At 62.4% G+C, this 115,343-nt stretch carries 96 protein-coding genes and 7 tRNA genes (2 of these 103 cut by a window edge); 33 read left to right on the forward strand and 70 right to left on the reverse strand.

The window, feature by feature from the left end; all coding sequences use genetic code 11:
• Positions 1-294, forward strand: the 3' end of a protein-coding gene (mfd, locus tag R6258_RS08390; RefSeq protein ID WP_318449225.1) for a transcription-repair coupling factor. 3,156 nt of this gene lie to the left of the window's left edge; only the last 294 of its 3,450 coding nucleotides appear in the window; its start codon lies beyond the left edge, outside the window; the stop codon is at positions 292-294.
• A 119-nt stretch (positions 295-413) separates the two neighbouring features.
• On the forward strand, positions 414-1,508 hold the full coding sequence (locus tag R6258_RS08395; protein ID WP_318449226.1) for a L,D-transpeptidase family protein: 1,095 nt from the start codon (positions 414-416) through the stop codon (positions 1,506-1,508).
• A 46-nt stretch (positions 1,509-1,554) separates the two neighbouring features.
• Here the strand turns inward: R6258_RS08395 and R6258_RS08400 are convergent, their stop codons facing one another.
• The 14 genes from R6258_RS08400 to R6258_RS08465 all read right to left on the reverse strand — a co-directional run bounded on the left by R6258_RS08400 (position 1,555) and on the right by R6258_RS08465 (position 7,699).
• Entirely contained in the window at positions 1,555-1,818 is a 264-nt protein-coding gene (locus R6258_RS08400) for an Lpp/OprI family alanine-zipper lipoprotein (protein WP_318449227.1), read from the reverse strand.
• Between the two features lie 127 nt (positions 1,819-1,945).
• Entirely contained in the window at positions 1,946-2,512 is a 567-nt protein-coding gene (locus tag R6258_RS08405; protein ID WP_318449228.1) for a L,D-transpeptidase, read from the reverse strand.
• A 322-nt stretch (positions 2,513-2,834) separates the two neighbouring features.
• A tRNA-Ser gene (locus tag R6258_RS08410) sits at positions 2,835-2,922 on the reverse strand.
• Positions 2,923-3,016: 94 nt separating this feature from the next.
• The gene (locus R6258_RS08415) at positions 3,017-3,535 is read right to left on the reverse strand and encodes a YiiD C-terminal domain-containing protein (RefSeq protein ID WP_318449229.1); all 519 of its coding nucleotides are present in this window, start codon (positions 3,533-3,535) and stop codon (positions 3,017-3,019) included.
• The gene (locus R6258_RS08420) at positions 3,535-4,095 is read right to left on the reverse strand and encodes a nitroreductase family protein (RefSeq protein ID WP_318449230.1); all 561 of its coding nucleotides are present in this window, start codon (positions 4,093-4,095) and stop codon (positions 3,535-3,537) included. Before R6258_RS08420 ends, R6258_RS08415 begins: the two co-directional genes overlap by 1 nt.
• 56 nt (positions 4,096-4,151) lie before the next feature.
• Positions 4,152-4,982 carry an NADPH-dependent 7-cyano-7-deazaguanine reductase QueF gene (gene queF, locus R6258_RS08425; RefSeq protein WP_318449231.1) on the reverse strand — a complete coding sequence of 277 codons (831 nt, stop codon included), beginning with the start codon at positions 4,980-4,982 and terminating at the stop codon, positions 4,152-4,154.
• A 7-nt stretch (positions 4,983-4,989) separates the two neighbouring features.
• A complete protein-coding gene (locus R6258_RS08430; protein WP_318449232.1) occupies positions 4,990-5,763 on the reverse strand; it encodes an ABC transporter permease in 774 nt (257 codons plus the stop codon).
• Positions 5,760-6,728, reverse strand: coding sequence for an ABC transporter ATP-binding protein (locus R6258_RS08435; protein ID WP_318449233.1), 969 nt, complete (start codon positions 6,726-6,728; stop codon positions 5,760-5,762). The genes R6258_RS08430 and R6258_RS08435 overlap by 4 nt, the downstream gene beginning before the upstream one ends.
• Before the next feature lie 235 nt (positions 6,729-6,963).
• Positions 6,964-7,038 (reverse strand) — tRNA-Gly (locus R6258_RS08440).
• Positions 7,039-7,064: 26 nt separating this feature from the next.
• Positions 7,065-7,140: transfer RNA gene (locus R6258_RS08445), tRNA-Glu, on the reverse strand.
• Between the two features lie 79 nt (positions 7,141-7,219).
• A tRNA-Gly gene (locus tag R6258_RS08450) sits at positions 7,220-7,294 on the reverse strand.
• 47 nt (positions 7,295-7,341) lie between these two features.
• Positions 7,342-7,417 (reverse strand) — tRNA-Glu (locus tag R6258_RS08455).
• A gap of 94 nt (positions 7,418-7,511) precedes the next feature.
• A tRNA-Gly gene (locus R6258_RS08460) sits at positions 7,512-7,586 on the reverse strand.
• Between the two features lie 37 nt (positions 7,587-7,623).
• A tRNA-Glu gene (locus tag R6258_RS08465) sits at positions 7,624-7,699 on the reverse strand.
• A 182-nt stretch (positions 7,700-7,881) separates the two neighbouring features.
• On the opposite strand from R6258_RS08465, the gene msrB reads away from it, so the two are divergent.
• The 4 genes from msrB to htpX all read left to right on the forward strand — a co-directional run bounded on the left by msrB (position 7,882) and on the right by htpX (position 11,833).
• A complete protein-coding gene (gene msrB, locus R6258_RS08470) occupies positions 7,882-8,283 on the forward strand; it encodes a peptide-methionine (R)-S-oxide reductase MsrB (protein ID WP_318449234.1) in 402 nt (133 codons plus the stop codon).
• Positions 8,284-8,453: 170 nt separating this feature from the next.
• Positions 8,454-9,401 (forward strand): ribosome biogenesis GTPase YlqF, encoded by a 948-nt coding sequence (gene ylqF / locus R6258_RS08475; RefSeq protein ID WP_318449235.1) that lies wholly within the window; start codon positions 8,454-8,456, stop codon positions 9,399-9,401.
• A gap of 170 nt (positions 9,402-9,571) precedes the next feature.
• Entirely contained in the window at positions 9,572-10,807 is a 1,236-nt protein-coding gene (locus R6258_RS08480; RefSeq protein ID WP_318449236.1) for a pyridoxal phosphate-dependent aminotransferase, read from the forward strand.
• Positions 10,808-10,933: 126 nt separating this feature from the next.
• Positions 10,934-11,833 carry a protease HtpX gene (gene htpX / locus R6258_RS08485; protein WP_318449237.1) on the forward strand — a complete coding sequence of 300 codons (900 nt, stop codon included), beginning with the start codon at positions 10,934-10,936 and terminating at the stop codon, positions 11,831-11,833.
• 93 nt (positions 11,834-11,926) lie between these two features.
• Here the strand turns inward: htpX and pdxB are convergent, their stop codons facing one another.
• On the reverse strand, positions 11,927-13,081 hold the full coding sequence (pdxB, locus tag R6258_RS08490; protein ID WP_318449238.1) for a 4-phosphoerythronate dehydrogenase PdxB: 1,155 nt from the start codon (positions 13,079-13,081) through the stop codon (positions 11,927-11,929).
• 129 nt (positions 13,082-13,210) lie between these two features.
• Between pdxB and R6258_RS08495 the strand changes: the two genes are divergently transcribed.
• Positions 13,211-13,486, forward strand: a complete 276-nt coding sequence (locus R6258_RS08495) for a hypothetical protein (protein ID WP_318449239.1) — start codon at positions 13,211-13,213, stop codon at positions 13,484-13,486.
• 15 nt (positions 13,487-13,501) lie between these two features.
• Here the strand turns inward: R6258_RS08495 and rlmKL are convergent, their stop codons facing one another.
• On the reverse strand, positions 13,502-15,679 hold the full coding sequence (rlmKL, locus tag R6258_RS08500) for a bifunctional 23S rRNA (guanine(2069)-N(7))-methyltransferase RlmK/23S rRNA (guanine(2445)-N(2))-methyltransferase RlmL (protein WP_318449240.1): 2,178 nt from the start codon (positions 15,677-15,679) through the stop codon (positions 13,502-13,504).
• 233 nt (positions 15,680-15,912) lie between these two features.
• Here rlmKL and rmf point away from each other — a divergent pair, with 233 nt between their 5' ends.
• Positions 15,913-16,119: a ribosome modulation factor gene (rmf, locus tag R6258_RS08505; protein ID WP_231664376.1), complete on the forward strand. Its 207-nt coding sequence runs from the start codon at positions 15,913-15,915 to the stop codon at positions 16,117-16,119.
• 97 nt (positions 16,120-16,216) lie between these two features.
• Here rmf and R6258_RS08510 read toward each other — a convergent pair whose 3' ends face one another.
• The 6 genes from R6258_RS08510 to R6258_RS08535 form a co-directional block, all read right to left on the reverse strand.
• On the reverse strand, positions 16,217-17,236 hold the full coding sequence (locus R6258_RS08510; protein WP_318449241.1) for a quinone-dependent dihydroorotate dehydrogenase: 1,020 nt from the start codon (positions 17,234-17,236) through the stop codon (positions 16,217-16,219).
• A 114-nt stretch (positions 17,237-17,350) separates the two neighbouring features.
• Positions 17,351-22,189, reverse strand: a complete 4,839-nt coding sequence (locus R6258_RS08515; protein ID WP_318449242.1) for an NAD-glutamate dehydrogenase — start codon at positions 22,187-22,189, stop codon at positions 17,351-17,353.
• Positions 22,190-22,397: 208 nt separating this feature from the next.
• Complete coding sequence (gene trmA, locus R6258_RS08520; protein WP_318449243.1) at positions 22,398-23,501, reverse strand: tRNA (uridine(54)-C5)-methyltransferase TrmA; 1,104 nt, start codon at positions 23,499-23,501, stop codon at positions 22,398-22,400.
• 59 nt (positions 23,502-23,560) lie between these two features.
• Positions 23,561-24,364 (reverse strand): glutamate racemase, encoded by an 804-nt coding sequence (murI, locus tag R6258_RS08525; protein ID WP_318449244.1) that lies wholly within the window; start codon positions 24,362-24,364, stop codon positions 23,561-23,563.
• A complete protein-coding gene (locus R6258_RS08530; RefSeq protein WP_318449245.1) occupies positions 24,346-25,254 on the reverse strand; it encodes a LysR family transcriptional regulator in 909 nt (302 codons plus the stop codon). The genes murI and R6258_RS08530 overlap by 19 nt, the downstream gene beginning before the upstream one ends.
• 102 nt (positions 25,255-25,356) lie before the next feature.
• On the reverse strand, positions 25,357-25,911 hold the full coding sequence (locus tag R6258_RS08535; RefSeq protein WP_318449460.1) for a hemerythrin domain-containing protein: 555 nt from the start codon (positions 25,909-25,911) through the stop codon (positions 25,357-25,359).
• 251 nt (positions 25,912-26,162) lie between these two features.
• Here R6258_RS08535 and R6258_RS08540 point away from each other — a divergent pair, with 251 nt between their 5' ends.
• Positions 26,163-27,506: a replication-associated recombination protein A gene (locus R6258_RS08540; RefSeq protein ID WP_318449246.1), complete on the forward strand. Its 1,344-nt coding sequence runs from the start codon at positions 26,163-26,165 to the stop codon at positions 27,504-27,506.
• 99 nt (positions 27,507-27,605) lie between these two features.
• On the opposite strand, the gene lolA is transcribed toward R6258_RS08540, so the two are convergent.
• Together lolA and R6258_RS08550 are read right to left on the reverse strand one after the other, a co-directional pair.
• On the reverse strand, positions 27,606-28,238 hold the full coding sequence (gene lolA / locus R6258_RS08545; protein ID WP_318449247.1) for an outer membrane lipoprotein chaperone LolA: 633 nt from the start codon (positions 28,236-28,238) through the stop codon (positions 27,606-27,608).
• Positions 28,239-28,365: 127 nt separating this feature from the next.
• Positions 28,366-31,626, reverse strand: a complete 3,261-nt coding sequence (locus R6258_RS08550; RefSeq protein WP_318449248.1) for a DNA translocase FtsK — start codon at positions 31,624-31,626, stop codon at positions 28,366-28,368.
• 245 nt (positions 31,627-31,871) lie between these two features.
• On the opposite strand from R6258_RS08550, the gene aat reads away from it, so the two are divergent.
• The 3 genes from aat to infA all read left to right on the forward strand — a co-directional run bounded on the left by aat (position 31,872) and on the right by infA (position 33,670).
• Positions 31,872-32,567: a leucyl/phenylalanyl-tRNA--protein transferase gene (aat, locus tag R6258_RS08555; protein WP_318449249.1), complete on the forward strand. Its 696-nt coding sequence runs from the start codon at positions 31,872-31,874 to the stop codon at positions 32,565-32,567.
• A gap of 13 nt (positions 32,568-32,580) precedes the next feature.
• Positions 32,581-33,318 (forward strand): arginyltransferase, encoded by a 738-nt coding sequence (locus R6258_RS08560; RefSeq protein WP_318449250.1) that lies wholly within the window; start codon positions 32,581-32,583, stop codon positions 33,316-33,318.
• Between the two features lie 133 nt (positions 33,319-33,451).
• Complete coding sequence (gene infA / locus R6258_RS08565; RefSeq protein ID WP_013332816.1) at positions 33,452-33,670, forward strand: translation initiation factor IF-1; 219 nt, start codon at positions 33,452-33,454, stop codon at positions 33,668-33,670.
• A gap of 228 nt (positions 33,671-33,898) precedes the next feature.
• Here infA and clpA read toward each other — a convergent pair whose 3' ends face one another.
• Together clpA and clpS are read right to left on the reverse strand one after the other, a co-directional pair.
• On the reverse strand, positions 33,899-36,163 hold the full coding sequence (gene clpA / locus R6258_RS08570) for an ATP-dependent Clp protease ATP-binding subunit ClpA (RefSeq protein ID WP_318449251.1): 2,265 nt from the start codon (positions 36,161-36,163) through the stop codon (positions 33,899-33,901).
• 96 nt (positions 36,164-36,259) lie between these two features.
• On the reverse strand, positions 36,260-36,652 hold the full coding sequence (clpS, locus tag R6258_RS08575; RefSeq protein ID WP_318449461.1) for an ATP-dependent Clp protease adapter ClpS: 393 nt from the start codon (positions 36,650-36,652) through the stop codon (positions 36,260-36,262).
• Positions 36,653-36,953: 301 nt separating this feature from the next.
• On the opposite strand from clpS, the gene R6258_RS08580 reads away from it, so the two are divergent.
• The 9 genes from R6258_RS08580 (at position 36,954) to R6258_RS08620 (ending at position 45,609) form a co-directional block, all read left to right on the forward strand.
• Positions 36,954-37,550: a pseudouridine synthase gene (locus R6258_RS08580; RefSeq protein WP_318449252.1), complete on the forward strand. Its 597-nt coding sequence runs from the start codon at positions 36,954-36,956 to the stop codon at positions 37,548-37,550.
• Positions 37,547-37,996: an NUDIX hydrolase gene (locus tag R6258_RS08585; protein ID WP_318449253.1), complete on the forward strand. Its 450-nt coding sequence runs from the start codon at positions 37,547-37,549 to the stop codon at positions 37,994-37,996. Before R6258_RS08580 ends, R6258_RS08585 begins: the two co-directional genes overlap by 4 nt.
• Before the next feature lie 83 nt (positions 37,997-38,079).
• Positions 38,080-39,228: a tRNA 2-thiouridine(34) synthase MnmA gene (gene mnmA / locus R6258_RS08590; protein WP_318449254.1), complete on the forward strand. Its 1,149-nt coding sequence runs from the start codon at positions 38,080-38,082 to the stop codon at positions 39,226-39,228.
• Positions 39,225-39,860 (forward strand): high frequency lysogenization protein HflD, encoded by a 636-nt coding sequence (hflD, locus tag R6258_RS08595; protein WP_318449255.1) that lies wholly within the window; start codon positions 39,225-39,227, stop codon positions 39,858-39,860. Before mnmA ends, hflD begins: the two co-directional genes overlap by 4 nt.
• Positions 39,861-39,955: 95 nt before the next feature.
• Positions 39,956-41,320, forward strand: coding sequence for an adenylosuccinate lyase (purB, locus tag R6258_RS08600; protein WP_318449256.1), 1,365 nt, complete (start codon positions 39,956-39,958; stop codon positions 41,318-41,320).
• Positions 41,321-41,357: 37 nt separating this feature from the next.
• Entirely contained in the window at positions 41,358-42,560 is a 1,203-nt protein-coding gene (locus tag R6258_RS08605; protein ID WP_318449257.1) for a cupin domain-containing protein, read from the forward strand.
• A complete protein-coding gene (locus R6258_RS08610) occupies positions 42,557-42,991 on the forward strand; it encodes a GNAT family N-acetyltransferase (RefSeq protein WP_318449258.1) in 435 nt (144 codons plus the stop codon). The genes R6258_RS08605 and R6258_RS08610 overlap by 4 nt, the downstream gene beginning before the upstream one ends.
• A gap of 377 nt (positions 42,992-43,368) precedes the next feature.
• Positions 43,369-44,967: an isocitrate lyase gene (locus tag R6258_RS08615; RefSeq protein WP_318449259.1), complete on the forward strand. Its 1,599-nt coding sequence runs from the start codon at positions 43,369-43,371 to the stop codon at positions 44,965-44,967.
• A gap of 168 nt (positions 44,968-45,135) precedes the next feature.
• Positions 45,136-45,609: a glycine zipper 2TM domain-containing protein gene (locus tag R6258_RS08620; protein WP_318449260.1), complete on the forward strand. Its 474-nt coding sequence runs from the start codon at positions 45,136-45,138 to the stop codon at positions 45,607-45,609.
• 160 nt (positions 45,610-45,769) lie between these two features.
• Here the strand turns inward: R6258_RS08620 and R6258_RS08625 are convergent, their stop codons facing one another.
• Positions 45,770-46,054, reverse strand: coding sequence for a hypothetical protein (locus R6258_RS08625; RefSeq protein WP_318449261.1), 285 nt, complete (start codon positions 46,052-46,054; stop codon positions 45,770-45,772).
• A gap of 382 nt (positions 46,055-46,436) precedes the next feature.
• Between R6258_RS08625 and slyD the strand changes: the two genes are divergently transcribed.
• A complete protein-coding gene (gene slyD, locus R6258_RS08630) occupies positions 46,437-46,925 on the forward strand; it encodes a peptidylprolyl isomerase (protein WP_318449262.1) in 489 nt (162 codons plus the stop codon).
• 105 nt (positions 46,926-47,030) lie between these two features.
• On the opposite strand, the gene R6258_RS08635 is transcribed toward slyD, so the two are convergent.
• Together R6258_RS08635 and R6258_RS08640 are read right to left on the reverse strand one after the other, a co-directional pair.
• Positions 47,031-47,711 (reverse strand): CDP-alcohol phosphatidyltransferase family protein, encoded by a 681-nt coding sequence (locus tag R6258_RS08635; protein WP_318449263.1) that lies wholly within the window; start codon positions 47,709-47,711, stop codon positions 47,031-47,033.
• Between the two features lie 48 nt (positions 47,712-47,759).
• Positions 47,760-49,898, reverse strand: coding sequence for an FAD-dependent oxidoreductase (locus tag R6258_RS08640; RefSeq protein WP_318449264.1), 2,139 nt, complete (start codon positions 49,896-49,898; stop codon positions 47,760-47,762).
• Positions 49,899-50,055: 157 nt separating this feature from the next.
• Here R6258_RS08640 and msrA point away from each other — a divergent pair, with 157 nt between their 5' ends.
• Positions 50,056-50,661, forward strand: a complete 606-nt coding sequence (gene msrA / locus R6258_RS08645; protein WP_318449265.1) for a peptide-methionine (S)-S-oxide reductase MsrA — start codon at positions 50,056-50,058, stop codon at positions 50,659-50,661.
• Between the two features lie 20 nt (positions 50,662-50,681).
• Here the strand turns inward: msrA and R6258_RS08650 are convergent, their stop codons facing one another.
• Positions 50,682-51,875 carry an MFS transporter gene (locus R6258_RS08650; RefSeq protein WP_318449266.1) on the reverse strand — a complete coding sequence of 398 codons (1,194 nt, stop codon included), beginning with the start codon at positions 51,873-51,875 and terminating at the stop codon, positions 50,682-50,684.
• An 86-nt stretch (positions 51,876-51,961) separates the two neighbouring features.
• Here R6258_RS08650 and R6258_RS08655 point away from each other — a divergent pair, with 86 nt between their 5' ends.
• Positions 51,962-52,849 (forward strand): LysR family transcriptional regulator, encoded by an 888-nt coding sequence (locus tag R6258_RS08655; protein ID WP_318449267.1) that lies wholly within the window; start codon positions 51,962-51,964, stop codon positions 52,847-52,849.
• Positions 52,850-52,869: 20 nt separating this feature from the next.
• On the opposite strand, the gene R6258_RS08660 is transcribed toward R6258_RS08655, so the two are convergent.
• Entirely contained in the window at positions 52,870-53,370 is a 501-nt protein-coding gene (locus R6258_RS08660; protein ID WP_318449268.1) for a C40 family peptidase, read from the reverse strand.
• 517 nt (positions 53,371-53,887) lie between these two features.
• Positions 53,888-56,344, reverse strand: coding sequence for a YbeU/YbeR family protein (locus R6258_RS08665; RefSeq protein WP_318449269.1), 2,457 nt, complete (start codon positions 56,342-56,344; stop codon positions 53,888-53,890).
• Positions 56,345-56,530: 186 nt separating this feature from the next.
• Between R6258_RS08665 and R6258_RS08670 the strand changes: the two genes are divergently transcribed.
• Both R6258_RS08670 and gabT read left to right on the forward strand, forming a co-directional pair.
• Positions 56,531-57,979, forward strand: coding sequence for an NAD-dependent succinate-semialdehyde dehydrogenase (locus R6258_RS08670; protein ID WP_318449270.1), 1,449 nt, complete (start codon positions 56,531-56,533; stop codon positions 57,977-57,979).
• Positions 57,980-58,011: 32 nt separating this feature from the next.
• Positions 58,012-59,310 (forward strand): 4-aminobutyrate--2-oxoglutarate transaminase, encoded by a 1,299-nt coding sequence (gabT, locus tag R6258_RS08675; RefSeq protein ID WP_318449271.1) that lies wholly within the window; start codon positions 58,012-58,014, stop codon positions 59,308-59,310.
• A gap of 134 nt (positions 59,311-59,444) precedes the next feature.
• On the opposite strand, the gene katE is transcribed toward gabT, so the two are convergent.
• The 3 genes from katE to R6258_RS08690 all read right to left on the reverse strand — a co-directional run bounded on the left by katE (position 59,445) and on the right by R6258_RS08690 (position 62,683).
• Positions 59,445-61,595 carry a catalase HPII gene (katE, locus tag R6258_RS08680; protein ID WP_318449272.1) on the reverse strand — a complete coding sequence of 717 codons (2,151 nt, stop codon included), beginning with the start codon at positions 61,593-61,595 and terminating at the stop codon, positions 59,445-59,447.
• A gap of 235 nt (positions 61,596-61,830) precedes the next feature.
• Positions 61,831-62,073 carry a GlsB/YeaQ/YmgE family stress response membrane protein gene (locus R6258_RS08685; RefSeq protein ID WP_318449273.1) on the reverse strand — a complete coding sequence of 81 codons (243 nt, stop codon included), beginning with the start codon at positions 62,071-62,073 and terminating at the stop codon, positions 61,831-61,833.
• 61 nt (positions 62,074-62,134) lie between these two features.
• The gene (locus R6258_RS08690; RefSeq protein WP_318449274.1) at positions 62,135-62,683 is read right to left on the reverse strand and encodes a DUF924 family protein; all 549 of its coding nucleotides are present in this window, start codon (positions 62,681-62,683) and stop codon (positions 62,135-62,137) included.
• A gap of 318 nt (positions 62,684-63,001) precedes the next feature.
• Between R6258_RS08690 and R6258_RS08695 the strand changes: the two genes are divergently transcribed.
• The 5 genes from R6258_RS08695 (at position 63,002) to R6258_RS08715 (ending at position 69,018) form a co-directional block, all read left to right on the forward strand.
• The gene (locus R6258_RS08695) at positions 63,002-64,603 is read left to right on the forward strand and encodes a solute:sodium symporter family transporter (RefSeq protein ID WP_318449275.1); all 1,602 of its coding nucleotides are present in this window, start codon (positions 63,002-63,004) and stop codon (positions 64,601-64,603) included.
• Between the two features lie 214 nt (positions 64,604-64,817).
• Entirely contained in the window at positions 64,818-65,996 is a 1,179-nt protein-coding gene (locus R6258_RS08700; RefSeq protein WP_318449276.1) for an MFS transporter, read from the forward strand.
• Between the two features lie 23 nt (positions 65,997-66,019).
• The gene (locus tag R6258_RS08705; RefSeq protein WP_318449277.1) at positions 66,020-67,426 is read left to right on the forward strand and encodes a YcjX family protein; all 1,407 of its coding nucleotides are present in this window, start codon (positions 66,020-66,022) and stop codon (positions 67,424-67,426) included.
• Complete coding sequence (locus tag R6258_RS08710) at positions 67,423-68,487, forward strand: TIGR01620 family protein (RefSeq protein WP_318449278.1); 1,065 nt, start codon at positions 67,423-67,425, stop codon at positions 68,485-68,487. Before R6258_RS08705 ends, R6258_RS08710 begins: the two co-directional genes overlap by 4 nt.
• Before the next feature lie 90 nt (positions 68,488-68,577).
• Positions 68,578-69,018, forward strand: a complete 441-nt coding sequence (locus R6258_RS08715) for a universal stress protein (protein WP_318449279.1) — start codon at positions 68,578-68,580, stop codon at positions 69,016-69,018.
• A 30-nt stretch (positions 69,019-69,048) separates the two neighbouring features.
• On the opposite strand, the gene R6258_RS08720 is transcribed toward R6258_RS08715, so the two are convergent.
• The 6 genes from R6258_RS08720 to R6258_RS08745 all read right to left on the reverse strand — a co-directional run bounded on the left by R6258_RS08720 (position 69,049) and on the right by R6258_RS08745 (position 76,554).
• Positions 69,049-70,134, reverse strand: a complete 1,086-nt coding sequence (locus R6258_RS08720) for an AI-2E family transporter (protein ID WP_318449280.1) — start codon at positions 70,132-70,134, stop codon at positions 69,049-69,051.
• Positions 70,135-70,168: 34 nt separating this feature from the next.
• Entirely contained in the window at positions 70,169-70,981 is an 813-nt protein-coding gene (locus tag R6258_RS08725; RefSeq protein ID WP_318449281.1) for a Cof-type HAD-IIB family hydrolase, read from the reverse strand.
• Positions 70,982-71,354: 373 nt separating this feature from the next.
• A complete protein-coding gene (locus tag R6258_RS08730; protein ID WP_318449282.1) occupies positions 71,355-71,585 on the reverse strand; it encodes a formate dehydrogenase subunit delta in 231 nt (76 codons plus the stop codon).
• 30 nt (positions 71,586-71,615) lie between these two features.
• Positions 71,616-74,498, reverse strand: coding sequence for a formate dehydrogenase subunit alpha (gene fdhF / locus R6258_RS08735; RefSeq protein ID WP_318449283.1), 2,883 nt, complete (start codon positions 74,496-74,498; stop codon positions 71,616-71,618).
• Complete coding sequence (locus R6258_RS08740; RefSeq protein ID WP_318449284.1) at positions 74,492-76,048, reverse strand: formate dehydrogenase beta subunit; 1,557 nt, start codon at positions 76,046-76,048, stop codon at positions 74,492-74,494. The genes fdhF and R6258_RS08740 overlap by 7 nt, the downstream gene beginning before the upstream one ends.
• Positions 76,048-76,554 carry a formate dehydrogenase subunit gamma gene (locus R6258_RS08745; RefSeq protein WP_318449285.1) on the reverse strand — a complete coding sequence of 169 codons (507 nt, stop codon included), beginning with the start codon at positions 76,552-76,554 and terminating at the stop codon, positions 76,048-76,050. Before R6258_RS08745 ends, R6258_RS08740 begins: the two co-directional genes overlap by 1 nt.
• A gap of 205 nt (positions 76,555-76,759) precedes the next feature.
• Here R6258_RS08745 and R6258_RS08750 point away from each other — a divergent pair, with 205 nt between their 5' ends.
• Positions 76,760-77,839 (forward strand): substrate-binding domain-containing protein, encoded by a 1,080-nt coding sequence (locus R6258_RS08750; RefSeq protein ID WP_318449286.1) that lies wholly within the window; start codon positions 76,760-76,762, stop codon positions 77,837-77,839.
• A gap of 51 nt (positions 77,840-77,890) precedes the next feature.
• On the opposite strand, the gene R6258_RS08755 is transcribed toward R6258_RS08750, so the two are convergent.
• The 7 genes from R6258_RS08755 to R6258_RS08785 form a co-directional block, all read right to left on the reverse strand.
• The gene (locus R6258_RS08755; RefSeq protein ID WP_318449287.1) at positions 77,891-79,552 is read right to left on the reverse strand and encodes an OFA family MFS transporter; all 1,662 of its coding nucleotides are present in this window, start codon (positions 79,550-79,552) and stop codon (positions 77,891-77,893) included.
• Between the two features lie 124 nt (positions 79,553-79,676).
• Complete coding sequence (locus R6258_RS08760; RefSeq protein ID WP_318449288.1) at positions 79,677-79,799, reverse strand: hypothetical protein; 123 nt, start codon at positions 79,797-79,799, stop codon at positions 79,677-79,679.
• 296 nt (positions 79,800-80,095) lie between these two features.
• Positions 80,096-81,769: an N-acetylglucosamine-specific PTS transporter subunit IIBC gene (nagE, locus tag R6258_RS08765; protein WP_318449289.1), complete on the reverse strand. Its 1,674-nt coding sequence runs from the start codon at positions 81,767-81,769 to the stop codon at positions 80,096-80,098.
• 51 nt (positions 81,770-81,820) lie between these two features.
• The gene (gene ptsP, locus R6258_RS08770) at positions 81,821-84,340 is read right to left on the reverse strand and encodes a phosphoenolpyruvate--protein phosphotransferase (RefSeq protein WP_318449290.1); all 2,520 of its coding nucleotides are present in this window, start codon (positions 84,338-84,340) and stop codon (positions 81,821-81,823) included.
• A 69-nt stretch (positions 84,341-84,409) separates the two neighbouring features.
• On the reverse strand, positions 84,410-85,432 hold the full coding sequence (locus R6258_RS08775; protein WP_318449291.1) for an SIS domain-containing protein: 1,023 nt from the start codon (positions 85,430-85,432) through the stop codon (positions 84,410-84,412).
• Positions 85,429-86,589, reverse strand: a complete 1,161-nt coding sequence (gene nagA / locus R6258_RS08780; RefSeq protein ID WP_318449292.1) for an N-acetylglucosamine-6-phosphate deacetylase — start codon at positions 86,587-86,589, stop codon at positions 85,429-85,431. The genes R6258_RS08775 and nagA overlap by 4 nt, the downstream gene beginning before the upstream one ends.
• A 131-nt stretch (positions 86,590-86,720) precedes the next feature.
• On the reverse strand, positions 86,721-87,461 hold the full coding sequence (locus R6258_RS08785) for a GntR family transcriptional regulator (RefSeq protein ID WP_318449293.1): 741 nt from the start codon (positions 87,459-87,461) through the stop codon (positions 86,721-86,723).
• Between the two features lie 248 nt (positions 87,462-87,709).
• On the opposite strand from R6258_RS08785, the gene R6258_RS08790 reads away from it, so the two are divergent.
• Positions 87,710-89,650 (forward strand): exoribonuclease II, encoded by a 1,941-nt coding sequence (locus tag R6258_RS08790; protein WP_318449294.1) that lies wholly within the window; start codon positions 87,710-87,712, stop codon positions 89,648-89,650.
• Positions 89,651-89,975: 325 nt separating this feature from the next.
• Here the strand turns inward: R6258_RS08790 and R6258_RS08795 are convergent, their stop codons facing one another.
• From R6258_RS08795 to R6258_RS08900, 22 genes are all read right to left on the reverse strand, one after another.
• Positions 89,976-91,592, reverse strand: coding sequence for a hypothetical protein (locus R6258_RS08795; RefSeq protein WP_318449295.1), 1,617 nt, complete (start codon positions 91,590-91,592; stop codon positions 89,976-89,978).
• Between the two features lie 77 nt (positions 91,593-91,669).
• Positions 91,670-93,049, reverse strand: a complete 1,380-nt coding sequence (locus R6258_RS08800; RefSeq protein ID WP_318449296.1) for an O-antigen ligase family protein — start codon at positions 93,047-93,049, stop codon at positions 91,670-91,672.
• 60 nt (positions 93,050-93,109) lie between these two features.
• Positions 93,110-94,912, reverse strand: a complete 1,803-nt coding sequence (locus R6258_RS08805; RefSeq protein WP_318449297.1) for an ABC transporter ATP-binding protein — start codon at positions 94,910-94,912, stop codon at positions 93,110-93,112.
• Between the two features lie 99 nt (positions 94,913-95,011).
• Positions 95,012-96,310, reverse strand: a complete 1,299-nt coding sequence (locus tag R6258_RS08810) for an exopolysaccharide biosynthesis polyprenyl glycosylphosphotransferase (protein ID WP_318449298.1) — start codon at positions 96,308-96,310, stop codon at positions 95,012-95,014.
• A gap of 267 nt (positions 96,311-96,577) precedes the next feature.
• The gene (locus R6258_RS08815) at positions 96,578-97,870 is read right to left on the reverse strand and encodes a DUF4910 domain-containing protein (protein WP_318449299.1); all 1,293 of its coding nucleotides are present in this window, start codon (positions 97,868-97,870) and stop codon (positions 96,578-96,580) included.
• A complete protein-coding gene (locus R6258_RS08820; protein ID WP_318449300.1) occupies positions 97,871-98,881 on the reverse strand; it encodes a polysaccharide deacetylase family protein in 1,011 nt (336 codons plus the stop codon).
• Between the two features lie 25 nt (positions 98,882-98,906).
• A complete protein-coding gene (locus tag R6258_RS08825; RefSeq protein WP_318449301.1) occupies positions 98,907-99,731 on the reverse strand; it encodes an SDR family oxidoreductase in 825 nt (274 codons plus the stop codon).
• Positions 99,703-100,638 carry a Gfo/Idh/MocA family oxidoreductase gene (locus tag R6258_RS08830; protein WP_318449302.1) on the reverse strand — a complete coding sequence of 312 codons (936 nt, stop codon included), beginning with the start codon at positions 100,636-100,638 and terminating at the stop codon, positions 99,703-99,705. The genes R6258_RS08825 and R6258_RS08830 overlap by 29 nt, the downstream gene beginning before the upstream one ends.
• 45 nt (positions 100,639-100,683) lie before the next feature.
• Positions 100,684-101,481 (reverse strand): SDR family NAD(P)-dependent oxidoreductase, encoded by a 798-nt coding sequence (locus R6258_RS08835; protein ID WP_318449303.1) that lies wholly within the window; start codon positions 101,479-101,481, stop codon positions 100,684-100,686.
• Positions 101,462-102,175 carry an acylneuraminate cytidylyltransferase family protein gene (locus tag R6258_RS08840; protein WP_318449304.1) on the reverse strand — a complete coding sequence of 238 codons (714 nt, stop codon included), beginning with the start codon at positions 102,173-102,175 and terminating at the stop codon, positions 101,462-101,464. The genes R6258_RS08835 and R6258_RS08840 overlap by 20 nt, the downstream gene beginning before the upstream one ends.
• Before the next feature lie 69 nt (positions 102,176-102,244).
• Positions 102,245-103,306 (reverse strand): nucleotidyltransferase family protein, encoded by a 1,062-nt coding sequence (locus R6258_RS08845; RefSeq protein ID WP_318449305.1) that lies wholly within the window; start codon positions 103,304-103,306, stop codon positions 102,245-102,247.
• The gene (gene neuC, locus R6258_RS08850) at positions 103,288-104,487 is read right to left on the reverse strand and encodes a UDP-N-acetylglucosamine 2-epimerase (protein WP_318449306.1); all 1,200 of its coding nucleotides are present in this window, start codon (positions 104,485-104,487) and stop codon (positions 103,288-103,290) included. The genes R6258_RS08845 and neuC overlap by 19 nt, the downstream gene beginning before the upstream one ends.
• A 17-nt stretch (positions 104,488-104,504) precedes the next feature.
• Entirely contained in the window at positions 104,505-105,524 is a 1,020-nt protein-coding gene (neuB, locus tag R6258_RS08855) for an N-acetylneuraminate synthase (RefSeq protein ID WP_318449307.1), read from the reverse strand.
• Positions 105,521-106,147, reverse strand: a complete 627-nt coding sequence (locus tag R6258_RS08860; RefSeq protein WP_318449308.1) for a NeuD/PglB/VioB family sugar acetyltransferase — start codon at positions 106,145-106,147, stop codon at positions 105,521-105,523. The genes neuB and R6258_RS08860 overlap by 4 nt, the downstream gene beginning before the upstream one ends.
• Positions 106,148-106,164: 17 nt before the next feature.
• Positions 106,165-107,175: an NAD-dependent 4,6-dehydratase LegB gene (locus tag R6258_RS08865; RefSeq protein ID WP_318449309.1), complete on the reverse strand. Its 1,011-nt coding sequence runs from the start codon at positions 107,173-107,175 to the stop codon at positions 106,165-106,167.
• A gap of 486 nt (positions 107,176-107,661) precedes the next feature.
• Positions 107,662-108,873, reverse strand: coding sequence for a DegT/DnrJ/EryC1/StrS aminotransferase family protein (locus tag R6258_RS08870; RefSeq protein WP_318449310.1), 1,212 nt, complete (start codon positions 108,871-108,873; stop codon positions 107,662-107,664).
• 146 nt (positions 108,874-109,019) lie between these two features.
• Complete coding sequence (locus tag R6258_RS08875; protein WP_318449311.1) at positions 109,020-109,769, reverse strand: glycosyltransferase family 2 protein; 750 nt, start codon at positions 109,767-109,769, stop codon at positions 109,020-109,022.
• A complete protein-coding gene (locus R6258_RS08880; protein ID WP_318449312.1) occupies positions 109,766-111,175 on the reverse strand; it encodes a mannose-1-phosphate guanylyltransferase/mannose-6-phosphate isomerase in 1,410 nt (469 codons plus the stop codon). Before R6258_RS08880 ends, R6258_RS08875 begins: the two co-directional genes overlap by 4 nt.
• A gap of 59 nt (positions 111,176-111,234) precedes the next feature.
• Positions 111,235-112,200: a GDP-L-fucose synthase gene (fcl, locus tag R6258_RS08885; protein WP_318449313.1), complete on the reverse strand. Its 966-nt coding sequence runs from the start codon at positions 112,198-112,200 to the stop codon at positions 111,235-111,237.
• A 3-nt stretch (positions 112,201-112,203) separates the two neighbouring features.
• Positions 112,204-113,328 (reverse strand): GDP-mannose 4,6-dehydratase, encoded by a 1,125-nt coding sequence (gene gmd, locus R6258_RS08890; RefSeq protein ID WP_318449314.1) that lies wholly within the window; start codon positions 113,326-113,328, stop codon positions 112,204-112,206.
• Between the two features lie 19 nt (positions 113,329-113,347).
• The gene (locus tag R6258_RS08895; RefSeq protein WP_318449315.1) at positions 113,348-114,373 is read right to left on the reverse strand and encodes a glycosyltransferase family 1 protein; all 1,026 of its coding nucleotides are present in this window, start codon (positions 114,371-114,373) and stop codon (positions 113,348-113,350) included.
• A protein-coding gene (locus R6258_RS08900) for a hypothetical protein (RefSeq protein WP_318449316.1) crosses the window boundary here: on the reverse strand, positions 114,360-115,343 show its 3' portion. 210 nt of this gene lie beyond the right edge of the window; only the last 984 of its 1,194 coding nucleotides appear in the window; its start codon lies off the right edge, out of view — the gene reads right to left on this strand; its stop codon occupies positions 114,360-114,362. The genes R6258_RS08895 and R6258_RS08900 overlap by 14 nt, the downstream gene beginning before the upstream one ends.

The following is a 115,343-nucleotide window of genomic DNA, read 5'->3' on the forward strand; positions in this document are numbered from 1 at the left end:
CTGCCAGGCCCGGTCAAGACGCTGTTCCGTCAGACGCGGCTGCGTCAGCGCGCGCAGCGCCTGGGTATCGTGCGTCTCGAGGCCGGCGACGAGCGCGGCCGCGTCATCTTCGGCGCCAGCCCGGCGATCGATCCCATGACGCTGGTTCAGTTGATTCAACAGGACCCGCAACACTACCGGCTCGACGGCGCCGACACCCTGCGCTTCAACGCCGAGATGGCCGATGCCGGACAACGCTTTGCCACTCTCGAGACCTTGCTGGAGACCCTCAATCGCAAGGCCGAGGCCGCCTGATCCGGCTTGGGAAATTATTGCGTCCCCGCTTAGCCGGGACGCTTGCCTTGGTCAGGAATTTCGCCAGAATGCCAGAAAAGCTATCCGTGCCCCCGGCACCTCGAACAGGCTCATTATCCATGCCGATTGCGAATCGAACCAGGCGCCTGCTGCGTCTGACCACCCTGCTCTGCATGGGGCTTGCCCCCGTCCTGCAGGCCGCGGAACCCATAACCACCAGCGACGGTCTGCCGATCGGTCATTATCGCTTGCCCGCAGACGGCGATGTCATCGGCAAGGTGCAGACCACCACCTCCGAGCACGAGGAAACGTTGATCCAGATCGGCCACCGCTATGGCGTGGGCTTCGAGGAGATGCGTCGCGCCAACCCCAAGCTCAATATGTGGCTGCCCGGCGATGGAACCGAGGTGACCGTGCCGACCCGCTTCATCCTGCCGCCGGGGCCACGTGAAGGGGTCGTGGTCAACGTCGGCGAGATGCGCCTTTATTATTATCCCCCCGCCAATGAGGGGGAGCCACGCCAGGTCGAGACTTACCCGATCAGCGTCGGCCGCATGGATTGGAAAACACCGTTGGGCACCACGCGCATCATCGACAAGATCGAGAACCCGCTTTGGTATCCGCCCGAGTCGATCATCAAGGAACACGCCGAGCGCGGCGACAACCTGCCGAGCGTCGTCCCGGCCGGACCCGACAATCCCCTCGGCAAGTACAAGATGCGCCTGGGCATTCCGGGTTATTTGATCCACGGCACCAACAAGCCCCAGGGGGTAGGCATGCGTGTCACGCATGGTTGCATTCGCATGCTGCCCGAGGACATCGAACAGCTCTTCCCGCGGCTGCCGGTCGGCACCAACGTGCGCCTGATCAATGATACCTTCAAGCTGGGATGGTCGAACGACATCCTGTATGTCCAGGCCTATCCCGGACTCGAAGAGCAGGCCAATACGCCGATCAGCCGTGTCACCGATGCGCTGAGCGCCGTTGCCTCGGCTGTCGAAGGTCGTGAGTATCCGGTCGACTATGGGCAACTGCGCGAAGAGGTGGAATCGCCGAGCGGCGTCCCGGTGGCCCTGCAGCTTCTCGACATGCAGCCCAGGTACGATCGCTTCGCCGATGACCCTTCGCTGTATGGAGAATTCTATCTGGTCGCCGACCCGTACTGGTGGGAAGAAACGCAAAAGGCCCCGTCGCAATCGACAGGGCCTTCCTGAACACCAACCAATCGTGCCGCCTCGGCGGCACGATTGAATCAGTATCTTACTTCTGCATGGACTTTTCGAACATGCGATCCATGGCCTGACGGTTCTCACGGGCCATCTGCAGCGCAGCCTGGGCATCACGCTGAGCTGAGTTCGCGGTGCTCAGAGCTTCGTTAGCCATGCTGCGCGCTTCTGCAACGTCAGAATCCGTCTTATCCATCCATGATTGCTGCTCGCCACCCTGAGCGGCACAGCCTGCCATCACCAGCATGGACAGACCGATCGCGGAGAGCTTGAGAGCGCTGCTGAAACTGTTAGCCATAATGTTCTCCATCATTCCTTGGTTCTTGGTTAATTCCTGCTTGGCAGGCTTTCATGATCGGCCGTGGCCGTCGATGAATCTCGTTTTCCATGATGCCGCCTACTATGCATCACTTCCACCCTAGAAACTAGCGGATGATAACCCTCGTGCCAAGTTGTACCAAATCCGCCAGGCGTTCGATCTGGCGATTGGTCACCGCGACACAACCCTGGGTCCAGTTGAATTGCTCATGGACCGAGGGATCGGACTCGCCCAACCCGTGAATCCCGATATTGCCACCCAACACGGTATCCTGTGGCGGCGCACCGTGACGGCGATAAAAATCGAGATAGCGATTGAATTCGGCGTCGCTAAATAGGCCGCTTCGCTTCGCCTCACGCGCGTTATCCAGGTTAGGGTAATCAAGCCCGAGAAAGATATTGAAGTGGCTGTCGCGATTGATCCAGTTGATGCGGAACTCTCCCGCCGGCGTCTTCATATCGCCGCGCAAACGCGTCTGGGAAACACCGCGCCGGCCGACCGATATGGGGTGAAAGCGCTCGATTTCACGCTTGCCACGATAGACATGCAGCGTCGATGTGGTCTCATCGATCAGCAGCCAGATCTCACCCTGCTGGGGCGTCAGCGCCTGGCCTGTCGACGGCAGGATCAATAGCAGACTCAAGATCAAACCGGCTACGATTCGTCCTGTCATATATCCTCTCTCGGGAAATCCCTAGCCGGCCATAGCCGTTACCATCAACTTCTGCTGGGGACCTGTACGTACCATTTTTCACGCCTGCAACCGTCTAATCGCGCTACGGACGTGACATAAAAACTCTCAGAAAGTGCTCTCGTTTCAGGGCAGCCGTGCCCAGATCAGCGCGTTCTTCTGCAATTCGGGCAGTTCAGAACGCCCGACGAGTACGTCGCGCATCGCCCGCTGGGATTCAACGACTGTCACCGCCATTGGCGTTGAGCATAACCCTGCAAACGACAAAGGGGCCAGATCGTAGACCTGGCCCCTTTTCTATTCGTGGCGGAGGGGGAGGGATTCGAACCCTCGAAGCCTTTCGACTTACACACTTTCCAGGCGTGCTCCTTCGACCACTCGGACACCCCTCCGCAAATTGTCTTGCCGAACCGCAGCCGCAGCTTGTCCGTCAGAACGGCGCACATAGTAACGAGCTAACCCCACGATTGCAAGCGGGTTTCCGGCTCAAGACCGCTTGCCGACGGGGAGTACCGCATAGTCTCCGACGGCCTCGAAGCATAGCCTATCGCCGACATGAATGTGCTGGACAAGCTTGATACGTCCCTTGCCGCGCTCATCCAGACACGCCGCGAATCGTACAGGCTCTTCAGCCCCTGCGGCACGGCATGCAAGCCGGTAGTCCGCCGTGACCGGGGCCAGAAACCGCTGCGTCGCCTCGGCAACGACGACGTCACGACGCCAGCCTCGCGCGCGTAGCCAGAGCGTCGCCCAGCACCATCCCAGCAGCGTCGATTGTGCCACCAGCGAACCGCCGAAGCCGGTCCCCTTGTCATTGAGGTTGGGTTCGAGGCGCACATCGCAAAGCAGCTCGGCGTTCTGCCAGTAGAGACGCTGCATGCCGAAACGACCCGCCATCGGTATTGCCGCCTCGAGCCACTGCTGAAAACGCAGCAGATCGTCCTGATGCCCCGGTTCCGGCAATGCCAATGGCGGATGGGCCACGCCGGGTTCACGCCCCGTCATCAGGCCCAGCGCTCGACGAAGTCGGCCGGATCACGTACCGCCGATTTCCTGAAACGTCCGCCGGGCTGGCCCAGGTAGATGAAACCGACGATCGCGTCGTGCTCGGCCAGGCCCAGCCCTTCGCGCACCACGGGGTCGAAGGCGAAACTGCCGGTACGCCACATCGCCCCGAGCCCCTGTGCCTGGGCGGCCAGCACGATAGCGTGGGCGGCACACCCCGCCGACAATACCTGCTCGATGGGCGGGACCTTGGCCAGGTCCGGTGTCACTCGGGCGATCACGGCGATGATCAGCGGCGCCCGCTTGGGCTTCTTGCGGATGGATTCCAGCTGTTTTTGATCGGCCTGCGGATTGCTGCGCGCTTCGCTCTCGGCAAACAGCTCGCCCAGCCGGTCGATACCGGCGCCACTGAACTCGATGAACCGCCACGGCATCAACTCCTTGTGGTCCGGCGCGCGCAGCGCCGCGCGATAGAGCGCATCGAGCTGGTCGCGATCCGGCGCCGGGCCGGCCAGCTTGCCCATCGAGCTGCGCTCATGGAGTAGCGTCATCGCTTCCATGTCAGACTCCTCGAACGAGAATATGTCTCAGTGACTGAGCACCTTACTCCAACCGCTCACTGCCGCGCCAGCCGCAACGGCTCGGGGGGCCGCTCGCCCGGCGTACCCCGCCAGGGACTGATGTCGAGCCCGCCGCGGCGCACGTAACGCGCCAGCACCAGCAACTTTTCGGGACGGATGCGCGCCATGAGATCGGTGAATATGTGCTCGACGCAATGTTCATGGAAATCCTGATGCTGGCGATAGGCCACCAGATACTTGAGCAGTCCCTCACGGTCGATTTTCGGACCGCGGTAACGAATCAGCACGCTGCCCCAGTCGGGCTGCCCGGTCACCGGACAGTTGGACTTGAGCAGGTGCGAATGGAGGCTCTCTTCGACAACGCCCTGCCCCGCGCTCAACAGTTGGGGGCGTGGCGAATAGTCGCTGATCGCGATATCGAGATCGTCGAGACACTCTCCGGGCAGCCGGCGCGGCATCAGCAGCGGGTCATCGACCGCGAGCAGCTCGACCGACACCGCACCGCCGGCGGCCACGGAAAGATCGGTCGCCAGCGTATCGCGCACCGTGTCCCGATCCGCGAAACGGCTCTGATTGAAGCTGTTGAGATAGAGCTTCCACGACTTGGATTCGATCAACCGGGGCGTATCCGCCGGCAGGCGGAAGCGCGCCACGGCCACCAGCGGTTTGCCGCGCGCATTGAGCCAGGAAAGCTCGTAGGCATGCCACTCGTCCTCGCCGACGAAGGGCAGCCGGTCGCCGATGATTCCCAGCGGCTCCCGATTGGCGGCCCGCGCGATAGGATACAAAAGCGCGGGATCGTAGTGCTCGGGGTAGCTGGACTCACGCCCCAACGGGGCGTCTGCGAGGGTCTCGGGCCGATTCATGTCCACCTCAGCTGCGTATGCCTTTGCCGCGTTCCAGCATCCACAATGCCAACGTGAAGAACGCCACGATGAAGACCGCGATGGCGACCAGCGCCCCGGCCACCGGAATATCGGACACGCCGAGGATCCCGTAGCGGAAGGCGTTGACCATGTACAGGATGGGATTGACCATCGATACGCCCTGCCAGAAGTCCGGCAGCATGTCGATCGAGTAGAACACGCCTCCCAGGTAGGTCAGCGGCGTCAGCACGAAGATCGGCACGATCGAGATGTCGTCGAACTTGTGTGCCAGCAACGCGTTGACGAAGCCGCCGATGGAAAACAGCGCGGCGGTCATGATCACCACGCCGAGCGTCACCAGCGGATGATGGATCGTCAGATCCGTGAAGAAGAACGAGACAGCGGTAACGATCACCCCTACGCCCAGCCCGCGCGCCATACCGCCAAGCACGAAGCCGGCGAGGATCACCCAGTTGGGCATCGGCGAGACCATCATCTCCTCGATCGAGCGCTGAAACTTATTGGAGAAGAACGAGGACGCGACGTTGGAATAGCTGTTGGTGATCACCGACATCATGATCAGCCCCGGGACGATGTACGCCATGTAGCTGAAACCGTCCATCTCGCCGATGCGCGAGCCGATCAGGTTGCCGAAGATAATGAAATACATGGTCATGGTGATCGACGGCGGCAGCAGCGTCTGCGGCCAGATGCGCGTGAAACGGCGCACCTCCTTGACCACCAGCGTCCACAGCGAGACCAAAATCTGACGGGGGTTCATTTAGCGACCTCCTCGCTGGCGGCCTTGGCCGGACGCGGCGTGGCGTTGTCATGTTCGACCATCGACACGAACAGCTCCTCGAGCCGGTTGGCCCGGTTGCGCATCGAGACGACCTCGATGCCCTGAGCCGTGAGCTGCGTGAAGGCGTCATTGAGGCGCTGCCCCTTGTACAGACCGAGCGACAGCTGCGAGGCCTCGACCCGTTCGATCTCGAAGCCCTCGAGGGTCGGTGCGGCGTCGATCGGCCGCGCCAGATCAAGCAGGAAGGTTTCGGTATCGAGTTCGGTCAATAGGTCGCGTACCGAGGTGTTCTTGACGATCTCGCCATTGTTGATGATGGCGATGTTGCGGCACAGGCTTTCGGCCTCTTCGAGGTAATGCGTGGTGAGAATGATGGTGGTGCCCTCCTCGCGGTTGATCCGCCGCATGTATTCCCACATGCTGCGCCGCAACTCGATATCCACGCCGGCCGTGGGCTCGTCGAGGATCAACAGGCGCGGACGGTGGATCAGTGCGCGGGCGATCATCAGGCGGCGCTTCATGCCTCCGGAGAGCATGCGCGCCGGGCCATTGCGCTTGTCCCACAGTCCCAGATCCTTGAGCAGCTGATCGCAACGCGGCTTGGCCTCGCGTAGCGGCATCCCGTAATAGCCGGCCTGGGCGAGGATGATGTCCTCGACCTTCTCGAACTGTGAGAAATTGAACTCTTGCGGCACCACCCCCAGGTGATACTTGGCCTTGGCGAAGTCGCGATCGATATCGATCCCGTAGATCGAGACCTTGCCGGCCGTCTTCTGCACCAACGAGCAGACGATTCCCAGGGTGGTGGACTTGCCCGCCCCGTTAGGCCCGAGCAATGCGAAGAAGTCGCCCTCGGGAACGTCCAGATCGATTCCCTTCAGGGCATGAAAACCATTGCCGTAGACTTTCGTGAGTCCACGGATGGAAAGTGCAGGTTCCACCATCGAACGCCCCTGTCGTCAGTCAATCGTCGAGCACGCCTAACCATTAGCGTGACAAAGAAGTACTACATGAGGTCGCCGCAGCGAAAATCAACAGCGCGCATGCCGCAACCGGGTTAGGCAAGCGCCGATACCACTGCAGCCATGAAAAACAGGAAGGATTGGAGCAAGAACGAGGTCGACTGGGCTGGCATTCCAGCTCGCGACCCTGGCCGCTGCAATCTATAAAACGAAAAACTGGAGCGGGAAAGGAGATTCGAACTCCCGACCCTCGCCTTGGCAAGGCGATGCTCTACCACTGAGCTATTCCCGCTTGAAGAGGACTGCTTGGCAAGTAAGTGGCGTCCCATAGGGGGTTCGAACCCCTGTTACCGCCGTGAAAGGGCGGTGTCCTGGACCACTAGACGAATGGGACGCATGGAGCGGGAAAGGAGATTCGATCGGACCGGCGCACCGGCTCGCGACCCTCGTCGCCTACCCACTAAATCAATGCTTGGAGCGGGAAAGGAGATTCGAACTCCCGACCCTCGCCTTGGCAAGGCGATGCTCTACCACTGAGCTATTCCCGCAAAGCAACTTGCTTGCAGCAGTATATGATATGCCGCTTGACCGGAGATGGCGTCCCGTAGGGGGTTCGAACCCCTGTTACTGCCGTGAAAGGGCAGTGTCCTAGGCCACTAGACGAACGGGACACATTAGCGAACGCTGGAGCGGGAAACGAGATCGACTGGGCTGGCACACCAGCTCGCGACCCTGTCGCCTTGGCTCCTTAGTCGCAGCAAAAACTGGAGCGGGAAACGAGATTCGAACTCGCGACCCTCGCCTTGGCAAGGCGATGCTCTACCACTGAGCTATTCCCGCACTGTTTTTTCACCGACTCCGAACACCTGCGAGGAAGTGGCGTCCCATAGGGGGTTCGAACCCCTGTTACCGCCGTGAAAGGGCGGTGTCCTGGACCACTAGACGAATGGGACGCATGCCTGCCTCGTCGAGGTGGCGCGTATATTAATTAGCCCGCCCGGGGGTGTCAAGCCGCCGTCGCGCAATGGGGCGACTATGCTGTAATTCGACGAAACCGGTCGCGAGGCTGGCATATCTAGCCCCGTCTGTTGTCTCATGATGATCGGAACATCGGATACCGCGCTAGGAGGAAGGCATGCGCAACAAACTGCAGAAAAGCGACGCCGAATGGCGCCAGCAACTGACCCAGGAACAATACCGGGTGATGCGCGAAAAAGGCACCGAGCCGCCGTTCAGTGGCGATCATGAGGTCAGCGACCAACAGGGCATCTACCACTGTGTCTGCTGTGGCGCGGCACTGTTCGAGAACGAACACAAGTTCGATTCCGGTTGCGGCTGGCCGAGCTTCGACCGCCCGCTCGGCAAGGGCTCGGTCGAGGAGCATTTCGACGAGTCCCACGGCATGCGCCGCACCGAAGTCGTCTGCTCGCATTGCGACGCTCACCTGGGTCACGTCTTTCCCGATGGCCCGCCGCAGACCACCGGGCAGCGCTATTGCATCAATTCGGTGGCGTTGGACTTCCACCCTGACGAGTGATCCCCCGTAAGGCGCCCTCCCCGGGCGCCCGCTTATCGTTCTCTGCCTGCGGCGCCTTGGCGACTCGCCCGTTTCGGCGAGCCCCTTTCTAGATCCGGCCGACAAGCCAGGTCTGGTAAGATAGGCGCCGATTTAATTTCATCGCATAGAACACTGCATAGGGGACGACAATGCTCGGCTGGTATCCGGGACACATGAACAAGGCGCGCCGCCAGATCAAGGAGGCGCTGCCCGAGATCGACGTGGTGCTCGAGGTGCTCGACGCCCGCCTGCCCTACTCCAGCGCCAATCCCATGCTCGCCGAACTCACCGAGCACAAACCGGTACTCAAGATTCTCTCGCGGGCCGACCTGGCCGACCCGACACGCACCGCCGAGTGGGTCGAATACTTCGACGCCCTGCCGGACACGCGCGCCTTGGCGGTCACCACGACCCAGGCCCGCGAACTCAAGCGCATCCCCTCGCTATGTCATGAACTGGCCGGCCAGGTGCGCGCCGACCGCGACGTGCGCGTGATGGTCATGGGCATTCCCAACGTCGGCAAGTCGACCCTGATCAACGGGCTTGCCGGTCGCAAGATCGCCAAGACCGGCAACGAGCCGGCGGTTACCAAGCGCCAGCAGCGCATCCGCATCGAGGGACGCATCGCCCTGATCGATACCCCCGGGGTGCTGTGGCCGAAGATCGAGAACCAAGCCAGTGCCTATCGCCTGGCCGCCAGCGGCGCGATACGCGACACCGCGATCGACTACCTGGAGGTCGCGGTGATCACCGCCGCCGAGCTGGCCAAACGTTACCCCGACGCCCTGAGCGCTCGCTTCAAGCTCAAGGCACTGCCGAGCTACGCGCCCGATCCCCAGGCGGCCACCGTCGAGGTCGATGGCGGGCCGGCACTCGACCTTATGGCGCTGGCCGGGTACGACGGCCAGGCCATCGTCAAGGCAATTGCCGGCAAGCGTGGCGGTCTACGAGCCGGCGGCGAAGTCGACATGCATCGCGGCGCCGAGGTGTTGCTGCACGAGTTGCGTGACGGCAAGCTCGGCCGGGTGACGCTGGAAACTCCCGCCGATATCGTCGCAGCGGGCGCCGAAACGCCCGTCGAAGACACCCCTTCCTGACCCGGCCCAGGCGCGGCTCGAGAGCTAGGTTCGCAGGCGCTTTTGCCGATCAGCGCGGCGGGTTATGCTGGGCTGCGCCCGGTGCCGACAGGCCCACCGGACGATGCCCGAGAATCCGACATTCGCCCCGCAACTGGTCACCCCGCGCTCCAGTCGCCAACGGACACTCCATGGACACGACCCTCAAACCGATCCGCAAATCGCACAAGCTCGACAACGTCTGTTACGACATCCGCGGCCCGGTCCTCGATCATGCCAAGCGGCTCGAGGACGAAGGCCAGCGCATCCTCAAGCTCAACATCGGCAACCCCGCGCCGTTTGGCTTCGAGGCCCCCGAGGAGATCCTCCAGGACGTGATGCGCAACCTGCCCACCGCTCAGGGCTACTGCGATTCCAAGGGGCTGTACTCGGCGCGCAAGGCGATCATGCAGGAGTGTCAGCGCAAGGCCATACCCGGCGTCGGCATCGAGGACATCTTCGTCGGCAACGGCGTCTCCGAATTGATCGTGATGGCCATGCAGGCGCTGCTCAACGATGGCGACGAGGTGCTGATACCGGCCCCCGACTATCCGCTCTGGACCGCCGCCGCCAACCTGTCCGGCGGCCGCCCGGTCCACTACCTGTGCGACGAGCAGGCCGACTGGGCGCCGGACCTGGCCGATCTGCGCGACAAGATCACCAGCCATACCCGCGCCTTGGTACTGATCAACCCCAACAACCCCACCGGTGCGGTCTACCCGCCCGAGGTGGTCAAGGAGCTATTGGCCATCGCCCGCCAGCACGACCTGGTGGTGTTCTCCGACGAGATCTACGACAAGATCCTCTACGACGACGCGGAACACGTCTCGACCGGCGCGCTGGCCAGCGACGAGCAACTGGTGGTGACTATGAACGGCCTGTCCAAGAGCTATCGCTGCGCCGGCTTCCGTTCGGGCTGGATGATCCTTTCCGGGGGGCTGGGCAAGCAGCGCGCCGCGGACTTCATCCAGGGTCTCAACATGCTCGCCTCGATGCGCCTGTGCGCCAACGTGCCGGCCCAGCACGCCATCCAGACCGCACTCGGCGGCTACCAGTCGATCAACGACCTGGTGTTGCCCGGCGGACGGCTGCGCGCGCAGCGCGACATCACCTACGAGAAGCTCAACGCCATTCCCGGGGTTTCCTGCACCAAGCCCAAGGGCGCGCTGTATGCCTTCCCGCGGCTCGACCCGAAGGTGTTCAACATCCAGGACGACGAGAAACTGGTCCTCGACCTGCTGCTGCAGGAAAAGATCCTGCTCGTGCAGGGCACGGCTTTCAACTGGCCCGACCCGGACCATGTGCGCATCGTCACCCTGCCCTGGGCGGAACAGCTGGACGACGCCCTGGAGCGGTTCGCGCGCTTTCTGAGCCGCTATCGGCAGTAAGCGTCTTGGACACGACGACCGTGCAATAACATTCGTCGGGCGCTTGAAACCCGGGCGCCCGCGACCAATCTAACCAGTCAATAACATCCCGAAACACCCGATCCCCGACTGCTGAGGATTCGCCCCATGATGCGTATCATCCTGTTCCTGGCCACCAACCTGGCGGTGGTGCTGGTGGCCAGCATTACCCTGCGCCTGCTCGGCGTCGAGCCCTACCTCAACGCCAACGGGCTGAACATGAACAGCCTGCTGGTCTTCTGCTTCGTGTTCGGCATGGCCGGCTCGCTGATCTCGCTACTGCTGTCGAAGAAGATGGCCAAGATGAGCACCCGCGCCCACGTCATCGGCCAGCCGCGCAATGCCGACGAGCGCTGGCTGCTCGACACCGTCGCCGAGCTGGCCCGTGACGCCGGTATCAAGATGCCCGAGGTGGCGATATTCCCGGCCCAGCAGTCCAACGCCTTCGCCACCGGCTGGAAGAGGGACGATGCGCTGGTTGCGGTGTCCGAAGGGCTGCTCGCGCGGATGCGTCCGGAAGAGATCCGCGCCGTGCTCGCGCACGAGATCGGCCACGTGGCCAATGGCGACATGGTCACCCTGGCGCTGATCCAGGGCGTGCTCAACACCTTCGTGATGTTCTTCGCGCGGGTCGTCGCCCAACTGGTCGATAGCTTCCTGCGCCGCGACGACAACGGCGGGCTGGGATTCATGGGCTATTTCGTGGTGGTCATCGTCGCCGAGATCGTCTTCGGCCTGGCCGCCTCGATCATCGTCGCCTGGTTCTCGCGCTTCCGCGAATACCGTGCCGACGCCGCCGGCGCCAAGCTGGCCGGCAGCGGCGCGATGATCAATGCCCTGGCCCGGCTCAAGGCGGAAACCCAGTTGCCCGACCAGATGCCCGAAACGCTGACCGCCTTCGCCATCACCACCGGACAGACCCGCAAGCTCATGGAACGCCTGTTCGCCAGTCACCCGCCGCTCGACGACCGTATCCGGGCACTCAAGGAATCGGCCTACCGCCAGTGACAACGAGGCCGCGCTGCCTATAGCGGCCGCCCTGTATGACGAAAGCCCCGGCAATGCCGGGGCTTTCTCATGGACGCTCAAAATCGCCTTCGTTCACTGCTTGTTGGCCAACCTGACCTTGAAGCCGAAGCGCTCGAGCGCCTCACGCAGGTCGTTGTTGTTCTTCTTGAGGTCGACACGCAGCGTGGAGAACTCGCGCCGCACCGGGTATTCGGCACGGTAGCGATCGAACGCCTGCGCCATGCCCAGGCGCCGCCGGTAGCGTTCGAAGCCGACCATGTCACGACGTACGTCGTAGCAGGCTCGAACGCACAGCGACAGCGCCTCTTCGGGCGGCGCCCAACCGGTAAGCACCAGCTTGCGCAGCCATGGCTCGGGCTTGATCTGACCGAGCTTGCGCCGCACCGGCAGCCCGTAGTGACGCATGATCGCCTGGTAGACCAGCTCGGTGCCACGCATCTTGCCGTCGAGGCTATAGCCGGCAATGTGCGGCGTGGCGATGTCGACCAGCGAGTAAAGCGCCTCGTCGATGGCCGGCTCGTTTTCCCAGACATCGAGGACCGTATTCAGGTCGCCGTGTTCGGCCAGCCGCTCATACAGCGCGCGGCCATCGAGACAGTCGCCACGACCGGCATTGAGCAGCACCGTCCCCGGGCGCAGCGCGGCGATACGCCGCGCATCGAGCAGGTGACGCGTCGGATGATCGCCCGTCGTCACCAAGGGCGTGTGCAGGCAGACGATATCGGCCTCGTCGAGCAAGGTATCGAGATCGACGAAATCATCGCGGCCTTCGGCGAGCGCGCGCGGCGGATCGCAGACCAGGCAACGAGCGCCCAGCTCGGCCAGACGCCGCCACAGCCGTCCACCGACGTTCCCCGCGCCGACGATGCCGATGGTGCAACGGTCGAGCCGGTAGTCCCGCTCCTCGGCCAGCATCGACAGGCTGGACAGCACGTAATCGACCACCGAGTCGGCGTTGCAGCCCGGTGCACTGGCGAAACCGATACGCCGTTCGTGCAGATAATCCAGATCGATGTGGTCGGTGCCGATCGTGCAGGTACCCACGAAGCGAACCGGCGAACCGGCCAGCAGCGCGGCGTCGACCCGGGTAATCGAACGCACCAGCAGGATGTCGCAACCGGCCACCGCCTGGGCGTCGATTTCGCGGCCGGGCAGCCGGCGAATCTCGCCCAGCTCGCCGAAGAACTCATCGACCAGCGGAATGTTCTGGTCGGCTAGAATGCGCATGCTGCTCGCTCCTTGTTCCCGGCTAGCGGGCCGCTACAATGATGGCGCCTCGATCGCCAGCCATCTTAGGCCGGGCGACCGGGCGCGACAAGCCGCCATCGACTCTCTGCCATCGACTCTGGAGCCGCCGTGATCGTCCGCTGGGAAAGCCCTCATGACTATGTGCTGGTGCACATCCATCAGGACATGTTCGGCGACTGGATATTCAGTCGCGCCTGGGGCCAGATCGGCACCCAGTTCGGCGGCCTCAAGCACCAGCTGGCCGAGAGCCACGAGCAGGCCCAGATGTGGCTCGACGACGTCGACCATATCCAACGCTCGCGGGGCTTTCGCAAGGTGCTCGAGACCCAGGACGACAGTCCCGAGGGCCGCGACGCCGTTCGCCAGCTCTCGCTGCTCGAGTAGTCCTTCGAATGGCCCTCACTCGCCGCCTTCACGATGGCGAATCAGGAAACAATGGTGTAGATCGGGGCGCCGCTGGAAATCGGGATCGTAGGTACGTGTGGTGATGTCCTGCACGACGAAGCGTTCGGCGAGTCGCTCATCGAGCCGAAAGCGGCGCTGATTGTTGGAGAAGATCAGCGTACCACCCGCTGCCAGCCGTGCCATGGCCAGTTCGACCAGCCGCGGGTGATCGCGCTGAATATCCAGCGTCGCCTCCATGCGCTTGGAATTCGAGAAGGTCGGCGGGTCGAGAAAGATCAGATCGAACCGGCTCTCGGCGGTTTCCAGCCAGTGCAGGCAATCGTCACGAACGACCCGATGACGCGACGGATCGAGCCGGTTGAGCGCCAGGTTGTCGCGCGCCCAATCGAGGTAGGTGTTGGACAGGTCGACGCTGACGCTGTCCGTGGCGCCGCCCAACGCGGCATGGACGGTCGCCGCTCCGGTATAGCAGAACAGGTTGAGAAAGCGCTTGCCGCCCGCCATCTCGGCGATCATCCGGCGCACCGGCCGGTGATCGAGGAACAGCCCGGTATCCAGGTAATCGCGCAGATTGACCCATAACCGGGCGCTACCCTCGCCGACCTCAAAGCGCTCGCCGCTGGAATCGCGTTTCTGGTATTGAGCCTTGCCGGCCTGGCGTTCGCGCTGTTTGAGGTGAATGCGTTCGGCGCGCACCTCGAGCACTTCGGGCAGTACGCTCAGCGCCTCCATCAGCCGCCGCTGGGCCTGGGCCGGCTCGACCGATTTCGGCGGCGCGTACTCCTGCACATGCACGCGTTCGGCGTAGACATCGATGGCCATCGCGTATTCGGGCATATCGGCGTCATAGAGCCGGTAGCATTGCTCGCCGCTTCGCTTGAGCCACTTGGCCAGCCGCTTGCGATTCTTGACCAACCGATTGGCGAACATCTGCGCGCCCTGCGAGCGCCGATCCGCCGCCGGTGACGATTCGTTTTCATCCGCCCCCGCCTCGGCGATGGCCATCAACAACAGCTTGCAATCCAGGGCGCCGTTCTTGAAGGCATACTGCTTGTCGGCGCGCAGCCCGGTGCGGTGGCCGAGATCGGGATTGCCGGTAAACAGCGCCAGGGTCCAGCCGGGAAATTCACGTTGCGCCCGTTCGCCGAGCGTCGCGTACAGCGGCACCAGCTCGGGCAGCTCGCCGATGCGTTCGCCGTAGGGCGGGTTGGTGATGATCAATCCCGGACCCGCAGCCTCCGTCGGGCGGCGCAGTTGCCGAACCTCGCCCCCCTCGAAAGTGACCAGCGCGGGAATGCCGGCGCGCATGGCGTTGCCCTTGGCTGCGGAGAGCGCCTGCGGGCTTTGATCGACCCCATACAGGCGCGACTTGATGCGCCGGCGGCCGAGACTGGCACGCGCCTCGGCCTCGCGCTTTAGGGTCTGCCATAGCGCTTCGTCATGGCCTGCCCAGCCATGCAGGCCGAAGCGTTGCCGGTTGAGGTTGGGAGCGACGTCGGCGGCCATCATCGCCGCCTCGATCACCAGCGTACCCGAGCCGCACAGCGGATCGACCAGCGGCTCGCCGCGCTTGGCGCGGGCCGGCCAGTCGGCACGCACCAACAGCGCCGCCGCCAGATTCTCCTTGAGCGGGGCATGCCCCGGCTCGCGGCGATAACCGCGTTGATGCAGGCTGGTGCCGGCCAGGTCGATGCCTAGCGTCAGGCGTCCGCGATGCAGGTGCGCGTAGAGTCGCAGGTCGGGATCGCGCAGTTCGACCCGCGGTCGCTCACGGCCGGCATCGCGCAGGGCGTCGACGACGCCGTCCTTGACCGTCTGGGCACCGAAACGGGTATGCCGGATCGCCGCCGACTGGCCATGGAAATCCACCGCAAGGGTCGCCTCGGCGGGCAATTGGCTCGCCCAGTCGAGCCGTTCGACACAGGCCTTGAGCGCCTCGGGTGTCTCGATATCGGCCTGTCGGGCCAGACACAGGATGACCCGGTTGGCCAGTCGCGACCATAGGCAGGCGCGATAGGCCACTTCCAGCCCGGCACTGAAGTGCACGCCGGCGACGGTCTGCTTGGTGACCACGGCGCCCCACTGGGCCAGCTCATCGGCCAGCAATGCTTCGATACCCTTGGGGCAGGTCGCAAAAAAATGCCTTAGCGTATCGTTCGACGTTTCTGGCACTGACGACTCAGTCGGCATGTGAATGAATATTCCTTTTAATTTCACTTGCGTAACGTTTGTGTAACAAAATCGACTCGACACAACTGACGTTTTTGGACTAGTAATTACCTTAGTAGCTACTGATGACGCATGCGTTCTGCCGCGGGCTCTAGAGCAGCGACAAGCAGGTCGGTTAGGCCGTTGTCGTTTGATGACTCGCAATAAAAATCCGGTTCTTCATAAGAGGCCACCCGATGAAACGACAGAAACGTGATCGCTTCCAGCGTGCCTATATTCATGGCTACAAGGCAGGTATGACAGGTCGCTCTAGAGACGACTGTCCCAGCCAGGATATCAACCTACGCGAATACTGGATGAGCGGTTGGCGTGAAGGTCGCGGGGATCAGTGGGCCGGCATGATAGGGGTAGCCGGCATCCATAAGAACCCCATGGTGATGTAACCCAAATGAAGGAAGAATACCCTCCAAGGCCCGTCTCGGTGACGGGCCTTCTTGTTTGTTCCCGGCAGAACCCAAGTATCCGACGCGATCGCCCTCGCTATGCGAGTCGCCTTAGCGCACGCCGACACTCTACAACCAGCGCCGGCCCTCGGTAGACGAAACCCGAGTAGAGCTGAACGAGATCCGCGCCCGCCTCACGCTTGGCCAGCGCCTCTTCGCCGTTAGTAATGCCTCCCACCCCGATGATCGGCATGTCGGGCAGGTAGCGACGCAACGCCGCGACGACACGATTCGATGCGGCGAATACCGGGCGCCCGGAAAGCCCGCCCTGCTCATCGGCGTGCGGCAAGCCCGTCACCGCGTCGCGGGCGATCGTGGTGTTGGTCGCGATCACTGCATCGATGGCATTGCGCGCGAGCGCTTCAGCCACCAGGCCGATGGCCGCGTCCTCCATGTCTGGAGCAATCTTGACCGCCAGCGGCACGCGACGCCCCGCCTGTTCATCGAGTTGGTTGCAGCGTTTGCGCAACGGAGCGAGCAAGCCATCGAGGTGCTCGCCGAGCTGCAGGTCGCGAAGTCCCGGCGTATTGGGCGAAGAAATGTTGACGGTAATGTAGTCCGCGCACGCGTGCACACGCTCCAGGCACACGAGATAGTCGTCGACCGCCCGCTCGACCGGAGTCGTCAGATTCTTGCCGATATTGATGCCGATCACGCCCGCGTAACGACTCTTGCGCACATTGGCGACGAGCCGGTCGACCCCGGCATTGTTGAATCCCATGCGATTGATGATTGCCTGCTGTTCGGGCAATCGGAAGAGCCGTGGCCGCGGATTGCCGGGCTGAGGCCGGGGCGTGACGGTTCCGACCTCGACGAAACCGAAACCCAGTGCGCCCAATGCGTCGAGATGATCGGCATTCTTGTCGAGCCCTGCTGCCAAACCGACCCGATTGGCGAAGCGCAACCCCATCAGTTCGCAGGGGTCGTCGAGCGACTCTCCGGCGCCGAGCAGTCCTTGCAGGTGCAGTCGATGGATCAGCTCCAGGGCGCGTAACGAGACGCCATGGGCGGTTTCAGGGTCCAGTCGGAACAACAGGGAACGGGCGAGCGCGTACATCGGGCTCCTCGGCAGCGGCGGGGCGAAAGGCGCCGGGAGTATACCTCACAAGCAAGGCGGCGACGACGCACACTGCGCGCCGCCGCCGCGATCCAGCCTAGGGATATTACGCGATTAGCTCTCTCCGTTGCTCTCGGCAAGGTCGACCAGCTCACGTATCGCCACGGCAAACAGCGGATAGCCGCCCTGGGTGCCGCCGCGCACTTCGTTGACCAGCCCGCACCAGCGCTCGTGGAGATCGGCATGCCGCGCCAGCCACTGGTCGACACGCGGCTCCACATCGCGCGGCCCCTCGGCCATTCTGACTACGCTGACGGTCAGCGCCAGCTGTTGGCGATCGAGGTCGTCGCGGAAGGCCTCGCGGGCCTGGGCCTGCCAGCTGTCGCGCACCTTGAGGGCATCGACCTGCTCGGTCATCCATGGCAACTCGAGGCGGTGGCCGATCTCGTAGTAGAGTTCGGCGACTCGCTGGATCTTCTCGTCGGTCTGCTTGGCCGCTTCGATGATGCCCAACCCGGCGAACAGGTTACCGGTGGCGGCGACGATATTGGCCAACGACTTGGGTACGCCGGCCGAGGTGAGTTCGTCGCGGCGCTCCTGCCAGATATCGAGTTCCTGGCCGCGCAGACGCTTGCCGATGCTCTCCTGAAGCTGCGAAAGGCGCGGCGCGAAGTGTTCGATACTCTCATTGACCGAGAGGCTGCTGCGCTGACGCAGGAACCAGCGTGTCGCACGCCGAATCAGGCGCATCAGGTCGAGCATCATCTGATACTGGATGCCGCTGTCGACGCGATTGTCCAGCGCTTCGATCTGCTGCCACAGCCCCTCGAGGTTGAAGCTGTCGCGGGCGATCACGTAGGCCCGTGCGATATCCGCCCGGCTGGCCCCGGTGGTATCGATCAGCCGCCGGGAGAAGACGATGCCCATGTGATCGACCAGGTCGTTGGCGATCTGCGTGGCAACGATCTCACGCTTGAGACGATGACCGTACATGTCGTCGTGGAAACGCTCGACCAAGGTCTTGGGGAAAGCGCGCTCGAGGTGGCACTGGATGTACGGATCGTCGGGCACCTCGGAGGCGATCAGGTCGTCCTTGAGGGTACTCTTGGCATAGGAGATCAGCACCGAGAGCTCGGGCAGCGTCAGCCCTTCCTCGTTGTTGGAGCGTTCGAGCAGCGCTTCGTCGCTGGGCAGGGATTCGAGCTCGCGATCGAGATGCCCGCTGGCCTCGAGTTCATTGATGAAGCGCCGATAGGGCCCCATTCCCTCTTTCGACAGCCGTTCGGACAGCGACAGCGCCTGGGTCTGGCGGTAATTGTCGCGAATCACCAGCTCGGCGACCTCCTCGGTCATTTCGGCCAACAGCGCGTTGCGCTGCTTGTCGGTCATGTCGCCGCGCTTGACGATGTCGTCGAGCAGGATCTTGATGTTGACCTCATGGTCCGAGCAGTTGACCCCACCGGCGTTATCGATGAAGTCGGTGTTGACGCGCACGCCGCGCAGCGCGGCTTGCATGCGGCCACGCTGGGTCAGGCCGAGGTTGCCCCCCTCACCGACCACCCGGCAGTTGAGTTCGTCACCGTTGACGCGCAGGCCGTCGTTGGCCTTGTCGCCGACGTCGGCGTGGCTTTCCTGGCTGGATTTGACGTAGGTGCCGATGCCGCCGTTCCAGATCAGGTCGACCTGGGCCTTGAGCATGGCATTGATCAGATCGTTGGGCGAAAGCTTGTCGGCCTGAATGCCGAAGGCCTTCTTCATCGGCTCGCTGATGGCGATCGACTTGGCGCTGCGCTTGAAGATGCCGCCCCCCTCCGAGATCAGCGAGGCATCGTAATCCTCCCAACTGGAGCGCGCCTGATTGAACAGCCGCTTACGCTCCTCGAAGGACTTACCCGGGTCGGGATCGGGGTCGACGAAGATATGCAGGTGGTTGAAGGCGCCGACCAACCGGATGCGGTCGGACAGCAGCATGCCGTTGCCGAATACGTCGCCGGCCATGTCACCGATCCCCAGCACGCTGAAGGGGTCCTGCTGGGTATCCAGCCCCAGCTCGCGGAAGTGGCGCTTGACCGATTCCCAGGCGCCGCGGGCGGTGATCGCCATCTTCTTGTGGTCGTAGCCATTGGCGCCGCCCGAGGCGAAGGCGTCGCCCAGCCAATGACCATAATCCAGCGATATTTCGTTGGCGATATCCGAGAAGGTCGCCGTGCCCTTGTCGGCGGCGACGACCAGATAGGGATCGTCGTCGTCGTGCCTTACCACGTCGCGCGGCACGACGACCTCGCCACCATCGAGGTTGTCGGTGATGTCGAGCAGCGCGCGGATGAATATCTGGTAGCAGGCAATGCCTTCTTTCTGGATCGCGTCGCGGTCGGCGGTGTCGGGCATCCGCTTGCAGACGAAGCCGCCCTTGGCGCCCACCGGGACGATGACGGCGTTCTTGACCTGCTGGGCCTTGACCAGACCGAGGATCTCGGTACGGAAATCCTCATGCCGGTCCGACCAGCGCAGCCCGCCACGGGCGACCTTGCCGCCACGCAGGTGGACGCCTTCGACACGCGGTGAATAGACGAAGATCTCGAAGCGCGGACGCGGCTTGGGCATGTTCGGTACGCGCGTCGGATCGAGCTTGAAAGAGATGTAGTCCTTGACCTCGCCATTGACATCGCGCTGGTAGTAATTGGTACGCAAGGTGGCCTGGATCAGGTCGATGTAGCGACGCAGCAGCAGGTCGTCGTTGAGGCTCGCGACGCTGTCGAGCATCTGTGTCAATCGCTCGACGCTGGCATCGATCTGCTCGGCCTGCTGCTCGCCCTGCGGGTCGAAGCGCAACTCGAACAGGTGAATCAGTTCGCGCGTGATCTCAGGATGGCTAGTCAGCGTATTGGCGATATACAGCTGCGACAGGCCGAAGCGGATCTGCTTGAGGTAGCGGGCATAGGCACGCAGTATCGCGACCTCGCGCCAGTCGAGATTGGCGGCGATGATCAAGCGGTTGAACGGGTCGTTCTCGGCCTCGCCGGTCCAGATGCGCTTGAAGGCATCGATGAAGATGTCGCGCATGTCCTGCAGGTTGACGACTTCGCGACCGTGATGCTCGAGCGTGAAGTCATGGATCCAGAATGCCTTGTCCGCACGGTGAATACCGTAAGGGCGCTCGCCCAGGACCCGCAGTCCCAGGTTTTCCATCATCGGCAAGACGTCGGAAAGCGGAATCGGCGAATCGCCGTGGAACAGCTTGAGATTGACCCCGTCGGCGTCCTTCTCGACCAGCCGGTAGAGGCTCAGCGCGACCGGCGCGCCCTCGTCGATCTCGCCAATGTGCTGCAGGTCATAGACGGCGGTGCGCGCCGTGAAGTCCTCGCGATAACTGCTCGGGAAAGCGTCGCGGTAGCGATCCATCAGCCAGTTGGCCTGCTCTTCGCCGACCCCCTCGACCAGGGCGTTATGCAGATCGTCGCGCCAACTGCGGGCCAGCCCGGCGATCTTGTTCTCGAGCTTGCGCAGGTCGTAATCGGTCGGGCTGTCGCCATTGAAGCGCAGGATGAACTGGATGCGTGCCAGCACCGATTCCGACAGATAGGTATTGAAGTCGCCGAAGGTGGCGTCGAGTTCCTCGCAGAGCAGGTTCTGGATACGTATCCGCAGGTCGGTGGAGAATACGTCGCGCGGCACGAAGACCAGGCAGGAATAGAAGTGACCGAAGCGATCCTCGCGCACGAACAAGCGCACCCGGCGGCGCTCGCGAATGTTGAGGATACCCAGTGCCGTCTTGGTCAGTTCGTCGGCGCTGATCTGGAACAGGTCGTCGCGCGGGTAGACCTCGAGGATCTGCAGCAGGTGCTTGCCGTTGTGGCCCTTAGGGTTGACGCCGGAGGCATCCAGCACCGCCTGAATCTTTCTGCGCAGCACCGGAATGTGGCGCGGTGAATCGTTGTAAATCACCGCGGCATAGAGTCCGATGAAGCGCCGCTCGCCGATTACGTTGCCGTTCTCGTCGTAGCGCTCGATGGCAATGTAGTCCGGGTAGGCGGGACGATGGATACGCGCATGGTAGGCACTCTTGGCGAAGGTCAGAAGCTGGGGAATCAATACGTAGTGATCGTCCTCGATGCCTTGATCGCTACGGATGCGCTCCTGGTAACGTGGCTGGTCGAGCTTGAACACCCCCAGTTCGCTGCCTTTGACGCGCTGCAATTCCTGCCGGCCCTGCTTGTCGATAACCTCGTACTCGTCGTAGCCGAGGAAGGTGAAGTTGTCCTTCTGCAGCCACTCGAGGAAAGCGATGGCTTCGCTGTGATCCTCCTTGCTGACCTGACTGGGGCGCGTCGCCCTGATCTCGTCCAGGGCTTCCCCGACCCGCGCCTGCATGGGATCGAAGTCCTCGATCGCGGTTCTCACGTCGATCAGCACGTCGCGCAGGCTCGCCTCGATATCCTCGAGTACCGAGGCCTCCGAATGGCGATCGATCTCGATGACCATGATCGATTCACGCCCCTGCGGCGCATCCTTGTCGCGCGGCGAGGCGGTCCGCTTGAGGCGATGCTGGCGATCGCGCTCGACGGCGAGCACCGCGTTATGGATGGCGTGTACGGTGATGCCGCGACGATTGAGCTCGATACGCACCGAGTCGACCAGAAACGGCATGTCCTCGTGCAGCACCTCGATCAGCGTATGCGAGGACTGCCAGCCATGCTCTTCGAAATCGGGATTGTAGACATGCACCTTGGGTGAGCGCGGGTCGTGATGCTGGATGAAGTGCCAGGTCATCAACGTCGCCCCGTAGGTGTCGTCGAGATGACGCTCGAGCAGATCCTCGAGCGGCGCACTCGCATAGAAAGCCTCGGCGAAGGTCGCCACGGCTTCCACCTTTTCCTGCGGCAGGCGCTTGGCGAGCTGTTCGCGAAGTTGAGCTAGGAATTCCTGTTTGCCATCGATTGCGACGTGTTGCATCAATCACCTCGGCTGCATCCGGCCGCTGCCTGCGGCCGGGAGATATTCATTGGCGCGGTCGATTACACGCTGCCCGTGAGCTTACTCTAGCTCAACCTCTCTTCCCCATCGTCATGCCGGCTTCTTCATGGTGCATGACAGTTGTGCATCGGCGCTTGACTTTACAAGCGCTCGCAGAAGGCACTTTTAAACCGCCAGCATGCCGGGCTCAACGCCGCTCGAGCAAGACCCCGCATTCGCAGTGGTCGGTCCAGGGAAACTGATCGAACAGCGCGAAACGCGCGATACGGTGAGTGTCGTTAAGCTGAAGGAGATTGTCGAACAGGGTCTCGGGATTACACGAGATGTAGACGATGCGCGGATACTCGCGCAACCGTTCGCAACTCGCCGCGTCGAGCCCCGCCCGCGGCGGATCGACCAGTACGGTGGTGAAGTCGTAGTCCTCGAGCGCCATCTCGGAAACCCGCCGCCCCTGCTTTTCACCGGCCAGCGCCTCGGCGAACTCCTCCGCCGACATTCGCGCCACGACTGCATTGTCGATGTCGTTGGCGGCGAGATTGACCTGTGCCGAGGCCACCGAGGTGCGCGAGATCTCGGTCGCCAGTACACGCCGGAAATTGCCTGCCAACGCCACAGTGAAGTTGCCATTACCGCAATACAGCTCGACCAGATCGCCGGACTGACTGTCGCGGGTCGCCGAGCGTGCCCAGCCGAGCATGGCGCGATTGATCTCGGCATTGGGCTGGGTGAAGCTGTTCTCGACCTGCTGGTAGGCCAGCGTTGCGCCATCGACAGCGAGGCGCTCCCAGACATGGTCGCGATCGAGTACGCGCCGCTGCTTGCGCGCCCGGCCGATCAGCGAGACGCCGAGATGCGCCTGCAGCCATTGCGCCTCGGCCTCCCACGCCTCATCGAGCGGGCGATGATAGATCAGCGTCACCAACGCCTCGCCGGTCAGCGTGGTCAGGAATTCGGCCTGGAACAGCTTGCGACGCAACACCGGACGATCGCGGATGGCATCCAACAAGCGCGGCATCAGCGCGTTGATGGTCTCGCTGGCCACGGGGTACTGATCGAGGCGAATGATCCGCTTGTTTTTGGGATCCTGTGGATCGACCTCGAACATTGCATAGAACAGATCGTCGCCCTCGTGCCAGACACGGAATTCGCAGCGCATGCGATAGTGGCTGGCTGGCGAGGCGAAGACCTCCAGCGCTGGCGGCGCTAGCGCGGCAAAGCGCTGGCTGATACGTGTTCGCTTGGCTTCGAGTTGCGCCGGATAGCGCTCGGGATCGACGACGGGTACGGCCACGCAGGCTCCTTGTAAGCGTAGGGTCGGGTTGAAAGCGCACGCAGCCGCCAGGCGGCTTGTCAGTGCGGCAAGGTGAGTGTATCGGCGGGCAGCGCCAGCGCTTCGAGCGAGGAGAAACCGTAGCCCGCCAGGGTCGCCGCCAGCGTCGCCCCCGGGGCGCTCGCCCAGGCACGGCCCTCGCGACCTCCCGCCTGGCCGGAGGTGCCGAGCACGCTGGCCACCCGCCGCGCGATCGCTTCGCCGGAGTCGACCCAGTTGATCGCTCTTGGCGCGCTGGCTTCCAGCCGCTGGCGCAACAGCGGGAAGTGCGTACAGCCGAGCACCACGGTATCGAGCGTCGGCTCCGCCCAGAGCGGCGCCAAGGCTTGCTCGAACATCCGCGCGTCCGGCGCCAGGCCGGCAAGCTGACGCTCGGCCTCGCCGACCAGGCCATCCGCGGCGACCCGCACGATTCGACAATCCGCGGCAAAATCCTCGATCAGGGTTTGCGTGTAGGCCCGATTGACCGTCGCCGAGGTCGCCAGCAAGCCGATGACCCGCGAGGCCGAGAGCTGGGCCGCCGGCTTGATCGCCGGCACGGTACCCACGACCGGTATCGTCAGACGCGCCCGCAGTTCACGCAGGGCCAACGTGCTTGCGGTATTGCAGGCCACCACCAAGGCCACGGCACCGCTGGCGCTGACCGCGCTGGTGCAGGTTGCGACGATGCGCGACACCAGCCAATCGTCGGCCTTGGTGCCATAGGGCAGCATCGCATTGTCGCAGACATAGGCCAGCGTCGCAGCCGGCAGCCGCGCCCGCAGCGCCGCGGTTACCGACAGCCCGCCGACGCCGGAATCGAAGATCAGGATCGGCCCGGACATGCCGCCTCCTCGTCGAAATAGCGGATCAGCGTCTCGATCAGCGCCTGCAGGCGAGCCGGCATCAGCTGGCGGTCGGCATACAGCAGATTGACGCCCATCGGCGGCTTGACGAATGGCTCCAGCACCCGTACCAAGCGGCCTTGAGCGACCTCGGGCTCGCCGAGAAAGGCCGGCTTGTAGACCAACCCCATGCCGCGCACTGCCGCCTCGGTAAGCGCCCGACCGTTGTTGCATGACAGCACCGGGCGAAAGCGATAGCGATAGGGCTTGCCATCGACCTGGAAATTCCAGCTCGGCCCGGTACGCTGCAGGCTGTAATGCAGGCAGCGATGTCCGCGCAGTTCATCGGGGTGCCGGGGGTGGCCGTGCTCGGCCAGGTAGGCAGGCGATGCATAGACGTACATGGGCATCGCCATCAGCCGGCGGGCGATCAGGCTGGAATCCTCGAGTTCACCGATGCGTACCGCCAGATCGAAATCCTCGGCCAGGAGATCGACCCGCCGGTCCTCGAGGACGACGTCCAGCTGCACCGCGGGATGGCGACGCTCGAACGCCTGCAGCGCGGGCATCAGTTCGCGCACGCCGAAATCGAGCGGGGCCGACAGCCTCAGCCGGCCGCGCACCTCGCCGCGCTGTTCGCCGAGACCGGCCTCGAGTTCGTACAACTCGTCGAGCAGACGTCCTGCGCCCTTGAGATAGCGCTCGCCCTCGGCAGTCAGCTGCAGGCGACGCGTGGTGCGCGTCAGCAGGCGTACCCCCAGTTGCGCCTCGAGACGCGCCACCTGCTTGCTGACCATGGCATTGGATAGGTCCAGCTTGCGCGCACCCGCAGCGAAGCTGCCGGCCTCGACCACCGCGCGGAAGGTCTGCATCGCCTGCAGGCGGTCCATCGTAATTACCTCATCGAGCCTAGCGGACGCCCATTCTAACGCACCCGGCGCGCACTGGCCCGACTGGCTTGCCCCGCTCCACCAAACTGTTTATTTTTACAGTCAATATTCTTGATCGAGCGGCGACGGCGCTTCGCGGAATTCGGCGTATAGCTCGGGATAGGCCTCCTGCAGGTGGCCCAGTTTTTCCTGGGCGCCTTCCGGCAGCGCCTCGGCGAGGCTCTCCAGATCCGCTTCGTCGAAGTATTCGCGAATCAGCGGGAACAGCTCTTCACGCTCCGCTCGCAGGTAGGCGCGATGCGCTTCCAGGTAGGCCTGAAGATCATCGGCGAAGCGATCCATGGGTACGATGGCATCCATCAGGATCATGTCGAGATCGTCGGAAAGACGCATCAGCCGCTGGTGCAAGGCCTCGTAGTCGGCGGTCAAGCGCACGACCAGATCGTTGACCTCGGGTAGCCGTTCCACCAGGCGCTCACCGAAGATGCGCTCCAATGGCACCGTGAATCCGCTCATGTAATCGAGAATGAAGTCGACGACCTCGCGCACCAGCTGGAAATTGGGCCGCTCGCCCGCATTCAGCGTACGTTGCTTGAGCGAGAGCACGTGCAGCAGGCGCGCCATGTTGGCATGATCCTGGCGCAGTTGGTTGAGCATTGGCATGGTGAGAGCCTCCTCTGCTAGAGCCTAGACCGACAGGGGAAGTACTAGAACACTAGTACCCATGTAGGCAATGTGCCTTGGCGTGTGGCCAGGCTTGACGTCACCGGCGTTAGACAGCCCTAGCGAACTGTCCCTCGCCATGTCGAATAACAAACCTGATGTATAAACCTAGTGGCATTGGCGCCGTTATGCTCGTTGAATGATAGCTAACGGCTTTTCAGATTCTTCGACGAGCCGACGATATTATGGACCTTTTCAGCCAGCAAGATGCCGATAACGCGCCTCTCGCCTATCGGATGCGCCCCCGGCAGCTCGACGACTATGTCGGCCAACAGGCCTTGGTAGGCCCCGGCAAGCCGCTGCGCCGCATGGCCGAAACCGGCCAGCTGCGCTCGATGATTCTCTGGGGGCCGCCCGGTGTCGGCAAGACCACCCTTGCCGAAATACTCGCCGAAGCCTCCGGGGCCAGCCTCGAGCATCTCTCCGCGGTGATGGCCGGGGTCAAGGAGCTGCGCGCGGCCGTCGAGCGCGCACGCGGCGCCCAGGCGCAGCAGCGACCCACGGTGCTGTTTCTCGACGAGATTCACCGTCTCAACAAGAGCCAGCAGGACGCCCTGCTACCACATGTCGAATCCGGGTTGCTCACGCTGATCGGCGCCACCACCGAGAATCCCTCCTTCGAGGTCAATTCCGCGCTGCTCTCGCGGGCGCGTGTCTATGTGCTCAAGAAACTCGATGCGAGCGATCTGGTGGACGTGTTGCAACGGGCCCTCGAAGATCCCGAGCGCGGCCTCGGCAAGCGCTCGATCTGTGTCGACCCCGAAGTCCTGGAGATCCTCGCCCGAGCCAGCAGTGGCGACGCCCGCCGCGCGCTGGGCCTGCTCGAGACCGCTTGCGACTTCACCCGCCAGGAAGGCGAACGCGAGATACTCGAGAAGCAGGCGCTCGACGAGGTGCTCGGCTACCAGGCCAGCGCCTTCGACAAGCAGGGCGATCATTACTACGACTTGCTGTCGGCGATCCACAAGTCGATCCGCTCGTCGCGCGTGGATGCCGCGTTGCTGTACATGGCGCAGTTCATGCAGGGCGGCGGCGACCCGCTGGACGTGGTCCGCCGCCTGGCGGCGATCGCCTCGGAGGATGTCGGCAACGCCGAGCCGCGCGCCCTACCGCTGGTCATCGCCGCCTGGGATGCCTACCTGCGTCTGGGTGACTATGAAGGTCAGCGCGCCATCGCCCATGCCGCGATCCATCTCGCCGTGGCTCCCAAGAGTAACGCCATCGACCAGGCCTGGCACGGCGCCAAGGGCTTCGTCGCCGAGAATCCCGATTTCGAGGTACCCGGTTACCTGCGCAACGCCCCCACCAAGCTGATGGCCTCGCTCGGCCACGGTGAAGGCTACCGCTACGCGCACAACGAGCCCCAGGGCTACCCGGCGGGCCGCGCGCATGATTGCTGGCCCGCCGAACTGCCGCCCCGGCAATTCTTCGTTCCCAGCGACTACGGCCAGGAGAAACGCTTCAGGCAGATGCTCGATTACCGCGCCGACCTCGACGCCCAGGCCAACCGTGGGGGGTCCGACTCCTGAGCGCCCGAGCGCACTGATCGCGAAAGAGCCCGGCAGATGCAATCTGCCGGGCTCTTTAAATGGCGAGCGGAGGACGAGGCTAACTCTCGGGGCGTGTCATCAGCCCTCGCGAATCACGTCCGCTCCCTCGGGGATCTCGAACTCGAAGCGCGACTCTTCCAGCGACGGGTTGAGCTTGACGTCGTCGAAGCTGATCTTGGTTTGCTGGCCGGTGCTGTCGGTCATCTGCAGGGCGTCGAACGTTTCGCCATGAAAGGTCAACTTGAGCGACTCGAATAGCGTATCGGGGGTCGTGGGTATCAAGGTGAACGTTTCCGCCGCGCCCTGCTGCGCGCGGGTTACCTGGTAATTCTCGGTCAGCGCATCGGCGCTCCCCGACAATAGCAGGGCCGGGGTGTGCGTAACGCGGGTATCCAGCGGCTGTATCGAGACCTGCTCGAGGTCGGGGTCGTAGAGATAGATCTTGTCGCCGTCCGAAACCACGGTCTGGCGATAGGGCGCATTGACCTCCCAGCGGAAGCGTCCCGGCCGCGACAGCCACATCTTGCCCTGGGTACGCTGCAGGCGGTTGCCGCTGCCATCGAGGATGAACTGCTCGAAGCTCGCCTCGTAGTTCTTGATCGGCTTGAGCAATTGCGCCAAGCGCGACGCCGCCTGCGAGTCGGCACTCGCCGATAGCGGCGCCAGCAGCAACACGATCGTCAGCGCGACCAGGGTCTTGATCCGTTTCATGCCTTCTCCTTGGTTCCAATCGATTCGAGGCGGCTCTCGACCGCTGCAGTCTCGATAGACAGCGCCGGCGCCTTGACGTTGCAGCGACCCGCCGGCTTCCTCATTGCTTGCACAAGAAATCGCCACCTCAATCGCCCACCGGCGGCGGCGCCAGCACCTCGCGGCTGCCGTTGGTGCCCATCGACGATACCACCCGTGCGGCCTCCATCGACTCGACCAGCCGCGCCGCCCGGTTGTAGCCGATCTTGAAGCGCCGCTGGACGGCCGAGATCGAGGCCCGGCGCGATTCGGTGACGAACATTACCGCCTCGTCGTAGAGCGCATCCTGCTCGGCATCGCCCTCGCCACTGTTTTCGGCTTCCAGCCCCGTCAGGGCGTCGGCATTGACGCCACCGGTGAGTATCTCCTCGATGTATTCAGGCTCGCCGCGGCGCTTCCAGTCCTCGACCACGCGATGAACTTCATCGTCGTCCACGAAGGCACCGTGCACGCGGGTCGGCATGCCCGCGCCGGCCGGCAAATAGAGCATGTCGCCATGGCCGAGCAGTGCCTCGGCGCCGCCCTGGTCGAGAATCGTCCGCGAATCGACCTTGGAGGAGACCTGGAACGCCATCCGCGTGGGAATGTTGGCCTTGATCAGGCCGGTCACCACGTCCACCGAAGGCCGCTGGGTGGCGAGTATCAGGTGGATGCCCGCGGCTCGCGCCTTCTGCGCCAGTCGCGCGATCAACTCCTCGACCTTCTTGCCGACGATCATGAACATGTCGGCGAATTCGTCGATCACCACCACGATGTAGGGCAATTTCTCGAGAACCGGCGGCTGTTCGTGCATCTGCCAGGGTTGCGGCTCCCACAGCGGGTCGGCGACCTGCGCGCCGGCGCGCTCGGCCTCGTCGAGCTTGGCGTTGAAGCCGGCAATGTTGCGTACGCCCATCGCCGCCATCAGCTTGTAGCGCCGCTCCATCTCGGCGACGCACCAGCGCAAGCCGTTGGCCGCCTCCTTCATGTCGGTGACCACCGGCGCCAACAGATGCGGAATGCCATCGTAGACCGACAGTTCGAGCATCTTGGGATCGACCATGATCATCCGGACATCGTCCGGCGAGGCCTTCAGCAACATCGAGATCAGCATGCCGTTGACGCCCACCGACTTGCCCGAACCGGTGGTGCCGGCGACCAGCAGGTGGGGCATCTTGCCCAGGTTGGCGACCACCGGTGCGCCGCCGATGTCGTGGCCCAGCGCCAGCGTCAGCGGTGAAGCCGCCTGCTGATAGGCGTCGGAGTCGATCACTTCGCGCAGGCGGATCATCGCCCGGTTGGGGTTGGGGATCTCGATGCCCACGGTCGGCTTGCCGGGAATGATCTCAACCACCCTGACGCTCTTGACCATCAGCGAGCGCGCCAGGTCCTTGGCCAGGTTGCTGATCTTGGAAACCTTCACGCCGGCGGCGGGCTTGATCTCGAAGCGCGTGATCACCGGCCCGGGCCAGGTCTCGACCACCTCGGCCTTGACGCCATACTCGCGCAGTCGCGTCTCGAGCAATTCGGCCATGTCGGCGAGCTGGTCCGGCGTGTAGTTGGGCTGCTGCGGGTCGGGGGGCGTCAACAGCCGCAGCGATGGGAACTCGCCATCCGGCTCGGGCATGTTGTCCATCACCGGACGCTGGCTCTGCAGATGCTCGACCGTCCACAACGCCGGCCCCTGCGGATCGTCGGCAGCCGCCTGGGCCTGCGCGGCGGTGGCGACGCGCGGCAGCTGCGACTCATCGTCGTCGTCATTTGCGCGAAGCGGCTCGGGCTCGGTCGGCTGAGGGCTCTCGGCGGGAGCCTCCTGAGCCGGCTCGTGCCGGGCATCGCTGGCCGCTGCAGCGCCCCAGCTCAGCTTCGGCTCGCGATCATCGCCCTGCTCGTCCTCGGGATTGTCATCGCGCCACGTCGTCCAGTCGATGTCACGCGGCTCCTGACGCGCCGCGGCCCCAGCAGCCGTAGCGCTCGCGGGTTCCACATGGGCCTTCGCACCCGGATCAGTGGCCCTGGCGTCTTCGTTGTCATGATGAATCGGCGTATTGGTATCGCGAGCCTCATTTCTTCCCTCGCGATCGGGCGCTTTGCCTGCCCGCCCGTCAATCCCGGCACGCGCCGGCGACGCAGCCCCGGGGCGCGGCGAATCCGCCGGCTCGGCGCTGATCGGTCGCGCGATGCTGGCCGGAATCGGCGGCTCATCGTCATCGGGCAGGATCGGCTCGGGTACCGTCTCGGGCACGCGGCGTGTCTCAGCGCCGGCAGTGGACGCCGAGGCGGGGGCGCTCGAAGCAGCATTGCGCTGGGCCGACATCGCCTCCCTGATGCGCGCTTCCTGGACGCTATAGGCGGCCTCGGGACGCTTGGCGGATGGCGTGCGCTCGGGAACGTCCCAGGGTATGTCGGTACCGCGGTCGCGCTCGGCGCGCAGCGGCGCTTCGCCGTGCGAGGAGGTTGAAGCGGCTGAACGGGCGCTTGCCGGCGCCTCCTCGGGGGTATCGTGCAATTGCGGCTCGAGGCGTTGCCCCCCCGCCAGCACGGGCGCTGCCTGCCAGTCCGCCGCACGTCCCATGCCTAGCCAGCGCCGCCACCAAGGCAATGCACTTTCAGTGACTTGCGCGTGAGCGCTCGCGTCCGCGTAGGCCGGCGTTTCGTTCGCCGAGGCGTTATCGGCCGCCGACTCACCGCCCCTCGCCCGCTCACGCGAGCCGCCGAACTGGTGGGCGAGCCAGGTCCATACGCGCTGAGTGCGCATGCCCAACTCGTCCATGACGGAAAGCCAGGAGAGGCCTGAGAACAATGGGAAACCGCACAGGAACGCCGCCAGCGCCAACAGCGTCGCTCCGCGCAGACCGACCAACGGCTGCAGGGCTTCGCTCAGGCCCTCGCCCAGAATGCCACCGGCCTTGTAAGGCAGCTCGCTGGCCGGGTTGAAGAAATGCAGCGATCCCAGGCTGGTGGTGGCAAGCAACAGCAGCACAAGACCGGCCGCACGCACGGCCAATGCCGTGGCGTCCCACTCCACACGCACCTCACGGCGGCGCATCAGCCGCCAGGCGGCAAAACCCAGCATGCCGGGCCACCAGAGCGCGCTGGCACCGAACAGTGAGTACAGCACGTCGGCCAGCCAGGCGCCGACCGACCCCATCCAGTTATCGACGCCCTGCTCGGGCCCGCTCTGCGACCAACCGGGATCGGCGGGCACGTAACTGAACAGCGCCAGCAGCAGAAATACGCAGCCCGCCAGCAACAAGATGATCACCCCCTCGCGGGATGCGCCCTGCAGGCGCACACCGAAGCGGCGAGCGCGCTCCTTGGCCTGGGACGCCGCCTCGCGCCGCCCCGGGGTTTTCTTATCGACACTCAAAAGGCCCTACCCCCTTCACATCACCGGCGGTGCGGCTCGAGGCGCGCCTGTCCGCCACCGTCCGGCCTCGTCTAACCGGTTATATTCACCCGAGCCGCCATCATACCGAGCCTGACCGACCGGTCACAGGGGCAGCGCATGCCTGTTGGCCACAAAAATGCAGTGCAACATTGAGTCGCCGGGTTAGCAACGGCAAACTTGGCATGCTTCGACACGCCCCACCCTATCGTCACACGGCTCGACACATGCTGCCCTGGTTATCCGCGCACCCGGTTCGCTTTCCCGATCTCGACCTGGCCCTCGACGAGCCCAACGGCCTGCTTGCCGCCGGTGGCGCATTGACCTCGGAGTGGCTGGTCGCGGCGTACCGTCGTGGCATCTTTCCCTGGTTCTCCGACGACCAGCCGATTCTCTGGTGGAGCCCCGACCCGCGAATGGTGCTGTTTCCGGAGGAGTTGCGCGTACGGCGCAGCCTCGCCAAACGACTGCGCAATGCCGGTTTCGAGATCACCCGCGACCAGGCTTTCGATGGGGTCATAGCGGCCTGTGCCGAGCTGCGAGACGACACTGAAGGCACCTGGATCACCACGCCCATGCAGGCCGCCTACCAGCGCCTGCACCGGCTGGGCCACGCCCACTCCGTGGAGGTCTGGCGCGGTGGCCAGCTCATCGGTGGGCTCTACGGCGTGGCGCTGGGCCACGTCTTCTTCGGCGAGTCGATGTTCAGCCGCGAGAGCGACGCATCGAAGGTGGCGCTGGTGCATCTGGCCCGACACCTGCAGGCCAGCGGTGGCGGCCTGATCGACTGCCAGATGCATACCGCGCACCTGGCCAGCCTGGGCGCCCGCGACATCGCCCGCGATCGCTTCATCGTCTATCTTGAGCAGTATGCCGGCAAGCCGGCGCTGAACTGGGCGCTGCCCTCGTCATCCAGTGAATGAGGAGTTCGTGATCGTGAGCAGTCGCGCTCCACAGCAGCCGACCCGGGATCTGCGTTTTTTCCTGACAGTGCCCCATGCGTGCAGCTACCTACCCGATCGCGAGGCCACCACGCTGTTTCTCGATCCTCAGGAATCGCCCGGCCAGGGCGTCTACGATGCACTGGCCCTGCTCGGCTTTCGGCGCAGCGGCCGGCACCTCTATCGGCCGCATTGCGAAGGTTGCAGCGCCTGCATCTCGGTTCGCATTCCCGTCGAGGACTTCGCGCCCAACCGCACCCAGCGCAAACTGTTGCGGCGCAACGCCGATCTCAGCGTGCATGAGCGCTCGGCGGCCTTCGACGCCGAGCACTACGCCCTCTATGCCCGCTATATCCGTGCCCGACATGCCGACGGCGACATGTACCCGCCGAGCCACGAGCAATACCGCACCTTCCTGACGCTCGATCATCCCTATGCGCGGCTGCTCGAGTTCCGCCGCGGCCAGCAGCTGCTGGCCGTCGCCGCCATCGACGTGTTGAGCCACGGGCTGTCGGCCATCTACACGTTCTTCGACCCTTCGCCAGAGCACGAACGCCGCTCGCTCGGCACCTACGCGGTACTGCAGCAGGTCGCCATGGCGCGGCGCCTGAATCTGCCCCATGTCTACCTGGGTTACTGGATCCGCGAATCCCCGAAGATGAACTACAAATACTCCTTTCAGCCGCTGGAGCTCCTCGACGGGCGCCATTGGCGACGCGCCATTCCGCTGTAAAATGCGCTTTCTTTGCCTTGACGCGCGGCATGCGGCAGAATAACGGGCTATCTTGATCAGCGACGGCATCCGCATTCGCGCTCAACGAACATCGCCATCGCGCTATCGCAACCCAGTGGAGGATTCGCCTAATATGGCACGAGAAGATCACATCGAGATGGAAGGCGTCGTCGTCGACACCCTGCCCAACACCATGTTCCGCGTCGAACTGGAGAATGGGCACGTGGTGACGGCCCACATCTCGGGCAAGATGCGCAAGAATTACATCCGCATCCTGACCGGCGACAAGGTCAAGGTCGAACTGACCCCCTATGACCTTTCCAAGGGCCGTATCGTCTACCGTTCCCGTTAACGGGCACGCGCCTTCCTCGCCAGTTCGCTAGAAAGAACCGCCAAAGCCGGAATGTCGAGCCCCAGCACGGCCCGCCACCACCCGTCGACTCGCACCCTCGGGTTGATGCCTGATCGTTGCAATCCGTTAGCGGCCTTCATCGCCGCCCAATAAAAACGCCCCGTCGTTCTCCGACGAGGCGCTATAAACTGCGGTTAGCCGGGAGCCCAGCGGACTCCCGGCAACACCTCAGGCTATCTCGGCTTCGGTAGCCAGTTGCAGTTCACCGTCCTCGACGGTGACATGTACCACGCCACCGTTGTCGGCCAGCTCCCCGAACAGGATCAACTCGGCCAGCGGCTTCTTGAGTTTCTCTTGGATTACCCGAGCCATCGGCCGGGCGCCCATCTCGGGATCGTAGCCGCGCTCGGCCAGCCACAGCCGGGCCGCCTCGTCGACATCGAGCTGGACGCGCTTCTCGTCGAGTTGCGCCTGGAGCTCGACCAGGAACTTGTCGACCACGTTGCGCACCACTTCCGGCGCCAGGCCGTGGAACTGGATGATACCGTCGAGCCGGTTGCGGAACTCCGGCGTGAAGGTCTTGCGAATGACCTCCATGCCATCGGTGGAGTGATCCTGATTCTGGAAGCCGATCGAACGGCGGGCGATCTGCTCGGCCCCGGCGTTGGACGTCATGACCAGTATCACATGGCGGAAGTCCGCCTCGCGACCGTTGTTGTCGGTCAGCCGCCCGTGATCCATGACCTGCAGCAGCAGGTTGAAGACTTCCGGGTGGGCCTTCTCGATCTCGTCGAGCAGCAGTACGCAATGCGGCTGCTTGGTGATCGCCTCGGTCAGCAAGCCGCCCTGGTCGTAGCCGACATATCCCGGCGGGGCACCGATCAGACGCGATACGGTATGCCGTTCCATGTATTCGGACATGTCGAAGCGCACCAGCTCGATGCCCATCAGTTGCGCCAACTGACGCGCCACCTCGGTCTTGCCGACCCCCGTCGGCCCGGAGAACAGGAAGCTCCCCACGGGCTTGTCGGGGGCCTTCAGCCCGGCGCGCGACAGCTTGATGGCCGAGGCCAGGCTGTCGATCGCCTCGTCCTGGCCGAAGACCAGCATCTTGAGGTCGCGATCCAGGTTGGACAACAGCTTGCGATCCGAACTCGACACGCTCTTCGGCGGAATCCTGGCGATCGAGGCGACGATCGCTTCGACCTGCTCGACGTCGATGGTGTCGATACGCACCTCCGGCGGTAGCAGGCGCTGGTGAGCGCCCGCCTCGTCGATGACGTCGATCGCCTTGTCGGGCAGGTGACGATCGTTGATGTAGCGATCCGCCAGCCGCACGGCGCTGTCCAGCGCGGCATCGGTGTACTTGAGCTGATGATGCTCCTCGAAACGCCCGCGCAGCCCCTTGAGGATGCGAATGGTGTCCTCGACCGAGGGCTCGAGCACGTCGACCTTCTGGAAACGCCGCGCCAGCGCCCGATCCTTCTCGAAGATGCCGCGGAATTCCTGGAACGTGGTCGAACCGATGCAGCGCAGCTCACCGGAAGACAACAGCGGCTTGAGCAGGTTGGACGCGTCCATCACCCCACCGGATGCCGCACCGGCGCCGATCACGGTATGTATCTCGTCGATGAACAGGATCGCATTGGGCTGCTTCTTGAGTTCGGCCAGCAGTCCCTTGAGACGCTTTTCGAAGTCGCCGCGATACTTGGTACCGGCAAGCAGCGCACCCATGTCCAGGGCGTAGACCACGCCATCGCTGATGACGTCGGGCACGTCCTCCTCGACGATGCGCTTGGCCAGCCCTTCGGCGATCGCCGTCTTGCCGACGCCGGCCTCGCCGACCAGCAACGGGTTGTTCTTGCGCCGGCGCGCAAGGATCTGCACGGTGCGCTCGAGTTCATGGTCACGACCGATCAGCGGATCGATCTTGCCGAGCCGCGCCTGTTCGTTGAGGTTGGTCGCATAGCCGGTCAACGGGTGAGTATTGCCTTCGCTCATTCCCTCTTCACCCTCCTCGGCGTCCTGTGACGGCGACGGGCTCTGGCCATGGCCGGCCACCTTGGAAATGCCGTGGGCGATATAGTTGACCGCATCCACGCGCGCCACATTCTGCTGCTTGAGGAAATAAACCGCCTGGCTTTCCTGTTCGGAGAAGATCGCCACCAGTACGTTGGCGCCGGTCACTTCCGACTTGCCGGATGACTGCACGTGAAAGACCGCACGCTGCAGTACGCGCTGGAAGCCCAGCGTAGGCTGCGTTTCACGATCCTCCTGATCCTCGGGGATCAGCGGAGTGGTGGAATTGATGAAGTCCTGCAGATCAGAGCGCAACTTGTCCAGGTTGGCACCGCAGGCACGCAGAACGTCTGCCGCGGAGGCATTATCCAAGAGAGCCAACAGCAGGTGCTCGACGGTCATGAATTCATGACGCTTGGAGCGCGCCACCGTAAAGGCCGTATTAAGGGTCAGTTCAAGTTCTTTGCTCAGCATGGCAGTCCCCTTCCTCGCCGCCTAGGGCATCGTCGGCACTTTCACAATCGGGCACTTTGGGGTATTTCGCAACCCCGGACTTCACGTTGCCAGACGTTAGTCGGCCCTATCGATATCACACAGCAATGGATGCTGACATTCTCGCGCGTATTGGTTGACCTGATGACTCTTGGTCTCCGCGATGTCACGGGTGAAAATGCCGCACGTCGCTTTACCTTGGGTATGTACCGCCATCATGATCTGCACGGACTTTTCGTGGTCCATATTGAAGAAGGTCTGCAGCACTTCGACGACGAACTCCATGGGAGTGAAATCGTCGTTGTGTAAAACCACCTTGTAACGCGGCGGCTCTTCCAACTCGGGGTCCGCCGGCTTGACCGAAAGGTCGCCCTCCTCCTCGTGTTCGGGCCCGGGTGGGCGCGTCATGCCCGACCGGACCGTAGCGGACCGCTGGAGCGCCTTCGCATCGGGGTGTTGTGCAAAAACCATCGACATTCTCTCGTCTCTATTGAACATAAGAGCCAGAATCCATCTGCACAAGCCGGAACGCGCATTGACGCACCCATTAGAACGCCAAGGAACGTCCGGGTTCCCTGCGCCGGCCTGGCCTGAAAAATTCGCGTCAATGCCTTGAAGATGCGTCCGCCGGGGCCCGCTTGCAAGGGAGCCGCGAAAATAAGCGCGCTCATGGCATACTGTCGACCATCATGCCTGCCGCTCGGCAGCGACAACCCAGGCAAGGACGCGATAGCCTGTCTCTGTCGCTTCCTTGGCCGGCGCTGGATTCCAGATGAGTACCTTGTACCTGCTCAACAAGCCGTTTCATACGCTCTCGCAGTTTACCGACGATCAAGGCCGCGCCACGCTGGCCGACGTGATCGACGTTCCGGGCATCTATGCTGCGGGGCGTCTCGACTACGATTCGGAGGGGCTGTTGCTGCTCACCGACGACGGCGGACTGATTCAACGCATCAGCGACCCACGCCATAAGCAGCCCAAGACCTACTGGGTGCAGGTGGAGGGCAACCCCGATGCGACGGCTCTGCGCGCCTTGCGCGAAGGCGTCGTTCTCAACGACGGCCCGACCCGCCCGGCCCAGGCACGCATCATCCCGCCCCCCGAGATCCCGCCACGCAACCCGCCGATCCGCGAACGCCGCCAGTTGCCCACCAGCTGGCTCGAACTGGTTCTGCGCGAAGGCCGCAACCGCCAGGTGCGCAGGATGACCGCCCATGTCGGCCTGCCGACACTGCGCCTGGTGCGAGCCGCCATCGGGCCCTGGCGGCTAGACGGCCTGGCACCGGGCGAGTGGCGCTGTGAAACGCTGCACGCACCGGCCTCCCCGCGCCGGAAATACTCCCGCCCGACCCGGAGAAAGCGCTCATGAACCGCTGGTCGCCCCGAATCACCGTCGCCTCCGTGATCGAGCGCAGCGGGCGTTATCTGCTGGTCGAAGAGGATCGCGGCGGCCCTTTCAGCCAGTTCAACCAACCCGCCGGGCACCTGGAGCGCAACGAACGGCTGATCGAGGCCGCGGTGCGCGAAACCCGCGAGGAGGCCGCCTGGCAGGTCGCCATCACCGACTACCTTGGGCTTTATACCTACAGCGCCCCTGATGGCCTGGTGTTCCATAGCCACGCCTTCGTCGGCACGGCGCTAGCGCACCTCGGCAATGCCCTCGACGACGGGATTCTCGCCGCCCATTGGTTGACCATCGATGAGATCGACGACCTGGAACGCGCCAGGCGGCTGCGCAGTCCGCTGGTGATGCGACGCATACGCGACCTGCGTGGCGGCCGGCTTTTCCCGCTCGATGTGATCCAGGAACGGTGACGCTCGAAGCGATGTGCCGATTTCAGGTATAATCCCGCGCATTCTTTTTTGTTAGCTCCCAACGTCTCCAGCCGAGAGTGACCATGTCATCGCAAGTCGCGGCTTCGGCCCTTCATACCACACCGCCCGCCGCCGGCAAGGTCATCGTCGGGATGTCCGGTGGTGTCGACTCGTCCGTTTCCGCGCTGCTGCTGCTCGAGCAGGGCTATCAGGTCGAAGGACTGTTCATGAAGAACTGGGACGAGGACGACGGCACCGAATACTGTACGGCCAAGGATGACCTGGCGGATGCCCAGGCGGTCTGCGACAAGCTCGGCATTCCCCTGCACACTGCCAACTTCGCCGCCGAATATTGGGACAACGTGTTCGAGCACTTTCTGGCCGAATATCGCGCCGGACGCACGCCCAACCCCGACGTGCTGTGCAACCGCGAGATCAAGTTCAAGGTGTTCCTCGAGTATGCCGAGATGCTGGGTGCTGCGTCGATCGCCACCGGGCACTATGTCCGCCGAGGCACCCGCGACGGCCGCGAGCGCTTGCTCAAGGGTCTCGACGCCAACAAGGATCAAAGCTACTTCCTGCACGCGGTGGCCGAGAATGCCATCGCCCGCACGCTGTTCCCGGTCGGCGAACTGGAGAAGCCGCGGGTGCGCGAACTCGCCGAGCGCCATGACCTGGTGACCGCGCGCAAGAAGGATTCCACCGGTATCTGTTTCATCGGCGAGCGTCGCTTCCGTGATTTCCTGCAGCAGTACCTGCCGGCTCAGCCGGGCCAGATCGCGACGCCCGAGGGCGACGTCATCGGTGAGCACATGGGGCTGATGTACTACACCCTGGGCCAGCGCCAGGGGCTGGGCATCGGCGGGCTGGCCGACTACCCCGACGCGCCCTGGTACGTGGCCGGCAAGGATCTCGACAACAATATCCTGACCGTGGTGCAGGGCAAGCATCATCCGCTGCTGTACAGCGACGCCCTGGTCACCGAAGCCATGGATTGGATCGCCGGCGAGCCCCCCGCCCCCGAGCGGCGGCTCACCGCCAAGACCCGCTATCGCCAGGGCGACGTCCCCTGTCGCATGACTACCCGCGAGGACGGCGGCGTCGAGGTGGTTTTCGATTCCCCCCAGCGCGCCGTCACGCCCGGCCAGTCGCTGGTCCTCTATGACGACGACATCTGTCTGGGCGGCGGAGTGATTCGCGCGACCTGGCAACGGGAGACGTTAGCCGCATGAATGCCACGCCCATTCACACCGCCCCGGACGACCCGATAATGCGGCAAACGCTGGCCCTGGCCGGCGTCTTCCAGGCGGCGGCGGTGGTCGACCAGCTGGCCCGCCACGGCCAGGCCGACGAGCGCAGCTGGGAAACCCTGATTCGCGCCACCATCGACACCGACCCTGAAAGTTTCGAGGCCATCTACGGCGGGCACCCCAACAGCCTGCGCCAGGGTCTCGAGGTCCTCAATGCCGTGGTCGGTCGCGAGCGCACCGATCCGGCCGTGCTGCGCTACGGCTTTACCCTGCTGCTGCTGATGCAGAAGCTACGCAAGCAACCAGCGATGCTCGACACGCTGGGCGAACGCCTGGCGCGCGTCCAGGAGCAGGCCAGGCACTTCGGCGACACCCATGAGAATGTCGTCGCCAGTCTCGGCGAGATCTATCAGGACACCATCTCGACATTTCGTCAGCGTATCGTGGTCCAGGGCGAACCCAGCCTGCTCCAGCAACGCATGATGCCCGAGCGGGTACGTACGGCACTGCTCGCCGGGATACGCTTCGCCCTGCTCTGGCACCAGCAGGGCGGACGGCGCTGGAAACTGCTCGTGCAACGCAACGCCATGAAGAAGGCCCTGGACCGGCTCTGAACGCGGCACCCGGCTTTACTAGCCGAAGCTCGACAGACAGCCCTTACCTTGAACCGACGGCGCCCGCAAGGCGCCCTGACTCTCCGGACGACACCATGCAGCTCTCTCCGCTTACCGCACTCTCTCCCGTCGATGGCCGCTACGAGACCAAGACCCAGGCCCTGCGCGAACATTTCAGCGAGTTCGGCCTGATCCGCGCCCGGGTTACCGTCGAAGTGCGCTGGCTGGAGCGCCTCGCCGCGCATCCGCAGATCGTCGAGGTACCGCCGCTGTCCGCCGAGGCCAGCGCCTTCCTGGATAAGCTGGTCGCTGATTTCTCGGTCGAAGATGCCGAGCGCATCAAGACCATCGAGCGCACCACCAATCACGACGTCAAGGCGGTCGAGTACTTCCTCAAGGAGCGGGTCGCCGAATTTCCCGAACTGCACGCGGTCACCGAGTTCATCCATTTCGCCTGCACCAGCGAGGACATCAACAACCTTGCCTACGGCCTGATGCTCAAGGATGGCCTTGGCGTGCTGCAGCCGGTAATGCGCGAAATCGTCGCCGCGGTCGAGCGCCTGGCCCATCAGCACGCCGACCAGCCAATGCTCTCACGCACCCACGGCCAGACGGCCAGCCCGACCACGCTGGGCAAGGAGATGGCCAACGTCGCCTATCGCCTGCGTCGACAGCTCGGCCAGATCGAGTCCGCCGAGCAGCTGGGCAAGATCAACGGCGCGGTGGGCAACTACAACGCTCACCTGGCGACCTACCCGGAGATCGACTGGGCCGAGAACGCCCGGCTGTTCGTCGAAGAGCTGGGGCTCAAGTTCAACCCCTATACCACCCAGATCGAGCCGCACGACTACATCGCCGAGCTGTTCGACGCCTTCTGCCGTTTCCACACCATACTCATCGATTTCGACCGCGATATCTGGGGCTACATCTCGCTGGGCTATTTCAAGCAGCGCACGGTCGAGGGCGAGATCGGCTCGTCGACCATGCCGCACAAGGTCAATCCCATCGACTTCGAGAACGCCGAAGGCAATCTGGGACTGGCCAACGCGATCCTCGGCCATCTGGCCCAGAAGCTGCCGATCTCGCGCTGGCAGCGCGACCTCACCGACTCCACGGTACTGCGCAACCTGGGCGTCGGGCTGGCCTATGGGCTGATCGCCTACCACGCCACCCTCAAGGGGATCGGCAAGCTCGAGGCCAACCCGCAGCGCCTGGCGGAAGATCTCGACAACAGCTGGGAAGTGCTCGCCGAGCCGATCCAGACCGTGATGCGCCGCTACGGCATCGAGAAGCCCTACGAGAAGCTCAAGGAACTGACCCGCGGCAAGCGCATCGATCAGGCCGGCTTCGCCGCCTTCATCGATAGCCTGGCGCTGCCCGACGAGGCCAAGCGCGAGCTTCGCGCGCTGACCCCGGCCACCTACGTGGGTAACGCCGCGCAACAGGCCCGCGCGCTGTAAGCGCGACGCCAAACACCCACAGCACTGCGAGGAAGCCATGCCCGCCAACACTTCGCTGCCTCTGCTCGGCGGCCTGACTGCCGCGCAGTTTCTCGCCGATTACTGGCAGAAGCGACCGCTGCTGATTCGCGGCGCGCTGCCCGACTTCGTCACGCCGCTCAGCCCCGACGAACTCGCCGGGCTGGCCTGCGAGGAGGGCGTCGAAGCGCGGCTGGTCGAGGAGCACGGTCGCGACGCGCCCTGGCGGGTCACCCATGGCCCATTCGACGAAGCCACCTTCGCGCGCCTGCCCGAGCGCGACTGGTCGCTACTGGTCCAGGCCGTCGATCACTATGTACCGGCGGTCAACGCGCTGCTCGAAGCCTTTCACTTCCTGCCGCGCTGGCGGCTCGACGACGTGATGGTCAGCTATGCGCCGCCCGGCGGCAGCGTCGGCCCCCATGTCGACCAGTACGACGTCTTCCTGCTTCAGGGCAGCGGCAGCCGTCACTGGCAACTCGGCGGCCTGGTCGCCGACGACGCGCCGATCATCGCGGGCATCGATCTGCGCATCCTCGAGCGCTTCGAGGTCCAGCCCGGCGAGGACTGGCTGCTGGAGCCAGGCGACATGCTCTATCTGCCGCCCGGCATCGCCCATCACGGCGTCAGCCGCAGCGAGGATTGCATGACCTTCTCGGTGGGCTTTCGCGCCTTGTCCGCCGACGAATCGATCACCTCGTTCGCCGATTACCTCGGCGAGCAGCTACCCGAGTCGCGGCGCTATGCCGACCCCGACCTGGCCGCTCCATTGCATCCGGGCGAGATCGACGATGCCGCGCTGGCCCGCATCCGCGCGCTGATTCTCGACACCCTCGACGATCCTGCACAGCTCACGCAGTGGTTCGGGCGGGCGATGACCCAACCCAAGTACCCCGACCACCCCGTGGCCAGCGAACACGCGACCGAGGTCGATACGCTTGTCGCGGAACTACAGGACGGGGCGGTACTCGAGCGCACCCCCGGGTCGCGCTTCGCCTATCGCGGCGATGGCGAGACGCGGGCGACGCTGTTCGTCGACGGCGACGGCATCGACTGCCCGCTCGACCTGGCGCGCTGGCTGGCCGGCGATGAACCCCTCGATGCCCGCTTGCTCGAGCGACCCGAGGCCGCACGACTGCTGGCGCCATTGCTCGACCGCGGCAGCCTGAGCTGGCCGTCGCAAGATGGCGATGATGACGATTACAGAGAGGACGAGGCATGAGCACGGCGTCGTTGAGCATCGAACAGGGCGATTGGCGCCGGCTCGGTGAACAGGCCGGCGAGATACGCCGCCGGGTGTTCATCGACGAGCAGGCCGTGCCGCAGGAAGAGGAATGGGATGGCCGCGACGACGAGTGCCTGCACTTCCTGGTCCGGCTCGATGGCGATCCGGTGGGCACCGCCCGGCTGCTCCCCGACGGCCATATCGGTCGCGTCGCCGTACTCGCCGCGGGGCGTGGGCGCGGCATCGGCCTGGCACTGATGCAGGCGGCGATCGAGGCGGCGCGTGAGCGCGGCCACGCTCACGCCGAACTCGCCGCCCAGACCCACGCCCTGGCCTTCTACCGGCGACTGGGCTTCGAAGCCTATGGCGCCGAGTTCATGGATGCCGGAATTCCGCACCGCAATATGCGTCTCGACCTCACCCGATAACGTTAGAACCAAACCGCCCTCAAGAAATATCACTACAAGAAAGCGGTCTTAACAAACGCTTTTGTAGTCGAGCTACAACCCCCATTGCCGCCAAGTGTTAATTGCTGAGCCCCATAACCATGGGTCATATTGGCTTACATGGCGACGTTAAAACGACCGTTTTATAGCCTCGATATCCAGGAACTCTTCAATTCCTGTAGCGGATCGAACGTCGTCGACGAGAGCTTCCTAATGCGGCTCACTCCACGAACAGACAAGGCCTTTTTCGCGATTGCAGCATGAAGCCTCGCCGGTTCGAAATGCCGCATCAGCAGCGCTCGGGTTCGACAGGCGGTCAGTGGGCCGTCGACGATAATCAGCCAAGACGAGGACGCACCATGTCAGCCTATCGGGATGCCCTGACTAGCTTCACCCAGTTGTGCGACACGCAAGCCGGCAAGTGGGACAACATCAACCCCGAGCATGCCGCACGCATGGCTCTGCAGAACCGCTTTCGCACCGGCCTGGAGATCGCCCGTTACACCGCGGGCATCATGCGCCGCGACATGGCCGCCTACGATGCCGACTCATCGCGCTACACCCAGTCGCTCGGTTGCTGGCACGGCTTCATCGGTCAACAGAAGATGATCGCCGTGAAGCGCCATCACGGCACGACACAGGGTCGCTACCTGTACCTGTCCGGCTGGATGGTCGCGGCGATGCGCTCCGAGTTCGGCCCGCTACCCGATCAGTCGATGCACGAGAAGACCTCGGTTCCGGCGCTGATCGAAGAGCTCTATACCTTCCTGCGTCAGGCCGACGCCCGCGAACTCGGCCAGCTGTTCCGCGAGCTCGACACGGCGCGCGCCAAGGGTGACGAAGTCAAGGCCCGCGCCGCCCAGGACAAGATCGACAACTACGAGACTCACGTGGTGCCGATCATCGCCGACATCGATGCCGGCTTCGGCAACGAGGAAGCCACCTACCTGCTGGCCAAGCGGATGATCGAGGCCGGCGCCTGCTGCATTCAGATCGAGAATCAGGTCTCGGACGCCAAGCAGTGCGGCCATCAGGACGGCAAGGTCACCGTGCCCCACGAGGATTTCATCGCCAAGATCAACGCCGTCCGCTATGCCTTCCTCGAGCTGGGCGTCGACGACGGCGTGATCGTGGCGCGGACCGACTCGCTGGGCGCCGGGCTCACCCAGAAGCTGCCGGTCAGCCAGGAAAGGGGCGACATGGCCTGGCAGTACAATAGCTTCCTCGACACCGTAGCTGTTTCGGGCAGCGACGACATCGACGAGGGCGAGACGGTCATCAAGCTCGACGGCGAGCTGAGAAAGCCGTTGCGCCTGGCCAACGGCCTGTATCGCTTCCGCGCCGGCACCGGCGAGGATCGCGTGGTACTCGACTGTATCACCGCGCTGCAAAACGGCGCCGACCTGCTGTGGATCGAGACCGAGAAGCCGCATGTCGGCCAGATCGCCGGAATGGTCAAGCGCATTCGCGACGTGGTCCCCGACGCCAAGCTGGTCTACAACAACTCGCCCTCCTTCAATTGGACGCTCAATTTCCGCCAGCAAGTGTTCGACGCCTGGAAGCAGGAAGGCAAGGACCTCTCGGGCTATGACCGCGAGCAGTTGATGGACGCGCGTTACGACGATAGCGAACTCGGTGCCCTGGCCGATGCCTGGACCCGCGACTTCCAGCGCGACGCCGCCCGCGAGGCGGGCATCTTCCATCATCTGATCACCCTGCCGACCTATCATACGGCGGCGCTGTCCACCGACGAGCTGGCCAAGGGTTACTTCGGCGAGGATGGCATGCTGGCCTATGTCGCGGGCGTACAACGCCGCGAAATCCGTCAAGGGCTGGCCTGCGTCAAGCACCAGGCGATGGCAGGCTCCAATATCGGCGACGACCACAAGGAGTATTTCTCCAGCGACCGAGCGCTGAAGGCCAGCGGCAAGGACAACACCATGAATCAGTTCGGCTAGCATCGCGCCGTGGTACGATTCTGGGAGGCTTCGGCCTCCCTTTTTCGTATTCGATGGAGGGCTACAGTAGCTCTGCGGCACCTATCCCCTAGGCCATGGTCAAAGAGCGGCAATCACGCTAGACTCATTAAAGAACACCGTTTCCAAAGAAGCTCGCAGGAGATCGCAATGAAGCTAACGCACTATCTACCGGTACTGGCATTGGGCGTGCTGACGCTTGGCGGTTGTGCCAATACCGATACCTATTCGGGCGATGTCTATAGTGGCAGCCAGGCCAAGACCGGCCAGAGCGTGACCTACGGCACCATCGTCTCGGTGCGCCCGGTGCAGATTCAGGGTGGCGACCAGAACAGCGGCGTGCTCGGGGGGCTCGGCGGCGCCGTGATCGGCGGCCTGCTAGGTAATCAGATCGGTGGTGGCTCCGGCCGGACCATCGCCACCGCCGCAGGCGCCATCGGCGGCAGCGTGGCCGGGAAGAAAGTCGAAGATACCGCCAACAAGACCGACGCCTGGGAGATCGAAGTGCGTCGGGATACCGGCGACAGCGTCATCGTCGTGCAGAAAGCCGACCGCAACTGGCAAGCCGGCCAGCGCGTTCGGCTGATCGGCAGCGGCGCCAACATGAGCGTCGCGCCCTACTGAGTCGCTCGACGACGCCCCGTCTGCTTCGGCAACGCGGGGCGCACACGATCAGCAGCAGATAACGAACGAAAAAGCCCCACGGCCAGCCGTGGGGCTTTTTCATGTCTTCGGTTCACGCCTCGGGCGCCGTTTTGGCGATATCCGAGACCGGCGTAGACAGCTACTTGCGCGTCCTGGCCTTGCTCATTCCCCAACCGATCAGCTTGAGCACGACCCAACCGACCAGCAGCAAGATCAGCAGCGTCAACAGCATCGATACGGGATTGACGATGAGAGTGGCACCGAGAATGGCCAACGCCACACACCACACCCAGCGGTCGTCGCGACTACGCAACGCCTTGGGTATCCGGCGATCGATAAAGCGGCCGTAGGGACCGTCCCAGCCCTTAAGAGACAGAAACAGGATCACGGCGAAGGCGATCAGCCAGATCAGGGTCACGGTCATGAATTAGCTCCTGAAGGGTTCAATCGGAATGGTGATGAATAGGGCAAGCAGGTATGGTCGAAACGGCATCGACGTGACATTGACTGCCTGACTGCGGGGCGAATCGCACCCATGGCAGTCGCAACCGCCACGCACCGAAGCGTGCCACGGTCGTGTATCGCGAAACCTGAGCGCAGGGTAACCCCGCCTCGAAAGCCGCGCAACCGGCCCTCCGGCTCGGTCAACATCCCGTCGGGGAAGTCCCTCGGGCGCTCCGCGGGGCATCCTTGAACGCACATCAAGTCACGCGGCACAGACATGAAAAAAACAGCGCATCCCCTGACAGTCCTCGGGTGACGCGTTACCATGGTTATGACATACACACCGAAAGGTCCATCACATCATGCAGATTGCGCAGAATTCCGTTGTCGCGTTCCACTACACCTTGACCAATGATTCAGGTGAAGTGCTGGACAGTTCGGAAGGCCGCGAGCCGCTGACCTATCTCCATGGCTCGGGCAACATCATCCCGGGTCTGGAGAAAGAACTCGAGGGCCACCAGAGCGGCGATAAGCTGCAGGTGAATGTCAGCCCGGAAGAAGGCTACGGCGAAAAGCAGGAGGCACTGGTTCAAGAAGTGCCGCGCGATGCCTTCCAGGGTGTAGAGAGCGTCGAGCCGGGCATGCAGTTCCAGGCCCAGACGCAAGGCGGCCCGCTGATGGTCACCGTGACCCAGGTCGAGGGTGACACCGTTGTAGTCGATGGCAACCATCCGCTGGCCGGCCAGAAGCTCAACTTCGACGTCGAGATCGCCGAGGTTCGCGAAGCGACCAACGAAGAACTCGAGCATGGTCATGTCCATGGCGAAGGCGAAGAAGGCCACGAGCACTGAAAGTGCCCGTCGATCGACATCATGAGTCGATCGTTGCCAGCCAAAAGGGAGCAGCCAACGCTGCTCCTTTTTTATGCATGACCCATGCGAGCTCCCTTGGCCCTCTCAAGCCTCGCCGCTCTCTTTTCCATGCCTTTCTGTCGCTTCAGGCTCGTCTCCAGGCCTGCCGCGCGCCAGCGCCGCCAGGGAACGATAACCACCCCATAACCGCGTCGTTGCCGTCAACAGGCAGGCCGCGGCAAAGATCAGCGCCAACATCGGAAAGGCCTGTGGCCATAGGCAGAAAACCACGAAGGCCAGGATCGTCTCGGTGCCCTCGGTGAGGCCGTCCAGATAGAAGAACGCCTTGTGGGGAAAGTTGGGACGTTCGAGTCGATGACGTGCGGCCATGATCGCAAAGGCCAGAAACGAACTGCCGGTACCGACGAAGGCGAACAGCAGTATTACCGCCGGCAGCGCATTGGCACTCGGCTCGGCCAGCGCAAACCCGACCACCACGGCCGCATAGAACAGGAAATCGAGGACGATATCGAGAAATCCCCCGGCATCGCTGCCCGTGCCAGCGTGACGTGCCAGCGCCCCGTCGAGACCGTCGCCCAGGCGATTGATCAGGATCGCCACCAACGCCAGTCCATAAGCCTCGGCGGCCAGTAGCGGCACGGCCAGCATGCCGACCGCGAACCCCGCCAGCGTGACCTGCACGGGACGCACCCGCCAGCGCGCCAGCAGCACCGCCCCGCGATTCAGCGGCGCCTGGGACCAGGGCATCGTCCAGCGATCCAGCATCGTGTTTCTCCTTACGGGATTGACAGCCTGTCACGGCGCATCCGGCGCTCAGCCGCGACGACGCCAGGCGAAATAGCGCGCGAGCCAGCCCAGCACCCGTTGTGGCTTGTGAGCGTTCTTCCACAGCCCGGCGCTGGCCTTGGCCGCCTCACCGTAGGTCGGATAAGGGTGGATGGTGCCTAACAGCTTGTTGAGGCCGATCCCGTGGGTCATCGCCAGGGTGAACTCGGCCAGCACCTCCCCCGCTGCGTGGCCGACCAGGCTGGCGCCGAGGATACGATCCTTGCCGGGCACGGTCAGCACCTTGATGAAACCCTCGGTCTCGCCCTCGGCGATCGCCCGGTCAAGCTCGGCGAACGCATAGCGTGTCACTTCGTAGGCGATGCCCTGCGCCCCGGCCTCGCGTTCATTGAGCCCGACGCGCGCCACCTCCGGTTGCGTGAAGGTCACCGCGGGCATGTTGCGGTAGTTGACCGTGAAGCGCCGGAACTCGCCGAACAGGGCATTGACCGTCGCGTGCCAGGCCTGATGGGCACTGGCATGGGTCAATTGATAGGGCCCGGCAACGTCGCCGCAGGCCCAGATGTTGGGGTATACGCTGCGCAAGGTACCGTCGACCGCCAGCGTGCCTCGCTCGGTGACCTCGATGCCCAGCGCTTCGAGTCCCAGCCCCTCGACATTGGCTTCTCGCCCCACCGCGACCAACAGGTGGCTGAACGGAAGCTGCTGCGTCGAGTCATCCTGGGCGACGCTCAGGCGATGCCCCGCCGCGTCGCTCGCGACACACAGCGCTTGGCTATTCAGGTGCAGGGTCACTCCCTCGCGAGCGAGACGCTCGGCTAGCGGAGCGACGATGTCGGCGTCCTCGCGCGGCAGCAACTGCTCGCCCCTCTGTACCAGCGTGACCCGGCTCCCCAAGCGGGCGAATGCCTGGGCCAGCTCGCAGCCGATCGGCCCGCCGCCCAGCACGACCAGCCGTTCGGGAAGCGACTCGAGCCGCCACAGTGTCTGCGAGGTCAGCACCGGCACCGAGTCCAGCCCCGGCAACGCCGGCACGCGCGGGCGCGCGCCAGTGGCCACGACGACATGACGCGTGGTGAGCACCCGGTCGCCGACACGCACCCGCCAGGGGTCGTCCAGACCTGCCTCGCCGCTGATCACATCGACCCCCAGCCCGGCATAACGCTCGGCACTGTCATGTGGAGCGACATTGGCGATGGCGGTGTGGACGTGACCCATCACTTGGGCGAAATCGATGCGCGGCTCGCCGACCTCAATACCCAGGGAGCCGGCGTCACGGATGGCCTGGGCGCGGCGCGCGGCATGGATCAACGCCTTGGAGGGCACACAGCCGGTATTCAGGCAATCGCCGCCCATCCGTTCGCGCTCGATCAACGCCACCCGCGCATTGACCGCCGCGCCGATGTAGCTCGCCACCAGCCCCGCCGAGCCGGCGCCGATCACCACGATGTCGTAATCGAAGCGACGTGGCTTGCGATACTCGCGGGCCGCCCGCCGACGCTTGAGCCAGTCGACCAGCCGTCGGGCCAGTAGCGGAAAGAGCCCCAGCACCACGAACGAGGCCACCAGCCCCGGCGACAAAATGCCACCGACACGCTCCAGTTCGCCAAGCTCACGCCCCGCGTTCACGAAGATCAGCGTCCCCGGCAGCATGCCCAACTGGCTGACCCAATAGAAGGTCACGGCGCGCATGCGGGTCAGTCCCATCACCAGGTTGATGACGAAGAACGGGAATACCGGCACTAGGCGCAGCGTGAACAGATAGAACGGCCCCTCCTGGCGGATGCCGCGATTGATACCGGCCAGTTGGCGGGAAAAACGTCGCTCGACGGGTTCGCGAATCAACCAGCGCGCGCTCAGGAAGGCCAGCGTCGCGCCCAGGGAGCTGGCGAAGGAGACGATCAGCAGGCCCCAGCCGAGCCCGAACAGCGCCCCGGCCAACAGCGTCAGCAGCACGGCCCCCGGCAGCGACAAGGCCGCCATCGCCACGTAGATAGCGAAGAAGCCACTCGCCACGGTCAGCGGTCGGGCCTCGAACCAGGCCTGGAGCTGCGCCTGCTGAGCCTTGATATTGGCCAGGGTAAACGCCTCGTGTGCCCCGCTCGCGAAGAACAGCGCAATGACGACGACGATCGTCGCCAGGATCCACCAACGTTCTCGGCTCACGGGTTCTCCTTGGCCATAATCAATGAAACGCGGTTTTCAAAAAGACCATGCATCCAAGGGCCGGTCTCGACCGTATCATGGTCATGAATACAGCGCGTGAGGGGCCTTGGATGCAGCGCGCCAGCCAACCCTACCCACAGTGACCCGGGAGACTCCCATGCGCATCATGCTCATCTTGCTACTGGCCGTGCTAGGCGCGCCGGTACAGGCTCAGGACCAGGACCAGAAAACCGGCACGGCGACGTTCGCCGGCGGCTGCTTCTGGTGCGTGGAAGAAGCGTTCGACAAGCTCGACGGAGTGACCGCCACCGTTTCCGGCTATACCGGTGGCGACGCAGCCGAGCCCAGCTATCAGCAGGTTTCCGGCGGCGGTACCGGCCATGCCGAGGCGGTCCAGGTCAGCTACGACCCGGCCATCGTCGACTATCCGGCGCTGCTCGAGACGTTCTGGCACAACGTCGACCCGTTCGCCGAGAACCGTCAATTCTGCGACAGCGGCTCACAGTACCGTAGCGCGATCTTCTATCACAACGAACGCCAGCGACAGCTGGCCGAAGCGTCCAAGGACGAACTCGCGAAACGCTTCGGGCGGTCGATAGCCACGCAGATCGTACCCGCCGGCGATTTCTGGGAGGCCGAAGGCTATCACCAGAACTACTACCAGAAGAATCCGGTGCGTTATCACTTCTACAAGGCTGGTTGCGGCCGCCAGGAGCGCCTCGAGGAGATATGGGGCGACCAGGCGGGCCTCCGCGGAGAGTGAGACAAGCGCAGGCCGGGCGATCAGGCGGGAGCGGCGAGGTGCCGCTCCCTTCGCCACAGCCAGGCGGCGGTGCATAGCGTCAGCCCCAGCACCAGCCAGGAAGCCAGCACCACGCCGGGCCAGCCGGCGCTATTCCAGAACGGCTCGAGATACAGTCCACCGAGGCTCGCGCCCAGGTAGTAGAACACCAGGTAGAGTGCCGAAGCCGTGCCACGTGCTACCCGCGCCTGGCGCCCGACCCAGCTCGAAGCCATCGAGTGGCAGAGGAAGAAACCGAAAGCGTTGACGGTCAGGCCCAGCAGGATCAATGGCAAGGCCGGGTTCAAGGTCACCAGACTGCCCAGCATGAAGATCACGATACCCAGCAACATGCACGCCGGCTGCGACAGGCGTTGTGCGACCCGCCCCGACAGCGCCGAACCCAGCGTCCCGCCCAGATAGGTGACGAAGATCATGCCCAGCCAATGCGTCGCCAGCGAATAAGGGGCATCGTTCAAGCGGAAGGTGATATAGCTGTACTGATTGATGAAGATGAAGAAATTGAGCCCGCCGATCAGATAGGCCCCAAGCAGCAGCGGATTGCGCAAGTGAGCGGCCATGCCGCCTAGCGCCACGTCGAGGCGCAGCGAAGCCGGCTGGAAGTTGCGCGCCGGCGGCAACAGCCGCCAGAACACCATCAGGCATGCCAGGCTGATGATCCCCACGGTCACGAAGCTCGCCTGCCAGCCGCCGTATTCACCGGCGAAGCCACCCAGCACACGGCCACCGATCCCGCCCAGGGTGTTGGCGCTGATATACAGTCCCACTGCCAGCATCAATGCGCGCTTGTCGAATTCGTCCCCCATCCAGGCGATCGCCACCGCCGGCAATCCGCCGAGCACCAGCCCCTGAACGGCCCGCAACACCAGCAGGCTGGTGAAGTTAGGGACCAGCGGCAACAACAGCGAGCACAGCGCCGCCAGCAGCAGCGTTATGCGCATGATCGCGCCGCGCCCGATGGCATCCGACAGCGGCCCGTAGATCAGCAACGAGACAGCCAGGGTCAGCGTCGACACGCCCATCACCATGGCGCTGGCCAGCGTCGAGACACCGAAGGCCTGACGCAGGTCGGGCAATAGCGGTTGTGCGGCGTACAGATTGACGAATACGGTGAACGAGCCCAGGCATAATGCCAGAGTGGCCCGCCACCAGTCGCGGGTATGCGCTTCGATCATGATGCTCTCCTCGGATGCCGTCATGATCGCGCATCGTTTACCATCATCCAAATAGTGCTTGAAGATGCTTACAATCGGATTAACTGATGAGTCTGCCTTTCGATCTGCGCGCCCTGCGCTACTTTCTCGCCGTCGCCGAGCATGGCGGCTTCACGCGCGCCGCCCGTGAGCTGCACGTCGCCCAGTCGGCAGTCAGTCAGACCATTGCCGGCCTCGAGGCGCGGCTCGAGCTGACCCTCTTTCATCGCCACGAACGGCGCATAAGCCTGACGCCGGAGGGCGAACTGCTACGCGTTCAGGCTCGCGAGCTAATCGAGCACGCCGAGGGCGTGGGCCTGGCGATGCGCGAGGTTCATGGCCTGGTCAAGGGCGAAGTGCGCATCGGCACTCCCTCGATGCTCGGGTCCTACTATTTTCCGCCGCTACTGATGGGCTTCAAGGCGCGTCATCCGGGCATTCGGCTGACCGTGGTCGAGGCCGGTACCCGCCGGCTGCAGGAGATGATCGCTACCGGCGACTTGGATCTCGGCGTGATCACTTCGGATGCCAGCAACCAGCAATTCGAGCGGCGGCCGCTGCTGCGCGAGGAGATGGTGGTCTGCGTACCCCTCGGGCATCGCTTCGCCGGGCGCACGGCGGTCGATGCCGCGGAGGTCTTCGAGGAACCGCTGGTGCTGTTCCAGGATGGCTACTTTCATCGCGAGTTCGTCGACCGGCTGGCCGAGGAGCTGCGCCTCGAGCCCAAGATCGCCTTCCAGTCGAACCTGATCCCCTTGACCAAGGCGATCGTCAGGCAGGGGTTCGGCATCACCACCTTTCTGCGCCGGGTAATCAGCGAGGACGATCTCGTTGCGGTGCCGCTGTCGCCCCCAGCATATCTCGACCTGTCATTGGCATGGGGAAAAGGCGCGTATCTGTCGCGCGCCGAAAGCGCATTCGTCGACTTCGTGATGGCCCATCGCGAGCATCTCTAGAAAACCGAGGCAGACAACGCTCAGCCGGCGCGGCTCAGGCGGTACTGACGGGCGCGCTGAGCCAGTTCGGTCAGCGTCGTGGGACGCCGGGCCTGCCAGTAATAGCGCTGCCAGTAGACGTTGTTCAAACGCGAGATGATCACGCCCTGCGATGAGGAGGCATGCAGGAAGCGGCCGCCGCCGACGTAGATACCGACATGGTTATAGGGACCCGGCGGGCGAAAGAACACCAGATCGCCGGCCCTCAGCGAATCGCGATCGATCCGCTGGCCTTCGAGAACCTGATCGTCGGTGGTGCGCGGCAAGGGCAATGCAAAGGCTTCGTTGAATACGCGCTGGACCAGTGCCGAGCAGTCGATACCCTGAAAACCCTCGCCGCCGAGCACATAGGGCGTCCCCACCCAACGACGATGCTCATCGAGCAGCGCCGTGCGAATCAATTCAGGCGAGGCGTCACGTAAGCGCTGGAGCTGTTCGGCCATCTGGTTGGACGGCGCGATCTGCCAGGCGGCTCGCAGCATGGCCGCCTGCTTGGCCGTTGCGCTCGATGCCGATGGGCCGGAAGTCGTAGGCCCTCCCGCACAGCCGGCCAGCATGCCGGTAATCATCAAACACAACAGATATGCACGACGCATCCAGCGACCTCGTTCGCATTGGCATCGGATCGTTCCGATGGCATGCATCGGCGGGTGCATCGCTGTGGAAGTGAAGCCCGGGCACCACTTCCACAACGACCTAGTAGCGATCCTGATCTTGTCTAGTGCGAACGCTCTCGGCAGAAAGCCGAACGCCCGCGCGGTTTCGGCGATGTTACGGAAGATGAGCAATTCTGTCATCCGCCTGTCTCACCGCACCATCAACGCTCACTCACCAACGCTATCAAGGTAGTTACCAGACCATGCCGAGCGACAGGCCGGAGCGGCAAAATCAGTCCAAGAGCGGAGCCGTCGATAAGCATTGCTGCGATCGTCAGCTTACCCGGCTCGTATAGCACGCATGACTCAAGCGGCACTGTGCCGCCGGCACTTGCTCCGGGCACTAGTGCAAGGCATGCGCGTCGCCGGGTAGCGTGTCGACATGCAGCGGCGCCCAATGACGCGGCCTAGCGCCAGGAAAGTCCAGGCTGGCCCAACTACCCGCCAGGGGGGGGGCACCGCTTAGCCAGGCGGTCAACGCCTGAGCGAATCCGTCGAGCAGCGTAGTGCGCTCCTCGGTCTCGCCCATGAAGAAGGAGAAACCGGCATAGAGCCCCTGAGCATAACCGCGCCAGTTGCCATAATGCTGCTGTGCCAGGCGCAGGGCGCTGTCGAGCCGGGCACTGAAGTCGCCGGTATCCAGCCAGCCGAGGCAACGCCCCGCCACCGCCAGATCCACGGCCTGGGCGATGTCCCAGGCGGCCAGGTCGGCATCGTTGCAGCCGGCATCGTTGTCACGCACCCGCCGCAACCGTAGCAGATGATTGCGCGCCTCCTCGTCGCAGTCGCCGGACTCGAGGATGGCGATCTCCTCTTCGAGACGCGGCCTGTTGAGGGTATAGGGCGCATAGTTGATCTGGTATTCCTGACGATCGCCCGCCTCGAGCAGGAAATCCAGGAAATCCTCGAGCTCGCCGGCGCCGTGCAGTGCGTATTGCTCCTCGAGCCACTGGGCGGTGATCTCACGCTCGGCGTGCCCCTCGGGCTGCGGCTCGGTCCAGATCCCGGGATTGAGCGGACCCGCCAGCGCCAGCGCGGTGAAGCGCGACAGCGTCGGCCGCGGGCCGGGCTCCTGCCAGGCAACCTGACGCCAGTCGAGCCAATGGAAGAGACTGCCCGGGTCGTCGCGATGCCAGCGTATCTCGTGCACCAGATCGTCGTCGGGCAGTTCCGGCAGCGCCGCCTCCCAGGCCGCCCAGGCATCCAGCAGGCGCCGCGAGTCGGGATAGAAGCGACACAGCACGCCCCGCAGCGACTCGACGAGCGCCTGCAAGCCTGCCGCATCGAAGTCGCCACTGTCACCGGCCATCAGCAGGTAGAAAGCGTACTTCTCGGCCATGTGAATCGTTGCGGCGTGGCGCACGCACCGCTTGAGCGCATCGCGCATCGACACGGCGTCATCGGGCGGACGCCCGAACGGCGTGGTTATCGCAGGCAGCGCCCCATGGGCGGCATCGGCGGCGAGCTGATTGAGGTGATGCGCCTGAGCGGGAAGCCAGAAACGCGCCAACCCGGCCACGCCCTCATCGGGCAGCAAGCCGAGCGTCTCCTGCAGGTAGCGCCGCACGTCCTTGCGGCGTGGCTCGTCGACGTCCGGCGGGATGCCCTGGCGGTAGAGCAGGTCCGGTTCGCGCACCGAGGCCAGCGCCAACAGCCAGTGGCGCGCATCGCGTCGCCAGCCACGCAGGAATTGCCCGGCGGACTGGCGCTGGGCGTCGTCGAGCAGCGCCTGAAGCGGCACCTGCCAGGGACTCAGCGGCGAGTGCAGCAGCACATGCCAGTCGGCGCCGTGGCTGGCCAGCATGTCGCGGCTCTCGAACAGGCTATGGCCGCGCTGGTAGGCCAGCGTCACAGCCGTCCAATCGCTGTAGCGGCGCATCAGCAGATCGCCTGCATGCGTCGCGAACGACTCGGCTTCGTCGCGCTCAAGCCAGCCCAGCGTGGCGCCGGCATAGGCCAGGTCGACCAGCCGCAGCCAGTCCCAGGCCGCCCATTCGAGCGGTTCGCCGCGTTCGAGAAAGCCCAGCAGCACGCGCCCGTAGCGACGCTGTTCGCCGAGCCCCGCAAGCCAGACCGGTCGCGCCTGGACGTCCATCTCGACCAGCCGTGCGGCATCGATATCCCAGGCATAGCGCTGGCCCTGTGCCGCCAGCCATAGCAGCACGCGGATCAGTTCGTCGCGATCGCGAATCTGCCAGCCGCTGTCGAGCCAGGCCTCGACGTCCGGCCAGTCGAGCGCCCGGCTCGGCGGCGACTCCAGCAGCGGCGCGAAAGCCGCGCGCAGACGCCAGGCGGGATGCGCCTGCGCCCAGTGCAGGCCGCGCGAGCGATGTTCCAGCGTGGCGGCCAGCAGTTCCCAGGTGATCCCCTCGCCATCGCGCTCGAGTTGCGACAACGCCTCGCCGCTCTGGGCGAAAGCCTCGTCGCCATGCACCCAACCACTCTCGAGGCGCGCGCGCCGCAGCGCCGACAGCCACCCGTCGAGCGTGGCGTGATCGCGCTGGATCGCCCCCGCCAGTTCGACCAGCCAGGCCTCCGCGCGATTCGCCGTCAGCCAGCCGGCGGCCCGGGCCAATGCGATGAGTTCGAGCGCGGTCAGCCGTACCTGCGGATTGGCCCGTTCGGTCCCGCCCGGGAACGCCTCGAGCAATCGCCAGCCCAGCTCGCCCCGCTCGGCAACGCCCAGCTGCATGAGTCGTTCGGCGGCCAGCGTCGGATCAAGCGACGCCGGTTCGGGATCGAACGCCCAGCCGCACAGCACCAACTGCTGAGCCCACCAGGCATGGAGTGGATCGGCCAAGGGACACCTCTATCGCTAGCGAACGGTAAATCGGGCGAAATAGTGTAACGGAAAAGTGTCGCTTACACCGATGACCTATGTACGCGTCCAAGCATGCGTGGAAAATGCTTGGCGAAGTGTTTTAAATATCACACACTACGTAAAACATATCACCAAACATTCACTTGCCCACACTGGAGCCCCGTCATGGCATCGATCCTTCCCGACTTCCTGATTCCCCGGGCCTACATCGCCGGTCAGTGGTGCGATGCGGACCGTCATTTCGCAGTCAGCAACCCCGCCAACGGCGAGCTTCTCGCCGAGGTGCCCGATCTGGACACCGACGCGGCGCGCGAGGCGATCGCCGCCGCCGAAGCGGCCTGGCCGGCATGGCGGCGGTTGCCGGCCAAGCAACGCGCCGCCCTGCTGCGCACCTGGTTCGAACTGATCATCGCCAACCAGGAGGAGCTGGCCCGGTTGATGACCCTCGAACAGGGCAAGCCGCTCGCGGAGTCGCGCGGCGAGGTCGGCTATGGCGCCGCCTTCATCGAATACTATGCCGAGGAAGCCAAGCGCATCGCCGGCGAGACGTTGCCCAGCCACGGCGTCGACAAGCGCATCCTGGTGTTTCGCGAACCGGTGGGCGTGGTCGCGGCGATCACCCCCTGGAACTTTCCGCTGGCGATGATTACCCGCAAGTGCGCACCGGCACTGGCCGCCGGTTGTCCGGTGGTGGTCAAGCCGGCCGAGGCGACGCCTCTGACCGCGCTGGCGCTGGCCGGCCTGGCCGAGCGTGCCGGACTGCCGGCCGGGGTGTTCAACGTGGTGACCGCGTCGCGCCCCGCGGCCATCGGCGAGGTTCTGACCACCGACCCGCGGGTGCGCAAGGTCTCGTTCACCGGCTCGACGCCGGTCGGCAAGCGGCTGTTGGCGCAGTGCGCCGAGAGCGTCAAGAAGGTATCCATGGAGCTCGGTGGCAATGCCCCGTTCATCGTTTTCGACGATGCCGACCTGGATGCGGCGGTGGAAGGCGCCATTGCCTCCAAGTTTCGCAACTCGGGGCAAACCTGCGTATGCACGAATCGCTTGCTGGTACAGGCCAATGTGTACGACGCTTTCCTAGACAAGCTGGCCAAGCGCGTTGGCCAGCTAAAGGTAGGCAATGGCCTGGAGGGCGATGTGGTGCAGGGACCGCTGATCAATGCGGCGGCGGTGAGCAAGGTCGAATCGCACATCGCCGATGCGCTCGACAAGGGCGCGCGGCTGGTCTGCGGCGGCGCGCCACACGCCCTGGGCGGCACGTTTTTCCAGCCCACCGTGATCGCCGATGTAACGGCCGAGATGCGGGTCGCGGGCGAGGAGACCTTCGGCCCGCTGGCACCGGTCTTCCGCTTCGAACATGATGAGGAAGCCATCGCCATGGCCAACGACACCGAGTTCGGCCTCGCTGCCTACTTCTATGCGCGTGACTACCGACGCATCTGGCACGTCATGGAACAGCTGGAATACGGCATGGTAGCCGTCAACGAGGGCCTGCTCTCGACCGAACTGGCGCCGTTCGGCGGCGTCAAGGAATCGGGCCTCGGGCGCGAGGGATCGCGCCACGGGCTCGAAGATTTTACCGAACTGAAGTATGTCTGCGTCGGCGGACTCTGAAACGCCCAACGCCTTGCACAAGGAGGCCATGCATGAATAACGCTCAGCTCAACGAACTCAAGAAACGCTATGTCGCCAACGGTGCCGCCAGTCCGGCCGAGCATTTCGCCGATCGTGCCGAGAACGCCGAAGTCTGGGACGCCGACGGCAAGCGCTTCATCGACTTCGCCGGCGGCATCGGTGTGCTCAACATCGGCCATCGCCATCCCAAGGTGGTCGAGGCGGTCAAGGCTCAGCTCGACAAGGTGATGCATACCTGCCAGACCGTCATGCCCTATGAAGGCTACGTGAAGGTGGCCGAGAAGCTCAGCCAGATCACCCCGGTGCGCGGCCATGCCAAGGTCATGCTGGCCAATTCCGGCGCCGAGGCGCTGGAAAACGCCGTCAAGATCGCCCGTGCCGCGACCGGCCGCAACAACGTCATCTGCTTCGACGGCGGCTATCACGGCCGGACCTTCATGACCATGGCCATGAACGGTAAGGTCGCGCCCTACCAGACCGACTTCGGCAGCATGCCGGGCAATGTGTTCCGCGCGCCGTACCCGGTGGCGTACCACGGGGTCAGCGAGGACGAAGCGCTGCGCGGCCTGAAGATGGCGATCAAGACCGACGCCAACCCCAAGGATACCGCGGCCATCGTGCTCGAGCCGGTGCTCGGCGAAGGCGGTTTCTACGCCGCTCCGACGAGCTTTCTGAAGAAGGTTCGCGAGATCTGCGACGAACACGGCATGCTGATGATCGTCGACGAGGTCCAGAGCGGCTTCGGGCGTACCGGCAAGATGTTCGCCATCGAGCACAGCGGCGTGGAGCCGGACATCATCACCATGGCCAAGAGCATGGCGGACGGCATGCCGATTTCCGCCGTCGTCGGTACCGACAAGCACATGGACGCTTCCGGTGGCAACTCGCTGGGCGGCACCTACACCGGCAGTCCGGTTTCCTGCGCAGCGACCCTGGCGGTTCTGGACGTGTTCGAACAGGAGGACATTCTCGCCAAGAGCCAGGCGCTGGGCGACAAGCTGGCCAAGCGCTTCGCCAGCTGGCAGCAGCAGTTCGACTGCCTCGACAACCCCCGCAACATGGGCGCCATGGCGGCCTTCGAGCTGGTTTCCGACAAGGCCAACCATACGCCGGATGCCGAGCTGACCGGGGCGCTGTGCAAGAAGGCCCGCGAGAAGGGGCTGATCCTGCTGTCCTGCGGAATGTACGGCAATACCATCCGCTTTCTGATGCCGGTCACCATTCAGGACGAGGTGCTCGAGGAAGGCCTGGACATCATCGAATCGGCCCTCGCCGAGCTGGTCGGACAGAAGCAGACGGCCAACGCCTGATATCTGGCCGTTCGTGGTAGCAAGACAGATAGCAAGAAAAGCGCCCCGCTCGAAGCGGGGCGCTTTCTGTTGCGCTATCGGTATTTCAGAATAATAACGTGACGATCGCCCGCGGCGACCGTCGACGCCCTCAGTCAGGCCGGCATGCTATTGGCCTTGGCATCGCGCGACCAGACGCGATGCTGGCCCATCGCCTCGGCAAACGGCGTGAAGACATCGTCCACGCTCGCCCCCAGGAAAACGCCATCCTCCTGCGTGGGCACACCCGCCGCGGACAACAGCTCGCTGCCCTCGCCGATGGCGGCGATCGCCTTGAGGTGCTTGTAGGCCTCCTGCACGTAATAGAGCCCCAGTCCGGATTGCGACAGCGTCTTGGCGCTTTCAGCGCCACCGGCCACGATCACCGAATCCATGGTCACCGACGGTTCGCCGTTGAGCATGCCATCGGGCGCCAGGGCCTGGCCGCTGATCGACTTCACCGGCGCCATGCTCGGGGCGATCACCATGCCTTGCGCTCCTTCGGCCTTGAGGCGTGCCTTGATGCCGTCGACATGCTCGGCATCGACACCGTCGGCGACCAGGATCGCCACCTTGCGATACTTGATGTCATGCGGCAGCCGCGCCATCAGGCTCAGCGCCGGCGAGTCCTGCTGCGAGCTGGTGCCCAGCTCATCGGCCGGTGCCGGTTTGGTGGAAGGCACCTCGATGCCATGGTTTTCTCCGACCCGGCGCGCCAGCTCGAGATCGATGTTGGGCAGGATCTCCTTGATCATCCGCTCGCGAATCCAGGGCCGCTTCACCTTCGACAGCTCGAAGGTGTAGGCGGCGATGATGTGCTCCTTCTCGACCTCGGTCTGGCTGTTCCAGAACAGCGTCGCCTGGGAGTAGTGATCGCCGAACGAAGGGCTGCGTGCGCGCACCTTGTTGGCGTCGACACGCTCGTAATGGCTCTCGAAGCCGCCGTCCTCGGGCGCGGCCGGCGTCTCGCTCGGCCAGCCACCGTCGATCGAGTTGGGTTCGTAGGACGCCTGCCCCTTGTTGATCGTCTGGCGGTGCAGCGAATCGCGCTGGTTGTTGTGGGCCGGCGAGACGGGCTGGTTGATGGGTATCTCGTGAAAGTTGGGGCCGCCCAGACGCAGCATCTGGGTATCGAGATAGGAGAACAATCGGCCCTGCAGCAGCGGATCGTTGGTAAAGTCGATGCCCGGCACCACGTGGGCGGGGCTGAACGCCACCTGCTCGGTCTCGGCGAAGAAGTTGTCCGGATTGCGATTGAGCACCATCTTGCCGATCGGGATGACCGGCACCTGCTCCTCGGGGATGAGCTTGGTCGGATCGAGCAGATCGAAATCGAACTTGTGCTCGTCCTCCTCCTCGACGATCTGCACGCCGAACTCGTACTCTATGAAATCGCCGTTCTCGATGTCGTCCCACAGTTGACGGCGGTTGAAGTCGGGATCGCGCCCCCAGAGCTTCTGCGCCTCGTCCCAGATCAGCGAGCAGGTGCCGGCCAACGGCTTCCAGTGGAACTTGGCGAAGCGCGCCTTGCCCTGCTTGTCGATCAGGCGGAACGTATGCACCCCGAAGCCTTCCATGTTGCGATAGTGACGCGGGAAGGCCCGATCCGACATGGTCCACAGCACCATATGGGTGGCCTCGGGCATCAGCGACACGAAATCCCAGAACGTGTCGTGGGCGGACTGCCCCTGGGGAATCTCGTTATGCGGCTCGGGCTTCACCGCATGCACGAAGTCGGGAAACTTGATGGCGTCCTGGATGAAGAACACCGGCATGTCGTTGCCGACCAGATCCCAGTTGCCCTCGTCGGTATAGAACTTGGTGGCAAAGCCGCGAACGTCACGCACGGTATCGTTGGACCCGCGCGGCCCCTGCACCGTGGAGAAACGCACGAACACGGGAGTCTTCTTGTTGGGATCCTGGAACAGCCCGGCCTTGGAATACTGGGCGGCTTGCGGATAGGGCTGGAAATAACCATGCGCCGCCGACCCACGCGCATGCACGATACGCTCGGGAATCCGCTCGTTGTCGAAGTGATTGAGCTTTTCGCGGAAGATGAAATCTTCCATCAGCGTGGGACCACGCTCGCCGGCCTTCAGCGAGTTGTGGTTGTCGGAGATGCGTACACCCTGGTTGGTGCGCAGATCATGCCCCTCTGCATCGCTGCGATACTTCTCGAGATTCTCCGACTTGCTGTCCTCGGTGGTCTTGAAATCCTTGTCATGCGCCTCATCGCTATTGGGACGCGTATGGGGATTATTTGCCATTATCAAACTCTCCTCGTTTGCTGAAATGGCCCCACCCACCTCAAAGTCACCGCCGAATACCGCCTGTCGATTCCATGGCTATCCATTCGGCGGCGTTGTCTTGTACTGCCTTTTTCGTTTGCCTCCTGAAAGGTAGACACGGCGACCCGAGCAGCGCAAACCGACCGGGTATTTAAATGATGAAGCGTCGGACGGGAACCAGCCCCGGCCGACGCTCATTCGGCCGCCGCTACCGTCAGCCCTTGCGCAGCTTGGCGACGATCCACAGCAGCAATATGGCGCCCACCGTGGCGGTCACCAGCGAACCGATGATCCCGGTTGAGGCCAGACCGATCAGCCGAAACAGCAACCCACCGAGCACCGCGCCGACGATCCCCACACCGATATTGCCGAAAATGCCGAACCCGCCACCGCGCATGATATTGCCCGCGATCCAGCCGGCCAGACCACCGATGATCAGCCACAGAATCAAACCCATACTCAAGACTCCCTTCACTTTTTCCTATCGAAATGGCCTACCCAGCCTGCCACAGCAGGGCTCAGAATGACGAGCCGGGCTGGGTGAGAAAGGCTTCCTCCTCGGGCGTCGAGGAGCGCCCGAGTATAGCGTTGCGATGCGGGTAACGACCGAATCGGACGATGATCTCATGATGGCGCCGCTCGAACTTGAGGTTCTCTTCGAGCCCCGGCTGGGCGAAAAGCCGCAGTGCCTCGTCATGCACGGCCAGCGATTCGCTGTGCATGTAGGGCATGTACAAAAAAGCGCGCTGAGCAACCTGCAAGTGCCGGTCGGCGTCCTGGGCCACCGCGACCTGCGCCAGGGCCAGCGCCTGGGGGTCATGGGCGAACGCCTCCGGGCGGTCGCGGAAGAGATTGCGCGAGAACTGGTCGAGCAGCAGGATTTCCGCCAGCCGCCCCTGCGGCGACTCACGCCAGGTCCAGAGTTCATTGGCCCTGGCCGCCTCATGCAACGCGGCGAAGCGATCGCCGATATGTCGGTCCAGGCGCGCATCCTTGGCGAACCACTGCTTGGCGCCGAGGGTTTCGAACCAGAAATTCAATACCCGCTGTGCTGACGTCTCGGCCATGGGCGCTCCTGTGTCGCAATCCGCGTTGCCCGTCCGGGCTCATTAACGGCCGACTCGAGCCGTCAGCCGGGATCCAGCCCTCAGCATAGCCGCTGAGAGGCGATATCTGTAAGGCGGCTCGCGGCAAGACGCCTGCAGCGCGGCGCCTACTATGGTCGTTCTGCAACGAACCATTGCAGGTTCAAACCGACATTGCCGGAGCTATGTCCGACAAATGGCTAATGGAAGAATACGCTCATATACTTATACTTTCGTTCAGCCGTGAGCTGCAGCGGAGCCTGCCGCGCTCGTCAAGCCATCAAAGGATTCCCTCAACCTATGCATGCCCTAACCCTGATCTCGTTCTTCTTCTTTACCGGGCTGGTCGCCGCGATCACCTGGTGGGTCACGCACCGAGACGACCACAGCAGCACCCGTGGGTATTTCCTGGCCGGACGCAGCCTGACCTTCCCACTGATCGCCGGCTCGCTACTGATGACCAACCTGTCCACCGAACAGATGGTCGGTCTCAATGGCAGCGCCTTCAACGACGGTCTGAGCGTCATGGCCTGGGAAGTGGTCGCGGTCATCGCGCTGGTCGCGCTGGGGCTGTTCTTCCTGCCGCGCTTCCTGCGCAGCGGTATCGCCACGGTGCCGCAGCTGTTGTCGCTGCGTTTCGACAATACCACCCAGCTGATCTGTAACATCATCTTCCTGCTGGCCTACGCGGTGATCCTGCTGCCGATCATCCTTTATTCCGGGGCGATCGGCCTGCAGGGCATGCTCGACCTGCCGGGGCTTACCGGCATCCAATCCGATACGACCCTGCTGTGGGGCACCGTGTGGGTCGTGGGCATCATCGGTGCGACCTACGCCCTGTTCGGCGGGCTGCGCACCGTGGCCGTGTCGGACACGCTCAACGGCGTCGGCCTGCTGATCGGCGGCTTCGTGGTCGTCTACTTCGGCCTGCAGGCGGTCAGCGACGGCAACGGCGTGATGGCCGGCTGGGATATACTCAAGCAACAGACCCCCGAGAAGCTCAACTCGATCGGCGGCCCGGAACAGCAGGTGCCGTTCGCCACGCTGTTCACCGGCGTGCTGCTGATCAACCTGTTCTACTGGACCACCAACCAGCAGATCATCCAGCGTACCTTCGCCGCCAAGACCCTCGCCGAGGGCCAGAAGGGCGTACTGCTGACCGGTCTGTTCAAGCTGCTCGGGCCGCTGTACCTGGTGCTGCCGGGGATCATTGCCTACAACCTCTACGCCGGCGAAGGCATCAAGGCCGATGCCGCCTACGGGCACTTGGTCTTCAATGTCATGCCGCCCTACCTCACCGGCTTCTTTGCCGCGGTGATGGTCGGCGCGATCCTGTCGTCGTTCAACTCGGCGCTCAACAGCACCACCACTCTGTTCAGCCTGGGTCTGTACAAGGGCGTGTTCAACAAGAACGCCAGCGAGCAGCAGGTGGTCCGCTCAGGCAAGATCTTCGGCTGGATTATGGCCTTCGCCTCGATGATCATCGCGCCCTTGTTGGCCGGCCAGGATAGCCTGTTCGGCTACCTGCAGAAGATGAACGCGCTGTACTTCATTCCGATTCTCGCCGTGGTACTGGTCGGCCTGCTGACCAAGCGGGTACCGGCGATCGCCGCCAAGATCGCCCTGATCGGCGGTTGCCTGGTGATTGCCGCGGTCTACTTCGTCCCGCCGTTCACCGGCCTGCTCGACTACATCCACAACTTCCACTTCGTGGGTCTGGTATTCGCGCTGCTGGTCGTGATGATGCTGATCATCGGCAAGCTCGCCCCGCGGGCGACTCCCTGGGTACACGAGGACAGCGGCGAAGTCGACCTGACTCCGTGGAAGGGCGCCATCCCGGCAGGCATCGTGCTGGTGGTGCTGGTCATCGCCATCTACGTGGCCTTCGCCGGCGGCGTATAGTTCCGCTTGTAGCCCGAGCGCTACCCCGCTCCCTGCGACCCCGCCCTTCGGCGGGGTCGCTGCGTTTGTATCGGACGCAAGCCCTCTTTGGTGGGCCAGCGGGCATTGCCGACATGCCCCGCCGTGGCGACACTGACCTCATAGCCGCCTTGCGAGGCTCGGTATGTCGCGCCGCTCGACGATGACCTCGCCCTTGCCTATCCGGAGCCCAGACATGCCCTTGACCGTTTCCCTGCTTTCGCTGTGCCAGGCTCTGCTGGTTAGCGGCAACATCCTGCTGATCGCCGTTTCGCCGCTGATCGGCGCGCGTCTCGCTCCCGGGCCGGCCTGGGCCACCGCGCCGGTGGCGACCCAGTTGCTGGGACTGATGTGCGCGACGATTCCCGCCTCGCTGATCATGGCCCGGCTGGGCCGCAAGCGCGGCTTCGTGCTCGGCAACCTGCTGGGCATCGCCGGGGTCGGCGTAGCGGTCTGGGCGCTGCAAGCCGAGCGGTTCGGCCCGTTCATGCTGGGGACCTGGCTGATCGGCGTGGGTATCGGCTTCGGCACCCTCTACCGCTTTGCCGCGGTGGAGGCCGCTCCGCCGGCCTTGCGCGATCGCGCCATCGGGCTGGTGATGGGCGGCGGTGTGCTGGCGGCCTTCCTGGGTCCGTGGCTGGCCCGGGCCAGCCGCGAACTCACCGAGGTGCCCTTCCTGGGCAGTTTCCTGGGCCTCGGCCTGCTCTATGCCCTGGCGCTGGTGTTGCTCGCATTCACCCACCTGCCACCGGCCCAGCGGACCCACGGCGAGGGGCCGGCGCGGCCGTTGGGTGAGATCCTGCGTCAGCCGGCGTTCATCGTCGCCGCGCTCAGTGCGTTGGTCGGTTACGGGGTGATGAACCTGGCGATGACCGCCACGCCGCTGGCCATGCAGCGCGCCGGCTTCGCCTTCGATCATGTGGCCACCACCATTCAATGGCACGTACTGGCGATGTTCCTGCCCTCTTTCGTGACCGGCCGACTGACCGCACGCTTCGGCGCACCGGCGATGATCAGCGTCGGCTGCCTGCTGCTCGCCGGATGCGGAGTACTGGCCCAGTTCGAGGCGGGGCTGTACGGCTACTACGCGGCGCTGACCCTGCTCGGGCTGGGCTGGAATCTGACCTTCCTGCCCGCCACCGGCCTGCTCACCGAGACCTACCGCCCGGCCGAGAAGGCCCGCACCCAGGCCGCCAACGAGTGCCTGGTGTTTTCCACGGTGAGCCTTACCGCGCTGCTAGCCGGACCGCTCGAAGCCGGCCTCGGCTGGGCCGGTCTCAATGCCGTATTGCTGCCGCTTTCGTTGCTGCCGCTGGGCGCGCTGGCCTGGCAGCGACTTGCCAGCGGCGCCCAACGCCCCCAGATTAGAGGCTGAATTTCTCGGCGGATCTCGATTCCATGCGCCAGACCCTGGCACGCGAAGTCAGCAACCTCATAGAACGCGGCCGCGACCGCCAGCTGCGCCTGGCGGTCACCGGGCTGTCCCGGGCCGGCAAGACGGCCTTTCTCACCTCGCTGGTTCACCAGTTGCGTCACGCCGGGCTCGAGGCGCGCCTCGACCTGTTGCCGGCGGCCCGCGAGGGGCGTCTGCTCGGTGCCCAACGCATCGCTCAGGCGGATCTCGGCATCCCGCGCTTTCCCTACGACCAGGCGCTGGCCGCGCTCGACGCCGAGCCGCCGCGCTGGCCGGATCCGACCCGCGGGATCAGCGAGCTGCGCCTGCGCATTCGCTATCGTCCCGAGCGCCACGGCCTGTTGGCCGGCTTCGCCAGCGACAGCGCGACCCTGACGCTGGATCTATTCGACTACCCCGGCGAATGGCTGCTCGACCTGCCGCTGCTCGAGCACGACTATCTGAGCTGGTGCGAGCGCCAACAGGCCTCGCTGAGCCCGGCGCGGCGCGAGCTGGCCGGCGACTGGCTGGCCGCGATCGACTCGCTCGACCCCGCCGCCAGCGCCGACGAGGCCCGGCTGGCGGACACCGCCGAGCACTATGCCGACTACCTGCGCGCCGCCCGGGAAGCCGGCTTCGCCGACCTGCAGCCGGGGCGCTTTTTGCTGCCGGGCGATCTCGACGGCGCTCCGGTGCTGCAGTTCTTTCCGCTGCCGGGCGTCGGCGAGGCCGATCGCGCCAATCTCGAAGCGCTCCCCGAGGACAGCGTCTATCGCACCCTGGCGCGACGTTTCGCCTATTACCAGCAGCACGTGGTCAAGCCGTTCTACCGCGAGCACTTCAGGCGCTTCGATCGCCAGATCGTATTGGTCGACGTGCTCGGAGCCCTGAACGCCGGGCCGGAACGCTTCGAGGATCTTTCGCGGGCCCTGGCGACGCTGATGAAGAGCTTCGACTACGGCAAACGCAGCCTGCTCACACGGCTATTCACACCGCGCATCGACCGCCTGGCGATCGCCGCCACCAAGGCCGATCACGTCACTCCCGAACAGCACGGCAAACTGGTCGCCCTGCTCGAGGCGCTGCTCGCCGAGCCGATCAAGGACCTGCGCTACGCCGACATTCCGGTACGCGCGCTGTCGCTGGCCTCGCTGCGCGCCACCGAAGTGCATGAAGTGAGCCAGCAGGGAGCGCGCACGCCGGCGCTGCGCGGTACCGACCTGGCCGGCGAGGAGCAGCTGGTGTTTCCCGGCGAGGTCCCGGCGCGCCTGCCCAGTGCCGACTTCTGGGCCCGCCAGGGCTTCAGCTTCACCGCCTTTCGCCCGCTGCCCCGCGCAAGCCGCGGTGCCGGCCTGCCCCACATTCGCCTGGACGCCGCCCTCGACTGGCTGATCGGAGACAAACTGACATGAGCGACCCGCGCCCCTATCAGCGCTTCCCCCTCGACGAGCCCGACGCGGCGCGTGCCGACGTCAATGAGGACCCGCGGCCGTCCGAGCACTACCCCGTCGAGTTGACGACCCAACGCCGTGAAGATGACGCGGGCCTGGCCCCGGCCACCGACGCCGCCCTGGAGCGCGGGCTGGGGCGGCCGCGCAAGCGCCGTTGGGGGCAGCTGACGGTCCTCGGCGGCAGCCTCACGCTGGGCATCATCCAAGCCGGCGAGACACTCTATCAGGCCTCGCTGGGCGGCGACTGGTTGAGCGGCGCCTGGAGCCTGCTCGGGCTGACGGCACTTGGCCTCGGCGGCTCGGCCCTGCTGCGTGAGCTATGGCGACTGCGGCGGCTGCGCCGCCATGGCGCACTACGCCGGCGTCTCGAGAGGCTGGACGCCGAGGCTGGACGCGAGGCACACCAGCTTGCCGAGGCGCTGCGCGAGCAGATGCAACTCGACCGCGACCATCCACACTGGCAGGCCTTTCTGCAGGCCCATCAGCCCCACCACGACGGCGCCGAGACACGCGCCCTGCTGGCCCATCACCTACTCGCTCCACGCGATCGCGAGGCACGTCGGCTGATCTCGCGGATGTCGGGGGACACCGCGGTGATGGTCGCGGTCAGCCCGCTGACGCTGGTCGACATGCTGCTGGTTGCCTGGCGCAACCTGGCGATGCTCGAGCGCATCGCCGCGCTCTACGGCCTGGAACTCGGTTATGCCAGTCGGCTCAGGCTGTTTCGCCAGGTGCTCGCCAACCTGGCCTTCGCCGGGGCCAGCGAGATCGCCTCCGAGGCGAGCATGGAGCTGTTCTCGATGAATCTCGCCAGCAAGCTATCGGTACGCGCCGGCCAAGGACTCGGCGTGGGGCTGCTGTCGGCGCGCCTGGGCCTGCGTGCGTTGCGCCTGACCCGGCCACTGCCGTTCGCCGAGGGCGAGGCGCCGCGCATCGCCGACCTGCGTAGCGAACTCTGGCAGCGGCTGCGACGGCTCGAGAAATCAGAAACGCCCCAGGGTGATGAAGGCCGACGAACTTGACTTATGTCACGGTGAAGCAACCAGAGTGACGCTATGCTGAAAACATGAAGGTTCTATTCGACAGTGAGCCACAAGGCCCGGGAGGTGGGCATGTTCAAGACGATACTGGTCCCCGTCGATGGCTCCGAACAGGCGAAACTCGCTCTCGAGGTTGCCTGTAAACTGGCCGCCAACGGCCAGGGCCATCTGCACATCCTGCACATCCCGGAACGGCTCGCCCACGACAACACGCTGGTCTGGGGCGTCGGTGCCGTGAACCTGGAGGCGCCCGAGGAGGAAGTCGAGCGGGCCGGCCATAAGATGCTCGAAGCCGCCAAACAAGCCGCCGTCGAGCACGGCGCCACCGATGTCGATGGCTCGGTGCACCAGGGCGACCCGGCGCGGGTGATACTCGAGCAGATCAAGAAACTGCAGGTCGATACCGTGGTCATGGGGAGCCGGGGGCTCAGCGATATCAAGGGCCTGGTGGTCGGCAGCGTATCGCATAAGATCGCGCACGCGGCGCCCTGCCACGTCATCACCGTGCGCTGATCCCTCTACCGACAGGACACACACCGCGAATCAAGACTGGCCGTCACGCGGGGTGGCAGGCTCGAACGGGCGCGCTTCCTGCTCCAGCCAGCCTTTTACGTACAGACACTGTATAAGCATCATACCCGTTACGATCAGCGGCTCGGCCACCAGCATGCCCATCAGACCGGCCACCAGCCCTAGCCATAGCTGCACCACCAACAGCAATCCAGGCGGAATGCTGACCGCTTCGCGCTGGATGAGCGGCGTTACCAGATAGCTTTCCAGCATTTGCACAGCTGAGTACAGCACGGCGACGTGCAACATCGCCGTCGGGTCGACCGACAAGGCCACCAGCAAGGCGGGAACCGCCGAAAAGAGCGGCCCCAGATAGGGAATGAACGACAACAGCGCCGCCAGCAGGCCGAGCGACAAGAACATGGGAATGCCCAGCAACCAGAGCCCCACGCCTGACAGCAGTCCCACGGCGGACATGGAGGCGAGCCGACCCACCAGCCACCAGGCCAGCTTATGCGTGATGGCTCCCAATAGCTCGGCTGCTCCTTCACGCCGCGAAGGGGGGATGAGCTGCAACAAGCCGGCTTTATAGATTGCCGGATCGAAAGCGACGAAAAGACCGATGAATACGATCACCACGAGATGGAGTAACGCTCCCAACGTGGTCGAGAACACGGTCGAGACCCGCGCGGACCAACTGCTGAGAACATCACCGGACGCCGGGTCCGGATTGATCCTTTCGATAAGCTGCGTGCCCAGCGGCCACTGGCTTATCAAGTGTTTCAACTCGGTCAGCGAGTCGGGAAGTGTCTTGGCGAGTTGCGCAAACTCCTGGCTGATGCTGAAGGCGAAGTTCACGCTGAAGGCGGTGAGTATGCCGATGATGATCAGCAGCACGACCAACAATGCCCAGCGCCGGGAGAGAACGCTGTGCCGGCAAAGCCAACCCGCCGGGAGCGACAAGGCCAGAGCCAGCAACAGCCCCAGGAAGACCATCAGCAGGACTCTGTAACCGAACCAGAGCGTGGTCAGCACTGCCACCGTTGCAGCGGCAATGCCGGCAGCAATCCAGACCTTGCGGGCGTATTCGCTCAAGCGAGCGTTCTTCGGTTCTCCCATGATGACGCTCCTTGTCATGTGGGTGAAACGCGGCCTACCCCGCTGCGAGATTCAGCTCAAAGTATTCCCGCAGGCGCTGGGCGACGCCGAATGGGTGATGATGTCCGATGCGCGTAGCTCCCGGAACGCGCCGCGCCAGCTCGGGATGGGCGTTTTCCACGATGAAGCCATGACCGGCCAGCGCCAGCATCTCAGCGTCGTTGAGATTGTCGCCGAACGCCAGGCAGCGTTCGACGGGGATTTCCAGGCGCGCCAGCAGGCGCTCCAGAGTGGCGCCCTTGTTGACCCCCTCGGCCATGATCTCCAGCGAATCGGCCATCGAATAGGTTACGTGCAGCCGCGTACCCAGGCTGGCGTTGATGCTCTGTTCAAGAGCCGCCAGGGCCGCAGGATCGCCGATACACAATACCTTGCCGACACCGCTACCGTCGTGGGCCTCGAGATCGGCGACCCGATAGCGAAAACCGGTGTGTGCATGCAAGGCCTTCAGTTCGGGAGCCGGCGCGTCGATCAACCACTCGTCGCCGGTATACAGGTTGAGCCGAATATCGGCATCGCGCGGCAGTTCGACCAGCGCACGTACCAGCTCGGCCGGCACCCACTGCTCGGCGATCAGGCTATCGTCGGGCGCGTAGAGATGCGCGCCGTTGGTACTGAGGATATAGGCGGGCACCCCCAGTCGACGACGAAAGGCAGCGATGTCGTGGAAGTGGCGCCCGGAGGCCAGCGCCAGGTAATGGCCCTGAGCGGCCAGGGCCTGAAAGGTCTCGATGGTCAGCGTATCGAGATCGTGCTGGGCATTGAGCAGGGTATTGTCCAGATCCGTGACAATCAGATGGGGCTGCATGCGGCTTCCAGGGTTGGTTCTAGGTATCTCTCGGCATTCCTAAAGCGTTTGTAGACGCCTTCTCGGCATCCATAAGGGTATCGCATATCGGCCCACGTATGCGCCCTGAACGGTTACCGCCCTGCGTCTAGGCTACGGCTCGCAGGCCACCTTCGGTCGGGCCTTCAAGCGCATTATCAGTAATCTCCTGGCGCGGTACGCGCCGCAGCTCATGCGGATTGATCGCGGAGCCGGTCATGCCCTGACAATCTTCGCTATCGACAGTGGAGCCTGCTCCCCCACAAAACGGGCCGGGCATGTGCCCGGCCCGAGAATCTCAGCGCTCACGCGGTAACGGGTTCAGCGATCGCCGAGACTCGCCGCCACGCCCGCCTCAACCCGCCTGGCGTTCGTGCTTGAGGCGTAGCACGGCCTCTCGCGCTAACGGCGTCAGCTCCGCGCCACCCTCGTCCAGGTAGGCGATGATTTGGGCCTTCATGCTGCGCGCCCAGAATTTCTGCAGATGCGTCGCCACGCGTTGCGCGGCCTGCGCCTCTTCACCGTGCTGGTTGGCGGCGATCTGATTGACCATCTTGACCAATTGCTGCAGTTGTTGATCGCTCATCGGGCATCCTCGGCGATATTTCTAAGTGAGTCACTTGAACGCAATAGCGGAGGCCTCAGTGACCTGCCCGAGATAGGCCTGCTGGCGCTCGTCGAAGTGCCGGAAGTTCTTCTGCCATTCCGAGGGCCGTGTGACTTTCTCCACCTGCACTGCGGTCACCTTGTACTCGGGGCAATTGGTAGCCCAGTCGGAATTGTCGGTGGTAATCACGTTGGCGCCGCTGCCGGGATGATGGAAGGTGGTGTACACCACGCCCGGTTGCATGCGCTCGCTGATCTTGCAGCGCAGCACGGTCTGCCCCACGCGGCTGGCGATTCCCAGCCAGTCGCCCTCGCGAATGCCGCGCATTTCCGCGTCGCTCGGGTGGATCTCCAGCACATCCTCGTGATGCCACTGACTGTTCTCGGTGCGCCGGGTCTGGGCGCCGACGTTGTACTGGCTGAGGATCCGTCCGGTGGTGAGCAGCAGCGGGTAGCGCCGGTTGGTGCGTTCCTCGGTGGCCACGTATTCGGTGATCGCGAAATGGCCCTTGCCGATGGGAAAGTCCACTTCGTGCATGGTCGGCGTACCGTTGGGGTACACGTCGTTGCACGGCCACTGAATGCTGCCCAGTTCATCCAGCTTGGCATAGCTGACCCCGGTAAACGTCGGGGTCAGTTGGGCGATCTCGTCCATGATCTCGGACGGATGGCTGTAGTTCATCGGGTAGCCCAGGGCGTTGGCCAGGTCCTGGGTCACCTCCCAGTCCTCCTTGCCAGCCACCGGCGACATCACCTTGCGTACGCGGTTGATGCGGCGCTCGGCGTTGGTGAAGGTGCCGTTCTTCTCCAGGAAGGTGGAGCCCGGCAGCAGCACATGGGCGTACTTGGCGGTCTCGTTGAGGAAGATGTCCTGCACGATCAGGCAGTCCAGCGAGGTGAGCGCACTCTCCACATGCTGGGTGTTGGGATCCGACTGGGCGATATCCTCCCCCTGCACATACAGCGCCTTGAAGGTACCGGCAATGGCCGCGTCGAACATGTTGGGGATGCGTAGACCGGGTTCGTCGTCGATCTTCACCCTCCAGACTGTTTCGAAGCGCTCGCGCACCGCCGGGTCGGCCACATGCTGATAGCCCGGCAGTTCATGGGGGAAGGAGCCCATATCGCAGGAGCCCTGCACGTTGTTCTGGCCACGTAGCGGGTTCACGCCCACGCCCTCGCGGCCGAGGTTGCCGGTGGCCATGGCCAGGTTGGCGATGCCCATCACCATGGTCGACCCCTGGCTGTGCTCGGTCACGCCCAGGCCATAGTAGATGGCGCCGTTACCGACGCTGGCGTAGGCGCGGGCGGCTTCGCGAACCTGGGCGGCCGGCACGCCGGTCTCGGCTTCCAGCGCTTCCGGAGAGTTGCGCTCCTCTTTGATGAATTCGCGCCAGGCCTGATAGGCCTCGGGCTCGCAGCGGGATTCGATGAACGCCTTGTCTTCCAGACCCTCGGCGACCACCACGTGGGCCAGGGAGTTGACCAGTGCCACGTTGGTGCCCGGCTTCAAGGCCAGGTGCATGCTCTTGCTGCCGTGGGGCGTCTTGAGCAGGTCGATACGACGCGGGTCGGCGACGATCAGAGTGGCGCCCTGGCGTAGACGACGGCGCATCTGGGACGCAAAGACCGGATGGGCATCGGTCGGGTTGGCGCCAATCACCAGGATGGTGTCCGCCTTCATCACCGAGTCGAAGGTCTGCGTGCCGGCGGACTCGCCCAGGGTGGTTTTCAAACCGAAGCCGGTGGGCGAATGGCAGACTCGGGCGCAGGTGTCGGTGTTGTTGTTGCCGAAGGCGGCACGGATCAGTTTCTGCACCAGGAAGGTTTCCTCGTTGGTGCAGCGCGACGAAGTGATGCCGCCGATGCTTTCGCGGCCGTACTTGGCCTGGGTGTCCTTGAGGCGCCGCGCGGCGAAGCCGATCGCCTCCTCCCAGGACACCTCCCGCCAGGGCGCGTTGATCGACTCGCGGATCATCGGCGCCTTGATACGGTCCTTGTGGGTGGCATAGCCGAATGCGAAACGCCCCTTCACGCAGGAGTGGCCGTGGTTCGCGTCACCGCCCTTGTAGGGCACCATGCGCACCAGCTGGTCGCCCTTCATCTCCGCCTTGAAGGAACAGCCTACGCCGCAGTAGGCGCAGGTGGTGACCACGCTGTGCTCGGGCACGCCCTGCTCGATCACACTCTTTTCCATCAGCGTCGAGGTGGGGCAAGCCTGCACGCAGGCGCCGCAGGACACGCACTCGGAATCCATGAAGTTCTCGGCCTGCCCCGCGACGACCTTGGAGTCGAAGCCGCGCCCGTCGATGGTCAGGGCGAAGGTACCCTGAACCTCCTCGCAGGCGCGCACGCACCGCGAGCAGACGATGCACTTGCTGGGGTCGAAACTGAAATACGGATTGGACGCGTCGGTTTCCGCGTCCAGATGATTCGCGCCGTCGAAACCGTAGCGCACCTGCCGCAGGCCCACGGCACCGGCCATGTCCTGCAGTTCGCAGTCGCCGTTGGCCGGACAGGTCAGGCAGTCCAGCGGGTGGTCGGAGATGTACAGCTCCATGATATTGCGGCGCAGCTTGGCCAGCTTGCCGGTCTGGGTGGTGACTTCCATGCCCTCCGCTACCGGCGTGGTGCAGGATGCCGGATAGCCGCGCCGCCCTTCGACCTCCACAGCACACAGCCGACAGGAGCCGAACGCTTCCAGGTTGTCGGAGGCGCACAGCTTGGGAATGGTGATACCCGCCAGGGCCGCCGCACGCAGCACGGAGGTTCCTTCCGGGACACTGATTTCCACCCCGTCGATTGTCAGGGCGATGTGCTTCTCGGAGAGCCGGGCCGGCGTGCCCATGTCTCGGGAAAAAGCGTCTTTGTTGGGATCGAAATAATTCAGCATGGCGAACCTCCACGGGAGCGGGTCAGGTCGTCCGGGAAATGTTGGAGTACGCTCTGCACCGGGAACGGGGTCATCCCGCCCATGGCGCACAGGGAGCCGGCCACCATGGTGTCGCAGAGTTCGGAAAGCAGTTCGAGGTTGGCGTCGCGGTTGTCGCCGGCGCGAATGCGGTCGATCACCTCCACGCCGCGCACCGCACCGATCCGGCAGGGTGTGCACTTGCCGCAGGATTCCACGCTGCAAAATTCCATGGCGAAGCGGGCCTGTTCGCCCATGTCCACGGTGTCGTCGAACATCACCACACCGCCATGGCCCACCACGCCGCCGAAGGCCGCGAATGCCTCGTAATCGATGGGGCTGTCCCATTGGCTCTCCGGCAGGTACGCGCCCAAGGGCCCACCGACTTGCACGGCTTTGAGCGGCCGACCGCTCAGGGTGCCGCCGCCGAAATCCTCCATCAGCTCACGCAAGGTGGCGCCGAAGGCCAGTTCCACCAGTCCGCCGCGCCTGACGTTGCCGGCCAGTTGCAGGGCCAGGGTGCCGCGGGATTTACCCATGCCGTAGTCGGCGTAGGCCTGGCTGCCCTGGTCGAGAATGAATGGGACCGCTGCCAGGGAAAGCACGTTGTTGACCACCGTGGGGCGGCCGAACAGGCCCTGGATGGCAGGCAGTGGCGGTTTGACGCGCACCATGCCGCGCTTGCCTTCCAGGCTATCCAGCAGGGAGGTTTCCTCGCCACAGATATAGGCGCCGGCGCCCAGGCGCACTTCCAGCTCGAACTGCTTGCCGCTACCGCGAACATCGGCACCCAGATAGCCGGCCTCATAGGCTCGCCTGAGCGCTTCGGTGAAGATCCGGTGAGCGACCGGGTACTCCGAGCGCAGGTAGATGTAGCCCTGGGTTGCGCCCACTGCCAGCCCGGCGATGGTCATGCCCTCGATCAGCACGTAGGGGTCGCACTCCATCACCAGCCGGTCGGCGAACGTGCCGGAATCGCCCTCGTCCGCGTTGCAGACGATATATTTTTGACCTTCGGGTTGGTCGTGCACGGTCTGCCACTTGATGCCGGTGGGAAAGGCCGCGCCGCCGCGACCGCGCAGGCCGGAATGCTTCACTTCGTCGACGATGGCCTGGGTGTCCATGGCCAGGGCTTTTTCCAGACCGGCGAAGCCACGATGTGCCTTGTAGTCGTCGATGGAGAGCGGATCGGTGATGCCGATGCGCGAGAAGGTCAGGCGCTGCTGGTTCTTCAGGTAGGGGATCTCGCTGGTGAGTCCCAGGGCCAGCGGATGCGCGCGTTCGCCCTCGAAGAGCCCGGTATCGACCAGCTCGGCAACGATGTGGGGCTCCACCGGGCCATAGGCCACGCGGCCTTCTGCCGTCTCGACCTCGACCATCGGCTCCAGCCAGAACAGCCCGCGAGAGCCGTTGCGAACCAGTTTCAGATCCAGTCCACGGCTCTTCGCTTCCTGCTCGATCAGTGCGGCCACGTCATTGGCCCCCAAGGCCAGGGCGGTGGTATCGCAGGGAACATAGACGGTCACGGTCATCACTTCACCTCCAGGATCGAGGTGGTGAGGCGGTCCACCAGTCGATCGAACTTCTCGGCGGTAACTCGGCCGTGGATGTCGTCGTCCACCCGGATCGACGGGCCGCAGGCGCAGTTGCCCAAGCAATACACCGGTTCCAGGGTGAACTCGTTGTCCGCACTGGTCTGGTGGTAGTCCACGCCCAGCCCCGCCTTGATATGTGCTTCGAGCTGACGAGCGCCGACGGCCTGGCAGGCTTCGGCACGACATACTTGCACCACGTGGCTGCCCACCGGATGCCTTCGGAAGTGATGATAGAAACTGATGATGCCGTGGACCTCGGCACGGGTGTGGCGCAGCGTTTCGGCAATGATCGGCACGGCGGCATCGGGAATGTAGCCGAAGCGGTCCTGGATCGCGTGGAGGATCGGCAGCATGGCCCCGGGCTCGTTCTTCAGCGCGTCGACTTCACGCTGGAGCGATTCGTGGGTCCACGCCTGCGGCTGGCGTATGCCGGAAGGCGTCATGGCTAGGCTCTCATCAATCTGATTATTGTCATGCAATGAAACATCGCCAGGGTCTGCGCGAATTGCCGATAGCGTCATCCGCATATCGCTGAGCGATTGTTCCAGTGTTATTCCGCCTATGAACAAGCTTGCTTAATCATTGGGGCCTTAATAGGCTATTTTCTGAAAATAGCACGCCTCAAAAGCCCCATAAATATGAAAAACAATGCATAGAAAGAAACTACAGATCTCTCCAGCCTGGCTGTTCAAGACCGACACCGGCGAGCTGCTCGACCCCGCGCTCTTTCGCCTGCTGAAAAGCGTGCGCGATAGTGGAAAACTGACTTCGGCTGCCCAGCAGGCGGGGATTTCCTATCGTCATGCCTGGAACCTCTTCAAGCGCGGTAATGACTTCTTCGGCCTGCCGCTGGTGGAGATGCGCAAGGGTCACGGCACTCAGCTCTCGCCCCTCGGGGAGACCTTGTTATGGTCCGAGCAGCGGATCAAGGCGCGCCTGGGCCCACAGATCGACAGCATGGCCTCCGAACTCAACATCCAGCTCCAGCAACTGCTCGCCGGCGCCCATCCGGTGCTGCGCCTGCATGCCAGCCATGGCTATGCGGTGGCGCTGCTGCCGGATTTCTCAGACTGGGTCGAACTGGATCTGCAATACACCAATCCTGCGGACGCCTTGAGCGCGCTGGCATCCGGCGAATCCGACCTTGCCAGCTTCCACTTTCCGGCCTGCCCCCGGTTGGCGGAGCAGGTCATGGCGATCTACAGGCATCAGCTCGATCTCGAGAACCTGCGGGTGATCCGTTTCGTCACCCGCAGGCAGGGGCTGATCATTCGCGGCGACAGTCGTGAGGCGATCACCGGGTTGCAGGATCTCACCCGACCGGATGTCCGCTTAATCAACCGCAACCGGCACTCGGGGACTCGCATCCTGTTCAACCTGCTGCTCGATGAGCACGGCATCATCGAGCGCCAGCTCCGCGGCGCCGAACGCGAGGAGTTCACCCACACGGCGGTGGCCGCCTACGTCGCCGCCGGGATGGCCGATGCCGGTTTCGGCGTCGAGGCCGCCGCAGCCCAATTCGGGCTCGACTTTCTCAACCTGGCCACCGAGCACTACCTACTGGTGTGTCACGAGGAACGTCTCCACCAGCACAATATCCGTCAGCTACTTTCACTGATGGCATCGCCGGAGTTTCTGGCGGAGATCGACAAGCTACCGGGCTACACTCCGGATCATTGTGGTGAGACCTGCACCTTCGCCGAGCTGCTTGCTAGTGACCGGCAATAAACGACCGGGCGCCACCACGGCGCCCGATCTCCCGCCCAGACCAGTCATCTCTTAAAACAGCGCCGCTGCCTTGGCCAGCGCAATGTACAGCCCGATCAGGAAGGGTACACCCACACCCAGCCAGGCCAGTACGCCACCGACACCGAACTTGCCCCGCGCCGCGGTTTCCGCGCTACCCGAGACGCTGTCGTCGTGCTGCAGGGAACGCTCGTGCTCCACCTCCTCGGCGGTCATCTGGTCGGATTCCTTCACCGGTCGTACCAACGCGTTGCAGATCAGCCCCAGGAACAACAGGCCGGCCATGATGTAAAGCGTGCGGTCATACACCTGGCTGGGCGCCAGGCCGGCGTTGAGCTGGGCCTCACGCAGGGCGGCGATAATCAGTGGTCCGACGATCCCTGCCGCCGACCATGCAGTCAGTAGGCGACCGTGAATGGCACCCACCATCTGCGTGCCGAAGATATCTGCAAGATACGCGGGCACCGTGGCAAAGCCGCCGCCATACATGCTCAGGATGATGCAGATGGAGATCACGAACATCGCCGGCATGCCCAGATGCCCCCAGGTGGGGAGCAGGCAATAGACGATGATGCCGAGAACAAAGAACGTGTAGTAGGTATTCTTGCGGCCGATCTTGTCCGACAGGGAGGCCCAGAAAAGACGGCCGACACTGTTGAACAGACTGATCAGGCCCACCAGACCGGCGGCGGCGGCCACGACGGCGGCTTTCTGTGCACTCGTCAGCCCCGCAGCGGTATCCTGAATCCCCACCAACGCGCCGCCGAACACGTCCTGCAACATCGGGCTGGCCATGGAGATTACCGCGATACCGGCGGTCACGTTCAGGAACAGCACGCCCCAGATCAACCAGAACTGCTTGGTCTTCCACGCACGGTCGAGGTGGACGTGGCGACGGGTAATCATGCCGCTGCCGTGATCTTCCTCGGACGGCGTCCAGCCTTCCGGTTTCCAGCCATTGGGCGGGACACGAAAACCGATGGCGCCGGAGACCATGACGATCATATAGATCGCGCCCAGCACGACCAGCGTCATGGCGACGCCGGTCCCGCCGGAGCCAGTGAAATGGCCCATCAGCAACACCGCCAGCGGAGCGCCGACCATCGCGCCACCGCCGTAGCCCATGATGGCAAAGCCGGTGGCCATGCCGCGGCGGTCCGGGAACCACTTGATCAGCGTGGACACCGGCGTGATGTAGCCCAGGCCCTGACCGATGCCACCGAGGACGCCCGCGCCCAGGTAAACCAGCCACAACTGATGCACCATTACGCCGATGCCACCGACGATCAGGCCACCGCCCCAGCACAGCGCGGCGATACAGCCCGCCTTGCGCGGACCGGCATGTTCCAGCCAGCCGCCCCAGAGGGCTGCCGAAACACCCAGCATGGCGATGAAGGTCTCGAAGATATGCGTGACCTGCGGCACCGTCCAGTTACAGGTCGTCGTGAACAGCGCCTGGAAGAACCCGATGTCGCCACACATCGCCGCGTCGGTATTCGCTAGAATGTGGGTCATCGGCAGCCAGAACACCGAAAAACCGTAGGCCATGCCGATACACAGGTGGATCGCCAGTGCCGCTGTGGGAACCAACCAACGATTGAAGTTCGGTCCCGCTATCGTGCGCTCGCGAGCAAAGAAACCGGCATCTCCCCTTCCGGAAGATGCCGGCGCACCGCTTCTCGAAATACCGTCCATAAGTTGCCCTCTTATTTTACTTGTTACTATCGATCGCCAAGGCACTAGGCCCAACCTGTCTGGCAAACGCCATGTGCATGGCGATTGATGGACCGGTTCTTCCCGGAAAAAGCCGACGCCGGCATCACGGATGATTCGCGCCCAATACGGGTACAGGCCATTCACTGGCGCTGGTCAACGGATCGTTGGCGAAGCAAGGATGCGCCACCGTTTTCTTGCTCACGAGGCATGCAATATTGAAAATCATGGCGTTACTCGTTGTTTTTATGAACCAGATTTCATAGGCGAAACGCAATCTAGGCACGCTTCGCGCTTTGGTGATTGCAGTTAATTGATGTTATAGGCGCAACTAGAGAAAGGTATTATGATTAATGATGCATATACAGTTATGCCACCCGGAACGTGATGAGACAGCAATATCTCCATAAAAAAACGCCACTTAAAAAGTGGCGTTTTTCGGGTTTCGTTCGCAGGCCGGGCATCGAATGATGCGAATGAAGAATCGACGTTCCCGTGCTCCGTCGGTACAACGCCGCGCTTCATTCAGCGCGGAGCCACCCCGTCAGCTACGCGCGCTGCCTGGGCGCCCAGCAGTACATGGACCAGCCCACCATCGATGCGCTGAATGCCCTGCACGCCCAGCGTTCTGAGGGCCGCTTCATCGAGACTCGCAACATCGGCCAGCCGCAGCCGCAGACGGGTCATCGCCACGGCCGAGGCCTCCTGGATATTGGCGTTCCCGCCCAGTGCCGTTCTCCAGCGCTCCCGCTCCTCCTCGGACAACGCGGGCTTCCTGTCGTCGCTCGTCGCCCGCGTAACGGCGGGAGCCGCTGTCGGCTTGGCGCCCTCGGCGCTCATCGCCGCACGAATCTCGTCGGCGACGCCGTCGGCTATCGGCCCTAGGATCACCTGCAGACCGCCACCGCGCAGGTGCAGCACGCCGCGCGCGCCGAGCTGCTTGAGCGCCGGCTCGTCGATCGCCTGGTCGTCGGCGAGCACCAGCCGCAGGCGGGTGGTACAGGCGCCCACGCTGGTCAGGTTGGCGGCCCCGCCCAAGGCATGCACGAAGGCCGGCCCCCGCTCGCCGGCGTCGACCGGCGCGCCGGTCGCGCCCGCGGTTTCCGGCTCGCGCCCCGGCGTCGGCAGGTCGAAGCGCGCAATCGCCCAGCGGAACACCCCGTAATACAGCGCGAAATAGCAGAGCCCCACCGGGATCATCAGCCAGCCATTGGTCGATAGCCCATAGGAGAGTGCATAGTCGAAGGCTCCGGCCGAGAAGGTGAAGCCCAACTTAACGTTGAGCAGGTTCATGATCACCATCGACAGACCGGTGAGCAGTGCATGCAGCACGTACAGAAACGGCGCCAGGAACATGAAGGTGAACTCGATCGGCTCGGTGACGCCGGTCAGGAACGCGGTCAGCGCCAGCGACAACAGCAGACCGCCGACCTGGGCACGCCGATCCCGCGCCGCGGCGTGATACATCGCCAGGGCCGCGGCCGGCAAGCCGAACATCATCACCGGGAAGAAGCCCGCCATGAAACCGCCCGCCGTCGGGTCGCCGGCGAAGAAGCGGTTGAGATCGCCGGTCGCGCCATCGAAGCTGCCGAACACGAACCACACCAGGCTGTTGAGCACGTGGTGCAGGCCGGTGACGATCAGCAAGCGGTTGAGCACGCCATAGACGAACAGGCCCAGGTTGCCGGCATCGATCAGCCACTGACCCAGGGTATCGATGCCGGTCTGCACCGCCGGCCAGATAACCCCGAAGATCATCCCTAGAATCACCGCGGCGACCCCGGTGGCGATCGGAATGAAGCGCCGCCCACCGAAGAACGCCAGGTAATCGGGGAGCTTTATATCCTTGAATCGGTTATATAAAAGCCCCGCCACAGCGCCGATGATGATGCCCGACAATACGCCCATGTTGATGTCTTCGTTGAGCGTGTGCAGCACCGCATCGAGCACCAGATAGCCGACTACACCGGCGAGTCCGGCGGCGCCGTTGCCATCATTGGCGAAACCCACCGCCAGGCCGATGGCGAAGATCAGCGCGAGGTTGGCGAAGATCGCGTTGCCGGCATCGGCGATGAAGGCGATGTCGAGCAGGTCCGGCTGCCCCAGACGCAGTAGCAGGCCGGCGACCGGCAGTACCGCAATGGGCAGCATGAGCGAGCGACCCAGCTTCTGCAGGCCGCCCATGATGTCGAGTTGCATGATGGATTCCTCCGTGCGTTGTTGTTGTCCGCTTGTGCGTAATGAGCCGGGTCAGGCGGCGACCGGCGCGTCCAGCCAGGCCTTGACCTGCGTGCGCACGGCGGCGCCGTCGTCCAGCGTCAGCCAGGCCGGCAGTTGCTCGCCGAGCGCGGCGGCGTCGAGTTCGCGCAGCGCGGCCTTGACCGCCGGGATGCGCGCCGGCTCCACCGACAGTTCGTCGACTCCCAGTGCAACCAGCACGGCCAATGCCAGCGGATCGCCGGCGGCGGCCCCGCACACGCCCACCGGGCAGCGCCCGGCGGCGCCCTTGACGGTTTCCTGGACCAGCCTCAACACCGCCGGATGGAGTACGTCGAGCTGTGCCGCCAGGCCCGGGTCCTCGCGGTCCATGGCCAGCGTGTATTGGGTCAGGTCGTTGGTGCCGATCGACAGGAAGTCGGCCTCGGCGGCGAGGCCGGCGGCGCACAGCGCGGCCGACGGCACTTCGATCATCACCCCGAGCCGGGGCAGCCGGCTCACGCCCAGCTCCGCGGCGAGGGCTTCCAGGCGTTGGCGCAGCGCGCGCAATTCGCCGACGCCGCTGACCATCGGCAGCATGATGCGCAACGCGTCGAGCGGTTCGAGCGCAAGCAGAGCACGTAGTTGGCTGTCCAGCAGTTCGGCCTGGCTGGCCCACAGCCGGATGCCGCGCACCCCCAGCGCCGGGTTGGCGACGCGGGGTAGCGGCAGGTAGCCCAGTTGCTTGTCGGCACCGATATCGAGCGTGCGCACGATCACCGGCTTGCCGCCGAGTGCATCGAGCGCGGCCTGGTACTCGCTACGCTGCTCGTCGACGCTCGGCGCGCTATCACGATCGAGAAACAGGAATTCGCTGCGCAGCAGGCCGATGCCATCGGCGCCCTCCTCGGCGGCAATGCGCGCCTCGGCACCACCGGCGACGTTGGCGCAGACTTCGACATGCCGCCCGTCGCGGGTCGTTGCCGGCTGCCTGGCCGCCTCGCGCGCGGCGCCGTGAACGCGCTCGCGCTCGTTGATGCGCTCGCGCATCGCATCCAGGCTGGCACTATCCGGCTGTGGCTCGAGCAGCCCTTGCTCGGCATCGAGGATCGCCAACTCGCCGACGACCGACTCCAGCGCCACCCCCATCGCCACCAGGCACGGCAAGCCGCGTGCGCGAGCGAGGATCGCTACGTGCGACGTCGTGCCGCCGGCGGCCAGGCAGACCCCGGCCGGCTGCTGGCCGGCCAGCGCGATCAGCTCCGAGGGGGTCAGATCATCGGCGATGACGATGGCGCCGGCGGGCACCTGGGGGGCGTTCGGGACCGTGCCGAAGCACGCCATCACCTGGCGCTGCAGATCGCGCAGGTCGGCGACGCGCGCCGCCAGCAGTGTGTTGCCGGTGGCCTGCAGGCGATCCGCCTCGTCGTCGAGCGCCTCCCTCCAGGCCTGCCCGGCGCTGCGTCCGCTATCGATATAGCTCTCGGCGGCATCATACAGCGCCGGATCGTCCAGCCAGGCCAGGTGCGCATCGAGGATTTCCGCCTCGCTGGCCTGCCCGCCGCGTTCGGCCTGGACCAGCGCCGATTGCAACGCCTTGCCCACCTGCCCCAGCGCGTCGCCCAAGCGAAGGCGTTCTGCGGCGGGATCGTCGCCCGCGGCGGGCACCTCGGGCAACGGCGCGGCGTAGTGATAAAGCGGACCGATCGCCAACCCCTGACTGGCGACCAGGCCGGCAAGCTGCCCTGCCCCGGCCTCGGCGACGGGCAGCTCAGCGGCGCCGGAAGCGGGATCATCGGCCTCGGCTTCGCTCAGCAGCCGCTCGGCGGCATCCAGCGCCGCCGTGGCGCGTTCGCCGTGGGCGCTCAGCGTTACGCGATCACCTGCCACCAGGCCCATGTTCATCAGCCGGCTCAGGCTGCGCGCCTCGACGCGCGTCTCGCCGTGGCCGATGTCCAGGTCGACGTCATGTTCGCGGGCAATGGCGCGCAGCCGCGCCGCGGGCCGCGCGTGCAGACCCGCCGCCAGGCCCAGGGTCACCTCGCGGGTCGCTTCACCGGTACCTCGTGACTTCGTTACACCAGCGTTCGGCGAGCCATCCACGGGCGCCTCGAGTCGCATGATCACCTCGCCACGACACACCGTTTCGCCGCTGCGCTGCGCGCCGAGAGGCGTCAGGCGCCAGCCGGCCGGCTCGGCGACGATCAGCGGGGTGATCAGACTCATCGCCTGCCGGGCGACGCGGTCGGCGTCGAAGCGCAGCAACGGCTCGCCCGCCTCGACCCGCTGGCCGATCTCGACCAGCAACTCGAGACCCGCGCCGTCGAGATTGACGGTATCCAGCCCCAGATGAATCAGCAGCTCGACGCCGTTCGCGCCGCGTAGCGTCACGGCGTGGGCGGTACGCGCGCACTGCACGACCTCGCCGGCACAGGGTGCGTGCAGGGTATCGCCCAGCGGGTCGATGGCCAGGCCGTCGCCGAGGGTGCCCTCGGCGAAGACCGGGTCGGGCACCGCATCGAGGGCGACGAGGACGCCGTCCACCGGTGCCTGTATGTCGAATGTTGAAGCCATGTTGCCTCCGGCGTTGTTGTTGTCGAGAAAGCTGTTGTCGAAAAAGAGGTGCGATATAGCCCTTCGCGGTCAGCGGGTCCGGGTCACCTTCTTCAGGTGACGCGGCTGATCGGGGTCGCTGCCACGCGCCGCGGCCAGCCCGGCGGCCATGATGTAGAAGCTCTGGATCACCGAAATCGGCTGCAGCGCCGCATGCCCGGCATCGACGAGCGTCAGTTCGCGCTGGGCGACGCTTTCGTCGGCGGCCAGCAGGACCCGCGCCCCGACGCTTCTCAACCATTCGGCGAGTTCGAGCAGGCCGGCCTGTTCGGGTCCCGGCGGGGCGAACACCAGCACCGGGTAGCCGGGGCCGATCAATGCCATCGGGCCATGCTTGACCTCGGCACCGCTGAACGGCTCGGCCTGGATGGCGCAGGTTTCCTTGAACTTGAGCGCCGCTTCCTGGGTGACGGCCAGCCCGGCGCCGCGGCCCACCACCATCAGTCGATCGGCGCCGCGCAGCGCCTCGATGGCCGGCGACCAGTCCTGCCCGGCCGCCGCGCGCAGCCGCTCGGGCAGCGCCTCGAGGGCGGCGAGCAACTCGCGGTCCCGGTTCCAGTGACCGAGCAACTGGGCGCAGGCCGACAGCGTGGCCAGGTAGCTCTTGGTCGCGGCGACGCTGCGCTCCTCGCCGGCGTAGAGCGGAATCTCGCGGTCGCTGGCCTCGCCCAGCGGCGAGCGCGGCGTGTTGACCAGCGCCAGCGTCTGCGCCCCGCCGGCGGCCAGCGCCTTTTGGGTCTCGATCAGGTCGGGGCTCTGGCCGGACTGCGAGATCGCCAGCGCCAATTGACCCTCGAGCCTCCATGGCGCCCGCGCCAGGGTGGTCAGCGACGGCGGTAGCGAGGCCACCGGTATGCCCCGGCTCTGCATGCATAGATAGGCGAAATAGCTGGCGGCATGATCGGAGCTGCCGCGCGCCACGGTGACCACGCCGCGCGGATCGCGTTGCCGCAGCCACTCGCCGAGCTCGGCCAGCGCTTCGGCGTTGCGGGTCAGTTGGCCGGCGATGCGCTCGGGGGCATTGCGCGCTTCGCTGAGCATCATCGAACTCATGAGTCATCTCCGGGGAGAATGGCTGAAGAACCGGCTGAGGAATCTGCGCGGGAATCGCCGCCGCCAGCGATGCGGCGGCCCTCGACGTAGACGGTGTCGACGGCCAGTTCGCGATCGAGCACGACCAGGTCGGCATGACAGCCGTCGGCCAGCCGGCCGCGTTGGTGAAGGCCGAGGAAGTCGGCGGGATGGCGCGACACGCGCTCGCTGGCCTCTGCCAGCGACAGGCCGATAGCGACCAGATTGCGCAGCGCCTGGTCCATGGTCAGGGTGCTGCCGGCGAGCGTGCCGTCGGCGAGGCGCACCCCGCCCAGGCACTTGGTAACCGCCTGTTCACCGAGCCGATACTCGCCGTCGGGCATGCCGGCGGCGGCGGTCGAGTCGGTGACCGCGTAGAGCCGCGGGATGCTTCTGAGCGCGACGCGAATCGCGCCGGGATGAACGTGCAGCAGATCGGGAATCAGCTCGGCGAAGTCGGCATGCGCCAGCGCCGCGCCGGCCATCCCCGGATGACGGTGATGCAGGCCGGTCATGGCGTTATAGAGATGCGTAAAACCGCAGGCGCCGTGTTCCATCGCCGCCACGCCCTGCTCGTAGGTGCCCAGGGTATGGCCGAGCTGCACGCGCACGCCGTGCTCGCTCAGATGGCGAATCAACGCATAGTGGCCGGAGAGCTCGGGTGCCAGGGTCACCAGGCGGATCGGCGCCAAGTCGCATAGCTCGTCGATCTCGGCGATCTCGCCGGGCCGGGCATAGGGCGGCTGGGCGCCGAGCTTGCCGGGATTGATGTAAGGGCCCTCGAGATGCACGCCGAGAATCCGCGCGCCCTCACCGGGGGGCTTCTCCATCAAGTCACCGATCTCGCCGAGTACCCGGCGCACCTCGGCGTCGGTGGCGGTCATGGTGGTGGCCAGCAGGCTGGTGGTGCCGAAGCGCGCATGAGTGCGGGCCAGGGTGGCTACCGCCTCGCCGCCCTCCATGGTGTCGGCGCCACCGCCGCCATGCACGTGAAGGTCGACGAAACCGGGCAGTACGTAGGGCGCGTCGTTATCCGCCGGGTCCGCCGGGGCGCCGTCGATGCCCACGATGCGGCCGTCTCGCCAGTGGATCTCGCCCAGGCGCCAGCCTTCGGGGGTGAGTATGTTGCCGTAACGCATTGGCTTACCTTTGCAATTGCGATTCGCTGTGGTCGTCGTATCGGCGGCTCTCTATCTACCGCGCCCGAAACTGCGCCTATCGGCCCGATGCAGCTCGGCTTTCTGTCTACCGCGCCCGAAACTGCGCGGCGCTATCGAGCTCGATGCAACTCGACCATGAAGTCGTAATAGTCGGTGCGACAGTAGGTAACGGTGAGCTCCGCCGGGCTGCCATCGGCGAGATAGCCCAACCGGGTGACCTTGAGCAACGCCTGGCCCTCGGGCACCTCGGCCAGCGCAGCGAGCTCGGCGTCGGCGTTGACTGCGGTGAGGTGCTGCAAGGCGCGCTCTACCGCCTTGCCACGCGCTTCCAGCGTCGCGTAGAGCGAACGCTCGACTTCCTCGGGCTCGGGCAGTACCGCTTCCGGCAGGCAGCTCTCCTCCACCGCCATCACCACGTCGTCGGCCAGGCGCAGACGCCTGAGCCGGGCGATCCGGGCGTCGCCGCGCAGCCCCAGGCGCAACGCCTCTTCGGTGCTCGGCGCTTCAAGGCGCCGCGACAGCCAGCGCGAACGCGGCGTGAATCCACGCTGAGCCAGTAGTTCCGAGAAGCTCGTCAGGCGGGTCAGCGGCTGATTGAAGCGCGGCGCGATGAACGTTCCCGAGCCATGGGTGCGCCGAATCAGGCCCTGCTCGGCGAGCCTTTCGAGCGCCTTGCGGGCGGTGATGCGCGAGATCTCCAGCGTCTCGGCAAGCGTTCGCTCCGAGGGCAGCGCCTCGCCGGCCTGCCAGGCGCCCGCCTCGATGGCGTCGCCCAGTTGCCGCGCCAGCTGGTGATAGAGCGGCGTCGCCAGGTCGGGATCGAGGGTGATGCGGGCAAAACGGGGATCCATGAACGATGCTTCTCCGCGAAGGATTGTCACTCTCGGTTAATAACCACTATAGATCCTGTTAAATACCAGTCAAATACCAATTGGTCTCATACTGGTATTTAATCCCGTAAAGTCGTGAAATTATCCGAAAAGCGCTTAGGCAGGCTGAAGAGGATGGCCTGAACGCCCGGAGACCGTGCGGCGATTGGCGGCGGCGGCCCGAATCCGTATAGTGGCTGCTCGTTCCCGCCAACTGTACCGACTCCCCCATGCTGCAGAACAACGCGCTGCTTTCGCAGCTCAAGCAACAGATCCGTGACACCACCCCGCGCGCCGAGGGTGTCATCAAGGCCACCGATCGCGGTTTCGGCTTCCTCGAGACCGACGACGGCGAGTCCTACTTCGTGCCGCCGCCCGCCATGAAGCAGGTGATTCACGGCGACCGCGTCGAGGCGATCATCAAGGAGGACGGCGACAAGAAGTCGGTGGAGCCGGAACGCCTGATCGAAGCCGGACTGGTCCGTTTCATCGCCCGCGTGCAGAAGCGCGACGGGCGGCTCGCGGTGGTTCCCGATCACCCCTCGATCAATAATGTGCTCAAGGCGCGCATCAAGCGCAGCCTCGACGAGGACAGTATCGCCGACGGCGACTGGGTCGTCGCCCGGCTGGTACGCCATCCGCTCAAGCCCGACGATCGGGCCTTCTTCAGCCAGATCGACGAGTTGATCGCCAAGCAGGATGACCCGGCGGTGCCCTGGCGGGTGACGCTGGCTCGCCACGCTCTCGAGCAGGCCTCGCCGCAAGCCGGCAACGATTGGCCGCTGGCCGACGAAGGGCTCGAGCGCGAAGATCTCACCGAGCGGGCGTTCTTCACCATCGACGGCGAAAAGACCCGTGACATGGACGATGCGTTGCATGTCGAGACGCGCGCCGAAGGCGGCTGGCGGCTGTGGGTGGCGATCGCCGACCCCACCGCCTACGTCGGCGAGCAACATGCCGCCGATCGCGAAGCCCGCGTGCGCGCTTTCACGGTCTACCTGCCGGGCCAGAACGTGACCATGCTGCCCGAGGTGCTGGCCGACGATCTGTGTTCGCTCAAGGAAGGCGAAAATCGCCCCTCGTTGGCCTGCACGCTGGATATCAACGCCGACGGCAGTCTCGGCGACTACCGGTTCTTCGCCGCCCATGTACGCTCGCACGCACGGCTGGTCTACGACGATGTCTCCGACTGGCTCGAGGGCCAGGGCGAGTGGACGCCGGGTGCCGGCATCGACGAGCAGCTCAAGGCGCTCGAGGCGCTGACCGAAGCGCGTAGTGCCTGGCGCGCCGAGCACGCATTGGTGTTCAAGGACCGCCCCGATTACGTATTCGATCTGGATGACGCCGGCAACGTGCTCGACGTGCGCATCGAGGGCCGGCGAATCGCCAATCGCATGATCGAGGAGTCGATGATCGCCGCCAATGCCTGCTGCGCGGACCTGCTCGCCGCCAAGGTCGGCCACGGCATCTTCAACGTGCATCGCGCCTTCGAACCCGAAAAGGCCGATGCCGCGCTCGAATTCCTCACCGCTCAGCAAATCGAGGTCGAACGCGAGGCGCTCACCGAACTGCCGCGCTATCGCGAACTCAAGCGTGCGCTGGAAAGCCGCGACGATGCCTGGCTGGATGCCCGCCTGCGGCGCTTCCAGGGCTTCACCAGCATGTCGGCCCAGCCCGGCCCGCACTTCGGCCTGGGGCTTGCCGCCTACGCCACCTGGACTTCGCCGATCCGCAAGTACGGGGACATGGTCAACCATCGATTGATCAAGGGCGTGCTCAAGGGCGAGCAGGCGCCGGCCGAAGCCAGTGAGGCATTGACCGAGCAGCTCACCGAGCGGCGTAAGCTCAATCGCATGGCCGAGCGCGACGTCAAAGACTGGCTCTATGTGCGCTACCTGACCCCGGCCGCCAAGGAGCAGCGCAGCTTCGATGCCGAAATCATCAACATCAACCGCGGCGGCATGCGCGTACGCCTGACCGCCAACGGCGCGACCGCCTTCGTGCCGGCGCCGCTGATGCATAGCGAACGCGACAAGGTGGCGATCGACGACAAGGAAGGCCGCATTCGCATCGCCGACGAGGAACGCTACAAGCTGGGCGATACACTCCAGGTGGTCTTGACCGAGGCCCGCGAGGAGACTCGCTCGCTGGTGGCGCGCCCGGCCGACTGAGCATGTTCAGCGCAGCAGGGAAGCGCACCAACGAAAACGGCGGACACCAAGGTGTCCGCCGTTTTTTGTACCTATCGCCTGCGCGATGATCAGGACGTCTCTTCAGGCTCCGCCTCCCGCGAGCTCAACAGATCGCCATGGCGGTATTCCTGGCCACAATCATGACAAATGTAACGGTGCGGCACCTTGAGCAGACGTTGCCACCAACGACGCTTGATCGGATAGATTCCGTAACTCTTACAACCCGGGCATCGCAGCACGATACGCCCTCCTGTAGCAAGACAAGCCTTTGTCCCGACGAGGTCCGTCATGATCGCGACGGCTCTCAGATATCTTCGATCACGATGACGGGGGCAAAACTTCGCTGCATGCCGTCCATATTGCGGATCGTATAGTCCCGGTCAGCCCCGACTTCGATGACGCAGCCTATCCGGGCGTTACGCTGCTCGGCTGTCTTCACGACGTGGTATCCGCCAGCCGGATCGCGGCTGACGACGAACTCCTGAATGGCGTATTCATTCCCGCCGCAGCTCGGGGCCGTGGTGATGGTGACCCGGTGGGATCGTCCGGGCTCGATCGACATCGTCTTGTGAATGTAGCCCGACCCGGCCAGCGCTCCCTCGCTGCGCCACTTGTTGACCAGGGTAGTCCCGGGGTCGCCGATCGTGTCCCCGGGCCGGGTTGTCGCATCGACGACGCTGACGTTGCCCATGGATGTGTAGGCCATTCGCCAGCCGCCCCCTACCGACACCGGAGAAATGACGCCCCGGGGTGCATTGAATTCCACCGTGATGTCCTGAGATGGCAACTGGTGGATGGTGTTGACCACGTAAATGTTGCGCGCGTAGGAGGCGTCCGTGCCGGTGGTTATGCGAATATCGGGACCGGGTTCGGCCTGGCAGTTGGCTTCGAAGTAGGCGTTGGTGAAGTTGACTCCTAGCAGGAAGACTACATCGGGATCGGACACGTCGAACTCGACGGCGATGCCTTCGTTGTATTCGAAGACGCTCTGCGGAAACGACACGTCATAGCCGTACTGCGCATAGAAGCCACGCCGGCAATACCAGGTGTAACAATGGTCTTCACAATGCACCGAGACGCCACGGAACTGGCGCGAGACGATAGCGGCCGCATTGAACCAACAATCCTTGAGACTCCAGTGAACCAGCCACTGCGCATCGCTGAAGATGTGGTAATTGGCCCGACCAAAGAAGACACGTTCGAAGAAAGCCTTGGCGATGGCGCCGGGTTGCTTGGCGGTGACCAGCTTGCCGAGTGAGCCGGGCGCGTTCTCGATGCTTAGATCCTTGACGAGACTGCCGTTACCGCAATTGATCAGCAGATCTCCCTTGCCGCTCAGTATCGTGGCACCGGCGCCACTGCCTATCAATTGACGACCCTCGATGTCCAGGCCCGAGACGACGATACGACCCGCGGGCAGATGACAGGCGCCGAAAACCACCAGGCAGGCATCGATGGCCGGCGTATCGTCGCGCCCGTCGTATCGCGCCCCGAACCAGTCGGCTTGAGGGGGGCCCGATAGACGCCTCACCCAGCGTCCTCTCGATGCCGAATGCGCGCTAAAGCACGTCCCGCCATCCTCGGCCCGATGACTATCGGCATCCCAATGAAAGATCCCTCCGCCCACCATCGAGTCGTCGTGAAAGCCCTTTACGGCCACCGCCTGGCCGTTCTCTAAACGCCGGGGCTCAAGCGTGCGCATCCGCTCGACGCTAGCGATGTCGATGATTCGCTCTTCCAAGGCCTCGGCGAGCGTACGTTGCCCTAAAGATGTCGTGACGCTAGCCGACGAGAGGGCCATATCGGTCTCCGGGCTGCCCGGTAAGCGTGCACCGTTCCCGGTTGCATGGGCCCGAGCCTCGCGCTCCAACACCGGCTCTGCCGCGACCAATGCCGCCCCGGCTCCCAGTGTGCGGAGCACGAGCATCCTCCGTGACGAGTCCATGCGATTCTCCGAACGGATCGACGCCGCTGTTTCAAGGTTATGAAGCTTCGAGGCTATGAGGTCGGCGCGCGAACGACGGAATCGACACCGCGGCTCTCGACGCCAAACGGAGCAGCCTGCGCTTTCAGCAATGTCCAGCAGATCGTGCACAACCCCAGATAACCGGCCAGCCCGCGTGAATCACGTAGCAACGACTGACTGAGACCGAAATCGATGAAGGCCACGACGATCACGATGCCGGAAAGCGCCAGCGTGCGTTGCCAAGCCCGTTTGGCAGACCGTAGATGGCGGGAGAACAATAGCAAGGGCACGCCATACAGCCCCGCCAGGCTGAGCACTCCCAGCATGCCGCGGCGAGCGGCCGTATCGATGAAATCACTTTGCAACTGGTCGTAGTCACTGACACCACGATCCAGTTCACCGGTCACGATACGTGCATCGCGCGCCGCCTCGAGCCTGTCCTCTCCCCACCCGGTAACGGGCCTGTCGGCGAACAGCGCGAGTCCGCCACGCCACATTTCCAGGCGCAATCCCAGCGAAGTAGCGGTCTCCCCCGCCATGTAATAGCGCTGAACGTCATCCACGGCCAAAACCAGCCGAGCAGCGACACCGGTCTGTGGCAGACAAACCACCAGGATCAGCAACGTGCCCAATATTATGAACGGCCCCCGTACATGCCGCATGGGCAAGAATGGCTTGAAGCTGCGGTAGATCAGCCAGAACAGCAGCGGCAAGGCAACCCAGCCGCCTCGCGTGCCAGACAGTAACGAAGCGACAAACCCCGAACAGGCCGCGACGCCGAGCATTACGGTCAGCCAGCGCGCCCGTCTTCGGCTGCTTCCCAGCCGCCCGAGCATGGCAATCAGCGACAGGGCGCCTAACAACAACGCCAGATTACCGAAGGGGATGGCATTCATTGAATTGTCGGCACGCGCCAGCCCGATCCAGCCGCGTTCGTAACAAGCGATAGCACCCGCACCAAGGGTGGCCGTCAACAGGCCCAACAGCCAACCGCGCGCGCTCGGTGTATGGCACCGCAGCCAGACCAGTAGCCCCGCAGCCAGTGCCGGCCATAGCGGCAACCATCGACCATCGCCGCCTAGTGGCTGCGGCCAGACGCCGCTACGCAGCACATCGACAAGCCAAACGCCAGCAAAGACCAGCAGCGCCAGCAGCAGAAGGCCATCCTCACGGTCCAGCCGGGCTTGGCAGCGGCCGAGCGTCGCGAGGAACCCCACCGATGCCGCAAGTAAAGCCGCCAGTGGCAGGACGGCGAACCCCCAATACCAGACGATCAACAGGGCGACGAAGCCGCCGACCAGAAAAGTATTGATGGCCGACCAGACTCCCCCGGGACTTCCTCCAAGCGATGCAGAAGGCCTGGTGGCACCGCGAAGAAACCGATCGTCGTGTCGCGTTACGATCAAGTTCATGTCGGCAACGTCCCTTTCTCTCGCTCAGCCATCGGCACGGATCTACTTCCCCGTGACCCGTCATGCATGTGCGGCCATTCGCTTGAAGATGTCATTGCGCAACAGCAGCTCTTCGTAGCGGCCGGCATCGACGACGCGACCTTGATCGATAAGATAGATACAATCGCACTGCTTAACCGTGGCCAGCCGGTGGGCAATGATGATGGTGGTCTTCTTGCCCGAGAAGTCATGGACCGCATCCATTACCAACTTCTCGGTAATGCCGTCCAGTGCACTGGTGGCCTCGTCCAGGACCAGAACCTCGGCGTCACTATAGAGAGCTCGAGCGATACCGATGCGCTGGCGCTGACCGCCGGAGAGCTGCACGCCTCGCTCGCCCACCCGGGTATGGATACCCTCGGGTAGTTCGTTCAAAAGCCCATCCAGATGCGCCATGCTGGCCGCTCGGCACACCCGAACGTCGTCAATAGACTCTGGCGGTAGGCCGAAGGCGATATTTTCGCGGATCGTCGCGTCGGTCAGGAAGATGTGCTGGGGCACAAACCCCAGTGTGTTCTGCCAGGCGCGCATATCACCCTTCTCGAGCGGCTGGCCGTCAATCAACAGCCTGCCCGTGCTGGGCTTGATCAACCCCAGCAGCATGTCGATCGTGGTCGACTTGCCGGATCCCGAGGCGCCGACCAGGCCAATGACGCGATTGGCGGGTATCTCCAGGGTAAGCCCGTCCAAGGCCGGATCCTGCTTATTGGGGTAGGTGAAGACGATATCCTGCATCGCAATGGAGTGCTGCGGAACCCAGCGTCCCACATCGACGGGGACGTCGTTATCTTCGTTGACCCCTGCCACACTCGCCCGCAAGTCGTCGCGCAGGGTGTCGAACGCGGCCAGTGCGCCACGGATTTGCGATACGCTGGAATACACCTGCTGGAAGGCCGGTAATAGCTTGAAGCCCGCCAGGGCATACACGGACAGCACCGGCAGAATACTGCCGAGGTTGCCCTGGTAGGTCGCCAGCAGATAGAGCACGAGAAAGATGACGCTACCGAACGCGACCAGTTCCATGGCATAGCGCGGAGCCTGGCTGAGCGCCTGATTGACCCCCTGGGCATCGGCAAAATAGCCACTGGCCTCGGAAAAGCGCCGAGTGAATATTCGCTGACGGCCAAGCACCAGTGCATCCTTGATGCCGCCAAAACCCTCTATGATCAGTTTGTAACGCTGGGTCTGGGCTTCCGAAATAGCCGTGCCATTGGCGATCAGCCGACGACGAACCGTCGCGTAAAGCAACAGGTAAGCCACGATGAAAACCACGAGTCCCACTATCGCCACCAGTGGGTTGTAGATGAATATCGCCATCAGCATGAAGATCGCCATCACCAGCTTGGCGTTCATCAGCATTAACGGGTTGATGACGCTCAAGGTGATGCGCTGACATTCCTGGGTGATCTTGTTGGTCAGCTGGCTGGTATTACCAGCAGCGTGAAAAGTCCAAGGTTGATACATGTAATGCTTGAAAAGACGATTGCCCAACTCCACACCCACTCGTGCACCGTAGAGAGACAGCCGCCAGATGGTAACCATCGATATAAGCGCCGCGAGGGTCAGCATCAAAAGCACGCCGACACCCACCCACAGCAGAAAGCTCGTCGGCGAGCCGGCCCCGGTCGCACGATAGATATCGGCTATCAGCCCCTCGCCTTGGAGCCGGCTCATGTCACCGACCAGCGCCATGAAGGGGCCTATCGAAACCACGCCGACGATCTCTGCAAAAGCCATCAGGGTAACGAGGATTTGCAACTTAAGGAGTTTCTTGCGCTGTTCGTCTGTCAACAGCGAATAAAGTTCAGCGAGGCTCTTAATCATAATATCGACGACCTAGGCAGAAGCTGGAATGATTTTATCTTCAGAAAAACAAGATCCCAGGTAGTTATCTCTGTATTGCAAGTGCCGGGATCACGCCATCTAGCGCGAGCCAAACCCCGTCAGTAGCGTCTTGATCGTGCGCATTACAATCAATAAATCGAGCCAGAAGGAAACATGCTTGATGTAGTAAAAATCGTATTCCAGCTTTTCGATCATTCCATCGACATCGGCGGCGTAACCCTGCATCACCTGCGCCCAGCCGGAAATGCCGGGACGAACGACGTGGCGGTAGTGGAAGAAGGGAACGTCCTTACCGTACCACTCGGTGAGTTCCATCGACTCGGGGCGCGGCCCGATCAAGCTCATGTCGCCCTTCAGCACGTTGAACAACTGTGGAAGCTCGTCGAGGCGATACTTGCGGATCACTTTACCCACCCGAGTCACGCGAGGATCTACGCCCGCTTCGGTGAACCCACGCCCTACACGGTCGGTGTACATGCTGCGGAATTTGTAGACCGTGAACTGCCGGCAGCAGAGCCCCATACGACGCTGTTTGAAGATAGCCGGGCCGGGACTGTCCAGGCGGATGGCAAGCGAGGTGAGTGCCATGAGCGGCAGTGCCAGTGGCATGATTGCCAGTACCGACAGGATATCCAACCCTCGCTTGACGACCTCGTAGCCTTCGTGGGGAGAGAGGCTACCGTGACGGACCTCGTCGGGCAGCTGGTCGAGGGCGACCTTGCCACTGATGAGCTCGAGCGCCCGGCTCGGCGTATAGACGGGGATGCGATGAATCGTGCACTGTCCCAGGAAGCGCTTCCAGGCATCGCTCAAGTCCGCCTGCATGTCGGCTACCACCGCATCGACGCGCACACGGTTCAGGTTGGGCACATCGAGCAGGCACCAGCCCGCCCCCGGCTGCTGGCACAGTGCGCTGGCACGACCGAAGGGCACGATGGCGATCAGCGGTTTTCCAGCCTGCGCCAGCATGTGGCAGCTCATCCAGCCAGCGGCGCTGGCCAGAATAAAGCTGACCAGTACGTAGTTGCCGTCAAAGTCGATGCGAAGCAGTGCAAGCCCCGCTGCAGACAGGCCATAGCAAAGCGTCAGGCCGGGGACGATCAATACGGCGGCCTTGACCTCCGGTAGCCGGGAAAGGCGCTGTACGGCCAGCCCCGCGACCAGGTAACTCAGCGACGCTAGTCCAGCACCCAGCCATTGCTCGACGCTCATCCCCTCCCAGAACCCCCAACCCCACATCAGCAGTGCCGGAACGACTACGGCTACCGCCCACCCCATGACGAGATGCACGCCCGGGTGCAAGAAGAGCCGCTCCAAGGGACGCACATGGCGGCGTTGCTGATCCAGCCATTCATCCTGCAGCGTCTCGACCTGCATGGGACTGCCGAGACTCCCTGCCGTCGGGCTCCATCCCGTAGCCGAGTGATTTAGATGCTTCTTGATATGCGCCAACATTGTGCCTCCCTGCTGTATAAGCCATCAGCACGGTGATAGGGAAAAACTTGAATCCTGGACCGGCATGGCGTGTCAAACGCCCACACCCGGCGCTTGCTGCGTTACAGTGCGAACCACGAATCGCGACCGTGCCGTCCGGCGTGTTGAGCTTCGCTTTACCCTTGTGACGAGAGACGAGCGTCTATCGAGCTAGAAGACCTCGATCAGGTCGTGCTTCTGCCACTTGGCGAGGTAGTCTTCGACCAGCGCCAGCGGCAGTCCGACCTTTCTGGCCAGCAGATTCATGCTGGTAGGCCGGGATAGCGTTGGAATGGTATCCATGAGCAACCGCAGGCGGCGGCGTTGCTCATCAGGGGCATCGCCGAAGGCCACCTGCCCGGGGTCGACGTAAAGGTCGTATCGCGGATGGGAAAGGCAGATGTTCCCCGAAAAGCGTTTGCGAACCACGGCGCTTGTCTCCAGGATCTCGACCGCCGCCAGCAGCGTCGTCACCGCCTCCTCCAGGCACGCCTTGTCCATCAGCTCGAAGCTGTCCCGGTCGGTGTGATATTCGGGATAGGGATAGCGCGACAACGAGGCCATGGGGATGCCGTAGGCTTCCCAGATATATTCGTCATTGAGCAGCACGCTTTCGAACTCACCGGTGTGGTGCCGGTATCCCGAGCGCTCCAGAGCGTCGGCAAGCGCGAGTTCGATGTTGGCTTGCTGATGCCGCGAGAACTGCAGCGCCAGTTCCGTGGGTGAACCCAGCATTTCCAGCATGACGCCTTCCAAGAGGCGCTCCCGCTCCTCGGTGGGCAAGCGCCCCAGGTAATATTCGTTGCCGATGATTCCCGGTGCCAGCACCAGGCGATAGCTGAAGTTGAGCGGCTGAGAGCGCTTGCGCAGCACATCGAACAACGCGACCCCCACCGCCACGCCCGAGAGACCATCATTGGCCACGCCGGGATGATCCAGGTTGGCCCCGAAAACGATCGTCTCTTCAGAACGGCCTTCAAGCGTATAGTCGAGCACACGCAGCGTGCCGGGCTCTTCCCGGGTCTCGATGACGACCTGATAGTCGCCCTCTTCCAGATCATCGTAGAAACGACGCGGGACGCAGAACCCCCAATCGCGCTCCCAACTGCGGAATAGCTGGCGGAAATGGAATGGGATCGCGTCCGGATAGCGATGATCGAAATGCAGGTGACGGCGTAGCTCCTCGCGTGTGACGGTGCCGGAAAACGATTCCGACAGCGCCATTACCGCCAGCGGATGATGCAGGCCGTCGTAGATCGTCTCGCCCCGGTAATCGATACGCGCCGCCACCACATCCCACTTGGGCGGGATCGCCCAGCCGTTATAGTTGTCGCTCGCGGGGTAGCTGTGCTCGCGAAACGCCAGAATGTCCTGCATATAAGCGATGGTGGCGTCGTAATCGCTGGAACAGACCACGCGATTGAGCGGCGTCAGGTCCGCCAGCAGTTTCAGCATGTCGTACATTCACGCACCCTCTTCAGGTTCAGGCATTGCGACTGACGTAGCGGCCCACTGGAATGCATCCAGCCCCGCCGCAGCGCTGAACGGCACATCGTTGGTGTCCAGCCGGGGCAGCGATAAGGGATCATTTCGCGAGAGATCGGCCAGGCCCACCTCGACGGTCAAACCCATGGCGCACTGCTTCTCCCTGAGGATTTCCAGCAGCGAAGCGTTGTAACCGCCGTACGGATAGCACATCACCCAATCCTGCGTGGGTACGCCCAGCTCGCCTAAGAAGTCCAGGCTGCGCTCGATTTCCTGGCGCTGTTCGACGGGAGACAGCGTGTTCAACCAGCGATGCTGGTCGCCGTGGCTACCGATGCACATGCCCGCATCATGGAGCTCGCGCAATTGCGCCTTGCCCATGTACAGCGACTCGGCGAAACCCTTTTCGTCGGCCGTGACAAAGCGCTGGAATAATTGATCGACGATTTCGCTGCGCAGCGCCTGGGGCAGCCCTTTTTGCAAAATGCGCTTGATGAAGGTCACGTCCGGCGTGTCATAGCGGCTTTCATTCGAATAAAGCCGGTAATAGTCGGCGTTGGGTTTCAGGTCATGGCGGACACGATGAACGTCCAGCAGCGCGAATATCTCACAGACCAGTTGGCGTGGATCGACCCCGCTGGCAAGGACGAAATGGATCTTGTTGACGTCGAGGACACGGCCGTCGAGAACCGCGCAGGCGGGCGGAAAGAAACTCCCCTGCATGCCCCGCGCCACGAGTTCCGGGAGGACATGGTCGTAATGATCCATATAGCCGTCGTCGAACGTCAACAGGGCGGCCCTGCTGGGCAAGTCCCCTTCGCCGCGCATCGCGGCTATCACATCCTGCGTGCGTACGATCCGGTAATGCTGCTCGAGGAAGTCCAGTTGACCGCGGAAGTTGTCCAGTTCCAGCCCCTTGAGCGTCGGGTAGCGCGATCCGGCTATCGGACGGACATAGTGATACATCACGATCAGCAACGAGTCGGTCATTGTGCTTGTTCCTTGTGTTCGCCCCTCACCAGGCACTGAGACCGCCATCCACGTTCAATTCCTGCCCGGTTACGTAGCGCGAGGCATCCGAAGCCAGGTAGATGAGCGCCCCCGTCAGCTCTTCGGGACGCCCCATGCGCTGCATGGGCACCCGAGCGGAGTAGCGGCGCTGAAATTCCGCGTTCTGGCCGCTTGCCACGCCGCCGGGGATCAGCGTATTGACGCGTATCCCGTGGCTCGCCCAGAGCGTTGCCAGATAACGCGCCAGGCCCGCCACGCCCGCCTTCGAGGCGGCATAGACCGGCGGCGTATTGATCGCCACTCCCAGGTATTCCGAACCCCGGTAGATCGATGGATCGCAGCCCAGCTGGCCGTAGATCGAGCCGGTATGGATGATGCTGCCACCGCTACCCTGGGCGATCATTTGTCGTCCGATCGCACGCGACACCATGAAGACGCCGTCCAGATTGACGGCCATGATCTTGCGCCATTCTTCGAGCGCGTAGGTCTCGGCTGGCGCGAAGAAGGCCTGAAGATCGTCCGATTTGCTGGCGGCGTTGTTGTGCAGGATGTCGATCCTTCCGAAGTATGCAACGGTGCGTGCTACCAGGGTTTCGACGGATGCCTCGCTGGCCACGTCGCACTCCAGGCCGATGCAGTCGACTCGGTACTCGTCGGCGATTCGGCGGGCCAGCTCGTCGGCCGCTTCGCCGTCGAGATCGGCGATTGCGACGCTGGCGCCGAATTCGGCCAGGGCGCGACAGAAATGCTGGCCGAGAATACCCAGACCACCGGTGACGACGGCAACCTTGCCCTCCAGATCAAACAACCGCCTGTAGCTGAGCGTCATCGATCGACACCTCCTGGTTGGTCTGCAGAGCACGGTTGCCGGCAATCAATGTCTTGAGCACCCAAACGGTCGTTTCAGCGGACTCGCTCGGACGCCCGAATTCGACCATCGCGGCGAACTCGCTGAGTAAACGCCGGAACATCGAGAAATTGTCGGTAATGTCATGCTGGCTGTGGCAGCGGGAGCCGAGGACATCGACGCGAAAGATCGGCGGTGCATCACCCAGCGCATCGACGGTGACAAGCGTTCCGTCGTCCATCGTGATCGCCAGTGACTGATGGCGGCTCGCGAGTGCGCGAATGGCAACCGGGCGGGCCTGTACCAGCGGAAAGATCGCATCCAGCATGTGGACGCCATAGCGGGCCCAGTCGTTGACGATGGTTCCGCGCAACACATGCAGTTGCCCGTAATCGGCGATGCCAGCCTTGATGACATCGAGCTCCCAGGCGTACCGCATGCTCGAACAGGACATCAGCTTGCCCGTCTCGAGAAAGGGCCTGAAATAATCGAGCTCGACGGTGTCGAGCGTCAGAGGTTTGTCGATGAACACCGGAATGCCGGCTTCGAGAAACGGCTCGGCCAACCTGCGATGCGACGCGGCGTCGTCGCGGGCGATGATCACCGCATCGACCTGGCCGAGCATCTCGCTGGGGCTGGCCACGGCGGTGGCGATATTCGCGGCCCGGCACAGGGCCTGGGTCACCGCCGCATCCTGGGTCCAGGCGCAGGTGACACGCAGCCCCTCGACCCCGAAGTCGGAGGCGTGCCGCCGGCGTACATAGTCGTAGATGACCGGCCAGCCGGCTTCGCGCAGACCGGCATCCGAATAGCCGTTAATGATTGACGAGTAAGAAAACGGATGGCCGTTACCCGGGCTATGCCCGAGGATCCCTACATTTATAGCCATGAACTGCCCCTTAAGGAATTCAGACATGAACTCCTGCCAAGCCGATTACCAGATGGCCCAGCCGCCATCGACGCAAAGATTTTGCCCAGTCATGTAACTGCCGGCATCGCTTGCCAGCAACGCGACCGCCCCCTTTAGTTCGTCGGGCTCACCCAAGCGTCCTAGCGGAGCCTTATCCTTGAGACGTTGCATGAAGCTCTCGTTGTCCTGAGTCACGGCATGTGGGAAAGCGCCCGGGCTTATCGCATTGACACGGATTGCGTCGGGGGAAAGAAAGCTGGCGAGATAACGGGTAAATTGCAGCACGCCGGCCTTGGCAGCACCGTAACTAGGAGGGTTGGCATGGTCGGTCCCGGCGTATAAGCGGTAGTCGGGTGCTATATGGCCGTACATCGAGGCGATGTTGACGATACAACCTCGATGCTCCTTGATCAGGGGATGAAAGTTCTTAACCATGCGAAACACGGCATTGAGGCTGATATCCACGTCGTAGTACCAGTCCTCTTCATCGATGCTTTGCCAGCTATTCTTGCGCCCTGACCAGGCATTGTTCACCAGAATATCTAGCCCGCCACACTCGCTGCCGATTCGATCAACGCATGCCTTGACCGAATCGATGTCGGTAACGTCCAGCGCGACACCACGATGCTCGCCTTCAGGAAAGCTTTCGCGGAGCCGTTGCGCGGCATGGACACAAGAATCGCCATCGCGGCTCGCCACCACCACACTGGCCCCTAGCTCAGCCAAGGCTTCGCCCATGGCCATCCCCAGATAGCCGGCACCGCCGCTAATCAGCGCCGTGCGGCCTGACAGGTCGAACAAGTCATGCAGTGATCTGTTCATGATCAATTCCTTTCACCAAGTATTCGGCAATCATGAAATCTTCAAGTGTGTCGATATCCAGCGACCAGCGACCGTCGACCACTACTGCCCCCATGCGACCGAAGAGCAATGCCTCACAGCTTGCATGTAAACGGTCGAGACGAAAGGCGTAAACATCGCCACTGAGTTGATAAGCCTCCGGCAAGGCCTGCCGGGGCAGCCAAGGTATAGCCCCTTCGATAAAGGTTTGGAGCTCTCCTTGAGAGAGCTTCCAGGCTCGATGGGGATTGAGTTCAGCAGGTTTGAACGTCGCCACAGAGTCCAAGCCTTCAGCGAGACGCTTCAGGCATTGGTGGATGAATTCTGGTCTTCGAAATGGACTAGTTGGTTCGAGCAATAATCCATAAGGCGCGCGCTCTCCCTCGGCCTTTAGGCGCTCCGCCAAGTCTACGACCGTGTCGAGCACGCGGGACGTGTCGGTGGCGAGCGGCGAGGGACGCCACATGACTTCTGCGCCACAGAGCCCGGCTACATTGGCGATTTCATGATCATCGGTGGAGACTATGACTCTATCTATGACCTCAACGTCAAGAGCCATCCGTATTGTCCAGTCGATCAAGGGTCGACCGCCGAGATCACGTATATTTTTGCCGGGAACTGACTTACTGCCGCCACGGGCAGGAATGATAGCTATAACTCTTTTTTCACCGACCATGGATTTACTCGAATATAAATAGATAAGCAATAGTTTTATTAACCATAACTATCAAGATTAACTAAACTATCAAGCCGATTTTATTTGCGAAATAGTTTCACAGTATTGCCGCCATTCACCCGTATCCAGCCAGGCTTTTTCACTAATCGGGTATACTCCGACCCGACCGCCACGGCTTCGCACCTCATCTATTAGTTGCGTTAAATGGTAGAATTCGTTTTCTGGAATCAATGAAATCACCGAGGAGCGCAGGATATATAGGCCAGTATTCACCATGAAATCGTAATGTGGCTTTTCACGCATAGCACAGAGTTGGCCATTATCTACTATATCGCAAATGCCGTAGGGAATATCATATGAGCGCATGGAAACGACTACTGTAATGTCGTTTTCTTCCCGACGGTGGTGCTCGACCATGGCATGATAGTCCGCCTTTATAATGACGTCGCAATTGGTAACGATGACATCGCCGGACACTTTTCCATTCAAGGCACACAGGCTGCCACCGGTGCCCAACGGTTTATCCTCGTAGATGTAGTCGACGCGATAGTTAGGCTCCAGTTCATCGAAATAGGCCTTTATCATCTTCGATTTGTAATTCACCGAAAGATAGAACTGATCGACGCCATATTCGACGAATGAATCGAGTATGACCTCTATGGCCGTTTTCTCACCGACGGGTATCAGTGGCTTGGGTAACACGTTCGTGAATGGCGCCAACCGGCTACCCTTGCCTCCCGCCATGACGATGACGGGCAAATTCTGAAGCGTACGCTGATGGCTCTCTATCTCGTCTGCGCACAGCGTTTCCCAGAAATGAGCATCAATGACGCGGCCCTGATCGTCGATGACCGGGGCCGCGGTGATCTGCAGCCGCTGCATGGCCTGCTTGATGACGTCCCTGTCTTCCCCGGCCTTGACCACATAGGGCGAGGTATTACACACCTGGCCGACCTGTCCGCCCAGATCTCCCCCGCCGAGTATCCAGCGACGCACGTCCCCGTCCGTCAGCGTACCCAGTAACTGGCCGTCTTCGTCGGTGACGAAAAGTACCTTGCGCCGGGTCTCTTCCAACTGATGAAGTGCGTCCAGCACATTGCGCTGAGGGCTGGTCATAAGGTTTTCGAACATACGGCCTCCTCGCAGGCGCTCTCGGCGAAGGGCGCACTGACGAATCGCTTTTTCAGGGGGTGATCCAGGGGGATCTTCTTGAGTCTTTCCTTGATCCGGTGCGACGCCGTGCCATCCGCGTAACGGTCGTACGGGTTTTTCAGGCCTTTCAGCGACTCGCGGAAGGCTGCGCTCAGCGCTTGCTCGATGCCGGCGCGGATCGCCTCGAAGTCATTGTCGACGCTAATCACATTGACAGCCGCCAGGCGTCCTTCCTGCCGCGTTCCTATGTTGACGACGGGTAGTTCGAACGAAGGGGCCTCCAGCAATCCGCTGGATGAGTTGCCGATCATGACGTCGAGATGGCGCAGGCAACTGAGATAGACGCGCTGTCCCAGATTGTCGTGAAGCTGGGCCCGATGAGAGCGCTGCCTGCACCATTCGGCCAGGTGCGCATTGATCGAGCGCCCCTGGCTATCGGCGTTGGCCTTGGTAAAGACAACATCCAGCCCATCGAATGCATCCAGCGCTTCGAGTAGCGCTGCCAACGAAGCCGCCGATGACCCTTCGATCTCCCCGGTTACCGGGTGATAGGTGATCAGTGCCGTGGGACGAATCAGAGGTCTTCCGAGAGCCTCGGTCAGCGCCTGCCGATCGAGCAATTCACCACGATAGATATGATCCAGCCCCGGAGCACCGTAATTGAAGGTGGCATCGGATAGCTCGCCCATTTGCAGGATGCGCCGCCGGTAGACCTCGGTCGCCGGAAAATGAAAGGTGGCGAGCTTGGTCACCGCGTGGCGGAAGTATTCGTCCAGGGCGCCCTGGCTGGTCTCACCGCCATGCAGGTGTGCAACCGGAATGCCCTGCACGACGGCGGCCAGGGCCACGGGCACGATTTCGAAGCGATCGCCCAGTACTACCACGATATCCGGTCGATCTTCCGCCAAGGCATCGCCACTGGCGAGTAGCGCCAATCCCATCGCCTTGGTCATCGCAAGTCGGCTATCCGAGGACAGCAGAATTTCCATCCGCCGACGAACCGTAAAGCCATCCTTCTCGATTTCCCGAACCGTAGAGCCGAACTCAGCGGAGAGGTGCGTTCCGGTAACCGCCAGCATCAACTCCAGCTCGGGGTCCCCCTCGATTTCGCGCAGAAGCCAGTACAATAGCCCGTAATCCGCGCGGGTCGTGGTCAGCACCCAGATTCGACGACGCATCATGCCAGATCCTTCCAGTCGAGGAGCTCGTCGCTGCGGATGGCGCGAGCTGCATGTCTACCCACTACGGCCTCGAGCAAGGCCGGGGACAGTCCCGAGCCGGGGCGTTTGATGGTCAGGTCGGCACGCGTCAGCCTCTCGCCGGCGGCAATATCCCGGCCTACGGCGATGCTTTTGCGAACGACCTGCATGTTCTGTATTTCGCAGGGAGCAGGGCGCTTTAGTCCATCGCCATGGGCAAGCTCGACATGGCGAATCGCCTCGACCATCGCACCAAAGCCCTGGGGGTCCAGGGAAGATGCGTGATCTGGACCATCCAGCGTCGTATCGAGCGTGAAGTGCTTTTCTATGACCTGGGCGCCCATGGCCACGGCAGCTATCGCCATCTCGATCCCTGCCGTGTGATCCGAGTAACCGACCTTGGTACCGAAGGCTCGCCGCAGGGTCTGCATCGCCGAGAGATTGATTTCCGCATAAGGCGCTGGATATTCGGTGACGCAGTGCAAAAGCGTGACATCCAGCGCTCCAGCGTTTTCCAGTCCTCTTACCGCCGCTGCCACCTCTTCCAACCAGCACATGCCGGTGGAAAGAATGATCGGCTTGCCGTAAGCGGCGATCCTTTCGAGCAAGGGTCTATTGGTAATTTCGCCTGAAGGTATCTTGAAGACGCGCATGCCCAACTCGTTTAGAAAATCAGCGCTGAGCTCATCGAAGGGGCTGGAAAGAAACTCGATGCCACGCTCGCGGCAATACCCATGTAGTCGGTGAAATTCCTCTTCGGTGAGCTCGAGCTTCTTTAGCAACTCATATTGCGTCTCGACCGGAGAATGCGCCTTTCGCTGATAACGCGCCGTTTCAGCACCACGGGTAGCCAGGCGATCAGCCTTGAAAGTCTGAAACTTTATGGCATCGGCACCGCACTCAAGGGCCTTGTCGATTAATTGCAGTGCTTGCACCACCGAGCCATTATGATTGACGCCCGCCTCGGCGATTACAAAGGTAGCGGCTGATTCCTTCATGCGATTCTCCTTGCCGGGGTACCGACATACACGCCGGGCTCGTTGATATCCCCAATCACTGTTGCACCGGCACCGATCAAGACCCCGGGGCAGACTTTTACCGAGTGGATCAAATTGGCACCGGTGCCGATCATGCAGTGATCGCCGATTCGTACCCCACCGCTCAGCGTTGCGCCGGGGGCTACATGCACGTCATCACCCAATACGCAATCGTGATCCACCGTCGCGTGGGTATTGATAATGCAGGCGCGCCCCAAGCGACTTCCGGTAATCAGCACGGCTCCATCCAGCACAACGCTGCCATTGCCACTGATAACGTCGTCATGCACGGTAGCGGTTCGGGCATAAAGTGGCGGAAAGTTGAAGCCAACGACCTGGTAACTATTCATCAGTGTTAAGCGAGACGTACTGATAGAGGTTTTGCCTAACCCCATTAGCGCAGTCGTACCAATCGCATCCTCTTTCATGGTGAGATAATCTTGGTCCGACCCTAGATAAGCCACCGGCATGCCATCCTCTTCCCTGGGAGCGATATAACCGCGTACCTTATGACGCAAAGATAATAGACAGGTGATCAACACTCGAGCGTGCCCCCCGCCGCCAACGATGCAAAAGTCGGTCATATAAATCCGGTTATTTACTAGATATTGTAAATATTGGTCTTGTAGCGTGACAGGTTATCAGCATCGCTGAACCAGGCGATGGTATGTTCAAGACCACGACGTAGCCCCTCGACCCCTCCAAACTCGGCATGATGACCCAGCAGCCTGCCGGCTTTTTCGGTACATGCCCAGAGTCGCTCGACTTCACTGGCCGAAGGCCGCAAGCGTTCTTCGTCGGTGGTAATCGTTATTTGACGGCCCATCAGGTCCGCAATCATACCCACCGTATCGCCGATACTTATCTCGAATCCGCTTCCCACGTTGATGACTTCCCCGATGGCTTCATCACACTCGGCTACACGCACGAAACCGGAAACGGTGTCGTCGACATAATTGAAATCCCGTGTTGGATGAAGTGAGCCGAGATGGATCTGCTCTTTTCCCGCCGCTATCTGGGAAATGATGGTGGGTATAACCGCTCGCGCCGATTGCCTGGGCCCATAGGTATTGAAAGGTCGTATTACCGCTATCGGCGTATCGAAGGAGCGATGGAAGGACAAGGCCATCTGGTCGGCACCGATCTTCGATGCGGAGTAAGGCGATTGACCAAAGAGCGGGTGCTCTTCGGTAATCGGCACTTGGCGTGCCGTACCGTATACTTCGCTGGTCGAAGTATGCACCACCTTCTCGACATTCAGATCGCGAGCAGCCTGAATGATGTTCAAGGTTCCCTTTATATTGGTATCAATATACGTGTCGGGGGAGTGGTATGAGTAAGGAATCGCTATCAAGGCTGCCAGGTGAAGAACGATGTCACAGCCTTGGACGGCCTTGCGGACTCCGTTAGGGTCCCGGATATCCCCGGCGACGACCTCCAGTTGGCTGCGGGTTTCCTCAGGCGCCGTATCGAGCCATCCCCAGCTATTGAAGGAGTTGTACATGACGAAGGCTCGAACGTCGTGGCCTGCACGGACCAGCGTTTCGGTGAGGTGTGACCCGATAAAGCCATCGGCCCCTGTAACCAGTATTTTTTTGCCGTACAGATCCATTTCATAGCCCTTGAATGCAACAAATGCGTAGAAACTGCGTAATGCTGAATAACGACAACCGAAGTCGCTGGCTATCAGTAATATTTAGGCGGTTTATTAAACTAACTAATTCAGACCACGCTACCGCCCGGAGACCTCTAGCAAGGCCTCAACATCAATTAGAGAGAATTTTATTAATTTCACTTAAGCCACAGTTACGAAACACCCCCCAACAACTACACATGGTTACACAAGAACCGAGACTCTACACGCTCAATTAGTTACCGAATAAGCGGTAGTCGCCGGCAATTCAAAAACAGAATTTCTCTCAGAAACCTAGCGACACAGCCATGATCGGCCTGCTATATTTTAGCTAGTCAAAATTAATACAGATAAATTTGGGTATTAAAAAAACAAGCAACGAAATTAAAACCTCTAATGACCAAAAGAGGGTAAGAAAACTGGCAGGCCCGTTAAAAGAAAAGTCGCTCTGTCCGTCATCGGTCGCTACTGACCGCCAGTAGCAGCTGCCATCAAAGAATCCTGATTCGTTGCCAGGTGCATTACCTGCTCAAGTACAGTGCAAGTCTTGGTAAGCTCATCCCTAGTCAACGTGGGATGCACCAGAAACATCATGCTGGTTTCTCCCAACTCTCTAGCAACCGGCAACGGTGTCAGTGGTCTCCATCCCGTGCCATCGAAGGCTTTTTCCCGGTAGACCTCTGAACATGAGCCAGAGAAGCAAGGCACGCCCCGGGCGTTGATTTCGTCGACGATACGATCCCGGTTCCATGCGGGATCGAGCAACTCGGGTTCAACAAAGACATAGCACTTATACGCCGCGTGCTCGACATCCTGGGGCACGCGGGGCACACGTAGCCCCTGGCATCGAATTGCACAGTCCCAAATGCGCTGCGCATTCGCCTGACGCTGTAGTGTCCAACCCGGCAAGCGGCCCAACTGTATTCGGCCAATCGCCGACTGCATCTCGGTCAAACGCCAGTTGGTGCCGAAGCTCTCATGTAGCCAACGAAAACCCGGGGGGTGGTCACGCTCATATACTGCATCCCAACTCTTTCCATGATCCTTATAGGCCCACATACGCTTCCAGAGATTGAGATCGTTGGTCGTGACCATGCCCCCCTCTCCCCCGGTAGTCATTATCTTGTCCTGGCAGAATGACCAGCAACCCACATGGCCAAGCGATCCGACGCTCCTGCCCCGGATCCGCGCACCATGCGCCTGGGCACAATCCTCGATGACTGCCAAAGCATGCTGCGTGGCAAGCGTCATTAGGGCATCCATGTCGCAAGGCCAGCCCGCCAGATGGACGGCTATGATAGCCCGGGTCTTCGGGGTAATGGCCTCCAGGACGGCACGTGGAGAAATGTTTTGCGTGTCCCGATCGATATCGACGAATACCGGCGTTGCACCAGCGAGAACAATGCTAGACACCGAAGCAAGGAAGGTCCTCGAGGTTACCAGAACTTCATCGCCGACGCCGATGCCGAGCCCCTTTAGCGCCAAATCAAGCGCTGTCGTGCCATTTGCAACGGCAATCGCGAACTCGCTATCGACAGCCTGCGCGAATTCTCGTTCGAAAGCGCGGCCCTCCGAACCTGTCCAGTAGTTGACTTGATTGGAAAGCAAGACGCGACGCACGGCATCGGCTTCCTGTTCGGTGAAACAGGGCCAAGACGAAAAGGGAGTATTCAGCATGTAGATCGACTTCCATTAAGGATTTTATTTCTAACGCCGCATTAGAGCTTTAGCTTACAAATAACAAAATAGCGAAGCTATATGAGCAAGTACGGAAAGAGCTGCCTGGCCAAGTCACAAATAGATTAAAGCGGAATGCGTAAGCCTCAAAAAAACTGGGGTAGCTTAGATAAATTCTTGTAGGGCAAGGCAACAAAAGGATTTATGCCGTTCTTTTGCATAGCCCGAAAATCCTCACGCGTCTTATTTAAAATGGCCTTCAGAGTACCGTTACTGGCCCCTCCCAGACGCATCTTTACAAGCACTTGCGGAAGATATGCAACACGCATATCTTCGTAGCACAGATAGCGAAGCAATGCTTCGTAATCGCCAGCAATTCGATAACTATCATCAAATCCGCCCAACAACTGATAAAGTTCGCGTCGCATATAGAAAGTGGGATGAGGGGGCATCCAGCCACGCTTGACTTTATGATGACTGAAAGGCCCTGAACGCCAATAGCGAATGACCTTGCTTAAATTGTCGGCGCTGACATATTGCAGATCGCCATAGACTGCGCCAACATCTGGATCCTCGAAGCAGGATGCGACCCGACTCAGCACCCTGTCGTCAGCAAGCAGATCATCCGAGTTCAAGAATCCCACAATATCACCGCTGGCTCTGGACAACCCCTTATTCAAAGCATCGAATATTCCCTGATCCTTTTCTGAAACCAGGATATCTCTTGTCGTTAACGCATCTCGTGCTATAGCGACCGTAGCATCTGTGGACAAGCCGTCGATTACTATATGCTCTACTGCTGACCAATCTTGCCGCTTGAGGCTTGCGATAGCATCGCCAATTGTTCTTTGACTATTATAGCTAGCAGTAATTATAGATATTTTTAACTCTTTCATTGACAGCGTCCATAACGATCGTCCAGGCGGACAATATCATCTTCACCAAGATAAGATCCCGACTGCACTTCGATAAGTTCGAGTGGAATTTTACCTGGGTTTTCTAGCGCATGTACTTGGCCAATAGGAATATAGGTCGATTCGTTCTCGGATACCAGATAAGTCTTGTCAGCTACTGTGACCTGGGCACTGCCTGAAACCACTACCCAATGTTCGGAGCGATGATGATGCATTTGTACAGAGAGTTTTGCCCCGGGTTTCACGGTAATACGCTTAACTTGATAACGCTCACCGTGATCGATGCAATCATATACCCCCCAAGGGCGGTAGACTTCTCTATGGTTCATGAACTCACTGCGATTTTCTCGCTTTAGCTGCTCGACTATCTTTTTGACATCTTGGACATGGTCTTTGTGTGCCACAAGGACCGCATCCTTGGTCTCCACGATAACCAAGTCATCAACACCTACCGCAGCTACCAGGCGATTTTCGGAATGTACCAGTAGGTTGTGAGACTCGTGGTACATCGCATCGCCATGGGTAACATTGCCCCAATTGTCCTGCTCACCTATCTGCCACAACGCTGACCAGGAACCGACATCGCTCCATCCGGCATCTAGCGGAACCATGCAGGCACGCTGAGTGCGCTCCATGACCGCATAATCAATCGAATTTCCCGGACAGCGTTTGAAAGCCTCTTGATCCAGTCGCACAAAATCTAGATCCCGGCGCGCACCTTTTATCGCGGCACGGCAGGCGTGAACGATTTCAGGTTCAAAAGATTCAAGCTCATCTAAGTAACACTGCGCCTGAAACATGAACATACCGCTATTCCAGTAATAGTCACCGGTCGCCAGGTAGTCTTCGGCTGTCGCTTTATCAGGTTTTTCCACGAAGCGCTTGACGCGGTAGCCGCCTTCATTATCAGTAGGGCCGCGTTGTATATAGCCGTACCCTGTTTCAGCATGATCGGCGACTATCCCGAAGGTCACCAATTCTCCTTGAACAGCCAACAAGCGAGCACTTTCGATGCTCTTATGAAACTCGGCAACATCCTCGATTAGGTGGTCGGCAGCTAGCACCAACAATACTGATTCAGGATTGTCTTCCATAGCACGAAGTGCTGCCAGGGCGATAGCTGGAGCGGTATTTCGACCTTCAGGCTCTAGTATGATACAAGCATCACCTATATTCGCTTGGCGTAACTGGTCCGCGACCAAAAACCGATGTTCTTCATTGCAAATGACTATCGGAGGACGGCACCGCAGTCCTATCAGGCGCTGCAAGGATTCCTGCAGCATGCTTGCCTCACCGAAGAGCGACAGAAACTGCTTGGGCCTCAGTTGTCTGGATAGTGGCCATAGCCTTGAGCCATTTCCTCCAGCCAAAATAACGGGTGTAATCATAGATCCACCTTGTTGGTTAATTCTGTATGTGTAGATGTGCTATGCCGCCCAGTATAAAACTATGTTCGTAAGCTCTGCCGATTTTCCAGGAACCATTGATAGGTTGTACGCAAGCCATCCTCTAAAGTAATGTTCGCGCGCCAACCAATGGCCTGGAGCCGTTTTATGTCCAGTAACTTCCTGGGTGCCCCATCGGGCTTACTGCTATCGAAAACCAGCTTTCCTTGAAAGCCGACGACACGCGCAATCGTCTCGGCCAGTTCTCTAATGGTGCAGTCAGTCCCACTACCGATATTGATATGTGAAAGCATGGGCTGAGTATATTGAGCAAGGATATCCCGGTCGAGTTCCATAACATGCACACAGGCATCTGCCATATCGTTCACATGCAGGAATTCCCGCATTTGCTTGCCGCTACCCCAAATGACAATTTCTTTCTCTCCACTCAGCTTTGCTGCATCGAATCGACGCAGCAGCGCCGGAATAACGTGAGAATTCTCAAGACCAAAATTATCGCCCGGACCGTATAGGTTAGTTGGCATTACGCTACGGTAATCAAGCCCATATTGCCTATTGTAGCTTTCGCATAATTTTATCCCGGCTATTTTCGCGATAGCATAAGGTTCATTGGTTGACTCCAACGGACCGCCCAAGAGAGCCTCTTCAGCCATGGGTTGCTTAGCAAACTTCGGGTAAATACACGACGATCCTAAAAATAGCAGCTTAGGTACATTCGATGCTTGAGCCGCAGCAATGATATTGGCTTCGATCATGATATTGTTATATATAAATTCTGCTGGGTAAGAATTATTAGCCAGTATCCCACCTACTTTGGCAGCCGCCAGATATATCTGATCTATCTTAAGATCCCCGATGAACGCTTGAACCTGGCTCTGATTGGTCAAATCAAGTTGAGATCTTTCGGCAACAATTAGATTAGTATACTCTCGTTTTTTCAAACAACTTAAGATGGCACTTCCCACCATTCCTTGGTGGCCAGCAATGAATACATTCTGATCTGGCATTATTCATCCCTCCACTGCCACGGGTATCTCGAATCCATGTTCCTTGAGCAAGGCAAAGCGTTGAGCAGCCTTAAGGTCCTCAGCCATCATTTCCTCGCACATACTTCGTAGGGTTATTTTAGGCTCCCAACCCAGTTTCAGCTTGGCTTTCCGAGGATCGCCTAGAAGAGTTTGGACCTCCGCCGGTCTGAAGTAGCGAGGGTCCACACGGATGATGACTTGTCCAGGCTGCAAGAAAGGCGCTTTGGCTCCGTGGACATGTTCCACGATCGCTCTTTCATCAACCCCCTTACCTACGAAACGCAGCACGATGCCAAGTTCGGCCGCACTCATTCGGATAAAATCACGTACTGATATCTGCTTACCCGTTGCAATGACAAAATCTTCTGGGGCCTCTTGCTGAAGCATCAACCACTGCATGCGCACGTAATCCTTGGCATGCCCCCAATCTCTCATCGCATCCATATTGCCCATATACAGGCAGTTCTCGAGCCCTTGGGCAATGTTAGCAAGGCCACGAGTTATCTTGCGTGTGACGAATGTCTCTCCGCGGCGCGGTGACTCATGGTTGAAAAGTATTCCGTTACAAGCGTAGATTCCATATGACTCGCGGTAATTAATCGTGATCCAGTATGCGTAGAGTTTAGCCACAGCATAGGGTGAACGAGGATAAAAGGGAGTAGTTTCACGCTGAGGCGTTTCTTGCACCTCTCCAAAAAGCTCGGATGTGGATGCCTGATAGAATCGCGTTTTTCTCTCCAGACCCAACAAACGAATTGCTTCCAAAATACGCAAGGTCCCCAATGCATCGACATCAGCCGTGTATTCTGGCGCTTCGAAACTGACCGCCACGTGAGATTGTGCCGCAAGATTGTAAATCTCATCGGGTTGGATTTGTTTTATAAGTCCTATCAGGTTTGAAGAGTCGGTAAGATCACCATAATGCAGGGCGAAACGCTTAGGTTCAGCATGAGGGTCTTGGTAGATGTGGTCAACGCGCTGGGTGTTGAAAAGTGAAGCACGGCGTTTTATACCATGTACTTCGTAGCCCTTGTCGAGAAGGAGTTCAGCGAGATAGGAACCATCTTGTCCCGTTACGCCTGTAATGAGTGCAACTTTTTTAGCCATCAAACTGATCCCTCAGCCATCATTGTAGACGCTCATAAATTCTATAGGTTTCTTCAAAACACTTTTGCCATGAGAATTTATTAGCTTGCTCTAGTCCCGCGCGCACGAGCCGCTCGCGCTCCCTTCCAATCTTCAAATTTTTCAGTGCATCCGCTAAAAGCCTGATATCCGGGCGCTCTACAAGTAAGGCTGCTTCTCCAGCCACCTCGGGAATGGAAGAAGCATTGATAGCTATCACGGGACACCCGGCTCGCATTGCCTCGATGATGGGTATGCCGAAACCTTCATAACTGGACGGATATAATAGACAGTAACTGGAGTTATACATATAGTTCAACTGCTTATTACTCAAATGCCCCATGTGTCGATAACGACCAGGCATTATTTCATCCAAAAAGGCCTTCTCTCTCTTTGTAAAGCCTCCCCCACCTATTACTGTCAGCTCAAGAAAGGAGCACTGACTGACTGCCTGCGCGGCAATTTTAAAATTCTTATGCCCCGTCCGGCTGCCTACAAATAAAACTTGCTCGGTAGTAAGATCATAATCTGATAATGGTCGATAGCACTCTGACACGCCGTTATAGACTATCTCAATTTTACTTTCTTCGACCTTGCAGTATTGCATTAGGTCTTTAGCCGTGTTATTAGAAATACAAATGACAACGTCGCTTTTTTTTATAGATTCGTTTTTTTGCCAAACATGAACCCATTTCCGCGGCCCACTAACAAGTTTTTCGTAAGTAAAATCATGCACGGTCGTGACTGTTGGCACAGTCAAGGAAGGAATGCGATAGTAGCTGGAGTGGAAAACGCAGTCGCTGTCCACATCACTACGCATGTAGCGCTCCAATGGTCTACTCTTTTTCTGGACTAGCCCTTGCTTGTTATCCAAACTCGAGAGAGTGACGTTAAGTTCGCTTTTCTCATGTATTAACAACTTAGCTTTGGCATTGGCAGCGACTAGCCGGCTATAGAGTTCATGAAAGTAAACAGAAATGCCCCCGTGCTGCTGTAAGCTAAAAACAATACCATCAATGTATATCATCAACTCCCTCCCTGCCATGCAGCTGCTGGCTACGGTCAAAGTGATTCTTTTGAATGCCATAAAGTATAATTGCCCAGCACACTACATTGAGTATATTCCCTGTTGAAAACAGGCCGGCATCAAGAGACGCCTGTGTATACAACGCTGGGACCAAAGGAAGAACGAACCAGCCATTCACTTTATAAGCCCCTAAATAGTAACAACAAACTACAAAGAGGCTAAAAACCCAGCAGATCCCGATGATGCCCGTCTCCACGAACAGACTGACAAAATAATTATCAACTCGCACCATCTCATACCTTAATTCCAAGTCTCCTCGACCGAGGGCTCCCCAAAAACCCGAGTAACTCTCCAATATTGAACTCCAGTTATCAAGCCTAAAACTACTAATACTATTAATTTGATCGTAATAGAATCCACTAACAAAAAAGGGGACGAACCACAACACAATAAAATAAAAAACCAGCGATGTCGCCACACCCAAATATTTTAATGACACATTGAGTGAAAAAAACAAAGCCACGAAGAGCAATGAGTTCCTAGACTGAACCAAATATAATAGAAAGAATACGGCAAAGCATATTATCAAGTAGCCAATCATGCTTTTTTGCTTACCAAAGAATACATATAAAAGAAGCAAGGAAGATATTATGTTACCAGTCTCTTTAGGGTGCTGAATGCCTAGTAACAACCTGGGCCTGCCATAATATGTATTATACAAGAAGCCTGCTCCATTCAATAACACATCGACTACTACAGGTAGCAACATGATGCTCAATAATAAAGCACCACTTGCCCTATAGGATTTCAACGAATCACTTATGCAACAGACAAAAACAAAAAAAACAAAATATTGTAGTGCGCCCACGACATTAAACGCAAAGAATAGATATAGCGCAAAGCCAAGCATCCAAAATAGATAAATAGGCATTGTTTCTCTAGCCACACTCCGCCCTGCAATTGCTCCTAA

The sequence above is a fragment of the Halomonas sp. HP20-15 genome, assembly GCF_033446685.1.
GTDB lineage: Bacteria > Pseudomonadota > Gammaproteobacteria > Pseudomonadales > Halomonadaceae > Modicisalibacter.

Coding starts and splice junctions, on each gene's coding strand:
- R6258_RS08395 (WP_318449226.1), top strand. CDS start 414: ATGCCGATTGCGAATCGAACCAGGCGCCTGCTGCGTCTGACCACCCTG.
- R6258_RS08400 (WP_318449227.1), bottom strand. CDS start 1,818: ATGGCTAACAGTTTCAGCAGCGCTCTCAAGCTCTCCGCGATCGGTCTG.
- R6258_RS08405 (WP_318449228.1), bottom strand. CDS start 2,512: ATGACAGGACGAATCGTAGCCGGTTTGATCTTGAGTCTGCTATTGATC.
- R6258_RS08415 (WP_318449229.1), bottom strand. CDS start 3,535: ATGACGGGGCGTGAACCCGGCGTGGCCCATCCGCCATTGGCATTGCCG.
- R6258_RS08420 (WP_318449230.1), bottom strand. CDS start 4,095: ATGGAAGCGATGACGCTACTCCATGAGCGCAGCTCGATGGGCAAGCTG.
- queF (WP_318449231.1), bottom strand. CDS start 4,982: ATGAATCGGCCCGAGACCCTCGCAGACGCCCCGTTGGGGCGTGAGTCC.
- R6258_RS08430 (WP_318449232.1), bottom strand. CDS start 5,763: ATGAACCCCCGTCAGATTTTGGTCTCGCTGTGGACGCTGGTGGTCAAG.
- R6258_RS08435 (WP_318449233.1), bottom strand. CDS start 6,728: ATGGTGGAACCTGCACTTTCCATCCGTGGACTCACGAAAGTCTACGGC.
- msrB (WP_318449234.1), top strand. CDS start 7,882: ATGCGCAACAAACTGCAGAAAAGCGACGCCGAATGGCGCCAGCAACTG.
- ylqF (WP_318449235.1), top strand. CDS start 8,454: ATGCTCGGCTGGTATCCGGGACACATGAACAAGGCGCGCCGCCAGATC.
- R6258_RS08480 (WP_318449236.1), top strand. CDS start 9,572: ATGGACACGACCCTCAAACCGATCCGCAAATCGCACAAGCTCGACAAC.
- htpX (WP_318449237.1), top strand. CDS start 10,934: ATGATGCGTATCATCCTGTTCCTGGCCACCAACCTGGCGGTGGTGCTG.
- pdxB (WP_318449238.1), bottom strand. CDS start 13,081: ATGCGCATTCTAGCCGACCAGAACATTCCGCTGGTCGATGAGTTCTTC.
- rmf (WP_231664376.1), top strand. CDS start 15,913: ATGAAACGACAGAAACGTGATCGCTTCCAGCGTGCCTATATTCATGGC.
- R6258_RS08510 (WP_318449241.1), bottom strand. CDS start 17,236: ATGTACGCGCTCGCCCGTTCCCTGTTGTTCCGACTGGACCCTGAAACC.
- R6258_RS08515 (WP_318449242.1), bottom strand. CDS start 22,189: ATGCAACACGTCGCAATCGATGGCAAACAGGAATTCCTAGCTCAACTT.
- murI (WP_318449244.1), bottom strand. CDS start 24,364: ATGTCCGGGCCGATCCTGATCTTCGATTCCGGCGTCGGCGGGCTGTCG.
- R6258_RS08530 (WP_318449245.1), bottom strand. CDS start 25,254: ATGGACCGCCTGCAGGCGATGCAGACCTTCCGCGCGGTGGTCGAGGCC.
- R6258_RS08535 (WP_318449460.1), bottom strand. CDS start 25,911: ATGCTCAACCAACTGCGCCAGGATCATGCCAACATGGCGCGCCTGCTG.
- R6258_RS08540 (WP_318449246.1), top strand. CDS start 26,163: ATGGACCTTTTCAGCCAGCAAGATGCCGATAACGCGCCTCTCGCCTAT.
- lolA (WP_318449247.1), bottom strand. CDS start 28,238: ATGAAACGGATCAAGACCCTGGTCGCGCTGACGATCGTGTTGCTGCTG.
- aat (WP_318449249.1), top strand. CDS start 31,872: ATGCTGCCCTGGTTATCCGCGCACCCGGTTCGCTTTCCCGATCTCGAC.
- infA (WP_013332816.1), top strand. CDS start 33,452: ATGGCACGAGAAGATCACATCGAGATGGAAGGCGTCGTCGTCGACACC.
- clpA (WP_318449251.1), bottom strand. CDS start 36,163: ATGCTGAGCAAAGAACTTGAACTGACCCTTAATACGGCCTTTACGGTG.
- clpS (WP_318449461.1), bottom strand. CDS start 36,652: ATGGTTTTTGCACAACACCCCGATGCGAAGGCGCTCCAGCGGTCCGCT.
- R6258_RS08580 (WP_318449252.1), top strand. CDS start 36,954: ATGAGTACCTTGTACCTGCTCAACAAGCCGTTTCATACGCTCTCGCAG.
- R6258_RS08585 (WP_318449253.1), top strand. CDS start 37,547: ATGAACCGCTGGTCGCCCCGAATCACCGTCGCCTCCGTGATCGAGCGC.
- mnmA (WP_318449254.1), top strand. CDS start 38,080: ATGTCATCGCAAGTCGCGGCTTCGGCCCTTCATACCACACCGCCCGCC.
- hflD (WP_318449255.1), top strand. CDS start 39,225: ATGAATGCCACGCCCATTCACACCGCCCCGGACGACCCGATAATGCGG.
- purB (WP_318449256.1), top strand. CDS start 39,956: ATGCAGCTCTCTCCGCTTACCGCACTCTCTCCCGTCGATGGCCGCTAC.
- R6258_RS08605 (WP_318449257.1), top strand. CDS start 41,358: ATGCCCGCCAACACTTCGCTGCCTCTGCTCGGCGGCCTGACTGCCGCG.
- R6258_RS08610 (WP_318449258.1), top strand. CDS start 42,557: ATGAGCACGGCGTCGTTGAGCATCGAACAGGGCGATTGGCGCCGGCTC.
- R6258_RS08615 (WP_318449259.1), top strand. CDS start 43,369: ATGTCAGCCTATCGGGATGCCCTGACTAGCTTCACCCAGTTGTGCGAC.
- R6258_RS08620 (WP_318449260.1), top strand. CDS start 45,136: ATGAAGCTAACGCACTATCTACCGGTACTGGCATTGGGCGTGCTGACG.
- R6258_RS08625 (WP_318449261.1), bottom strand. CDS start 46,054: ATGACCGTGACCCTGATCTGGCTGATCGCCTTCGCCGTGATCCTGTTT.
- slyD (WP_318449262.1), top strand. CDS start 46,437: ATGCAGATTGCGCAGAATTCCGTTGTCGCGTTCCACTACACCTTGACC.
- R6258_RS08635 (WP_318449263.1), bottom strand. CDS start 47,711: ATGCTGGATCGCTGGACGATGCCCTGGTCCCAGGCGCCGCTGAATCGC.
- msrA (WP_318449265.1), top strand. CDS start 50,056: ATGCGCATCATGCTCATCTTGCTACTGGCCGTGCTAGGCGCGCCGGTA.
- R6258_RS08650 (WP_318449266.1), bottom strand. CDS start 51,875: ATGATCGAAGCGCATACCCGCGACTGGTGGCGGGCCACTCTGGCATTA.
- R6258_RS08655 (WP_318449267.1), top strand. CDS start 51,962: ATGAGTCTGCCTTTCGATCTGCGCGCCCTGCGCTACTTTCTCGCCGTC.
- R6258_RS08660 (WP_318449268.1), bottom strand. CDS start 53,370: ATGCTGCGAGCCGCCTGGCAGATCGCGCCGTCCAACCAGATGGCCGAA.
- R6258_RS08670 (WP_318449270.1), top strand. CDS start 56,531: ATGGCATCGATCCTTCCCGACTTCCTGATTCCCCGGGCCTACATCGCC.
- gabT (WP_318449271.1), top strand. CDS start 58,012: ATGAATAACGCTCAGCTCAACGAACTCAAGAAACGCTATGTCGCCAAC.
- katE (WP_318449272.1), bottom strand. CDS start 61,595: ATGGCAAATAATCCCCATACGCGTCCCAATAGCGATGAGGCGCATGAC.
- R6258_RS08685 (WP_318449273.1), bottom strand. CDS start 62,073: ATGGGTTTGATTCTGTGGCTGATCATCGGTGGTCTGGCCGGCTGGATC.
- R6258_RS08690 (WP_318449274.1), bottom strand. CDS start 62,683: ATGGCCGAGACGTCAGCACAGCGGGTATTGAATTTCTGGTTCGAAACC.
- R6258_RS08695 (WP_318449275.1), top strand. CDS start 63,002: ATGCATGCCCTAACCCTGATCTCGTTCTTCTTCTTTACCGGGCTGGTC.
- R6258_RS08700 (WP_318449276.1), top strand. CDS start 64,818: ATGCCCTTGACCGTTTCCCTGCTTTCGCTGTGCCAGGCTCTGCTGGTT.
- R6258_RS08705 (WP_318449277.1), top strand. CDS start 66,020: ATGCGCCAGACCCTGGCACGCGAAGTCAGCAACCTCATAGAACGCGGC.
- R6258_RS08710 (WP_318449278.1), top strand. CDS start 67,423: ATGAGCGACCCGCGCCCCTATCAGCGCTTCCCCCTCGACGAGCCCGAC.
- R6258_RS08715 (WP_318449279.1), top strand. CDS start 68,578: ATGTTCAAGACGATACTGGTCCCCGTCGATGGCTCCGAACAGGCGAAA.
- R6258_RS08720 (WP_318449280.1), bottom strand. CDS start 70,134: ATGGGAGAACCGAAGAACGCTCGCTTGAGCGAATACGCCCGCAAGGTC.
- R6258_RS08725 (WP_318449281.1), bottom strand. CDS start 70,981: ATGCAGCCCCATCTGATTGTCACGGATCTGGACAATACCCTGCTCAAT.
- R6258_RS08730 (WP_318449282.1), bottom strand. CDS start 71,585: ATGAGCGATCAACAACTGCAGCAATTGGTCAAGATGGTCAATCAGATC.
- fdhF (WP_318449283.1), bottom strand. CDS start 74,498: ATGCTGAATTATTTCGATCCCAACAAAGACGCTTTTTCCCGAGACATG.
- R6258_RS08740 (WP_318449284.1), bottom strand. CDS start 76,048: ATGACCGTGACCGTCTATGTTCCCTGCGATACCACCGCCCTGGCCTTG.
- R6258_RS08745 (WP_318449285.1), bottom strand. CDS start 76,554: ATGACGCCTTCCGGCATACGCCAGCCGCAGGCGTGGACCCACGAATCG.
- R6258_RS08750 (WP_318449286.1), top strand. CDS start 76,760: ATGCATAGAAAGAAACTACAGATCTCTCCAGCCTGGCTGTTCAAGACC.
- R6258_RS08755 (WP_318449287.1), bottom strand. CDS start 79,552: ATGGACGGTATTTCGAGAAGCGGTGCGCCGGCATCTTCCGGAAGGGGA.
- R6258_RS08760 (WP_318449288.1), bottom strand. CDS start 79,799: ATGATTTTCAATATTGCATGCCTCGTGAGCAAGAAAACGGTGGCGCAT.
- nagE (WP_318449289.1), bottom strand. CDS start 81,769: ATGCAACTCGACATCATGGGCGGCCTGCAGAAGCTGGGTCGCTCGCTC.
- ptsP (WP_318449290.1), bottom strand. CDS start 84,340: ATGGCTTCAACATTCGACATACAGGCACCGGTGGACGGCGTCCTCGTC.
- R6258_RS08775 (WP_318449291.1), bottom strand. CDS start 85,432: ATGAGTTCGATGATGCTCAGCGAAGCGCGCAATGCCCCCGAGCGCATC.
- nagA (WP_318449292.1), bottom strand. CDS start 86,589: ATGCGTTACGGCAACATACTCACCCCCGAAGGCTGGCGCCTGGGCGAG.
- R6258_RS08785 (WP_318449293.1), bottom strand. CDS start 87,461: ATGGATCCCCGTTTTGCCCGCATCACCCTCGATCCCGACCTGGCGACG.
- R6258_RS08790 (WP_318449294.1), top strand. CDS start 87,710: ATGCTGCAGAACAACGCGCTGCTTTCGCAGCTCAAGCAACAGATCCGT.
- R6258_RS08800 (WP_318449296.1), bottom strand. CDS start 93,049: ATGAACTTGATCGTAACGCGACACGACGATCGGTTTCTTCGCGGTGCC.
- R6258_RS08805 (WP_318449297.1), bottom strand. CDS start 94,912: ATGATTAAGAGCCTCGCTGAACTTTATTCGCTGTTGACAGACGAACAG.
- R6258_RS08810 (WP_318449298.1), bottom strand. CDS start 96,310: ATGCAGGTCGAGACGCTGCAGGATGAATGGCTGGATCAGCAACGCCGC.
- R6258_RS08815 (WP_318449299.1), bottom strand. CDS start 97,870: ATGTACGACATGCTGAAACTGCTGGCGGACCTGACGCCGCTCAATCGC.
- R6258_RS08820 (WP_318449300.1), bottom strand. CDS start 98,881: ATGACCGACTCGTTGCTGATCGTGATGTATCACTATGTCCGTCCGATA.
- R6258_RS08825 (WP_318449301.1), bottom strand. CDS start 99,731: ATGACGCTCAGCTACAGGCGGTTGTTTGATCTGGAGGGCAAGGTTGCC.
- R6258_RS08830 (WP_318449302.1), bottom strand. CDS start 100,638: ATGGCTATAAATGTAGGGATCCTCGGGCATAGCCCGGGTAACGGCCAT.
- R6258_RS08835 (WP_318449303.1), bottom strand. CDS start 101,481: ATGAACAGATCACTGCATGACTTGTTCGACCTGTCAGGCCGCACGGCG.
- R6258_RS08840 (WP_318449304.1), bottom strand. CDS start 102,175: ATGGTCGGTGAAAAAAGAGTTATAGCTATCATTCCTGCCCGTGGCGGC.
- R6258_RS08845 (WP_318449305.1), bottom strand. CDS start 103,306: ATGTTCGAAAACCTTATGACCAGCCCTCAGCGCAATGTGCTGGACGCA.
- neuB (WP_318449307.1), bottom strand. CDS start 105,524: ATGAAGGAATCAGCCGCTACCTTTGTAATCGCCGAGGCGGGCGTCAAT.
- R6258_RS08860 (WP_318449308.1), bottom strand. CDS start 106,147: ATGACCGACTTTTGCATCGTTGGCGGCGGGGGGCACGCTCGAGTGTTG.
- R6258_RS08865 (WP_318449309.1), bottom strand. CDS start 107,175: ATGGATCTGTACGGCAAAAAAATACTGGTTACAGGGGCCGATGGCTTT.
- R6258_RS08870 (WP_318449310.1), bottom strand. CDS start 108,873: ATGCTGAATACTCCCTTTTCGTCTTGGCCCTGTTTCACCGAACAGGAA.
- R6258_RS08875 (WP_318449311.1), bottom strand. CDS start 109,769: ATGAAAGAGTTAAAAATATCTATAATTACTGCTAGCTATAATAGTCAA.
- R6258_RS08880 (WP_318449312.1), bottom strand. CDS start 111,175: ATGATTACACCCGTTATTTTGGCTGGAGGAAATGGCTCAAGGCTATGG.
- fcl (WP_318449313.1), bottom strand. CDS start 112,200: ATGCCAGATCAGAATGTATTCATTGCTGGCCACCAAGGAATGGTGGGA.
- gmd (WP_318449314.1), bottom strand. CDS start 113,328: ATGGCTAAAAAAGTTGCACTCATTACAGGCGTAACGGGACAAGATGGT.
- R6258_RS08895 (WP_318449315.1), bottom strand. CDS start 114,373: ATGATATACATTGATGGTATTGTTTTTAGCTTACAGCAGCACGGGGGC.